The 114,748-nt window shown below is 64.4% G+C and carries 110 protein-coding genes and 1 riboswitch (2 of these 111 only partly in view); of the genes, 63 read left to right on the forward strand and 47 right to left on the reverse strand.

The window, feature by feature from the left end:
• Positions 1–433, reverse strand: the start of a protein-coding gene (gene dnaE / locus QY325_14005; protein WKZ65870.1) for a DNA polymerase III subunit alpha. The gene continues 2,663 nt to the left of window position 1, outside the view; the window shows 433 of its 3,096 coding nt (coding positions 1–433); its start codon is at positions 431–433; its stop codon lies beyond the left edge, outside the window.
• Between the two features lie 85 nt (positions 434–518).
• On the opposite strand from dnaE, the gene thiL reads away from it, so the two are divergent.
• Positions 519–1,562: a thiamine-phosphate kinase gene (gene thiL / locus QY325_14010; protein ID WKZ65871.1), complete on the forward strand. Its 1,044-nt coding sequence runs from the start codon at positions 519–521 to the stop codon at positions 1,560–1,562.
• On the opposite strand, the gene QY325_14015 is transcribed toward thiL, so the two are convergent.
• The 4 genes from QY325_14015 to QY325_14030 all read right to left on the reverse strand — a co-directional run bounded on the left by QY325_14015 (position 1,559) and on the right by QY325_14030 (position 7,345).
• Positions 1,559–3,121: a hypothetical protein gene (locus tag QY325_14015; protein ID WKZ65872.1), complete on the reverse strand. Its 1,563-nt coding sequence runs from the start codon at positions 3,119–3,121 to the stop codon at positions 1,559–1,561. The two genes, thiL and QY325_14015, sit on opposite strands and share 4 nt — an antisense overlap.
• 147 nt (positions 3,122–3,268) lie before the next feature.
• Complete coding sequence (locus tag QY325_14020) at positions 3,269–3,502, reverse strand: hypothetical protein (GenBank protein ID WKZ65873.1); 234 nt, start codon at positions 3,500–3,502, stop codon at positions 3,269–3,271.
• Positions 3,503–3,568: 66 nt separating this feature from the next.
• A complete protein-coding gene (locus QY325_14025; protein ID WKZ65874.1) occupies positions 3,569–6,580 on the reverse strand; it encodes a two-component regulator propeller domain-containing protein in 3,012 nt (1,003 codons plus the stop codon).
• Positions 6,581–6,592: 12 nt separating this feature from the next.
• Positions 6,593–7,345: a LytTR family DNA-binding domain-containing protein gene (locus QY325_14030; protein WKZ65875.1), complete on the reverse strand. Its 753-nt coding sequence runs from the start codon at positions 7,343–7,345 to the stop codon at positions 6,593–6,595.
• A 416-nt stretch (positions 7,346–7,761) separates the two neighbouring features.
• Between QY325_14030 and QY325_14035 the strand changes: the two genes are divergently transcribed.
• From QY325_14035 to QY325_14045, 3 genes are all read left to right on the forward strand, one after another.
• Entirely contained in the window at positions 7,762–8,019 is a 258-nt protein-coding gene (locus QY325_14035; GenBank protein WKZ65876.1) for a hypothetical protein, read from the forward strand.
• Complete coding sequence (locus tag QY325_14040) at positions 8,016–8,168, forward strand: hypothetical protein (GenBank protein WKZ65877.1); 153 nt, start codon at positions 8,016–8,018, stop codon at positions 8,166–8,168. The genes QY325_14035 and QY325_14040 overlap by 4 nt, the downstream gene beginning before the upstream one ends.
• A gap of 134 nt (positions 8,169–8,302) precedes the next feature.
• A complete protein-coding gene (locus QY325_14045; GenBank protein ID WKZ65878.1) occupies positions 8,303–10,105 on the forward strand; it encodes a T9SS type A sorting domain-containing protein in 1,803 nt (600 codons plus the stop codon).
• 52 nt (positions 10,106–10,157) lie between these two features.
• On the opposite strand, the gene QY325_14050 is transcribed toward QY325_14045, so the two are convergent.
• The 3 genes from QY325_14050 to QY325_14060 form a co-directional block, all read right to left on the reverse strand.
• Complete coding sequence (locus QY325_14050) at positions 10,158–10,493, reverse strand: hypothetical protein (protein WKZ65879.1); 336 nt, start codon at positions 10,491–10,493, stop codon at positions 10,158–10,160.
• A 91-nt stretch (positions 10,494–10,584) separates the two neighbouring features.
• On the reverse strand, positions 10,585–10,770 hold the full coding sequence (locus QY325_14055) for a hypothetical protein (GenBank protein ID WKZ65880.1): 186 nt from the start codon (positions 10,768–10,770) through the stop codon (positions 10,585–10,587).
• Between the two features lie 117 nt (positions 10,771–10,887).
• Complete coding sequence (locus QY325_14060; protein ID WKZ65881.1) at positions 10,888–12,192, reverse strand: aminopeptidase P family protein; 1,305 nt, start codon at positions 12,190–12,192, stop codon at positions 10,888–10,890.
• Between the two features lie 302 nt (positions 12,193–12,494).
• On the opposite strand from QY325_14060, the gene QY325_14065 reads away from it, so the two are divergent.
• The 8 genes from QY325_14065 (at position 12,495) to QY325_14100 (ending at position 19,484) form a co-directional block, all read left to right on the forward strand.
• A complete protein-coding gene (locus tag QY325_14065) occupies positions 12,495–12,767 on the forward strand; it encodes a hypothetical protein (GenBank protein ID WKZ65882.1) in 273 nt (90 codons plus the stop codon).
• Positions 12,768–12,878: 111 nt separating this feature from the next.
• A complete protein-coding gene (locus QY325_14070) occupies positions 12,879–13,301 on the forward strand; it encodes a DUF1801 domain-containing protein (protein WKZ65883.1) in 423 nt (140 codons plus the stop codon).
• Positions 13,302–13,381: 80 nt separating this feature from the next.
• The gene (locus QY325_14075; protein ID WKZ65884.1) at positions 13,382–14,056 is read left to right on the forward strand and encodes a succinate dehydrogenase cytochrome b subunit; all 675 of its coding nucleotides are present in this window, start codon (positions 13,382–13,384) and stop codon (positions 14,054–14,056) included.
• A gap of 100 nt (positions 14,057–14,156) precedes the next feature.
• Positions 14,157–16,172, forward strand: coding sequence for a fumarate reductase/succinate dehydrogenase flavoprotein subunit (locus tag QY325_14080; GenBank protein ID WKZ65885.1), 2,016 nt, complete (start codon positions 14,157–14,159; stop codon positions 16,170–16,172).
• Between the two features lie 47 nt (positions 16,173–16,219).
• A complete protein-coding gene (locus QY325_14085; GenBank protein WKZ65886.1) occupies positions 16,220–16,684 on the forward strand; it encodes a four helix bundle protein in 465 nt (154 codons plus the stop codon).
• A 37-nt stretch (positions 16,685–16,721) separates the two neighbouring features.
• Positions 16,722–17,471, forward strand: coding sequence for a succinate dehydrogenase/fumarate reductase iron-sulfur subunit (locus tag QY325_14090; GenBank protein ID WKZ65887.1), 750 nt, complete (start codon positions 16,722–16,724; stop codon positions 17,469–17,471).
• A gap of 106 nt (positions 17,472–17,577) precedes the next feature.
• On the forward strand, positions 17,578–18,720 hold the full coding sequence (locus QY325_14095; GenBank protein WKZ65888.1) for a pyridoxal phosphate-dependent aminotransferase: 1,143 nt from the start codon (positions 17,578–17,580) through the stop codon (positions 18,718–18,720).
• Entirely contained in the window at positions 18,708–19,484 is a 777-nt protein-coding gene (locus QY325_14100; protein WKZ65889.1) for an amidohydrolase, read from the forward strand. The genes QY325_14095 and QY325_14100 overlap by 13 nt, the downstream gene beginning before the upstream one ends.
• Positions 19,485–19,493: 9 nt before the next feature.
• Here QY325_14100 and QY325_14105 read toward each other — a convergent pair whose 3' ends face one another.
• The 4 genes from QY325_14105 to QY325_14120 all read right to left on the reverse strand — a co-directional run bounded on the left by QY325_14105 (position 19,494) and on the right by QY325_14120 (position 27,428).
• Complete coding sequence (locus QY325_14105; protein WKZ65890.1) at positions 19,494–24,506, reverse strand: gliding motility-associated C-terminal domain-containing protein; 5,013 nt, start codon at positions 24,504–24,506, stop codon at positions 19,494–19,496.
• Between the two features lie 92 nt (positions 24,507–24,598).
• Positions 24,599–26,209 carry an Ig-like domain-containing protein gene (locus QY325_14110; GenBank protein ID WKZ65891.1) on the reverse strand — a complete coding sequence of 537 codons (1,611 nt, stop codon included), beginning with the start codon at positions 26,207–26,209 and terminating at the stop codon, positions 24,599–24,601.
• Positions 26,206–26,694: a GAF domain-containing protein gene (locus tag QY325_14115; protein ID WKZ65892.1), complete on the reverse strand. Its 489-nt coding sequence runs from the start codon at positions 26,692–26,694 to the stop codon at positions 26,206–26,208. Before QY325_14115 ends, QY325_14110 begins: the two co-directional genes overlap by 4 nt.
• Before the next feature lie 29 nt (positions 26,695–26,723).
• Entirely contained in the window at positions 26,724–27,428 is a 705-nt protein-coding gene (locus QY325_14120) for a phosphoribosyltransferase family protein (protein WKZ65893.1), read from the reverse strand.
• A gap of 81 nt (positions 27,429–27,509) precedes the next feature.
• Between QY325_14120 and QY325_14125 the strand changes: the two genes are divergently transcribed.
• On the forward strand, positions 27,510–28,418 hold the full coding sequence (locus QY325_14125) for a hypothetical protein (GenBank protein WKZ65894.1): 909 nt from the start codon (positions 27,510–27,512) through the stop codon (positions 28,416–28,418).
• Between the two features lie 2 nt (positions 28,419–28,420).
• On the opposite strand, the gene QY325_14130 is transcribed toward QY325_14125, so the two are convergent.
• Complete coding sequence (locus tag QY325_14130; protein ID WKZ65895.1) at positions 28,421–31,939, reverse strand: hypothetical protein; 3,519 nt, start codon at positions 31,937–31,939, stop codon at positions 28,421–28,423.
• A 134-nt stretch (positions 31,940–32,073) separates the two neighbouring features.
• Between QY325_14130 and QY325_14135 the strand changes: the two genes are divergently transcribed.
• Positions 32,074–33,777: an ABC transporter substrate-binding protein gene (locus QY325_14135; protein ID WKZ65896.1), complete on the forward strand. Its 1,704-nt coding sequence runs from the start codon at positions 32,074–32,076 to the stop codon at positions 33,775–33,777.
• Here QY325_14135 and QY325_14140 read toward each other — a convergent pair.
• Entirely contained in the window at positions 33,774–34,493 is a 720-nt protein-coding gene (locus QY325_14140) for a hypothetical protein (GenBank protein WKZ65897.1), read from the reverse strand. The two genes, QY325_14135 and QY325_14140, sit on opposite strands and share 4 nt — an antisense overlap.
• Before the next feature lie 109 nt (positions 34,494–34,602).
• Here QY325_14140 and QY325_14145 point away from each other — a divergent pair, with 109 nt between their 5' ends.
• Positions 34,603–35,580: an OmpA family protein gene (locus QY325_14145; protein WKZ65898.1), complete on the forward strand. Its 978-nt coding sequence runs from the start codon at positions 34,603–34,605 to the stop codon at positions 35,578–35,580.
• Positions 35,581–35,586: 6 nt separating this feature from the next.
• On the opposite strand, the gene QY325_14150 is transcribed toward QY325_14145, so the two are convergent.
• Positions 35,587–35,997 (reverse strand): hypothetical protein, encoded by a 411-nt coding sequence (locus tag QY325_14150; protein ID WKZ65899.1) that lies wholly within the window; start codon positions 35,995–35,997, stop codon positions 35,587–35,589.
• A 130-nt stretch (positions 35,998–36,127) separates the two neighbouring features.
• Here QY325_14150 and QY325_14155 point away from each other — a divergent pair, with 130 nt between their 5' ends.
• The 3 genes from QY325_14155 (at position 36,128) to QY325_14165 (ending at position 43,874) form a co-directional block, all read left to right on the forward strand.
• Positions 36,128–38,305, forward strand: coding sequence for a T9SS type A sorting domain-containing protein (locus QY325_14155; GenBank protein WKZ65900.1), 2,178 nt, complete (start codon positions 36,128–36,130; stop codon positions 38,303–38,305).
• A gap of 370 nt (positions 38,306–38,675) precedes the next feature.
• The gene (locus QY325_14160) at positions 38,676–43,049 is read left to right on the forward strand and encodes a hypothetical protein (protein WKZ65901.1); all 4,374 of its coding nucleotides are present in this window, start codon (positions 38,676–38,678) and stop codon (positions 43,047–43,049) included.
• Between the two features lie 114 nt (positions 43,050–43,163).
• Positions 43,164–43,874, forward strand: coding sequence for a head GIN domain-containing protein (locus QY325_14165; GenBank protein WKZ65902.1), 711 nt, complete (start codon positions 43,164–43,166; stop codon positions 43,872–43,874).
• 397 nt (positions 43,875–44,271) lie between these two features.
• Here the strand turns inward: QY325_14165 and QY325_14170 are convergent, their stop codons facing one another.
• A complete protein-coding gene (locus QY325_14170; protein ID WKZ65903.1) occupies positions 44,272–44,769 on the reverse strand; it encodes a hypothetical protein in 498 nt (165 codons plus the stop codon).
• A 64-nt stretch (positions 44,770–44,833) separates the two neighbouring features.
• Between QY325_14170 and fdhF the strand changes: the two genes are divergently transcribed.
• The gene (fdhF, locus tag QY325_14175) at positions 44,834–47,710 is read left to right on the forward strand and encodes a formate dehydrogenase subunit alpha (GenBank protein WKZ65904.1); all 2,877 of its coding nucleotides are present in this window, start codon (positions 44,834–44,836) and stop codon (positions 47,708–47,710) included.
• A gap of 160 nt (positions 47,711–47,870) precedes the next feature.
• A complete protein-coding gene (locus QY325_14180) occupies positions 47,871–48,332 on the forward strand; it encodes a hypothetical protein (protein ID WKZ65905.1) in 462 nt (153 codons plus the stop codon).
• Positions 48,333–48,383: 51 nt separating this feature from the next.
• Here the strand turns inward: QY325_14180 and QY325_14185 are convergent.
• The 7 genes from QY325_14185 to QY325_14215 form a co-directional block, all read right to left on the reverse strand.
• Positions 48,384–49,455, reverse strand: a protein-coding gene (locus tag QY325_14185; GenBank protein ID WKZ65906.1) for an IS3 family transposase whose coding sequence is annotated in 2 segments (ribosomal slippage) — positions 48,384–49,191 and positions 49,190–49,455 — 1,074 coding nt in all. Because the reading frame shifts where the segments join, the coding sequence is not laid out codon by codon here.
• An 857-nt stretch (positions 49,456–50,312) separates the two neighbouring features.
• Complete coding sequence (locus tag QY325_14190) at positions 50,313–50,447, reverse strand: hypothetical protein (protein WKZ65907.1); 135 nt, start codon at positions 50,445–50,447, stop codon at positions 50,313–50,315.
• Positions 50,448–50,562: 115 nt separating this feature from the next.
• Positions 50,563–50,922, reverse strand: a complete 360-nt coding sequence (locus QY325_14195; protein ID WKZ65908.1) for a DUF5615 family PIN-like protein — start codon at positions 50,920–50,922, stop codon at positions 50,563–50,565.
• The gene (locus tag QY325_14200) at positions 50,919–51,161 is read right to left on the reverse strand and encodes a DUF433 domain-containing protein (GenBank protein WKZ65909.1); all 243 of its coding nucleotides are present in this window, start codon (positions 51,159–51,161) and stop codon (positions 50,919–50,921) included. The genes QY325_14195 and QY325_14200 overlap by 4 nt, the downstream gene beginning before the upstream one ends.
• A gap of 69 nt (positions 51,162–51,230) precedes the next feature.
• Entirely contained in the window at positions 51,231–52,256 is a 1,026-nt protein-coding gene (locus tag QY325_14205; protein WKZ65910.1) for a S41 family peptidase, read from the reverse strand.
• Entirely contained in the window at positions 52,253–53,098 is an 846-nt protein-coding gene (locus QY325_14210) for a hypothetical protein (GenBank protein WKZ65911.1), read from the reverse strand. Before QY325_14210 ends, QY325_14205 begins: the two co-directional genes overlap by 4 nt.
• Before the next feature lie 30 nt (positions 53,099–53,128).
• Positions 53,129–53,341 (reverse strand): hypothetical protein, encoded by a 213-nt coding sequence (locus tag QY325_14215; protein WKZ65912.1) that lies wholly within the window; start codon positions 53,339–53,341, stop codon positions 53,129–53,131.
• A gap of 341 nt (positions 53,342–53,682) precedes the next feature.
• On the opposite strand from QY325_14215, the gene QY325_14220 reads away from it, so the two are divergent.
• From QY325_14220 to QY325_14230, 3 genes are read left to right on the forward strand one after another with little or no spacing between them, the layout of a single operon-like run.
• On the forward strand, positions 53,683–54,150 hold the full coding sequence (locus QY325_14220; protein WKZ65913.1) for a hypothetical protein: 468 nt from the start codon (positions 53,683–53,685) through the stop codon (positions 54,148–54,150).
• A gap of 6 nt (positions 54,151–54,156) precedes the next feature.
• A complete protein-coding gene (locus tag QY325_14225; GenBank protein WKZ67989.1) occupies positions 54,157–54,696 on the forward strand; it encodes a histidine kinase in 540 nt (179 codons plus the stop codon).
• A gap of 4 nt (positions 54,697–54,700) precedes the next feature.
• Complete coding sequence (locus tag QY325_14230) at positions 54,701–55,462, forward strand: LytTR family DNA-binding domain-containing protein (protein ID WKZ65914.1); 762 nt, start codon at positions 54,701–54,703, stop codon at positions 55,460–55,462.
• Between the two features lie 129 nt (positions 55,463–55,591).
• Here QY325_14230 and QY325_14235 read toward each other — a convergent pair whose 3' ends face one another.
• The 3 genes from QY325_14235 to QY325_14245 all read right to left on the reverse strand — a co-directional run bounded on the left by QY325_14235 (position 55,592) and on the right by QY325_14245 (position 57,901).
• Positions 55,592–55,966, reverse strand: coding sequence for a DUF4260 domain-containing protein (locus QY325_14235; GenBank protein WKZ65915.1), 375 nt, complete (start codon positions 55,964–55,966; stop codon positions 55,592–55,594).
• 25 nt (positions 55,967–55,991) lie between these two features.
• Complete coding sequence (locus tag QY325_14240; protein WKZ65916.1) at positions 55,992–56,576, reverse strand: hypothetical protein; 585 nt, start codon at positions 56,574–56,576, stop codon at positions 55,992–55,994.
• Positions 56,577–56,683: 107 nt separating this feature from the next.
• Positions 56,684–57,901 (reverse strand): helix-turn-helix domain-containing protein, encoded by a 1,218-nt coding sequence (locus QY325_14245; protein WKZ65917.1) that lies wholly within the window; start codon positions 57,899–57,901, stop codon positions 56,684–56,686.
• A gap of 121 nt (positions 57,902–58,022) precedes the next feature.
• Between QY325_14245 and QY325_14250 the strand changes: the two genes are divergently transcribed.
• On the forward strand, positions 58,023–58,418 hold the full coding sequence (locus QY325_14250) for a hypothetical protein (protein ID WKZ65918.1): 396 nt from the start codon (positions 58,023–58,025) through the stop codon (positions 58,416–58,418).
• Between the two features lie 53 nt (positions 58,419–58,471).
• Entirely contained in the window at positions 58,472–58,795 is a 324-nt protein-coding gene (locus QY325_14255; GenBank protein ID WKZ65919.1) for a hypothetical protein, read from the forward strand.
• Positions 58,796–58,917: 122 nt separating this feature from the next.
• Here the strand turns inward: QY325_14255 and QY325_14260 are convergent, their stop codons facing one another.
• A complete protein-coding gene (locus QY325_14260; GenBank protein WKZ65920.1) occupies positions 58,918–59,319 on the reverse strand; it encodes a YciI family protein in 402 nt (133 codons plus the stop codon).
• Between the two features lie 110 nt (positions 59,320–59,429).
• Here QY325_14260 and queG point away from each other — a divergent pair, with 110 nt between their 5' ends.
• Complete coding sequence (gene queG, locus QY325_14265; protein ID WKZ65921.1) at positions 59,430–60,359, forward strand: tRNA epoxyqueuosine(34) reductase QueG; 930 nt, start codon at positions 59,430–59,432, stop codon at positions 60,357–60,359.
• A gap of 40 nt (positions 60,360–60,399) precedes the next feature.
• Here the strand turns inward: queG and QY325_14270 are convergent, their stop codons facing one another.
• The 5 genes from QY325_14270 to QY325_14290 form a co-directional block, all read right to left on the reverse strand.
• Positions 60,400–60,615: a hypothetical protein gene (locus QY325_14270; GenBank protein ID WKZ65922.1), complete on the reverse strand. Its 216-nt coding sequence runs from the start codon at positions 60,613–60,615 to the stop codon at positions 60,400–60,402.
• Between the two features lie 150 nt (positions 60,616–60,765).
• Positions 60,766–61,629, reverse strand: a complete 864-nt coding sequence (locus QY325_14275; protein ID WKZ65923.1) for an Omp28 family outer membrane lipoprotein — start codon at positions 61,627–61,629, stop codon at positions 60,766–60,768.
• Between the two features lie 3 nt (positions 61,630–61,632).
• Positions 61,633–63,276 (reverse strand): DUF6029 family protein, encoded by a 1,644-nt coding sequence (locus QY325_14280; GenBank protein ID WKZ67990.1) that lies wholly within the window; start codon positions 63,274–63,276, stop codon positions 61,633–61,635.
• Positions 63,277–63,331: 55 nt separating this feature from the next.
• Positions 63,332–63,826, reverse strand: coding sequence for a TlpA disulfide reductase family protein (locus QY325_14285; GenBank protein WKZ65924.1), 495 nt, complete (start codon positions 63,824–63,826; stop codon positions 63,332–63,334).
• A gap of 99 nt (positions 63,827–63,925) precedes the next feature.
• Positions 63,926–65,647, reverse strand: coding sequence for a T9SS type A sorting domain-containing protein (locus QY325_14290; GenBank protein ID WKZ65925.1), 1,722 nt, complete (start codon positions 65,645–65,647; stop codon positions 63,926–63,928).
• Positions 65,648–65,911: 264 nt separating this feature from the next.
• On the opposite strand from QY325_14290, the gene QY325_14295 reads away from it, so the two are divergent.
• Positions 65,912–66,667: a T9SS type A sorting domain-containing protein gene (locus QY325_14295; protein ID WKZ65926.1), complete on the forward strand. Its 756-nt coding sequence runs from the start codon at positions 65,912–65,914 to the stop codon at positions 66,665–66,667.
• Here QY325_14295 and QY325_14300 read toward each other — a convergent pair.
• The gene (locus QY325_14300; GenBank protein WKZ65927.1) at positions 66,664–67,362 is read right to left on the reverse strand and encodes an NAD-dependent deacylase; all 699 of its coding nucleotides are present in this window, start codon (positions 67,360–67,362) and stop codon (positions 66,664–66,666) included. The genes QY325_14295 and QY325_14300 overlap by 4 nt on opposite strands.
• A 153-nt stretch (positions 67,363–67,515) precedes the next feature.
• Here QY325_14300 and ruvA point away from each other — a divergent pair, with 153 nt between their 5' ends.
• The 5 genes from ruvA to QY325_14325 all read left to right on the forward strand — a co-directional run bounded on the left by ruvA (position 67,516) and on the right by QY325_14325 (position 77,026).
• Complete coding sequence (gene ruvA, locus QY325_14305) at positions 67,516–68,127, forward strand: Holliday junction branch migration protein RuvA (GenBank protein ID WKZ65928.1); 612 nt, start codon at positions 67,516–67,518, stop codon at positions 68,125–68,127.
• A 26-nt stretch (positions 68,128–68,153) separates the two neighbouring features.
• Positions 68,154–75,395: a cell surface protein SprA gene (gene sprA / locus QY325_14310; protein ID WKZ65929.1), complete on the forward strand. Its 7,242-nt coding sequence runs from the start codon at positions 68,154–68,156 to the stop codon at positions 75,393–75,395.
• 128 nt (positions 75,396–75,523) lie between these two features.
• Positions 75,524–75,904, forward strand: coding sequence for a glycine cleavage system protein GcvH (gene gcvH, locus QY325_14315; protein ID WKZ65930.1), 381 nt, complete (start codon positions 75,524–75,526; stop codon positions 75,902–75,904).
• 67 nt (positions 75,905–75,971) lie between these two features.
• Positions 75,972–76,289, forward strand: a complete 318-nt coding sequence (locus tag QY325_14320) for a VanZ family protein (protein WKZ65931.1) — start codon at positions 75,972–75,974, stop codon at positions 76,287–76,289.
• Between the two features lie 71 nt (positions 76,290–76,360).
• Positions 76,361–77,026 carry an energy transducer TonB gene (locus QY325_14325; GenBank protein WKZ65932.1) on the forward strand — a complete coding sequence of 222 codons (666 nt, stop codon included), beginning with the start codon at positions 76,361–76,363 and terminating at the stop codon, positions 77,024–77,026.
• A gap of 67 nt (positions 77,027–77,093) precedes the next feature.
• Here QY325_14325 and cysN read toward each other — a convergent pair whose 3' ends face one another.
• The 3 genes from cysN to cysC all read right to left on the reverse strand — a co-directional run bounded on the left by cysN (position 77,094) and on the right by cysC (position 80,022).
• Entirely contained in the window at positions 77,094–78,365 is a 1,272-nt protein-coding gene (cysN, locus tag QY325_14330) for a sulfate adenylyltransferase subunit CysN (GenBank protein WKZ65933.1), read from the reverse strand.
• 31 nt (positions 78,366–78,396) lie between these two features.
• Positions 78,397–79,302 (reverse strand): sulfate adenylyltransferase subunit CysD, encoded by a 906-nt coding sequence (cysD, locus tag QY325_14335; GenBank protein ID WKZ65934.1) that lies wholly within the window; start codon positions 79,300–79,302, stop codon positions 78,397–78,399.
• 108 nt (positions 79,303–79,410) lie between these two features.
• A complete protein-coding gene (gene cysC / locus QY325_14340; GenBank protein ID WKZ65935.1) occupies positions 79,411–80,022 on the reverse strand; it encodes an adenylyl-sulfate kinase in 612 nt (203 codons plus the stop codon).
• A gap of 84 nt (positions 80,023–80,106) precedes the next feature.
• Here cysC and deoC point away from each other — a divergent pair, with 84 nt between their 5' ends.
• From deoC to QY325_14355, 3 genes are all read left to right on the forward strand, one after another.
• On the forward strand, positions 80,107–81,033 hold the full coding sequence (gene deoC, locus QY325_14345) for a deoxyribose-phosphate aldolase (protein ID WKZ65936.1): 927 nt from the start codon (positions 80,107–80,109) through the stop codon (positions 81,031–81,033).
• A 96-nt stretch (positions 81,034–81,129) separates the two neighbouring features.
• Positions 81,130–82,344: a hypothetical protein gene (locus tag QY325_14350; GenBank protein WKZ65937.1), complete on the forward strand. Its 1,215-nt coding sequence runs from the start codon at positions 81,130–81,132 to the stop codon at positions 82,342–82,344.
• A 41-nt stretch (positions 82,345–82,385) separates the two neighbouring features.
• Positions 82,386–82,871: a DinB family protein gene (locus tag QY325_14355; GenBank protein ID WKZ65938.1), complete on the forward strand. Its 486-nt coding sequence runs from the start codon at positions 82,386–82,388 to the stop codon at positions 82,869–82,871.
• A gap of 76 nt (positions 82,872–82,947) precedes the next feature.
• Here QY325_14355 and QY325_14360 read toward each other — a convergent pair whose 3' ends face one another.
• The gene (locus tag QY325_14360; GenBank protein ID WKZ65939.1) at positions 82,948–83,283 is read right to left on the reverse strand and encodes a hypothetical protein; all 336 of its coding nucleotides are present in this window, start codon (positions 83,281–83,283) and stop codon (positions 82,948–82,950) included.
• On the reverse strand, positions 83,273–83,533 hold the full coding sequence (locus QY325_14365) for a hypothetical protein (GenBank protein WKZ65940.1): 261 nt from the start codon (positions 83,531–83,533) through the stop codon (positions 83,273–83,275). Before QY325_14365 ends, QY325_14360 begins: the two co-directional genes overlap by 11 nt.
• Between QY325_14365 and QY325_14370 the strand changes: the two genes are divergently transcribed.
• From QY325_14370 to QY325_14380, 3 genes are all read left to right on the forward strand, one after another.
• Positions 83,532–83,753: an aldehyde dehydrogenase family protein gene (locus QY325_14370; protein ID WKZ65941.1), complete on the forward strand. Its 222-nt coding sequence runs from the start codon at positions 83,532–83,534 to the stop codon at positions 83,751–83,753. The two genes, QY325_14365 and QY325_14370, sit on opposite strands and share 2 nt — an antisense overlap.
• Positions 83,754–83,901: 148 nt before the next feature.
• Entirely contained in the window at positions 83,902–85,632 is a 1,731-nt protein-coding gene (locus QY325_14375) for a hypothetical protein (GenBank protein ID WKZ65942.1), read from the forward strand.
• 139 nt (positions 85,633–85,771) lie between these two features.
• A complete protein-coding gene (locus QY325_14380; protein ID WKZ65943.1) occupies positions 85,772–87,229 on the forward strand; it encodes an aldehyde dehydrogenase family protein in 1,458 nt (485 codons plus the stop codon).
• Positions 87,230–87,340: 111 nt separating this feature from the next.
• Here the strand turns inward: QY325_14380 and QY325_14385 are convergent, their stop codons facing one another.
• From QY325_14385 to lexA, 5 genes are read right to left on the reverse strand one after another with little or no spacing between them, the layout of a single operon-like run.
• Positions 87,341–87,850, reverse strand: a complete 510-nt coding sequence (locus QY325_14385) for a TIR domain-containing protein (protein ID WKZ65944.1) — start codon at positions 87,848–87,850, stop codon at positions 87,341–87,343.
• Between the two features lie 17 nt (positions 87,851–87,867).
• A complete protein-coding gene (locus tag QY325_14390; GenBank protein WKZ65945.1) occupies positions 87,868–88,263 on the reverse strand; it encodes a hypothetical protein in 396 nt (131 codons plus the stop codon).
• A gap of 6 nt (positions 88,264–88,269) precedes the next feature.
• Complete coding sequence (locus tag QY325_14395; protein ID WKZ65946.1) at positions 88,270–88,902, reverse strand: hypothetical protein; 633 nt, start codon at positions 88,900–88,902, stop codon at positions 88,270–88,272.
• A gap of 35 nt (positions 88,903–88,937) precedes the next feature.
• Positions 88,938–89,141, reverse strand: a complete 204-nt coding sequence (locus QY325_14400; GenBank protein WKZ65947.1) for a hypothetical protein — start codon at positions 89,139–89,141, stop codon at positions 88,938–88,940.
• A gap of 18 nt (positions 89,142–89,159) precedes the next feature.
• Positions 89,160–89,789, reverse strand: a complete 630-nt coding sequence (lexA, locus tag QY325_14405) for a transcriptional repressor LexA (GenBank protein ID WKZ65948.1) — start codon at positions 89,787–89,789, stop codon at positions 89,160–89,162.
• Between the two features lie 199 nt (positions 89,790–89,988).
• Between lexA and QY325_14410 the strand changes: the two genes are divergently transcribed.
• From QY325_14410 to QY325_14420, 3 genes are read left to right on the forward strand one after another with little or no spacing between them, the layout of a single operon-like run.
• Positions 89,989–90,450 carry a helix-turn-helix domain-containing protein gene (locus tag QY325_14410; GenBank protein ID WKZ65949.1) on the forward strand — a complete coding sequence of 154 codons (462 nt, stop codon included), beginning with the start codon at positions 89,989–89,991 and terminating at the stop codon, positions 90,448–90,450.
• The gene (locus QY325_14415; GenBank protein ID WKZ65950.1) at positions 90,440–91,003 is read left to right on the forward strand and encodes a PIN domain-containing protein; all 564 of its coding nucleotides are present in this window, start codon (positions 90,440–90,442) and stop codon (positions 91,001–91,003) included. Before QY325_14410 ends, QY325_14415 begins: the two co-directional genes overlap by 11 nt.
• A 60-nt stretch (positions 91,004–91,063) precedes the next feature.
• Positions 91,064–91,423: a DUF2200 domain-containing protein gene (locus QY325_14420; GenBank protein WKZ65951.1), complete on the forward strand. Its 360-nt coding sequence runs from the start codon at positions 91,064–91,066 to the stop codon at positions 91,421–91,423.
• Positions 91,424–91,442: 19 nt separating this feature from the next.
• Here QY325_14420 and QY325_14425 read toward each other — a convergent pair whose 3' ends face one another.
• The 4 genes from QY325_14425 to QY325_14440 form a co-directional block, all read right to left on the reverse strand.
• Positions 91,443–91,772: a type II toxin-antitoxin system RelE/ParE family toxin gene (locus QY325_14425; GenBank protein WKZ65952.1), complete on the reverse strand. Its 330-nt coding sequence runs from the start codon at positions 91,770–91,772 to the stop codon at positions 91,443–91,445.
• Positions 91,762–92,052 (reverse strand): hypothetical protein, encoded by a 291-nt coding sequence (locus tag QY325_14430; protein WKZ65953.1) that lies wholly within the window; start codon positions 92,050–92,052, stop codon positions 91,762–91,764. Before QY325_14430 ends, QY325_14425 begins: the two co-directional genes overlap by 11 nt.
• A 323-nt stretch (positions 92,053–92,375) precedes the next feature.
• The gene (locus QY325_14435; GenBank protein ID WKZ65954.1) at positions 92,376–92,732 is read right to left on the reverse strand and encodes a VOC family protein; all 357 of its coding nucleotides are present in this window, start codon (positions 92,730–92,732) and stop codon (positions 92,376–92,378) included.
• A 39-nt stretch (positions 92,733–92,771) separates the two neighbouring features.
• Positions 92,772–93,185: a winged helix-turn-helix transcriptional regulator gene (locus QY325_14440; GenBank protein ID WKZ65955.1), complete on the reverse strand. Its 414-nt coding sequence runs from the start codon at positions 93,183–93,185 to the stop codon at positions 92,772–92,774.
• A 152-nt stretch (positions 93,186–93,337) separates the two neighbouring features.
• Here QY325_14440 and QY325_14445 point away from each other — a divergent pair, with 152 nt between their 5' ends.
• From QY325_14445 to QY325_14550, 22 genes are all read left to right on the forward strand, one after another.
• Positions 93,338–94,036 (forward strand): NAD(P)-binding domain-containing protein, encoded by a 699-nt coding sequence (locus tag QY325_14445; protein ID WKZ65956.1) that lies wholly within the window; start codon positions 93,338–93,340, stop codon positions 94,034–94,036.
• A 67-nt stretch (positions 94,037–94,103) separates the two neighbouring features.
• Positions 94,104–95,066, forward strand: a complete 963-nt coding sequence (locus QY325_14450) for an aldehyde dehydrogenase family protein (protein ID WKZ65957.1) — start codon at positions 94,104–94,106, stop codon at positions 95,064–95,066.
• Positions 95,067–95,069: 3 nt separating this feature from the next.
• On the forward strand, positions 95,070–95,405 hold the full coding sequence (locus QY325_14455; GenBank protein ID WKZ65958.1) for a tRNA-binding protein: 336 nt from the start codon (positions 95,070–95,072) through the stop codon (positions 95,403–95,405).
• Between the two features lie 98 nt (positions 95,406–95,503).
• Positions 95,504–95,653, forward strand: a complete 150-nt coding sequence (locus tag QY325_14460; protein WKZ65959.1) for a DUF5679 domain-containing protein — start codon at positions 95,504–95,506, stop codon at positions 95,651–95,653.
• A gap of 78 nt (positions 95,654–95,731) precedes the next feature.
• Complete coding sequence (cysQ, locus tag QY325_14465; GenBank protein ID WKZ65960.1) at positions 95,732–96,565, forward strand: 3'(2'),5'-bisphosphate nucleotidase CysQ; 834 nt, start codon at positions 95,732–95,734, stop codon at positions 96,563–96,565.
• Positions 96,566–96,601: 36 nt separating this feature from the next.
• Positions 96,602–97,717, forward strand: coding sequence for a GDP-mannose 4,6-dehydratase (gmd, locus tag QY325_14470; protein WKZ65961.1), 1,116 nt, complete (start codon positions 96,602–96,604; stop codon positions 97,715–97,717).
• Positions 97,718–97,756: 39 nt separating this feature from the next.
• Positions 97,757–98,695 (forward strand): GDP-L-fucose synthase, encoded by a 939-nt coding sequence (locus tag QY325_14475; GenBank protein WKZ65962.1) that lies wholly within the window; start codon positions 97,757–97,759, stop codon positions 98,693–98,695.
• Positions 98,696–98,775: 80 nt separating this feature from the next.
• A complete protein-coding gene (locus QY325_14480; GenBank protein WKZ65963.1) occupies positions 98,776–100,347 on the forward strand; it encodes a hypothetical protein in 1,572 nt (523 codons plus the stop codon).
• 16 nt (positions 100,348–100,363) lie between these two features.
• A complete protein-coding gene (locus QY325_14485) occupies positions 100,364–101,479 on the forward strand; it encodes an MraY family glycosyltransferase (GenBank protein WKZ65964.1) in 1,116 nt (371 codons plus the stop codon).
• On the forward strand, positions 101,476–103,071 hold the full coding sequence (locus QY325_14490; protein WKZ65965.1) for a hypothetical protein: 1,596 nt from the start codon (positions 101,476–101,478) through the stop codon (positions 103,069–103,071). The genes QY325_14485 and QY325_14490 overlap by 4 nt, the downstream gene beginning before the upstream one ends.
• Positions 103,072–103,135: 64 nt before the next feature.
• The gene (cyoE, locus tag QY325_14495) at positions 103,136–104,032 is read left to right on the forward strand and encodes a heme o synthase (GenBank protein WKZ65966.1); all 897 of its coding nucleotides are present in this window, start codon (positions 103,136–103,138) and stop codon (positions 104,030–104,032) included.
• Positions 104,029–104,766 (forward strand): cytochrome c oxidase subunit 3, encoded by a 738-nt coding sequence (locus QY325_14500; protein ID WKZ65967.1) that lies wholly within the window; start codon positions 104,029–104,031, stop codon positions 104,764–104,766. Before cyoE ends, QY325_14500 begins: the two co-directional genes overlap by 4 nt.
• A gap of 23 nt (positions 104,767–104,789) precedes the next feature.
• Positions 104,790–105,656, forward strand: a complete 867-nt coding sequence (locus QY325_14505) for a cytochrome c oxidase subunit 3 (GenBank protein ID WKZ65968.1) — start codon at positions 104,790–104,792, stop codon at positions 105,654–105,656.
• Between the two features lie 17 nt (positions 105,657–105,673).
• Positions 105,674–106,042 (forward strand): cytochrome C oxidase subunit IV family protein, encoded by a 369-nt coding sequence (locus QY325_14510; GenBank protein ID WKZ65969.1) that lies wholly within the window; start codon positions 105,674–105,676, stop codon positions 106,040–106,042.
• A 31-nt stretch (positions 106,043–106,073) separates the two neighbouring features.
• A complete protein-coding gene (locus QY325_14515) occupies positions 106,074–106,775 on the forward strand; it encodes an SCO family protein (protein WKZ65970.1) in 702 nt (233 codons plus the stop codon).
• Positions 106,776–106,791: 16 nt separating this feature from the next.
• The gene (locus QY325_14520; protein WKZ65971.1) at positions 106,792–107,343 is read left to right on the forward strand and encodes a DUF420 domain-containing protein; all 552 of its coding nucleotides are present in this window, start codon (positions 106,792–106,794) and stop codon (positions 107,341–107,343) included.
• A gap of 32 nt (positions 107,344–107,375) precedes the next feature.
• Complete coding sequence (locus tag QY325_14525) at positions 107,376–107,642, forward strand: hypothetical protein (GenBank protein WKZ65972.1); 267 nt, start codon at positions 107,376–107,378, stop codon at positions 107,640–107,642.
• A gap of 100 nt (positions 107,643–107,742) precedes the next feature.
• A complete protein-coding gene (locus QY325_14530; GenBank protein ID WKZ65973.1) occupies positions 107,743–109,821 on the forward strand; it encodes a S9 family peptidase in 2,079 nt (692 codons plus the stop codon).
• A gap of 37 nt (positions 109,822–109,858) precedes the next feature.
• Positions 109,859–109,971, forward strand: a riboswitch (SAM riboswitch).
• 211 nt (positions 109,972–110,182) lie between these two features.
• Complete coding sequence (locus QY325_14535) at positions 110,183–111,208, forward strand: homocysteine S-methyltransferase family protein (GenBank protein WKZ65974.1); 1,026 nt, start codon at positions 110,183–110,185, stop codon at positions 111,206–111,208.
• A gap of 193 nt (positions 111,209–111,401) precedes the next feature.
• Positions 111,402–111,671 carry a hypothetical protein gene (locus QY325_14540; GenBank protein ID WKZ65975.1) on the forward strand — a complete coding sequence of 90 codons (270 nt, stop codon included), beginning with the start codon at positions 111,402–111,404 and terminating at the stop codon, positions 111,669–111,671.
• A gap of 39 nt (positions 111,672–111,710) precedes the next feature.
• Positions 111,711–114,389: a methionine synthase gene (metH, locus tag QY325_14545; protein ID WKZ65976.1), complete on the forward strand. Its 2,679-nt coding sequence runs from the start codon at positions 111,711–111,713 to the stop codon at positions 114,387–114,389.
• A 57-nt stretch (positions 114,390–114,446) separates the two neighbouring features.
• A protein-coding gene (locus QY325_14550) for an OmpA family protein (GenBank protein WKZ65977.1) crosses the window boundary here: on the forward strand, positions 114,447–114,748 show its 5' end (the start). Its footprint extends 913 nt past the window's final position; the window shows 302 of its 1,215 coding nt (coding positions 1–302); the start codon lies at positions 114,447–114,449; its stop codon lies off the right edge, out of view.

A 114,748-nucleotide genomic window follows, 5' to 3' on the forward strand; every position in this document is an offset into this window, starting at 1 on the left:
CCCAGGGCGAGAAGGGCAGGCGCGTGACCTCCGCCGGCCGTATCCCGATGCGTTCATTGGGCCGCAGACGCCGATGGGGCGTGGCGAAGGGCAGGATGAAGAAGGCATTGTCAAGCTCCGGCGGGTGCTCCGGCAGTGACACGCCATCGAGCAGGTGGGGCGACAGCAGTTCGTTGAGCCGCTGGAACCCATCGTTGTCCTTCGCAATGCCGATGTAGAGCAGCCGCGCGCCCCGCCGGAACTCGATGCCAGCCACCGGGCGGATGCCGAACCCCTTCTCCGCCAGCCGCACGAAGTCCGGTATGCCGGCTGTGCAATGGATGTCGGTGAGCGCCATGGCGCGCACCCCCGCCTTCGCCGCCTCCTCCAGCAGCGCCTGGGGGCTGAGGATCCCGTACTTGAGGCTGAACCAGCTGTGGCAGTTGAGGAACATGGCGGATCGACGCTTTCCCCGTCGATCGGGGGCCCCAGAATGTATTGATCATCCGCACGCCCCGATGACGGAACTTCGCCCCGCCATGTCCGAGCAATCCTCCCGCACCGAGCTCTCCGCCATCGGGGAGTTCGGCCTCATCGAGCGTCTCGCCTCGCGCATCCGCTTGCAGCAATCATCGACTGTCAGGGGCATCGGCGACGATGCCGCGGTGATCGATCCGCAGGGCCTCCACCAAGTGGTCACCACCGATATGCTGGTGGAGGGCGTCCACTTCGACCTGGGCTATGTGCCACTCCGCCACCTGGGCTACAAGGCCATCGTCGTCAATCTGAGCGATGTGTATGCCATGAACGCCGAGCCCAGGCAGGTCATCGTGGCCCTCGCCCTCAGCAACCGCTTCCCGGTGGAGGCGGTGGATGAGCTCTATGAAGGCATGCTGCTCGCGTGCCGCAACTACGGGGTGGACCTGGTGGGCGGCGACACCTGCAGCAGCACAAGCGGCCTCGTCATCGGCATTACGGCCATCGGTGCGGCGCTGCCTGGCGACCTCGTGTACCGGTCGGGTGCTCGGGAGCATGACCTGCTGGTGGTGAGCGGCGACCTCGGCGGGGCCTACATGGGGCTACAGGTGCTCGAGCGCGAGAAGGCCGTCTTCAAGGAGACCGGTGCGCAGCCCGACCTCGCGGGCCACGACTACATCCTGGAGCGCCAGCTCAAGCCCGAGGCGCGCCGCGACATCGTCGCACTGCTCCGCCAGCTGGGGGTGCGGCCCACGGCGATGATCGACATCAGCGACGGGCTCGCCAGCGAGGCCATCCACATCGCTCGTTCCTCGGCCCTTGGCGTCAGGCTATACGACGAGAAGCTGCCCATCGACCCTCATACCTACGGCACCGCGCGCGAGTTCGGCCTCGACCCCACCACCTGTGCGCTGAATGGCGGGGAGGATTACGAGCTGCTTTTCACTATCGCTCCGTCGGACTATGAGAAGGTGAAGGGCAATCCCAGCCTTACGGTGGTGGGCCATATGACCGACCGGGGCAGCGGCTACCGGCTGGTGGACAGGCAAGGCGGCGAGCATGAGCTGCGCGCCCAAGGCTGGGATGCTTTCCTGACCGCGCGCTAGGCGGCGCGGTGCAGGCGGGCCGCGCGCTCCTTGAGCGTCAGCGCAAAGGGCTTGCCCAAGATGCGGCTCTCGGCCCAGGCGATGGGGTCGAGGTGGTCGAGTACACGGCGTTCCATAGGGTCTTCGAGCAGCGCAAGCGTGTCCTCGCGGAAGTCGGTGAGGGCCTGGGTGCGCTCCTGGGCGCTCTTGGCGCGCGCGAGCGAACGCATCAGCTGCAGCAGGCGGGGCTCGAAGCGATGGACCACGCGATGGATGCGCAGGTAGCGCTCCGTGTTGCGCACCGCGTAGGGCAGCAGGTCGTACTTGCCCAGGTCGGCCAGGATCAGCAGGTGCAGCAGCCGCGTGAAGCAGGCCGTATCACTGGTGTCGTCGTGCCGGGTGGCGTTCAGGGCCTCGTTGGCGCGTTTGAGCGCGCCCTCCGGATCGCCGGCCGCGAGGTGTGCGTAGGCGGACAGGTATTGCAGCGCCGCGCGGCGCACGGGTCCAAGGCGCGGTCCGTGCTGCCTCAGGCCGCGCTCCAGCACCGGCATGAGCTCCATGGCGCGCTCCACCTGGCCTACGCGCAGGTGCATGCTCAGCTCAAGGCTCGTGGTGGTGGCGAAGAGCTTCACATCCAGGTCCTCGGTCTCGGGCATGCCCCATTGGGCCGGCAGGGCGCGGAAGCGTCTGAGCAGCTCGAAGGCCTCGTCGTGCAGGCCGCATTGCACGGTAACGTAGGCTAGGTTGCTCATCACGCCCAGGATCAGGTTCGGCTCTTCCTTGAACCGGTGCCGCTCGCGCTCAAGCAGGTCCAGGTTGGCGAGGAGATGCCGACGGCTCTCTTGCGCCGCACCGGCGGCGAAGGCGGCAGCGCTGCGCACATGATGGTGCAGGAACTGGGCCTGCGAGGTGAGCAGCTCCGCCCCGTCGTGCAGCAGCGGGTGTTGAAGCAGGACCTGCACCGCGGCCAGGGCGGCGGCTCCACGTGCGCTGCCCTGCCGATAGAGCAGCAGGAACAGGCGGCTCTTCACGTCCCATAGTGCGTCGATCTGGGCCTGGGCTTCCCGCAACCGGCCCGAACGCTCCCGCATCGTGTCGAGCCCCGCATCATCCAGGCCGGCGTAATTGCGGCATTCATGCAGCCGTCGCTCCCAATCGGCCACCTGCTGCAGGCCGGGCAGCCGCTCCATGGCTTCGGCCATCTTCCGTGCGCTCTGCAGCACCTTCCAAGCGTCGGTATACAGCGCGCGCTTGTGCAGCAGCTCCACCTGGTGCAGCAGACGGTGCAAGCGGGCATCCGTGGAGCTTTCCGCATGGAAGGCCTCCAGGCTGTGCAGGATCGCCTCGTAGAGCCGGCGCTTGGTGATGGCGAAATGCCGCATGAACGGCGCTTCCTGGAACCGCTCGAGGAGGGCGCGCTCATCGAAGACGGGCATGCCGGCGATGGCATCGAAAAGCACCTGCTGGTTGCTGCCTGGTTCCTGTCCGTTGCGGGCCAAATGCACCTTGAAGTAGCGCTTCTCGGCCGGGCTCATCGACTGGATGAGGCGATGCACATGGTCCTGGCTGGTATGCGGCATGGCAGGGGTATCAGGTACGGGAAAGTACCCGGAGGCCCTGTTGCGCCCCAAGCTCCTGCGGGGAATGGTTGCAATGGCCCAGCGATGGGTGGAAATGAAAACGCCCGGTGACCCGGGCGTCCATCGGAGGAAGCGCGCTGAGGGGGGTCAGCTCGGCTTCTTCTTGCGATTGCGCTCTCCGTCACCAACGTCGTCACCGTCGTCGCTGATGGATGCACCGTCCTTGTCCGTCTTGCGGCCCGAACCCTGCCCTGAATTGGAGGGGTCGGTTTCCGAGGTGATGCCACCCTTGCTCTTGGTCGTACCGTTTTCATTCGCATGGCACGGCCCGATGGCCTCCTCCTTGGCGCAGCTGACGGCCATGAACGCGAGCAGGGCCAAGGTCAACAGATATGAAGGAATCCGACGCATGATTCGATTGTCAAATGTAGTGCACGGAATGGCCGTTCACAAGCCCTCGGCGGACTTTATTACGGACTGTTGGACAGGCAGTTCGATGGTCACCTCCGTGCCAATGCTCCGTTGGCTGGCCAGGTCCCACCGTTGCTTGGGCCCATCAATCCGGATATCGGTCAATTCGAGCCGACGCAAGACATCCGCCCGGCCCTTGGTGATCTCGATGCCCCTGGAGATGTGGTCGTTCTCCTGACCGGCTTTGGCCTTGCGGCTTTCGTCGACGCCGATGCCGTCATCCGCAATCCGCACCATGACCCGGCCTGCGTCCGTAGTGGGTTCCACGGTGATCTCCACATGCCCTTGGTGCCCCATGGGCAGGATGCCGTGCCAGATGCTGTTCTCCACGTAGGGCTGAAGCATCATGGCGGGCAGGCGCACCTGAGTGGCATCCACCGCGGGGTCCACCGCGATGGTGTAGCGGAACTTGTCCTTGAAGCGCATGTGCTCCAGCTTCAGGTAGAGCTCCAAGCGCTCCAATTCCTCGGCCAGCGTGGTGGTGTCGCTCTGGCTGGCATCGAGGTTCTTACGGATGAGCTTCGCGAAGCTGGTGAGGTAGCGGCTGGCCGTGGCCCGGTCCTGCCGGTTGATGTGGAACTGGATGCTGTTGAGGGCGTTGAAGACGAAATGGCGGTTCATGTTGGCGTTGAGCGCCTGCTGCTCCAGCTGCAGCATGCGCGACCGAAGCACCAGCTGCCGCGTGCGCTCACGGCGCTCCCGCCTTTGGGTGCGGATGCGGTGGATGCCCCAGGCCAGGGCTGCGGCAGCGGCCGCGCAGGCGGCGAAGAACCACCAGCGTGCCCAGTAGGGCGGGTCGATTCGGAAGGAGAAGGTCGCTGGAGCGCTCCAAGGGCCATTGCCCACGGCGGCCATCACCTCGAAGGTGTAGTCGCCATGCGGGAGGTTGCTGAAGCTGGCGAAGCGGGCTTCCGTGGCGGGCAGCCAGTCGGGATCGAGGCCCGTGAGGCGGTATCGGAAGCGCACTTGCTCGGGTCGGTTGAAGGCAACGGCCGTATAATCGAAGGTGAGGTAGTGGCGCCGATAGGAGAGGTGCAGGCCGGCCGGCAGCCCATCGGCATCCAGGCTGTCGCAGGCATCCTTCCAAGCGCTGGGCTGCAGGAAGGAGCGCACACCGGTGATGTGCACCCGCGGCACTGGATCCGAGGCCGCATGGCCATTGGTCAAGGGGCTGTGCAGCACGGTGCCCGATGCGCTGCCGAAGAGGAGTCGCCCTTTCGTCCAGGCGTGGGCCGCGTTCAGGTTGAACTCGAGTCCGCGCAGGCCATCGCTCAGGGTGATGTGCGTGTAGGCGGAACTGTCGGCCAGCAGGCTGTCCGGGTGGAAGCGGAAGAGCCCGTTATTGGTGCCGGCCCAGACCAGGCCGTGCTCGTCGGCGATCAGGAAATCGATGTAGTTGGAGCCGAAGTCCTGCGCCATGCGGATGCATCTGGCTCCGCCGTCCTTCAGGCATGACAGGCCGTTGGCGGTGCCCACCCAGGTGCGGCCCGCCTGGTCGCGCAGCAGGCAGAGGGCGGTCTCATCGCAGAGCCCCTCGCTCTCCCCGAAGCGGAGGAAGGAGCCGTTCCGGTACCGGTAGCACCCATCGTCACCGGCCAATTCGAGCGTGCCATCGGGCAGTCCGATGATGGCCCGCACCGAGCGCTGCGGGGCTCCCGCGCCCCGGGCCGCGGTGGTGGTGGATCCATCCGGGGCCAACGAGAAGAGCCCCTCGCGTGTGCCGCACCAGATGCGTCCCGACGGGTCCTGGTGCAGGGCGAAGACGCGCGAGCCGGCAAGCGGCGCTTCCCCTTGGGGGCGCTCCACGACACCATTCACCACGCGGGCGAGGCCGTCGCTCGTGCCGAACCACATGGTCCCGTCCTGGGCGAGGAGCCCCGACCAGATGGTGTTGTTCGGCAGTCCGTCCAGCGTGGTGATCATGGCCATGCCATCCAGCCGGCACAGGCCGTTGTCGTAGGTGCCCAGCCACAGATCGCCTCGGGAGTCAGGCGTGACGCTCATCACCTGGTCGCTGCAGAGCCCATCCTTCACCGTGAAGGTGACGAAGCGGTCGCCGAGGTAGAGCAGCACCCCCGCGCCATCGGTGCCGAACCAGATATTGCCCTCGTGGTCCTGGAAGGCGCATTGGATGTTGTCGTTCGGCAGGCCTTGATGCACGGTGAAGGTCCGCAGGCGCTGCCCATCGTATTGGTTCAGGCCGAGCTTGGTGCCCACCCAGAGCCGGTCGCGGTCATCGATCAGCAGGCAGCGGACGTTGTTCTGCAGTAAGCCGGTCTCCTCGTCGAACTCCGCCAGCAGGCGGCCATCCGGCGCGATGCGGTACAGCCCGCTGCCCAGGGTGCCCACCCACCAGGAGCCGTCCGCAGCCTCTTCCAGCGCGCTCACCAGCTTGGGCTCGGCATCACCCACCGGCACGGCCCTGCAACCGGAGGCCGAGCAATGGAGGAGGCCGTTGCGCAGGCCCACCAGTAGGCTGCCGTCGCGCAGCTGGTGCAGCGCGCGCACATGGGTGGCGGTATCCGAGGGATACCCCGGGAACGGGTGCGTGCCGCCGGCATCGCGCACGTGCAGCCCGCCCCCGTCGGTGCCGATGTACAGGGCGCCGTCAGCGCCGGCGATCAGGCCCAGGATGCGCGAGCCCTTGTCTGCGCCGGGCACAGGCTCGGTGATCAGCCGGTTGCCATCGACCCTGGCCAGCATGTTTCCGGTGCCCATCCACAGCCTGCCTTCGCGGTCACACGCCATCGCGCTCACCTGGGCATCGGGCAGGCCGTCCTGCAGCGAACGGTTCTGGAAGGTGACACCGTCGAATCGGCTTGCGCCGCCAAGCGTGCCCACCCAGAGGTAGCCGCGGCCGTCCTGCGACATGGCCCGCACCTGGCTCTGCGCGAGACCATCGCGCGCCGTGAGCTGCCGGAAGGCGTGCTGTTGCGCGTGGCCCAGCGCTGCAACGAGCGCGGCCAGCGTGAGGGTCAAGGGGCGCATCGCCCGCAAATCTCAGAACGTGTTGATCAATCCCAGGAAATCCGGCAGGCGGCGGCGGGAGACCGGGATGAGTGCGCCGTTGTCCAGCACCGCCATGTTGCCCTCCGTGCGGCTGAAGCCCTTCAGGTGGGCGAGGTTGATGATGTACGACTTGTGAACGCGGAAGAAGGTCTTCGGGTCCAGGTTGTCCTCGAAGACGCGGATGTGCTTGCTGCTTACCGAGCGCTTGCCGTCCTTCAGGTGGATGGTGGTGTAGCTGTCGTTGGCCTCGAGGTAGAGGATGTCCTCATGCTTCAGCAGTACCAGCCCGTCGCGTCCGGGGATGGCCACGCGCGAGCTCAGCGGCGATTCAGGGTCCTTCATCAGCGCCGCGATCGCCGAAGGCTGTTGGCCCACCAGTTCGCCGGTGGCCTTGGTGAGCTTCTTCACCGCCCGCTCGAGCTCCTCGTGGTCAATGGGCTTCTCCAGGTAGTCCAGGGCGTTCTCCTTGAAGGCCTTCAGGGCATACTCGTCGTAGGCCGTGGTGAAGACCACGGGCAGGTCGAGCTCGGCGATGGAGGCCAGCAGCTGGAAGCCGTCCTCTCCCGGCATCTTGATGTCGAGGAACAGCGCATTGGGCTGCAGCTCCTGGATCCGTTGCCGCGCTTCGGCGGCGTTGCCGGCCTGTCCCACCACCTGCACGTCGGGGCAATGCTCCTCCAGCATCAGGCGGAGGTTCTCCCGGGCATCGGCCTCGTCGTCCACGATCAGCACGCGCAATGACATATCGCTGGGTTTGGCGAAAAGATAGGTGCTTGGACCCATGCGGCGGCGGTGTGCCAGCCACCGGCGCCAGCGGCACGGCCATCGGCAACGGCCATCCCCCGGCCCGGCCTTGCACGGGCCATGCGCTCCCTTGTCCGTACGCTCGCTGGCCGCTGCCGATGCTCGTTCCGCCCTTTCCACGGGTTCCGCATGGGGGTAGCTTAGTGGCAAGTTCACGCATTAACCCCTCGTTGCCATGCGTACTGATAGCACTGCACCGTTCTGGATGTTCAACGACCAGGGGAGCTGATTCCCCGCTTGGATCAGGGTTTGGTTTGGTTTGGTGGTGGAGGCCCGGTCGGCGCAAGCCGATCGGGCCTCGGGTTTACAGGAACCAATGACCGGCTGCCTGCGTAGGAAGGCCCAAGACGAGAGCCATGCCACAGCCGACCCGCGAGATTCGATTGCGCATCGATCAGCTCGAGCGCCTGCTCATGTTCGACTACGAGCCGGGCACGGCGGATGCCCTGTTCGACATCTGCGACAGCAGCGGCCATATTGTGAAGACCGGTGAGGTGAACGGCCCTGTGACCCGGGTGCGCATCACCGACCTGGATGGCGAGGAGTATTACCTGATGGTGCTGGACGGGGAGACCTCCACCGTGCAGCCCTTCCAACTCCGCCGCGTCGCTTGACCTCCTCCACGCCGATCATCCCCTCGTACCGCGCCCTCACCATCGCCGGCAATGTGCTGGAAAAGGACGAGCAGGGCGAAGTGTACCACACGCTCGTGACGGATACCACGCTGCCCGATGCGGTGGAGGTGGTGTTCGAGCTGAGCTGATCAGCATCCCCTTCTTCGAACCTTGCCGACCGTTCACGCGATGAGACGTTTCGTTCCTCGTGGCGCGCCGTTGCAACGCATGCCATGAGCCTATGTTGGCCTTGCGCAGCGGTCATATCGGTTGCGCAGGTGCCATGCGCAATCGATCCACCCTGCTTGTCGCGCTCTTGGCAGCCGCGCCATACTCCTCCGCAGCACAGGCCTATAGCGAACTGAACATCGGCGATGCGCGTGCTCGGTTCTATGCCAATGGACGCGTTTCCTTGAGCCAGTCGCCCGGGCCCTCGAACTTCGAGGTGCCGATCGGCAGCGGGGCGAGCGTGCTATATGCCGGCGGTATGTGGATGGGCGGCGAAACCAACGGCGGTTTGCTCCGGGTGTCGAAGAGCTTCTACGCCCAGGATGAAACGGAGAGCTTCTATCCGGGACCGCTTTCCTTGTCCTTTGGATATACCGATGCCGCCACCTCCCAGGCCTACAACCAGGTGTGGAACGTGACGCGCGAGCAGGTCGAGCGGCATCTGCTATTCTTCACCTGCATGGCCGATCCGAATTGCTCCATCAACGATGAGTTCCCTACGGGCTACATCATTCCATCAGGGATCGCGACCTGGCCGGCGATGGGCAATGGCGCAGCCAACTATGAGGCCTACTTGGCGCCGTTCTTCGACTTCGACCAGGACGGCACCTATGATGCTCAAGCCGGTGATGCTCCATGCATTCTCGGGGACCAGGCGCTGTTCAGCGTGTTCGGCGACTACCTGAGCCTCTCCGCCGGTCAGCCCGCATTGCGCGTTGAGGTGCAGCAGATGCCCTTCGCCTTCGCCAGTGGCGACCCCGCGCTGGACCAGACCGTCTTCGTCCGGTACCACCTGATCAACCGCTCCAATCAGACCTACAATAACATGATGATCGGATTCTTCAATGACTTCGATCTCGGTTGCGCGAATGATGATTTCATCGGATGCGACCCATCCCGGAATCTGGCCTATGTGTACAACTGGAGCGATTTCGACCCGACCTGCTTGGGAACGGTCGGCTATGGCCAGCAGCCTCCCGCATTCGGCATGGTGCTCCTGAAGGGACCCTTGCAGGATCCGGATGGTCAAGCGAACCCGGCGGGGAGTCTGCTTCCGCAGTGGAACGGCCATGGCTTCGGAGACAACTTCGTGGACAATGAGCGCCATGGGCTGTCGCACTTCCTGTACTTCAACCGGGAAACGCCGAACGTTGCGGCCACCGACCCGGTCATCCCGCAGCACTACTACAACTACATGCGCGGCATCTGGAGGGACGGTGTGACCATGACCTATGGCGGCAATGGCTACTCGACATCTCCGGATGCGATTCCCGCTCGGTTCATGTACCCTGGTGCCAATGACCCGGTTGGCGCCGGAACCGGAGGACTGCCCCAGGCACCGTGGAGCGATGCGGACATGACATTGGTCGATCGCCGGGGCGTCATGAGCTCAGGCCCCATCACCCTTGAACCCGGCGAGCATGTCGATCTGCTGTTTGCATACGTGTATGCGCGCGCTGGCAGCGGAGGCGCATTCGCGAGCGTGGCCGCACTCCAAGCCCGTGTCGATTCCGTTCGTGCCTTTGCGCAAACATTGCCCATCTGGGATGTTCCCGAGAACCAGCCCTACGCCGGCATGTGCATGGACTATGCGACCATCGGAATCGCTGAAATCCTGAGCTCACGTGAGTTGACCCTCTTTCCATCGCCTGCCGATGCCGTGGCGCATTTCGCTGTTCCCGCGTCGCTGATCGGTGGCACGCTCACTATTCGTGACGCCACCGGCCGTATGGTGCTGCAGCAGCCCATTCACGCAGAGCGCAGCACCCTCGACGTGAGCGGACTTGCCATCGGGCTGTACACCTGCGAGGCCGTGGCGCGCAACCTGCGCTTGACCGGCCGGCTGATGAAGGAATGAAGCGGGCAATCGCTCGCAATGGCGGTTCACCGAGCGCCGTCGCGCGCGTTGCTCAGCGATGCTCGGCACGTGCCGCAGGCCGCACCTGCGTGGCCAGCACCCAGGCCGCGGTGGCGAGCATGCCCAGCATCAGGAGCGCATTGGCCCCGGGCCAGTGCATCGTCTTGAAGATCATCCCGCAGAGCACCGTCACAATGGCGGGTGCGAACCAGCCAGGCTTGCTGATCAGGATCGTCCATGGCCGACGTTTGCTCATAAGCCGGAGCACCAACGCTACGGCGGTGAGCAATGCGCTGCACAGCACGATGTAGCCGGCTCCCGGCCAGTGAAGGAGCTTGAACAGAACGCCGACAATGAGACCGGCCAGTCCGAATGCGCGGAGATTCATGGTGAAGCGGTTTTGTTCCTCTAATGCGGAACCGTCAATAGGGTAACACGGTGCTTCATAAGCCCCGCGACAACGCGCGGGGCTTCCACGTTTAATGGAACAGGCCCTGAAGCGCCGCCGGATTGGAAGTGATGAGCCGTGTTTCAAGGAAACCGACCACCGCCATGATAGCTATCAGCAGGATGTCGGGAAGTTGGGCCTTCTTACGAAGGAGCAGCCATCCGAGGACTAGAAATGCGGTGAGGATCGTGATCCAACCGGTGACCCAGAAGGCCATGAACACACCTTCGGTGGTTTCGCCCCCGCTGCCTCCGCTGATACCGTATAGGAACGCGAATGCGAGGCCCAAGACGTTGCAGAGGACAGGCCAGTAGGCAAACCGCATAAAGAAGGATCACGCCACCACCTTCCTCCGGCTCATCAGCTCCTCCACCGCATCCGCCTCCACCGGGATGTCGGCGAAGAGGTCGATCGGGTTGTCCCGGGTCACCAGGATGTTGTTCTCCAGGCGGATCCCGAGCTTCTCCTCGCGGATGTAGATGCCCGGCTCCACGGTGAAGACCATGTCCGGCTGGATCATCTCGTTCCACAGGCCCACGTCGTGCACATCCAGGCCCAGGAAGTGGCTGGTGCCGTGCATGAAGTACTTCTTGTAGAGCGGACGCTCGGGGTCCTGCTTCGCCACGTCGGTCTTGTCCAGCAGGCCCAGGCCGATCAGCTCGCTCTCCATGATCTTGCCCACTTCCTTGTGGTAGTCGGCGAGCAGGGTGCCGGGGCGCAGCAGTTGCGTGGCTGCGTTCTTCACGCGCAGCACCGCGTTGTACACGTCCTTCTGGCGTTTGGTGAAGCGGCCGTTCACGGGGATGCAGCGGGTGAGGTCGCTGGCGTAACCGCCGTACTCGCAGCCGAAGTCCATCAGGATCACATCGCCGTCGTTGCACACCTGATCGTTGGTGATGTAGTGCAGCACGCAGGCGTTGTAGCCGCTGGCGATGATGGGCGTGTAGGCGTGGCCGCGCGAGCCGTTGCGCAGGAACTCGTGCGTGATCTCCGCTTCGATGGCGTACTCCTTCACGCCGGGCTTCACGAAGCCGCATACCCGCTCGAAGGCCTTGCCGGTGATGGCGATGGCGCGCTTCATCTGCGCCACCTCCTCCTGCGTCTTGCGGCTGCGGATGCGGTGCATGATGGGCGCGCTGCGCTTCACGCTGTGCAGCGGGTATTGCACGCGCAGCTCCTTGTTCTTGCGGTCCTCGCGCGTCTCCACCTCGTTGTGCTGGCGCAGGTGCTCGTTGCTGTTCAGGACCAGGTGCTCGCACTGCGGCACCAGGCGCTTGATGGTGGCCTCATAGCTGCTCGTCCACAGCACCGTGGCGATGCCGCTGAGGTCGCGCGCCTCCTGCTGGCTGAACTTGGCGCCCTCCCAGATGGCGATCAGCTCGCTGGTCTCGCGCACGAAGAGGATCTCGCGGTCCTTCGGGTCCACCGCATCGGGGAAGAGCAGCAGGATCGTCTCCTCCTGGTCGATGCCCGTGAGGTAGAAGATGTCGCTCGCCTGCTTGAACGGCATCGTGCCATCGGCGCTGGTGGGCATGATGTCGTTGCTGTGGAACACGGCCAGACTGCCTTTCTCCAGGTGCTGGCGGAAGCGGAGGCGGTGCTCGCGGTAGGTGGACGCAGAGAGCGGTGTGTAGCGCATAGGGCGAAGGTATGGAGGGCGCGAAGCTTCAATGCTCAAGCTACAAGCATCAAGGCCCAAGGCACGCCGTTGAAGCTTGGGACCTTAGCCTTGTGACTTGAGGCTTGTTCTGGGCGTGCCGGCTCGAGGACTCGCCGTCGGGCTATCCGCTGCAAGTCCGCACTCGTCGTTCCTCCTCGCTTACGGGCTTTCCGCTTCTATCCCTCACGCGGTACATCTTCCCCAGGAGCCCTTGCCCAAATGGGGCTATACCACCTTCATCGCCTTGGCTCCTTATCCTTGTGATCACCTAGCCGATCCCCATGCCCCACATCCTCGTCTCCATCTCCCTTTCCCCCGAAGGCATGGCACACATCCGGTCCACCCCGGACCTGCAGAAGGCCGAGATGGAGTACGTCAACCGGTGGAAGGAAGAGGGACTCCTCGAGAGCTTCTTCATTAGCACCGACCGGACGGGGGCGTTCCTGCTCCTGAGCGGGGTGGAGCTGGGCCGGGCGAAGGAACTGGTCGGCGATCTGCCGTACTTCCCCTACATGGCCCAGGTGCACTATTTCGAGCTGGACAAGCAGTTCTGAGAAGCTTAACCACAGAGGCACGGAGAGCACAGAGGGGTCATCAGCCATGATGGAGTCGCATTTCTCTGTGTCCTCTGTGCCTCTGTGGTGAACTTGTAAGGCACTTGAGGCATGCCCAAACCCAACAAGACCCAGGCCACCACCGCCAGCGTCTCCGCCTTCATCGACAAGCACCCCAAGGAGGAGATGCGTGATGACAGCCGGGTGCTGATCAACCTGATGCAGGAGCTTACCGGCGAGGAGCCGCACATGTACGGCCCGAGCATCATCGGCTTCGGCACCTACCACTACACCTATGCGAGCGGCCATTCGGGCAGCGCACCCCTCGCGGCCTTCAGTCCGCGCAAGCCGGAGCTGGTGATCTACCTGGCCCAGGAGGCCTTGGAAGCGGATGTGCTGGCCAAGCTGGGCAAGCACAAGGCCACGAAGGGCTGCCTCTACGTGAAGCGCTTGGCCGACATCGACCTGAAGGTGCTGCAGACGCTGATCAGGAAGTCCATCGCGACCACGAGGAAAGCATACCCGTCCGGCTGAGGACCAGGGGGATACCGGTTCGCCAGCGCCTGTTACCTTCGCGCCGCGAACGCTTCCACCCCGTTCGCTGTTGCAAGGACATGGCACGAAGCGCTCTCCTCGGATCATCGCTGGCGAAGAAGTATTGGATGGCCCTTACGGGCCTTTTCCTTGTCGTGTTCCTGTTCGCCCACCTGGCCGGCAACCTGCAGCTGCTGGACATGAGCCCCGAGGGACAGCTCAAGTTCAACGCCTACGCCAAGTTCATGACCTCCTTCCCCCTCGTGAAGGCGGTGAGCTACCTGCTCTACTTCAGCATCCTGTTCCATGCCTTCGACGGCTTCCTGCTGACGATCCAGAACCGCAAGGCGCGCCCAGTGCGCTATATGAAGGAGAACGCCGCGGCGAACAGGAGCTGGGCCAGCAACAACATGGCGCTGCTCGGCACGCTTATCCTGGTCTTCCTGGTGATCCACATGAAGAGCTTCTGGTTCGAGATGCACTGGGGCGACATCGGGACGGACACCGACGGCAACAAGGATCTTTACACCGTGGTGGCCGCGGCCTTCAGCCAGCTCTGGTACGTGGCGCTCTACGTGGTGATGATGACGGTGCTGGCCTTCCACCTGCTGCACGGGTTCCAGAGCGCCTTCCAGAGCCTGGGCCTCAACCATCCGCGCTACACTCCGGTGATCAAGAACATCGGCGTATTCATCGCCGTTGTGGTGCCCGTTTTCTTCGCACTCATCCCCGTGTGGATGTTCGTGAACCGCTGACCTCCACCCGCATGCTTCGCGCCAGTTGCCACCTGTCAATCGTCCGCACCGCGTGCCAGCGGCTTGACAAGGGGTTTTGGAGAACCGACAATCGCATTCCATGAGCAAGCTCGACAGCAAGATCCCTCCCGGTCCCATCGACAAGAAGTGGACCTACCACAAGGGGCACATGCGCATCGTGGCGCCAGCGAACAAGCGCCGCATCGATGTCATCGTGGTGGGCACCGGCCTGGCCGGTGGTGCCGCCGCGGCCTCGTTGGCGGAGATGGGCTACAACGTGAAGGCCTTCTGCTTCCAGGACAGCGCCCGGCGCGCCCACAGCATCGCCGCGCAGGGGGGCATCAATGCCGCCAAGAACTACATGAACGACGGTGACAGCACGTACCGTCTGTTCTACGACACCGTGAAGGGCGGCGATTACCGGGCCCGCGAGGCCAACGTGTACCGACTGGCTGAGGTGAGCGCCAACATCATCGACCAGTGCGTGGCGCAGGGAGTGCCCTTCGCCCGTGACTACGGCGGACTGCTGGACAACCGCTCCTTCGGCGGGGTGCAGGTGAGCCGCACCTTCTATGCCCGCGGACAGACCGGCCAGCAGCTGCTGCTCGGTGCCTACAGCGCGCTGATGCGCCAGGTGGGCAAGGGCACGGTGAAGATGTACGACCGCCACGAGATGCTCGATGTGGTGATCGTGGACGGCAAGGCGCGCGGCATCATCGCCCGCAACCTGATCACCGGCGAGATCGAGCGGCACGGCGCGCATGCGGTGCTGCTGTGCACCGGCGGCTATGGCAACGTGTTCTTCCTGAGCACGAACGCCATGGGCAGCAACGTCACCGCCGCGTGGAAGGCGCACAAGCGCGGGGCCTTCTTCGGCAACCCCTGCTACACGCAGATCCACCCCACCTGCATCCCGGTGAGCGGCACGCACCAGAGCAAGCTCACGCTGATGTCCGAATCGCTCCGCAACGACGGACGCATATGGGTGCCCGCCAAGCTCGATGACGCGAAGGCGATCCGGGAAGGCAAGAAGAAAGGCAGCGACATCCCCGAGGCCGACCGCGACTACTACCTGGAGCGCCGCTACCCGGCCTTCGGCAACCTGGTGCCGCGCGACGTGGCCAGCCGTGCCGCCAAGGAGCGTTGCGATGCGGGCTTCGGTGTGAACAAGACCGGTGAGGCCGTGTATCTCGACTTCAGCGCGGCCATCGAGCGCTACGGCAAGCTCCAGGCGAACATCCTGAAGCTGGAGAACCCCAGCAAGGAGAAGATCCGCGAGCTGGGCGAGGCGGTCGTGAGCGAGAAGTACGGGAACCTCTTCGACATGTACGAGAACATCGTCGGCGAGAACCCCTATAAGGAGCCGATGAAGATCTACCCCGCCGTGCACTACACCATGGGCGGCCTGTGGGTGGATTACAACCTGCAGACCACCGTACCGGGCCTCTTCGCGCTGGGCGAGGCCAACTTCAGCGACCACGGCGCCAATCGCCTCGGTGCCTCAGCGCTGATGCAGGGCCTGGCCGACGGCTACTTCGTGATCCCCTACACCGTGGGCGATTACCTGGCCGACGACATCCGCACCGGCCCCATCGACACCAAGCGTCCCGAGTTCGACGCCGCCGAGAAGGAGGTGACCGACCGCATCAACCACTTCATCAACAACAAGGGCACCAAGCCGGTGGATGAGTTCCACCGCCGACTGGGCAAGGTGATGTGGGACAAGTGCGGCATGGCGCGCAACGAGCAGGGCCTGAAGGAGGCCATCCAGGAGATCCGCCAGATCCGTGCGGAGTTCTGGAAGGATGTGCGCGTACCCGCCAAGGCCAACGAGTTCAACCAGGAACTGGAGAAGGCCGGTCGTGTGGCCGACTTCCTGGAGCTGGGCGAGCTGATGTGCATGGACGCGCTGCACCGGAACGAGAGCTGCGGCGGCCATTTCCGCGAGGAGTACCAGGAGATGGAGGGGCCGCAGCAGGGCGAGGCCAAGCGCGACGATGCCAACTTCGCCTACGTGGCCGCCTGGGAGTGGCTGGGCGAGGCCGGCAAGGCCGAGCTGCACAAGGAGCCGCTCACCTTCGAGGAGGTGAAACTGACGCAGCGGAGCTACAAGTAGGTGAATGGCGAATGGTCATTGGTGAATGGGAAATACCCGGAGCTGACATGAGCCAGGAACGACTGGATGCCTTCAATGAACTCTGCGTGGTGGAGCCGAACGAGCCCTATGGGTCCATCAGCAGCTACCGTGACCTCATCATCTGGCAACACTCCATGGACACCACAGAGATGGTGTATGAGTTCGCGGCGCTGCTGCCCAACGAGGAGCGTTTCGGCCTGGTCAGCCAAATGTGCCGGGCGGCGGTTTCCATGCCTGCCAACATCGCAGAAGGATGGGGCCGCGGCACCAGTAGTGATCGCCAACTGCTCAGTTACCTCCGGATCACGCGTGGTTCACTGTACGAGCTCGAAACACATCTGGAACTTGCTCGTCGGCTATACCGCAAGCTCCGCTTGGACCCTACGCCGATCACATCTCGCCTCACCTCGATAGCGCGGATGTTGAACAAAATGATCGTGAAGATCGAGGCCCGTTACGAATCACTTCGCAAGGACCGTGATGGCAGATGAGGCCTGCCCATTCGCCATTCACCATTGACCATTCACCATGAAACTGACACTGAAGATCTGGCGCCAGAACGGTCCCAACGATAAGGGCCGCATGGAGACCTATCCCGTGAACGACGTGTCCGAGGACATGTCCTTCCTGGAGATGCTGGACGTGCTGAACGACCAGCTGATCCGCGAGGGCAAGGACCCGGTCGCCTTCGACCACGACTGCCGCGAGGGCATCTGTGGCATGTGCAGCCTGTTCATCAATGGTGAACCCCACGGCCCGGGCCGCGGCATCACCACCTGCCAGTTGCACATGCGCAAGTTCAAGGATGGGGACACCATATTCATCGAGCCTTGGCGCAGCGCGGCCTTCCCCGTGATCAAGGACCTGGCCGTGAACCGCGGGTCCTTCGATCGCATCCAGGCCGCCGGCGGTTTCGTCAGTGTGAACACCAGCGGGAACCTGGTGGACGGCAACGCGGTGCCCATCCCGAAGGATGATGCCGATAAGGCCTTCGACGCCGCTACCTGCATCGGCTGTGGGGCCTGCGTGGCCACCTGCCCCAACGGCAGCGCCATGCTCTTCGTGGCCGCCAAGGTGAGCCAGTTCGCCCTGCTGCCCCAGGGTCGTCCCGAGGCCAAGCGCCGCGTGCTGGCCATGGTGGACCAGATGGACAAGGAGGGCTTCGGCAACTGCAGCAACACCGGCGCCTGCGAGGTGGAATGCCCCAAGGGCATCAGCTTGGAGCACATCGCCCGCATGAACAGGGAATACCTGGCGGCGAGCGTGACGAAGGAGTGAAAGATCACTGATGAACTACTGGAAAGGCCGTCATCGACGGCCTTTCTTGTTCCCTACCTATGGCCCGTGGTGAACTCGGACCCGCGTCCATTTAGCTTAGCCGAGCATGCGGTTGACCAGCAAGCTCCCCCACGTCGGCACCACCATCTTCACGGTGATGAGCAAGCTCGCGCAGGAGTGCGGCGCCATCAACCTGAGCCAGGGCTTCCCCGACTTCCCCATCGACAGCAGGCTCATCGAGTTGGTGGACAAGGCCATGCGGGCCGGGCACAACCAGTACGCGCCCATGCCGGGTCTGCCGGCCTTGCGGGAGGCCATCGCGGTCAAGGTGAAGCGGCTGTACGGCTTCAACTATGATCCCGACACGGAGGTGACGGTGACAGCGGGCGGTACCCAGGCCATCTTCACGGCCCTGGGGGCGGTCGTCCATCCCGGCGATGAGGTGATCATCATCGATCCTGCCTATGACTGCTACGCGCCCACGGTGGAGCTGTTCGGCGGCAGGCCGGTGCATGTGCGCCTGGGTGCGGACATGAAGTTCGATGCGGGAGCGGTGAAGGCGGCCATCACGCCCCGCACCCGCATGCTGATGATCAACACGCCGCACAACCCGGCAGGCACCATCCTGCGCGATGCGGACATGCGGCGGATCGCCGACCTGCTGCGCGGCACCGACATCCTGCTGCTGAGCGACGAGGTTTACGAGCACTTGGTCTTCGATGGCGAGCCCCACGCTTCCGCGATCAACTACCCGGAGCTGCGCGAACGCGCCTTTGTGATCTTCAGCTTCGGCAAGGTGTTCCACGTCACCGGCTGGAAGATGGGCTATGCCCTGGCCCCGAAGGCCCTGATGGCTGAGTTCCGCAAGGTGCACCAGTTCAACGTGTTCAGCGCGAACACACCGATGCAGCATGCCTTGGCGGCCTACATGCAGGAGCCCGCGCATTACGAGCAGGTCTCGGCCTTCTACCAGGCCAAGCGGGATCGCTTCGTGGCCGGCATGAGGAACTCGCGGTTCACGCTGCTGCCCTGCGAGGGCTCGTACTTCCAGACGGCCGATTACAGTGCCATCAGCGACGAGGGCGATCGGGCCTTTGCCGAACGCGTGGCGAGGGAGTTCGGGGTGGCGACGATCCCGCTTTCTCCCTTCTACCAGGAGCCTCCGCCCGGTCAACGACTGCTGCGCTTCTGCTTCGCCAAGCAGGACGCTACCTTGGACGCAGCGATCGAGAAGCTATGCAGGATCTGAGGGTAACGCTGGTGCAGAGCCACCTGCACTGGGAGGATGCCGCGGAGAACCGCGCGCTCTTCACCGCCAAGTTCAAGGACCTTCGCGGTGCCACCGACCTGGTGGTGCTTCCGGAGATGTTCACCACGGGCTTCACCATGCGTAGCCGTGAGCTCGCCGAACGCATGGATGGCCGTACGGTGACGTGGATGAAGGAACAGGCCCAAGCGATGGATGCAGCGCTCTATGGCAGCGTCATCATCCGGGAAGGCGATCACTGTTACAACCGGGGCTTGTTCGTCACGCCGGATGGCACGGTGACGACCTACGACAAGCGGCACCTGTTCCGCTTTGCGAAAGAGACGGACCACTACACCGCCGGTGCCGAACGCGTGGTGGTGGAATGGCGTGGCTGGCGTATCCTGCTGCAGATCTGCTTCGACCTGCGCTTCCCGGTGTTCGCGCGCAACCGCGGCGATTACGATGCCATCCTCTACGTGGCCAACTGGCCCGAGGTGCGCCGCTACCCGTGGAGCCAGCTGCTTATCGCACGGGCCATCGAGAACCAATCCTACGTGGTGGGGGTGAACCGCGTTGGCCAGGACGGCAATGGCCACCTCTATTCCGGCGATACCGCGGTGGTCGATCCGCGGGGCGCGGTGCAAGGGCTCCAGGCAGGGAGCGAAGGCGTGCTGACCGTCCGTTTCGACGGCATGGCGCTGGATGACTTCCGTGCCAAATTCCCGGTAGCCCTCGAGGCCGATGCATTCGACCTCAGGCTCTGAGCGGGACCGTCAGCGCAGGACCTGGATGTGGCCCATCTGCGTCTGGGTCACCCCCACCGTGCCGTCCTCGTCGAGGTAGAACTGGTATTCGAGTCGCCAGACGTAGACATCGTTCTTCACCGGTTCGCCGCGGTACATGCCATCCCATCCCACACTCGCATCGTCTGTCTCGAACAGCAGTTCGCCCCACCGGTTGTGCACCACCAGATGGATGGAGGCGATGCTCTTCCCGACCGGCATGAACACATCATTGATGCCATCGCCGTTGGGGGTGAAGGTGTTGGGCACGAAGAGGGTCGCCGGGCAGAACTCGATGACCTGTGCGGAATCCGCAGTGGCGCAATCGTAGGCATTCCGTACGTGCACGTAGTACCAGCCGTAGGCACTGGCCATGATCACGCGATTCGTCTCGCCTGTGCTCCACGTGTAGGAGGAGCCCGGGTTCCCGGCGTCTATGACCACGTATTTCGGCTCATCGTCCAGGCAGGTGTGGAATTCGCGCACGGCCATGCGGACGGGCGATGGGTTGAAGAGCACGGTGATGGCATCGCTGCGCTGGCAGTATCCGTTGCTGACGCTCACGCTGTATGTGCCGGCGTGGCGAACGGAGAGGTAGCGGCCGGTCGCCCCGGTGCTCCAGAGTCCGGTTCCGCCATCGCCTGCATCGAGCAGGAGCTCCTGGCCATCGCACAGTACCGTATCCAGGCCGAGCTCAACGGCCGGGGGCGCCATCAGCGTCACGGAGGCTTCATGGGTGGCGGTGCACCCGTTCGGCGCGGTGACCTGCACGCTGAAGGAGCCGCTGGCGGCAGCCGTGATGGTCTGGGTGGTGGCGCCGGTGCTCCAGAGGAATGCGCTTCCGGCATTGCCGGCGTCAAGCGTCGGTGGGGTATCGATGCAGGCGGTGGCATCCTCCAGGGCATCGATGGGGCCGGGCATCACCGAGAGGGTGATCGTATCATCCGCAGCACAGGACCCATCGGTGACGGTCACGGCGTAGGTGCCGCTGGCCGCTGCCACGATGGTCTGCGTGGTTGAGCCATTGCTCCAGAGGTAGGCTGCACCCGGATTCCCCGCATCGAGGGTGAGCGATTGGCCCTGGCAGATGCTCGTATCGCTGCCGAGCGCAATGATCACGGCGGACTGGAGCGTGACCAGGGCATCGAAGGTGGCTGCACAGCCCTGCGGCGTGGTCACTGTCACGGCATAGGTGCCGGTGGCATCGGGCGTGATGCTCTGCGTGGTGGCGCCGGTGCTCCAGAGGTAGCTGCAGCCGGGATTGCCGGCGCTGAGCGTGGGCGGCGCGGTGATGCAAGCGGTGACATCCGTGAGGGGGTCGGCAGGGAGGGGGCTGAACTGCACCTCCACCGCATCGCTCGCGGCGCAGCCATTCGCATCCGTCACGGTAACCGCATAGCTGCCGCTGGAGCTGACCTGTATCGATGGTGTCTGAGCACCGGTGCTCCAGAGGATGGTGGCGCCCGCATTGCCGGCGTTGAGCGTCTGCGATGCGCTGCCGCAGATGCTCAGATCGGGGCCGAGCTCCACCGACGGGAGCGGATGCAGGGTGACGTTGAAGGTGGTGGCGGCCTCGCAGCCGAGGGTATCCGTCATGGTCACAGTATGCGGGCCGCTCTGTACCGGAGTGATGGCGGGCGTCACGGCGCCGGTGCTCCAGGAGTAGACCACGGCGGGCACCGGTGCAGTGAGTATGAGCGGAACATCCGCGCAGGTGCTCACTGAAATCTCGTCGGGAACCGAGGCGAAGGCCCGTGTGATGGTGACCTGTGCGCTTACGGAGCAGCCGATGGGATCGCTCACCGTCACGGAGTAGGTAGCGGTGGCATCGGTGAGGATCGTGGGCGATTGGATATTGGCCGCGTTCAGGTTCGCTGCGGGCGACCAGCTGTAGATGGGGTTGGGCACGTTGTGCTCCACGTTGAGCGGGTGGCCCAGCGCGGTGCAGAGCGTCAGGTCGGGACCGGCCGTCGCCGTGTAGCCGGTGTTCACCGTGATGGTGACCGACTGGCTCAGCTGACAGCCGCTTGCCGTATGCGTCACGGTGCAGGTGTAGGTGGTGGTCTGCGCCGGCGTGGCCACCGGATCGGGGATGTTGCTGCTGCTGAGGCCGTCGCCGGTCCAGCTGAAGGTGAGCCCGCTGCCGCCCGATACCGCGGCCTGCAGCTGTGCAGTCTGGCCTTGGCAGAGCGTGGTGGCGCTCGCGGTCACCTGCAGCCCGAAGAGCTGTCCCACGGTGATGGTGGTCTGGCCCGCGGCTGTGCACCCGGCGCTGGTAGTAGCGCTCACGCTGTAGGTGGTGGTCTGCGCCGGGGTGGCCACCGGGTCGGCGATGGTGGTGCCGCTCAGGCTGCCATCATCCGGCGACCATGCGTAGGTGATGCCGGTTCCGGAGCTGGGCGTCGCTTGGAGCTGGATCCCGCTGGCGGAGCACAAGGTCTGGCTGGGGGTCACGTTGAGGCTGAAGGCTGGCAGCACCTCCACGTAGACCGAATCGGTGTAGACGCAACCGGCAAGGGGGTCCGTGGCGCTGAGCACGTACCAGCCGCTCGCAGTGGGCGCTGCGGTCGGATGCGCCGCGTTCGGGGCCGAGAGCGTCCCTGGCTGGCTCCAGGCATAGGCGGCGTATCCCTCATCGTATAAGGCGAGGAGGAAGTCATCGATGGCCCAGTTGTCATGCCCGGCTCCCTGGTTGGCCAGCTGACGCAGGCGGAACATGACGCTCGGTCCCTGGGCCGGCGGCGGGATGGTGACCGTTACCGGCATGAAGACAGGGTAATCGGATTCCGGGAAGGTGGCAAGGGCCGACCAGCCAAGGCCGTTGTTGGTTGAGTATTCCAGCGAGATGTCGTCTCCGGGCTCCGCATCATCGCAGGGCGAGGTGCCCGTGGCGACCTTCAGCTTGAAGCGGATCTCGCCGCCGCCCAGGGTGCTGTAGGCGATGGTCTGTGCGCTCCGCTGGCCGTTGCCGTTGAAGTAGAGCGCGGAGCCGCTGAAGGCGCCGCAGTTGAGGCTCACGGCACCGCCTTGGATGGCGGTCCAGGAGCTGCCTGGCGGGCCATCGAAGCCGTCGCGCGCAGCGGCCCTCAGGACCCGGCTCTGGAGCTGCGTGGTGTTCCCCAGGCAGACCGTTGCCGGCTCTGCGCTCACGGAAAGGTCGATGATGGCACCGGGTGTCACCGTCACAAGGATGCTATCGATCATCTCGCCGCAGCCGGATGGGCTTGTGACCTGGACGCCGTACCATGTGGTTCCGACCGGCAGGGCGATGGGGCTGCTAGAGGCCGGGTCATCGAGCGTGGCATCGGGCCACCAGTCGATGTCGAACCAAGCCGGATCCGGAGATGGCGTGAGGGCGAGCTGGACCGGCTCGTACTGGCAGGCATTGATGGCGGGCTGCCCGTTGGCGCTCAGCAGCGTCGGCAGCGTAAGCGGCATGCCCACATGGTAGGTGAAGGATTGCGGACAGCCGCTCACGTCCAGCAGGCCGCTCACCGTGTAGCTCTCGGTTCCGGAGGGGGTGATGGTAAGCGTGCCTCCCGTGCCCAGGATGATGTCCGGTGCGCTGGCGGAGGCCCACTGGAAATTCGTCAGCGAACCGGGTGCGTTGAGCGTGATGGTTCCCGCGCCGCAGACCGTTGAGTCCTGCGTCACGTGCGCGGCATCGATGTCGCTGACGGATGCGGCGTAGCTCTCGCCGAATCCAAGTCCGAAGGCGTACGCCTGAAGGCCGGCGGGGCATGCCACACGGTGCAGACCGGCCGTTACCGGGAGCCGGGCATGCATGCGGTCAGCGCAGCCGGCATAGGGCTGGAAGAGGGCTGCGCTCACCGGTGAGCCGTCCAGCGTCACCTGGCCCGTCGCCCCGCTGGGCACCACGATGCTCACGCTATGGGCGCTCACCTGGCTGCTGGTGGAGGTGTTGAAGCGGGCGCTCGTGGAGAGGCGATCGGCGGGCGACAGCAGCACCAGCGAGGGGTCGCCGTTACCGACGCAGCTGTAGCCCTCCAGCAGCTGGGCAACGCTCACCGGAAGGCTGGATGCGATGCAGGCCGGCGTGCCGCTGCCATTCACCTCGTGCCGCTGTCCGGCGTTCAGGGTGATCGGCGCTCCTCCGGCGATGCTCACCGTGGTGCCGTCCTGGTGCGCCATGATGCGATAGGTGCTCCCGCTCACGCCGTTCACCGGCACCGTGTAGTACCGGGTCCCCCAGGCGCTCAGGGGCAGGCATTGCTCGAAGATGTGATCGCATGCGGAGCAGGATCCGGGCACCGTGGCGCACATCGATCCGCCCATGACCACGAAGGGCCGGCATGGCCCGCTCTGGGCGGTGCCTTCCACGAGGGTCCCCGTCAGGTCGAGCATGTCCGTCGCTGCCTGCACCTGGTAGATCTGGCCGGCACTAAGGCTCACCGTGAAGGGCACACCGGCAGGGCGTCCTCCTGCGGTGTTCACGGAAGGCGTGATCCGCACCTCCGTCCCGTCCTCGGTGGCGAGCACGGCGAATTCGCTCTTGTGGAGGTTGTTGAAGTTGGGGAGGCCCTGGTAGGCATCCACGCGATAAGCGGTGCCCAAAGAGGCTTCCGGCAGCACCTGTGACAGGTCGTGCGTATAGTTCTGGAAGCTCGAGATGAAGACGTTCACGCTGTCCTGCGCTTGGATGAGCACCCCCTTGCCTTGGATGGTCTCTGTCCCGGTGGCCTCGGCACTGGTGGGCACATCCACCACCACCACCCCGTTGGCCGCCACGCTGAACGGTGCGCTCCAGCCCATGATGGGGATGCTCACCGTGCCGCTGGTCGATTGGCCGGACACGATGTGGACGCGCAAGGCCTGTGCGCCGAATCCGTTCTGCATGAAGGCCGCCCAGAAGCGCTTGCCGCGCGTGGGCAGCACGGAGGCCTCCTGCGCCGCTGCGGATGAAGCGAGCAGCAGGCATAGCGCTGCGGCTGAGATGACGCAGCTGCGATGGAAGGGAGTTCTCAGGTCGGTTCGTTCGGCCATCCTTGCCACCGAAGAGCGGAATGGTGGCGGCCGTTCTACGCGATCGGCGGACCGAGGTTCCTATGCTGTGCTGCGGCGTTCCGGCCTGCGCTTCAGTCCGCGCGCAGCTTCCACTCGATGCCAAGGTCCCAGCCGGCACGCACGTTGATCGGCTCGGCGTGGTGCCATACCCGTTCGGGCTGCAGGCCGGCGCGCCATTGCCCGGGATCCCAGCGCCCGCTGCCATCGGCATCCTCGATCAGGCGCATGGAGTGGTTGCCTGGCTCAAGGCGCTCCCAGGTGATGCGGTCGCCGGTGGAAATCCCGCGCGCTTCGCGCACGACCCGCCCTTGCGCATCAAGGAGCTGCAGGATCAGGCGGTCCAATGGCGTGCCGGCAGCGGCGACGGTCACCCGCAAGGTGCCTAGGCTGCGGGCTTCGGCACGGCCAAGGGTGAAACGCAGGGAGTCGTTGGTGGCGCCGTAGCGGTCCGTGACGGCCTTGGGCAACAGGGTGAGCTGGGCATTGGACCCGGGGGGCAGGTCGGCTTCGATGCGCAAGCGGCGGACCGACCCAGGGTCTGCCTCGACGCGCACCGGGGTCGCAACGCTGTCTATGCGGAGATCGAACCGGTCCGTGTCCCACGCCGCGATGGGGCGTGCCGCAGTGAGGGTCACGGAGAAGGCCCCATCGGCCTCTTGGGTGGCGCTCCGCAAGACGAGCTTGAAGGGCATGGGGCGGATCGGGAGGTAGCGCAGGGTATCGAGGATGCCCGTTTCGGCGGCGACGGCATAGCGCCCCTCAGCCAAGGCGGTGGTATCGGAAGGCCACATCAGCACCGTATCACGGGCGGCGTTCCACTCCGGTGTCCAGGTGATGCGGCCGCCTGTGCGCTCCACGTCATGGAGGGCGATCGTCACGGCCGGCCTCGCCAGGATCAACCGCCAGGCACGGTCTTCGGTGACCGACGCCTCGCGTACCTGCTGCGCGGCGCTTGCCTCGCGGAACAGCCTCAGGTGCAGAAGGGCCGCCGCCGTGTCCGATGGCGGGTGCGGCGTCACCGGGCTGGGCAGGAAAGCGATCTCCTCGGTGGGCAGGTCGTATCGATGATTGCCGTTCTGGTCGCGCAAGGCCACGGCATGGAAACGGCCGGGCGGCAAATGGGAGAGCGTGAACCGGCCCTGCTTGTCGGTGCGGGTCGCATAAGCCGGCCTGCCGCCGGTGAACGCGGCGGTATCGCCCTCGGTGAGCAGCATCACTTTCACGCCTTCGGCCGGGGTGCCGCTGAAGGCTTCGCCCACACGGCCGCTGAGCATGAGGCTGTCGAGTGCTGCGCCGGTGGAGAGCACGTAGGCGAGCCCATTGGCCCGGTTGCCTTCCGTGAGGTCCTTCACCGATTCGCCGATCGCGAAGGTGTAGGTGGCATCGGGCTTGAGCTCGCCCTTCCAGCGCACCTCCACCTCGCGTGCGCCGGTGATGGCGATGGTGGGCGGCGGGTCGATCGGAGGGGAGACGAGCAGGCCCTCGCGCGACCTCTCCAACTGGATGCGCTCATCGAACCGGAGGACGAAGCGGTTTCCCGTGAAGCGCGTGGTGCCGTCAGGCGGAATGGCGTTGACCAGGAGCGGCGACGCCTCATCCTTCGGCCCACCGGTGATGTCGCGCACCTGCGCGCAGGCTCCCAGGAGAAGCGCCACGGCCATCAGGGCGCTGTGCCGCCTCATTCGAAGAGCGGTTGCAGGATCTCGCACATCGTCTCCAGCGCATGCACATCGACGGTGCCGAAGTCGTCGAGCTCCGTACTGTCGATGTCGAGCACAGCGGCGATGCGGCCGTCCCTGTCGCGGATGGGCACCACGATTTCCGACCGGCTGTGGGGGCTGCAGGCGATATGCCCGGGGAACTGCTCTACATCGGGCACCACCAAGGTCTTTTCCTGCTTCCAGGCGCCGCCGCACACGCCCTTGCCGAAGGCGATGCGCGAGCAGGCCACGGGTCCCTGGAAGGGGCCCAGCACCAGGTCCGCACCGGCTACCCGGTAGAAGCCGACCCAGTGCCAGGCGAAGCGCTCCATGATGAGCGCACTGAAGTTGGCCATCGCGGCGATGAGGTCGCGCTCCTCGCTCAGCAGCTCCTGCATCTCGGGGAGCAGCGCATCGTACGCAGCCACGCGGTCTGAGGAATTCTTGGTCGGCTTCGTGCCAGGCATGCAATTCGGTTGGGCGGCGAAATTACCCGTCAGGCGCAGGCAGCGGTGAACAGGCTCACGCGCACCCCCGGCACGGCTACCAGCGCAGCGGCGCAGGCTTCGATGGTGGCGCCTGTCGTTACCACGTCGTCCACCAGCAGCACATGCCGCCCCTCCAGCGCTTTCGGGTCGCGCACCACGAAGGCATCCCGCACATTCCGCCACCGGTCCAATCGGCCCTTGCGGGTCTGCGTCTCGGTCCGGGCGCCTCGGGCCAGGGCATGGTGCAGGGGCGCCAGGGGCAGCACCTCGCGCATGCCGTCGCAAAGGAGCCGGCTCTGGTTGTAGCCGCGCTGCCGTTGCTTGCGCGGGTGGAGCGGGATGGCCAGCAGCGCGTCCGCACCGGCGAACCGCGCACTCGTGCCGAGCGCCTCGCCCATGAGCCGGCCCATGAATCGGGCGGCCTCCGTATCCTGCGCGTATTTGATGCGGTGCAGGATGCGCTGCACCTTGCCGTGCGAATTGAATTGAAGCAGCGCGCTGGCTGCCTGGAGCTGCACGCGGCCATGGAAGAGCCGCTCCACCGGATTCAGGGGGTCGTCGTGGAAGCGCGTGAAGGGGAGATCCGCCAGGCAGGGCCCGCACAGGCATTCCTCATGGCGCATGAGCGGGGTGTCGCACCCGGCGCAGCGGCGCGGGATGAAGAGCCCGACGAGGTCGGAGGCCCAGAGCTTGAGTGTGTCAACTGTGCGCAATACGATGTTGATAAGCGCGGCGTTCAGGAAGGGTGGGCCTTCGGGCCGGCAGTAATTTAGCCCGCTGATTGCATCCCTCCCATGGACGAGCCGACGAACCAGCCGACGAAGAACCGCTCCAATACCGGACTGCTGCTACTGGTAGTGCTGCTGCTGATCAGCAATGTGGTGATGCTGTGGATGCTGATGCAGCGGGGCAAGGAGGTGGAGCAGACCCAGGAGAAGGTGGTGGCCCTGGAGGAGCGCAACGAGGATGTGCTGGGCATGCTGGAGAGCACCTTGAACAGCTACGACTCGCTCCAGACGGAGAATGACACTATCAAGCAGGAGCTCGAGCTGCAGAAGCAGCAGATCCAGGAGCTGATGGACAAGGTGAAGCGCGGCAACTATGACCTGGCCAAGGCGCGCAAGGAGGCCGAGACGCTGCGGTCGATCATGAAGAACTACATCGCGCAGATCGATTCGCTCAACCGGGCGAATCAGGTCCTCACGGCCGAGAAGCAGCAGCTCACCCAGGAGCTGGGGGAGGAGAAGGCTCAGAAGGAGGCGCTCGCCACCGAGAAGGAGACCTTGCAGGGCAAGATCGCCCGCGGAGCCGTCCTCCATACCACGAGCATCACGGCCGGGGCGCTGTTCGTGCGCAGCAACGGCAAGCAGGTCGATACGGAGCGCGCGAACAAGGCGGAGATGATCAAGTGCTGCTTCACGCTGGGCGAGAACAAGGTCACCGACGCGGGCGACAAGACGCTCTACATGCGCGTGATCAGCCCGGACGGCAAGGTGCTCCCCACGTCCGATGGCGCCAGCCGGTTCAAGTTCAATGGCGTGGAGGGCGAGTACAGCGCCAAGCGCGAGGTGAATTACCAGAACCAGCCTGTGGATGCCTGCATCTTCTGGACGGGCGGGGAGGAGCTGCGCACCGGGCAGTACATCGTGGAGGTCTACGAGGCGGGCTCGCTCGTGTCGAAGGCCAGTTTCAACCTGAAGTAGCTTCAGAAGAAGGCGCGCACCTGCGCGCCTCCCACGTGCACCACCGGCACCCCTTCGCTGCGGCGGCCGTTGTAGGTGAGGTCCACCTGCAGATTGCCGCTCAGGTTGCGCTGGATGCTCAGGCTCCAGGTGCCGTTCATCCCGGGTTTCAGGCCTGCCAGCAGCTCATTGCCCAGCGCACTGTTCACCTCGCCGGAGAAGCGGATGTCCACCAGATTGGCCGTGGCCAGGATGCTGCCCTTGCCTGCGGTGTTGTAGCGGAACTCCAGCCCCAGGTCCTGGATGCCCGCTTCCTCGCCGCCGAATTCCTCGCGGTTGCGCTTGGCGGTGGCCTTGTAGGCGAGCGTGGCGCGCACCGAGGTGTTCGGCTGCCAGGTTACACGGGGGCGCACCCCCTCCTGGGCGATGGCCCACGTGCGGCCGCTGAGCAAGTCGCTGGCATTGCCCACGCGGCCGCGCTCGCCCTCCACGTCGATGGACCAATGGCGCGTGATGTTCAAGCGGGCACGCACCGTGTTGAATTCCCGTGACCGTGACTCGTAGCCGTTGAGCAGCAGGTTGCGCGAGCGGTCGTTCTGCCAGGTGTGATCGACGCTCCAGACCCGGCTCGTGCGGTCGTAGTACAGCGTGTTGCGGGTGGAGCCGGCGTAGCTGGTGAGGTTCGTATCGGCACGCTCCGGGGCCAGCGGGTCAAGCACCTTCCAAGGGTCGGTGGTGGAGGAGCGGCGGTCAACCCGCATGGAGGCCAGGTTGGAGAACCGGCCGATGAAGCCGCGCAGCCCGCCGGCATCCGCCCATCGCACGCCGGGCCGCAGGTCTAGTGCTGCGCTCGTCTGGTTGCTGTAGTTGCGCACATAGGTGTTGCCCGGAACGAATACGCGCAGGTAGTCGGCCTCGTATCCGAAGTTGGCCTGCTCGAATTCGTTGAGCTCCTTGATGCCGTTGCCGTTGTAATCGTTCCAGATGTAGAGGCCCTGGCCGGCTGGCACCTGTACATAGATGTATTCGCGCCGCTGCTCCAGGCCGGAGCCGAACTCGTTGAAGATGTCGATCACCGCCGCGCCCTTCCAGAGCGTGAGGTCGTAATCCACACGGGCCAGGTAGGTATCCTGCGGCTTCGCGGCGGTGAGGGCGCTGTCCAGCACGCGCAGGCTGCGGTAGGTGGCCGTGGCCGCGAACCGGTTGCGGGGGTTCCGTGCCAGGTCGATGCTGAAGGCGTAGGCATTGGCGATGGTGCTGGCGGTCAGTGCTCCATCGCGCAGGGCGCGGTCCGTGCGCTGGCCGGCGGAGGCGCGCCACTTGTTCACCGCCGAGTCGGGGCTCTGGATGAAGGCCTCGATGTCCTCGAATGCATAGGACCCCGGCTGGAGCCCCTGCACGCTGTCGAGCCGGAAGAGGTTGCGCTCGTTCTCGCTCATCACTCCGACTGAGAAGGGCTTCAGCCGGTAGCGTGCGCGCCCCTTGTTCCGCAGGAAGTCGCTTTCCCGAGCGGCATCGGCCTGCAGCCAGCTGGCGGTCCCGGTGAGCTCGAAGCGCCCTAGGCGCAGGTCGCTGGCAAGGTCCTGCTTCCAACCGGTGTAGCGGTCGCGGACCAGGAACGTTCCCAGGCCGTAGAGCACCTTGCCCAAGCGCCTTCCGGTGAGGCCGACACTGGCGCTCGCCAGCACCTGCTCCTCGGCGAGGTCGAGTCCGATGGCATTCCAATTGCGCTCGAACTCCACGGCGCGGTAGCGCTCCACGAACCGGAAATGACGGCTGATCGCTTCGGCTTCGGCGCCCAGCAGCAGGTGCAGCGAGGTGTCCTTTGCGCTCAGGGGCACGGCGTGCGCGCCGCGCGCCAGCAGCCCGTATCCCTGGTCGTCCGCGCCGTCGGCACTGCTGAAGGTGTTGGCGTCGAGCCGGCTGAAGGCGCCCTCCACAGTGGCCGTGGAGCGCGGTGCGAAGCGGTGGTCCACGCCGAGCGTGATGAGCTGCTGGGCGCGCGGCGCCACGAGCAGCCGCAATGGGGCGAATTCCCCGCGCCGTATCACGGTGCCACCGATGGTGTCCGGGCCCACCCAGCGGAACACGCGGCCGTTCGGGGTGAATTCCTGAAGCACGTAGTCGCCGCTCCCGGCGCCCACCTGGGTGAAGACGACGCGAAAGAGCGCAGCGGCCGGGTCGGTGCTGTAGACATACACGGGGGAGTACCCAAGGGAGTCCGTGCGCCTGTATAGGACCTGGTCGGAAACGAACCCCGTGCTGTCTGCCCCGTCGATGGCGGCGGCCAACGGGTCATCGCCGGCCGACCGCAGCACCTCGCGCTCTGCCTCCCCGACCTCCTGCTGCAGCGGTTGGTTCCGATGGTCCTGCTCGCTGTAGGCGTGCAGGCGGAGCACGCTGCGGCCCATATCCACGGTATGGTCGAGCCGCACGAGCGATCGGGCATAGTTCTTATCAGAGTACTGGAATTCCACGACGATGCGCCGGTCCTTGGTCACCAGCTGCCGTGCGGTGAAGGTCACCTCCGCGGTATTGTAGTCGATGACGTAGTCATTCTCCTGCCCGCGGGCCATGATCTGCCCGTCGATGAACACGCGCTCGCTGCCGGAGAGCACGATGATCACCGAGCCCGCCTCGTTGCCTCGCAGCCGGTAGGGCCCCTGCACCCCCTCGATGCCTTGGATCACGTTCCGCGCGAACTTGCCTTTACTGATTGCGGCGCTCACCCCCGTGGCCATCCGCGCCCGCCCCGCATCGGTGCGGAGGTCGTAGCTGAGCCCTTTGGCCTTCTTCAGGTATGTGAGGAAGTGGCTCGTCGGGCGCTGCAGCACGAAGTCGCCGGCGATGAGCTCCCACTTGTTCCCCGGGCCGCGCGCATTCTCCTCGAAGAGCTTGATGAAGACCTGGTCGAAATCCTGGAGCTCGGCCGTATTGCCGCCCGCCTGCACGGGGATGTTGTTGTCGGTGACGCTGGCCGCCACGCCGATGCGGTCGCTGATGCGGCCCCCCAGTTGCAGGTTGAGCGTCGAATTGACGGAGAGGTCCTGGTTGTTTCCGAAGAGCACGCCACGGGAGATGCTCCCGCTGCGCTCCAGCCCGCGCAGGCCCATGAGGTCGTTCTCCTGCTTGGGCGGCACGTACTTGAAGGGGTCGGGCCGGTCGGTGCGCTCGCCGATCCGGCTGGGGTCCTTGTGCTGCAATCGCCCGCCGAGCAGCAGCGGCATCACCCTGTACCGTGCCAGCACCGAATCCGGCGCTCCGGCCCAGATCACCAGCCCTTCGTAGGGCCGCAGGTCATACTGCTGCTCCGGCACCGGCAGGCTGTCGGCAAAGAGCGTCAGGCTGCCAGGCACGATGCTGAGTGTGTCGATGCGCAGCGTGTCGCCCTGTGCTTTCACCCAGCGCTGCCTCAGGTTCGACCCTGTTTGGGCCGTGGCGTGCCAGGCGAGGCAGCACAAGGCAGCGACGAGGGCGAGCCTCGGCCGCAGCGCGCCTATCAAGCGCCCCATGGTGCCATCACTTCCAACGCGCTGTTCCATCGCTGCCCGCGAAAAGTACCCGTTGCCGCGGCCCGCAGCCACGCGGAGCCGATCACCATGACCCTGTTGATGCTCAAGCGGAGCCATCGCTGGCCGGCCGGATGCGCGCCGATAGATTTACCGGCCATAGCCAGATGATGTCGCGCATCCGAACCGGAATCGCATGGGTCGTGGGGCTCTTCTTCCTCGGTTGCGGCGGGGGCGTGGAATCCCGTGAACGCATTTCACCGTCGGGGAAGTATTACGGCGGCATCTTCAGTGCCAACGAGACCGAGGAGCCGATGAGCCTCTTCCCGTTGAGCCTCACGCAGGCGGCAGCGCACCGCGTGGGCGCCCAGATCTTCGAGGGACTTGTCCGGCTCGACCACCAGGATCTCACCGTGCAGCCTGCGCTGGCCGAGGAATGGACGGCGGATGCCACCGGGATGGAGTACACCTTTCGCCTTCGCGAGGGCGTCCGGTTCCACGACGATGCCTGCTTTCCGGACGGCCGAGGAAGGGAGCTGACGGCTGCCGATGCGGTCCACTGCCTGACCATGGTCTGCACCAACGTTCCGGAGAACCAGATGTTCTGGCTGTTCCAGGACCACGTGGCAGGCGCCAACGCCCACTTCGCATCGGGGGCGACGGCCGATGGGGGCGTGGAGGGCATCCAGGCACTGGACGACCGCACGCTCCGCATCAGGCTCACGGCGCCGTGGCCCGGGTTCCTCCAAGCGCTGGCGCATCAAGGCTGCTGGATCTATCCGCGCGAGGCGCGCTTGAAGTATGGGGAGGAGGTGACCTGGCACCCGGTCGGGACGGGCCCGTTCCGTGTGCGCTCCTTCGACCGTGGCGCCATGCTCGTGCTGGAGCGGTGGCAAGACTATTGGGGCCGGGATGCCGATGGCGCCCCGCTGCCCTACCTGGATGGTGTCCGCTACACCTTCATCCCGGATAAGGGGAAGGAGCTGGATGCGTTCCTCAAGGGCTCCCTCACCGGCGTTTACGAGCTTCCGGTTGAGCGCACCGATGCGCTGAACGGGGGAGGGGACTACCTCGTTCAGAGCAGCCCTTCGCTATCCATCCAGTTCTACGGGTTCAACCTCCGCAAGCCGCCCTTCAACGATGTCCGCGTGCGCCGGGCCTTCGCCATGGCCATCGACCGCCAGTTCCTGGTGGACAGCGTGCTGGATGGCCTGGCCGTCGTGCCCGAGCACGGTGTGGTGGCCCCCGGCCTGCCCGGTTATCCGTATGCGTCGGTGCCTGGAGTGGCCCACGACCCGGATGCGGCGCGCCAGCTGCTTGCCGAAGCGGGGTTCCCGCAGGGCCGTGGCCTCCCGCCCGTGCACCTGCAGGTGAACAACAACGGCTTCGGCTACGTGAAGGTGGCTGAGGCCGTGCAGGCGATGCTGGAACGCGAGCTCGGCGCAAGGGTCGTCTCGTCCGTGCTGCCCGCACAGCAGCATTTCGCGCGCATTGCGAGCGGCGAACCGCTTTTCTGGCGCGAGGGGTGGATCGCCGACCATCCCGACCCCGCGAACTTCCTCGCGCTCTTCTATGGGCGCAATGCGCCGGCGGATACCGCCCAGCAATCGTTCCTGAACAGCACGCGCTACCGCGATGCCCGATTCGACTCGCTCTTCGCGCGGGCCGAGCGGACGACGGATCCGGATGCGCGCCTGGCGTTGCTCGCTCAAGCCGAGGCGCGGTTGATGGAGGAAATGGTGGTGATGCCCCTCTACCACGAACGGGCCATACGCCTGCTCCAGCCTTGGGTGCGCGACCTGCCGATCAATGGCATGGAGTACCGCGATCTGCGTGCGGTCTGGTTCGCGCCCCGCAAGGAAGGCGCCTAAGCCGCAGGACGGAGGGCCTCGAAGAGCAGTTGCTTCGCCACCGGCATGTAGGTCTCGATGCGCGGGAGCGGCAGGTCCGTCTCGAACGCGAATACCGCCGGGTTCGGGAGCTCCCGATGATGGCGCAGCAGCTCCCCCTTGATCCGTTCGTAGGTGGTGGCGATGCCCACGGCGAAGCTCGTGACATAACGGGTGCGCACCGCGGGAGGGGGCTTCGGGCCAGGTGCAGGGGAGACCATGGGCAATTCGAAGAGGTAGGCCCGTGCATCGCCCCCCATGCGCAGCAGCAGCCATCCCGCCTGCGGGTTCAAGGGAAGCAGGCCTACCGGGCTGAACCGGATGGCCTGCACCACGTCGCCGCGGAGGGCCATGCCCTCGGCCAGCGCATGGCGCAGCCGCGGTATGGCCATGGCGATGACCTCATCCACCACATCAAGCCAGGGGTCCTGCGGGGGGGGCGTGTGCACGGCCTGGCCGGTGGCGGGATCGAAGCCCGTGAGCTCTCCGCCGAGCGCGCGGCGCAGCGCCTGCTTCTCGCGGCGCAGCCGCAGCAGTTCCATCAATCGCGCGTCCAGGTCCTGCAGGTAGGGATAGAGCTTGCGCTCGGCGAACCGCCCGGTGATGGCCTGCAGGTAGGCCAGCAAGCGATACTCCTTCAGCTCGGCATCGAGTGCCGGACTGTAGGCCCAATCCGGCGGAAGTGCGGCGTTGACCATGTGGCGCGATCGGCTGCTGTTGCAACGCGGTGTTCAAAAATAATGTTGCCTGCGGCGCCTGATGGGCGCTGGACCGGGCACCTTTGGTGTCGACAAAGCCCGAACCGTCATGAACCGACCGATCCTCCTGCGCACCGCGTTTCCCTTGGTGATCGCCACGGCGCTTGCCGCTTGTGTGCCCAGCCGCAAGTATGAGGAGGAGAAGGCCCGCTCCCGGTCGCTGCAGGCGGAGACGGAGGCGGCCATGGCGAAGGCCCGCGATGCGGAGACCGCGCTCACCGAGGTGCGCGGCGCCAATGAGGAAATGAAGCGCCGCATGGCCCGGCTGGAGCAGGATACCGCCGTGATGGGCAACAGCCTGCGCACGATGACCGTGCAGTACGACAAGATCAACGCGCTCAACAACGAGCTGCTCGAGAAGTACAACAAGCTGCTCGCCGGGAGCGGCAGCGAGAACCGCAAGCTGCTCTCCGACCTGGAGGCCCTTCGCCTTGACCTGATGAACAGGGAGGACTCCGTCTCGGCCCTTGCCAAGCGCATCGGCGACAAGGAGGCCGCCTTGGCCGCCCGTGAGGCCGAGCTCGCCGCGCTGCAGGCCGAACTGGCCTCGAAGGATGCGGCGATGAAGGCGCTGAAGGAGCGCGTGAGCACCGCGCTCACCGGCTTCGAGGGCAAGGGCCTCACCGTGGAGCAGCGGAACGGCCGGGTGTACGTGAGCATGGAGAACAAGCTGCTCTTCCCCAGCGGGAGCTACGCCATCGACGCCAAGGGCCGCGACCTCATCGTGAAGCTGGCCAAGGCCATTGAAGGGGAGAAGGACCTGAACGTGCTGGTGGAAGGGCACACCGACACCGACAAGGTGCAGGGCGGAGGAGCGCTCAAGGACAATTGGGACCTGAGCGTCATGCGCGCCACCACCGTGGTGCGCATCATGCAGGAGAGCAGCAAGCTCGATCCGGTGCGGGTGACCGCTGCGGGTCGCGGTGAATTCGTCCCGGTCGATCCGGCCGACAAGGCGAAGAACAGGCGCATCGAGATCATCCTCGCGCCCGACCTCAAGGAGCTGATGAAGCTCGTGAATGACTGAGGCCGACTAGGCCAGAGAGGCCTCGGACACGCCCTCCGACAGCCAGTGCCGTGCATCGCCCTCGTCGATGAAGACGGCCGTTGCATTCTCACGCGGGTGGTAGCGGAAGTAGATGCCGGCCAGGCGTTCGTTGAAGGTGCTCTGCGCGGCAAGCGCCAGCCGTCGGGCCTGGCCGCAACCGCCGTTCAGCGCATGATGATCCACTCCCATGATGCCGAGGTCGAAATCCACCTCGGGAGGGAGGACCATGAGGATGTCTGCTGCTTCAGCAGCACAGAGGCTCTGCTTGGCGCGCACGACCTCAGCCAATCCCTCCGCATCCAACTTCACATCCGGCTTGAATCGCACTTCCACCAGGCCGACAGCCGTGCGTTCCAGCGTGGCTGTCCGGGTTTCGATGAGGCGGGGATGCAGCATGTTCACCGCGCAAAGGTCGATGTTATGCGCGCATACCTGTCACGATGATGCAACGGATGGTTGGGGCAGGTGGGCAACGGAGCAACGCAGGTGGCCGTCTTCCTGAAGCCAACCCGTTCAACGCCCCCCCATGAAGCGAGCCCTACCCGCTGTCCTTTTCTTCTGCCACGCACTGCTGGCAGATGCCCAAGGGGGCTTGAACATCTTCCTCAACGTGCAGCATGCCACCTGCGGCAGCGCAACCGGCGGCATCACGGGATCGGCATGGGGCGGCGTGCCGCCCTATACCTACGTGTGGACCCCGGCCCCGCCGAGCGGTCAGGGTACCTTGGTGCTGCAGGACCTTCCCGCCGGCATGTATTCGGTGACCGTGACGGATGCGCAGGGCGCAACGGCATCCGCTGAGGCGACGGTCATCGAGACCCCGGACCTCTTCCCGCCTTTTGCGCCGGCCCAGGCGGCATGGAGCTGCGCGCCGGGCTGCAACGGGTCCTTTAATCATTACCTGCCCCTGAGCGGCGCCACCATGCCCTACACGGTCACGTTCGACCCCCCGGGGCCGACGGGCGGCGCCAGCCCGAACGGACTCTATTTCAGCAGCCTTTGCGCCGGGGAGACGTACATGGTCACCGTCTCCGATGCCAACGGCTGCACCGGCACTGTATCGGGACTGGAGGTGGTGGGTCCCATGGATCCGGAGATCCTGAACCTGGTGGTGACCGCCAGCTGTCCCGGCGGCAGCAATGGGGCATTCGTGGTGGAATTCACCGATGCGGACTCGATCTTCATCAACCCCAGCGGCATCCAGCAATGGTCGCAGGCGGGCAACATGCTCATGGCATCCAATCTGGCGGCCGGGTCCTACCTGGTGTATGTGAGCATCTCCTCGAACGGTGCGCCCCCGCCGGGAACAAGCAGCCCTTGGTGCACCGCCACCTTCGCGATCGAAGTCCCGGAATCCACAGAGCCGTGCGGCACCGTCTCGGGCATCGTCTACGCCGATCTTGATGGCGACTGCATGCCGGCCGGTGCCGATGTCGGTCTGCCGTTCCGGCCGCTCACCATCGATCCGGGCGGCCAGGTGCTGCTCACCGGTGCCGATGGCAGCTATGCCACGGCCCTTTTCTACGGCGCCTACGCCTTTGATGCCGCCATCGACGGCTATGCATCGTCGTGCATCACGCTGCCGGCCGCTTTCGCCCTGGATGCCGGCGCTTCCGCAGCGACGTTCGATGTGCCGATGGAGCCGCTGGAGGGGCCCGACGCACGCGCGTTCCTCAGCGCCGGCGTCCATCGGCCGGGATTCCCGGTGAGCTACCACGTGTCGGTGCAGAACGACGGCCCCTTCGCATTCGATGCCATGACGCTCGAGCTGGCCTACGATCCGCTGCTCACCTTGGTAACCGCTGAGGGCGCTCCCTCGGTGGTTGGTCCGGGTCAGCTGAGCTGGGCCCTGCCGGGGCTGGCGCCTTTCGCCACGGCGGCATTCACCGTGGAACTGAGCGTACCGCCGACGGCGAGCCTCATCGGCACGATGGTGAATGCCACCGTGAGCGTGACGCCCGACCCCGCCGATGCGGATCCCTCGAATGACGCCTATGGCATCACGCGGACCATCGTGGGCGCCTACGACCCGAACGACAAGCTGGCCCAGACCAGCAGCCGCTTGAGCGAGGCATGGTTCTTCCTCGATGCGGATGCGCACGTGGACTTCACCATCCGTTTCCAGAACACCGGCACGGCGGAGGCCATCAATGTGCATCTGATCGATACCATCTCCCCGCTGTTCGACCTGCTCTCCTTCGAGATGCTGGGCGCATCGCATCCCTTCACCGCCGCGCTGCTGCCCGCACGGGTGCTGCGGTTCGACTTCACGGGAATCATGCTGCCCGACAGCGCCGCCGACCCGCTGGGCAGCCAGGGCTACGCCAGCTTCCGGCTGAAGCCCATCCCGGGCCTGGCGCCCGGAGCCGAGCTCGCCAACACGGCGGACATCTACTTCGATTTCAATGAGCCCATCCGCACGAATACCGCGGTGCTCGGCACCGACTACACGGTTGGGCTCGCTGAGCAGGGCCTGTCGGTGCTGCTACGGCCCAATCCGGTGCGCGATGAGCTTTGGGTAGCTATGCCCCCGGGTGCGGCCTTGGCCGAGGTGGTGGCCTTGGATGGGCGCGTCGTCCTCTCGCGCAGCGTGCGGGACGCGGCGGAGCGGCTCACCGTGACCGACCTGCGACCCGGCGCATACCTGCTGCGGGTGACCACAGCCAGCGGTGCCATGGGTCAGGAGCGGTTCGTGAAGCAGTAGGGGCCCCAGCCGGCGCGATGGCGCCATGAGTCTCTCCCCGGCGGTTGGATTCGCCGAGTGGGAAGGCGCTTTGGTAGAATTCTGGGCGGTCCCGACGAATCGGGTCGATGGGGCAGCGAGTCCGGGCATTGGCCGGATGAAAGGGGGATAGGGCCCGCCGACCCCTCCGGAGAGTGGGCTTCTCGGCTGGTTCCGTGGCCTTTACACGAGGTCATGTGGTGGTAGCTTCGGCGCATCGCTCACTTGGAAATGGAAGATCCAAGTGGCAGCCAAGGCCGGCATGAAGCTCCGCATGCAGGACTCGGGCAACGGGATGGGCAAGGATCCCGGGCGATGCTGAACCAGTCCACCCGGCGGAGCGAGACGGACCATGAAGCAGTTCCGAGCGGTATTCCTGCAAGCATCCCTTACAGCCATCCTGCTCCTCGCGGCATCGCCGGGCGCCACGGCCCAGACCAGCTCCCAGCGGGCCGCTGTGCAGCTGAGTGCAACGGTGCAGGCGGCACCCGCGCAGATTACCCTGTCGTGGGCGGCCATGGCCAGCACCACGTCCATCACCATCTACCGCAAGACCGCCGATGCCACCTCCTGGGGCTCGGCCATCGCCACGCCGGCAGCCTCGAGCCTGAGCTACCAGGACAACACCGTGGCGGTCGGCACCCTTTACGAATACCGGGTGGTGCGCGTGGCCGGAGGGGTGACGGGCAACGGCTATATCAGCTCGGGGATCGCGGTGCCGCCGGTGGACTACCGCGGCCGCATGATCCTGCTGGTGGACAATACCTTCTCCTCGCCCTTGGCGAGTGAGCTGGCCACGCTGGAGAAGGACCTGCGCATGGATGGCTGGGCGGTGGTGCGCACGAACCTGGCCCGCACCGCTTCCGTGGCCACGGTGAAGAGCACCATCCTCGGCCACTACAACGCGGATCCGCAGAACACGAAGGCCGTCTTCATCGTCGGGCACTTGGCGGTTCCCTACTCCGGCAACCAAGCGCCCGATGGCCACAGCGAGCACAGCGGCGCGTGGCCCTGTGATGGCTATTACGGCGAGATCAACGGCACCTGGACGGACAACAGCGTGAACAACAGCGGACCGCAGCGCGCTGAGAACCGCAACATCCCAGGCGACGGGAAATTCGACCAGAGCAATTTCCCCAGTCCGCTCGAGCTGCAGGTGGGCCGCGTGGATTTCCATGACATGCCGGCCTTCAGCCAGAGCGAGACCGAGCTCCTGCGGGCCTACCTGAACAAGCTGCACGCCTACAAGGTGAAGCAATGGACCCCCCAGCAGCGTGCGCTTGTGTACGACAACCTTCAGTGGGTGAGCAACCCGCTCGCGGCAAGCGCCTGGCGAAGCTTCCCGCCGCTGGTGGGCACCGCCCAGACCACGGCTGCCAACCATAATATGTATGAGTACCCGCAGCTGTTGCATAACCAGAGTTATCTCTGGACCTACTTCAGCGGGGGCGGCGTGCAGGCCACCACGGGCGGCGTGCTCACCTACAATGGCGCGGCGCGGTGCGGCACTACCGAGTCCTGGGCCTCCTCCGTCACCACGGGCGGCGTCTTCAACCTCTCCTTCGGCAGCTACTTCGGTGATTGGGACAACCGCAACAACTTCCTGCGCGCCCCCTTGGCGAGCGGGCAGGCGCTCACCAATGTGTGGGCGGCCATACCGGCCTGGTACTTCCACCACATGGGCATGGGCGCCAACATCGGGTACAGCACCCTGATGACGATGAACAACAGCGCGCTCTATACCCCGCTCACCGACGGCTGGCAGGGGTCCATCGGCCGCGCCCACCTGGCGCTCATGGGCGACCCCTCGCTGCGGCAGCGCATGCTGCTGCCGCCCGCGAACCTCTCGGTCAGCAATGCCGGTGGCTTCGCCTCCTTCAGCTGGTCGCCCTCCACGGAAACCGTGGATGGCTACCACCTCTACAGCATCGAGGCCTCCACGGGTGCCGTCACGCGCATCACCAACGCGCCGGTCACCGGCACCACGCACACCAGCGCCACGGTGCCGTTCGTCGCCGGTCGGGAGTACATGGTCCGTGCGGTGCGCCTCATCACTGAGCCTTCTGGCAGCTACTACAACCTCTCCTTGGGCGTTTCGGCGATCGCCGCAGGGTCCACCGGTCCCGACTGCAACGGAGTGGTCGGCGGCCCATCGGTACCCGGCACGCCCTGCAACGATGGCAACGCCTGCACCACCAACGACACCTGGAACGCGAACTGCCAGTGCACGGGACTGCCCACCGGCCCCACGGCGAGCATCACCGCCGGCGGCCCCACCTCTTTCTGCACCGGCGGCACCGTCACGCTGAGCGCGAATACGGGCTCTGGCCTCACCTATCAGTGGAGGCGGAACGGCACCAACCTCACCGGGGCCACGTCGAGCACCTATACCGCCACCACGGCCGGCACATACACCGTTGTGGTGAGCAGCGGGGGCTGCGCCACGACATCCGCGGGCGTCACCGTCACGGTGGCCACCCCGCCGGCGGCCACGATCAGCGCCGGCGGCCCCACCACGTTCTGCACCGGCGGCAGCGTGGTGCTCAGCGCCAACACCGGCACCGGCTTCACCTACCAGTGGCGCCGTGACGGCACCTGGATCACCGGCGCCAACTCCTCCACCTACACGGTGACGACCAGCGGCTTCTATTCGGTGATCGTGTACAGCAACGGCTGCAACACCTACTCCTCCATCCTCCAGGTCTCGGTGACCGGGCCGCCGGCCGCCACCATCACGGCCGGCGGAGCCACCAGCTTCTGCAGCGGCGGCAGTGTGGTGCTGAGCGCGAATGCAGGAACGGGGCTCACCTATCAGTGGCGTCGGAACGGCACGTCCATCAGCGGCGCCACTGCGGCCAGCTACACCGCGACCACGGCCGGCAGCTACACCGTGGTGGTCTCCAGCGGCGGCTGCTCCACCACTTCGGCTGCGACGACCGTCGCCATCGGCACCGCTCCCGCGGCATCCATCACCGCCGGAGGTCCTACCAGCTTCTGCACCGGCGGTAGCGTAGCGCTCAGCGCGAACACCGGCACCGGCCTCACCTATCAGTGGCGGCGCGATGGCGCGACCATCAGCGGTGCAACCGCCAGCACGTATACGGCCACCCAGAGCGGCACCTATTCCGTGGTGGTCACCAGCAGCGGATGCTCCAACGCCTCGTCGGGCATCGCGGTGAGCGCTTCGGGCGGGGTGAGCGCGACCATCACGGCGGCTGGCTCCACGAGCTTCTGCAGCGGCGGCAGCGTGGTGCTCAACGCCGGCACCGGCACGGGCTACACCTACCAGTGGCGGCGCAACGGAACGGCCATCAGCGGTGCCACCGCAGCCTCCTACACGGCCAACCTCGCGGGGAGCTACACGGTGGTGGTCACCAGCGGCAGCTGCAGCGCCACTTCGAATGCGACCACGGTGACGGTGAGCACCGCGCCAACGGCCACCATCACCAATGGCAGCAGCGCCTCCTTCTGCACCGGGTCGTCGGTGACGCTGAACGCCGCCACGGGCACGGGCTACACCTATCAATGGCGCAGGAGCGGCGCCAACATCAGCGGCGCAACGGCCGCGACCTATGCCGCCACCACTGCCGGCAACTATACCGTCACCGTAACCAACGGGGGCTGTGCCGCCACTTCAGGCACCACGGTGGTGTCCACCATCGCGGCACCTGTGATCACCTGCTCGTCGTCACCGGCCAGTGGTACGGTCTCGGTGAGCGTCACGAGCGGCACGGGCCCTTATACCTACGCCTGGAGCACGACACCGATGCAGACCACGGCCACGGCTACGGTGCAGTCATCGGGCACTTACACGGTCACCGTGCGCGGTGCCAACGGCTGCGAGTCCACCTGCTCCGTGAGCATGACCCTGGCTGGTGCCGGCTGCACCGAGCCGCGGACGGTGACGCAAGGCGTATGGGGCTCGGCGGCCAATGCCACGAATCTCTCCGGCTACATGACGAGCAACTGGGCCGCGGCCTTCCCAGCGCCGAATTACCTCACGCTCGGCTGCGGGAGCCGGCTGCTCCGATTCACCACGGCCAATGCCGTCATCACCACGCTGCCCACCACCGGCACGGCCGCGCTGCTGCCCGTCGGCACCACCATCGATCCGGGAACGTCCATCTCCAATACGCTGCTCGGACACCTTGCTGCGCTGAAGATCACCGTGCGCATGGACGAGATCAATCCGGCCTTCGGCCCTTCAGGCACCCAGCTCAAGAACATGGTGATCTCCGCCGGCACCTTCGGCGGCTGGACCGTGCAGCAGCTCATCAACCACGCTGACCAGGCCATCGGCGGATGCGTGGCCCAGTACCCCTTGATCACCATCGCATCGGCGTTGGCGAACATCAACAACGGCTACAGCGTGGCCGGTCAGGGCAACGGCTACCTCACCTGCCCGGGCGGCACGGGCATGGCGTTCGAACCCACCGGCACGAATGCCGGGGTCGGCGGAGGCTTCGACCTCGGCATCACGCTGTTCCCCAATCCCACCCGCGGCGAGACCACGGTGCTGATCCCGACCGTGGAGTGGGAGGAGGGATACACCGTCGACCTCTATGCCCTCAGCGGAGCGTGGATGGGCAGCATCGCGCAGGGCCGCACCGAGGCCGGTGTGCCCACGCGCATCGGATGGGATGCCGCGCGGTGGCCCGCCGGCGCCTATGTGTGCCGGGTGATCATCGGCGATGCGGTGCTGCACGCGCGCGTGATCATCGAATAGCCCTTCAGGCCATCCTTCGAACGGCGGCAGGCATCAAGCCCTGCCGCCGTTCGTGTATCGGGGATGCGCCCCTCCACGTGCGCGGATAGCTTCGCTTCAACCGATCCATCCGCCATGCGCACCTTCCTGATCGCCATCGCCGCCCTCATCGCCGTCTCAGCGACCACCATCCGCTACACCCATGTCAAGGGCACCGGAGAGGTCGTCCGCAGGAACCTCACGGTGCCGCCATTCCATGGCATCGCCCTGCGCGGATCCATGGATGTGCGGCTCACCCCCGGGAAGACGACGAGCGTGACGGTGGAGGCGCAGGCGAACATCGCCGACCTCGTCACCACGGAGGTGAAGGACGGCATCTGGATGATCGCCACGCGCAGCGACTACAGCACGCAGAAGCCCTTCGTCGTGCACATCCAGGCGCCTTCGATCGATATGGTGAGCATTGAGGGCAGCGGTGAGGTGACGGGTGAGGTGGCCTTCACCGCTGGTGCCGTGCGGCTGTCGGTCTCCGGAAGCGGAGACATGACTTTGCAACTGGACTGCGATGCTGTGGAGGCCGAGGTCTCCGGATCGGGCGACATCAGGCTGGCGGGCCGCTGCAGCACCCTGAAGTGCGGCATCGCCGGAAGCGGCGACATCGATGCTGCGCGGCTCGCTTGCCGCGATGCCGCGCTATCGGTCAGCGGCAGCGGATCGATCGGAGCGGATGCAAGCGGCCGCGTCGATGCCTCGATCTCCGGGAGCGGCGGCATCGCGCTCGCGCGCAAGCCTGCCTCGCTCAGCAAGCGCATCACCGGAAGCGGATCGCTGCGCGTGAGGCCTTGAGGACCGAGAGGCCTGGAAAAGCAAAGGGGCCCGGTGAACCGGACCCCTTCGTGCGTCGGTGAACCGACACTACTTCTTCTTCGCAGCCTTCTTCGTGGCCTTCTTGACGGCCTTCTTCGCGGCCTTCTTGGTGGCCTTCTTGGCTACTTTCTTCGTCGCTTTCTTGGCAGCTTTCTTAGCCATGGTGAAATGGGTTTGATGCCAAACGTAGCATCGTGGAGGCATGCGTACGCTACATGTGATGATAATGTTGCTCACCATGGTATGTTGAAATCGTTGAAGCGATGATCCGATGATGCGCTCGTGATGATGATCGATGATGATGGTGACGTTGCCTTGCATCGATCGATTGCGATCATGAGTGCGCGCACCGATCATTCGCGAGAGCGCTGATGCATCAGCACCGCGCATCTCCTGAAGGCCTCGCCAGCCGCAAAGCACAAGCGATGCTCACCAGATGCGTGCTGATGCCATCGATGCGTCGCGATGAGAGGCTGACGTCGCCCGCATAGGTGAGCTTCGCCTTGAGGACACCGATGCCGATCTCCGGCCTGAGGACCGTGCAGCCGATCGCTCTCTCCTGATAACGGATGGCGTGAAATCCCATCGCGATGCCCGCGGTGAAGTACCCGCCGACCTTCCAGCCGACCAATAGGGTGATCCGCGCGCAGTTCGGCACCAGCGTGATAGCCGATGCCGAAGGGTGATGCGCCACCCCATGGATGCTCCTGCCGATCCCGGTCTCCGCGAAGCCGAAGCGTCCTTGATGGTATGCGGTGAGCAGGGTGATCTCATCGTGGCGCCAGTCCTCCGCGTTCAGGCGAGCGGCATCAGCGAACTGCCCAGCCTTGCCGCTGGCGGTGAGCCAACCCGCCGTTAAGAGGGCAGCACGCATCGGCCGCCGAGCTTGGGGGAGGCCCTCTCGGGCCATCCTATCTTCGTGCGTCAAGCCTCCCGCCATGTTCAACCCGCAAGCCAAGACCGGTCCCTCCATTGCTCCGGCCGCACGCACGCAAAGCGCCCCATCATCCTCCAATAAGGTCGCTTCCGACGTCGACGTCGCCTACATCGACGGGGTGGCCTACCCGATCAACAAGGGCGAGACCATGCTCGCGTTCATGCGCCGCCACCTGGGCCCCAACCCGGTGCCCACGCTCTGCGATGCGCCCAACCTGGAGCCCTTCGGGAGCTGCCGCGTGTGTAGCGTGGAGGTGAGCATGGAGGACCCCAGCACCGGGTCGGCACCCTCCCGCGTGATGGCCTCCTGCCACACCCCCGTGGGCAAGGGCATGTACATCACGGTGAACAGCCCGCGCATGGAGCGGCTGCGCAAGAACATCGTGGAGCTGGTGCTCACCGACTACGACACCGAGCGGCTGAAGAAAGAGGACCACGGGCGGAACGAACTGTACAACGTCGTCCAGCAGATCGGCTTCGACATCGACAGCGTGCGCTACCCGAAGGGGAAGAACCACTTGGACACGCCGATGGACCGGTCGCATCCTTATATGGTATCGGACCTCAGCGCGTGTATCAGCTGCTACCGGTGCGTGCGCGCGTGCGACGAGGTACAGGGCGAGTTCGTGCTCACCATGGCCGGGCGCGGTTTCGACAACCACATCGTCAAGGGCACCAACGAGAGCTTCAAGGACAGCGATTGCGTGAGCTGCGGCGCCTGCGCGCAGGCCTGCCCCACCAGTGCCATCACCGACGTGTTCCGCGCCAAGGAGATCAAGGCCGATGAAGTGGTGCGCACCGTGTGCACCTATTGCGGCGTGGGCTGCAACCTGGAGGTGAAGGTGAAGGACGGCAAGGTGGCGGGCATCACCGCGCCCTACGACGCCGAGGCCAACCAGGGCCACACCTGCCTCAAGGGCCGCTACGCCTTCCGCTTTTACGACCACCCCGAGCGCTTACGCACGCCTCTGATCCGCAAGAACGGTGAGCTCGTTCCCGCCACCTGGGACGAGGCCTACGACTTCATCGTGGACGGCTTCATCCGCATCCGCGAGCAGCACGGTCCGGACGCGCTGGCCGGCGTGAGCAGCGCGCGCTGCCCCAACGAGGAGAACTACCTCATGCAGAAGTTCTTCCGCGCGCAGGTGGGCACCAACAACATCGACGCGTGCGCGCGCGTGTGCCACAGCCCCACGGCCCTGGGCATGCAGAAGACCTTCGGCACCGGCGCGGCCACCAACAGCATCGACGACCTGAAGGACACGCACACCATCATGGTGATCGGTGCCAACCCCACCGACGCCCACCCGGTGACCGGCGCCAAGATCAAGCAGCAGATCATGAAGGGGAAGACCCTGATCGTGATCGACCCGCGCCGCACCGAGCTGGCCCGCTACGCCCACTACCACCTGCAGCTGAAGCCCGGCACGAACGTGGCCCTGCTGAACATGATGATGCACTTCATCGTGAAGGAAGGCTGGGTGAAGCAGGAGTTCATCGACCAGCGCACCGAAGGCTGGGCCGATTTCAAGAAGGAGATCCTCGCCGTGGACATCGACGCGATGGAGCGCGAGACCGGCGTGGACCGGAACCTGGTGCGTGCAGCCGCGAAAGCCTATGCCAGCTCACCCGCCGCCATGAGCTTCCACGGCCTGGGCGTCACCGAGCACTACCAGGGCACCTTCACCGTGATGCAGATCGCCGACCTGGCGATGATGACCGGCAACATCGGTCGCCGCGGCGTGGGCGTGAACCCGCTGCGCGGCCAGAACAACGTGCAGGGCGCGGCCGACATGGGTTGCCAACCCCACCAGGGGGCAGGCTACTTCGCGGTGGACGAGCCCGCGAACATCCAGATGTACGAGCAGTTCTACGGCGTGGAGCTGCCCCACCACGCGGGCAAGAAGATCCCGCAGATGTACGACGCCATGCTGGAGGGCACGCTGAAGGCCTTCTGGGTGGCGGGCGAAGACATGGCGCAGACGGACCCCAACACGCTGCACGTGCGCAAGGCCCTGGGCCAGCTGGAGCTCTTCGTGGTGCAGGAGCTCTTCATGACCGAGACCGCCAAGCTCGCCCACGTGGTGCTGCCCGCCAGCAGCTTCCTGGAGAAGAGCGGCACCTTCACCAACGGCGAGCGCCGCATCCAGCGCGTGAACGCCGCCGTGGAGCCCATCGCAGGCACCAAGCCCGACGGCCAGATCACCTGCGACATCATGGAGCGTTTTGCGGAGAAGACCGGTCGCCGCAGCGGCAATGCCAGCAAGGAGTACCATCCGCGCTGGGTGCTGGAGGAGATCAGCCGCATCGTGCCCTTCTTCGCCGGGGTGAAGTGGGACGAGCTCGGGGAGAACGGCAAGCAATGGCCCGTGAAGCCCGACGGCACCGACACGCAGATCCTGCACACCGACACCTTCAAACGAGGGCTGGGCAAGTTCATCTTCAACCCCTGGGAGAAGAGCCCCGAGGTGCGCACCAACGAGAAGGACTACCCCTACATCATCACCACCAACCGCGAGCTGGAGCACTACAACTGCGGTGCTATGACGCGGCGCACCGGCAACGGCGAGATCCTCACCGAGGACGTGCTGCTGATCAACCCCGCCGACGCCGAGAAGAACGGCATCGCCGAGGGCGACATGGTCTGCGTGGAAAGCCCGCGCGGCAAGGTGGATATCAAGGCCCGCATCACCGATGAGGTAAAGCCCGGCATCCTCTCCAGCACCTTCCACTTCCCGGAGATCATGCTGAACATCATCACCAGCAGCGTGAGCGATTCACTGGCGATGTGTCCGGAGTACAAGGTGGTGACGTGTAGGATCCGCAAGGCGAAGAAGGCGCACTTGCGGAAGGCGGGGGAGGTAGTGGAGAAGGCGTGAGTGAGGGCGTGCCCCCGGCTCAAATGCAGCCGGGGTCCGGCTTTCCGCTACAAGTCCGCACTCGTCGTTCCTCCTCGCTTGCGGGCTTTCCGCTTCAATCCGTCACGCTGAATTTGAGGCTTCGGGCATTGCTACATTGAGCCCATACTTTGTTAACGATATGAACAAATCCACGGCTACGCGGAAACTTGGCAAGAGACGAATGACTCGTCGCCTTGCTCACTATGTATTCCTGGACGTTGAGAAATTCACACAGCTTGGGAGAAATGCTGATGACCAAGTGATGATCATCGATGCACTTGGAAGAATTGTAAAGGACACATTGGCGGAGCTGGAAATACCTTTTGATGATGGGGTCGAATCGTTGCTGTTGCCAACAGGTGACGGCGTTTGTATTTGCTTGCTCGGTGAAAGGGCTTTCGACGAACACATAACCCTTGCTCAACTGATTCTGAAGAAGCTTAAATCACACAATGGAAAGCAGCGGAAGATTGAATTGCGGTTCCAAGTTCGTATCGGGATTAACTCCAATACAGATGTCCATGTCGAAGACATCAGGGGTAATTGGAACATGGCTGGGCGTGGAATTAGTGATGCTCAAAGAACTATGGATGCTGTGTAAGCTTCCCCTGTTTTCGGGCCGATCATAACTAGAGGCTCCTGGGGCATAGGTTTAGGATCGGATGGGCGCTGGCGGCCGGTAGCCAAGCGCCTTGTGTGGGCGGTGATGGTTGTAATCGGTCATCCACTCATCGGCCTTCTCGCGCACCTCGTCCAAGGTACGGAACACGTAGGCGCTGAGCAGTTCACGACGGATGCTGCCGTTGAGGCGTTCGATGTAGGCGTTCTGGGTGGGCTTGCCTGGCTGGATGTAGGTCAAGGTAATGCCGTGTTCGCGGCACCAGTGGTCGAGCTTGGCGCTGATGAACTCCGGGCCGTTGTCCACGCGGATCATCTTGGGCAGCGGACGCACTGCTTTGATGCGTTCCAGCACGCGTATCACGCGCAGTGCGGGCAGTGAGGTGTCCACCTCGATCGCGAGCACCTCCCTGTTGTAGTCGTCGATCACATTTAGCAAGCGGTAGGTCCGGCCGTCCCAGAGGCTGTCATGCATGAAGTCGATGCTGTAGACCTGGTCCGGACCAGCAGGACGGAACAGCGCCTGCTTCACCCGTGCAGGCAGCCGTTTCTTGGCCCTGCGACGAATGTTGAGGCCCAGACCGGTGTAGACCCGATACACCCGCTTGAAGTTCCACAGGTGACCCATCAAGCGCATCCGATGATGGCTTTGCCACACCCCGATGGCCGGGTGCTTCTGGGTGAGCTGTTCCAAGACCTGGATAATGGGCGTGTCATCCGCTGGGGTCTTGCAGTACTGCGCGGTGCTGCGCGCCAAGCCCACGCTGCCGCAGGCTTGGCGCTCGGAGATGCTGTGCTCCTGTATCATCGCCTGAACGATCTCGCGCTTCTCGTCAGGCGCCCCACTTCTTTTCCACCACCTGCTTCAAGGCATCATGCACCATGCTCAGCTCGGTGTACATGCGCTTCAGGCGGCTGAGCTCCTCCTGCAGGTCACGCAGCTGCTTGACCTGGTTGGGCTCCATGCCGCCATACTTGGCCTTCCATTGGTAGAACGTGGCGTTGCTGATCCCGTGCTCGCGGCACAGGTCGGCCACCTTCGAGCCAGCCTCGTGACGCTTGAGGATGGCGATGACCTGATGCTCGGTGAACTTGCTCTTTCTCATGGCTACGTGTGGTTGAATGTAGCCCCTGGCCGGCCGAAGCGATCCTTGGCCCCGCGGGGCCAAGGATCACTTCACCTCCAGCAATGAATGGCCGAACTTCGGGGAAGCTTACAATGAAATCGGGCGATGGCTTGCACAACAACTAGTAACAAGTAGCGACGAGTCAAACACTCGGGACTCTGAAGTAGGAAGTCAGGTTGCTCCTTCTGATCATCTTGGATGGGAAAAGCATCAGGACCCGACCATGTCGAGCGATATTCTCGCTGAGCCTCGAGGTACATTGGCAGTATGGGCGTTGGTCACGGATGAGCACAACAAGATTCGCAGCAGACGCCCATTGAACCAATACATAGTCAGCCATGCAGCTAATCGAGGGCTCAATTACGGGAATCCAGAGTACGCCAAGTACCCTAATGCTTGGGCTATCCGACGTGTAACACCAAGTATGGAGTCCAAAGCAGGCACTTGGTCGTTCTGGTGCAATGCGATGGAGCCACCAAAGCTCATGATAAACAGCCCGACTAAGCTCTCGGCAGGTTGGCACCTTTTTACCGTAGAGTGGTCGGCAGACAAGAACTTCATTCGATTCTATATCGATGATGCAATTGCCGGCGAGGATGAGTTCAAGCTTTGGCCCAAGGGTTTGACCGGCAGTATGGTACTGGGCACATGGGTCCATGATTACCCAAACCACAGATTCAACTCCAATGTCGGTCCATGCTACACGATACCACGGACGATGAAAGAAGGGGAGCTAGCTATGATGGTCGCTGAACAACCTTCATAGGCATAGCAGCCTTCGACCGCGCATTTGTGCCTTGTCTACCCGGCTATCGCGAATCTGTGACCCGGGGCCCTCATACCGCTTCCCGCAACGCCTTCAACACCACTGCGATCATCTGTTGCACTCGTTCATCGTGCGGCAGTCCGTCCGTGTAGTCGATGGTGTGTACCGGTGTGCCATCCACCAGCAAGGTTGCGCATTTGATCATCGCGCCAGTCGTTCTGTTCGATCTCCACCTGATGACCGGCCACCTCCAGGAGGACGCGATCAGGGTGTCTGCGATGGTGATGGGATGGAAAAGGTTCGAGCCAGGCGATGACCGCCTACTCGAACTTTCGCTGCCTCACCCGCGGTGGGTCGAACACGGTGATCCGTCCCGATAGGTCGACCTCGGGATCCGCACGTAAGTAGTCCAACAGCATTTCCGCCGGTGTGGTCGGCCGGTAACTGAACAGGCGGAAGTATACGATGCCGCCCAGCGCCTTCTGGTTGCGTGCGATGGCCAGGGTCCCCAAGTCGCTATCGAAAGTGAGCACGGTACGGGCATCCCGGTTGGCGATCGCAACAACATCCTCATCCGTTGACCCGGCGGCCACATCGCTCACGTGGACTACATCATGCCCTGCCGAACGCAGCGCATGGAGACTGGGAACCGGGAAATTTTCGTCTGCGAGGAACTTCACTCCGCCTTGCCGGGAAGGGGCCACATGAGCATGCCGTCCACCATGCACTCGAGCACGAACGCATGCACCGCTTGGATGTGTTCAGGCTTCAGCGTCGGGAAACTCTCCAGCAGCATCTCGTTCGTCCAGCCATCGGCCAGGCGCCCTTGGATGTGCTCCACCGCAAGGCGCGTCCCTTTGATCGTGGGCTTTCCACCGAGGATGGCCTTGTCACTGGTGATGTGTTCCTGCCAGTTCATGAAGCGAAGTTAATGTGCGGCTGAGGAGATGGCCACCCCCCTGGCCGTGAGTCTTTGACCCTGGCCCCCTCACGGCAACGCCTCCATCGCCGCCTCCAGCGCGGCATCCACCCCGGCGTTCAGCCCATCCCGATCGGCCACCGCCACGATGGTCGGAGGTAGTCCGCGGCCTTCCCAGCTGATGCCGTTCGCATCGCGGTGATCGGCGATGGAGAGCGTGACGCCCCAGCCGTTGGGCAGTTCGAAGAAGGCGTTGTCCGCAAAGGCCCCGGCGGTGGTGTCGCCGATATGCACCACATGGGGTTGCGTGCGCATGGCCAGTGCGAAGGTCTCGGCGGCGCTCTGCGATCCGCGACCCGTGAGCAGCACCACCGGCTTGGCATACGCAGGTCCCGTGGGTGTGGTGGTCCATTGGATCTCTTGCCCGAAATCGTCCGGCCCGGGACCGGTCTTGCGGCGCACGCGCATGTAGGTGGCGGCCTGGCCGGTGAAGAGCCCCGCGCTGTACTGCGCGAAGGGGTCGAAGCCGCCGGCATTGTCGCGCACGTCCACCACCAGGCCCGTGGTGCCGGCCAGCGCCTGCACGGCATCGCGCAGGCCCTTGGTGTAGTCGTTGTTGCTGCCGTCGAAATGGCGGATGTGGATGTAGCCGTGCCCGTCCGCGAGTCTGCCGTACTCCACGGCCTCATTCACTTCGTGGTGCTCCGTGAGGTAATGGTCCTTCACGGTGGCGAAGTGGAAGGTGGTGTCGATGAAGGCACCGTTCACGAGATCGATGGACCAGCGCGGCAGGTCGGCGCTGTTCGGATAGAGCGTGATGTGGGCGTCATTCAAGGACGTGAGCATGGCGGCCAGCATCTCGCGCAGCTGCGCATCGCTCATGCCCTCATGCACCTGCGGGCGGTACACGTTGCCGAGGCTGTCCCAATCCAGGGTCTTCACGCGGAAGAGGCCGTAGTGCTCCTTCACCGTGCGGTGCAGGCCTTCGAAGACACTGACGGGATCAGCGGCGGGCTCATCGCCGAAGATCGTCTTCTGGCAGGAGCTGAGCAGGACCGCGCTGGTGGCCAGGGCAAGGAGGTTGAAGGCTTTCATCGCTTGAGGAGGTTGTGGGTCAGGGCTGCTTCGAGGCGGCGGTGGAAGAGGCGCAGTTGGGCGGGGTGATCGAGCCCATCGCGTTCGGCATCGTTCAGGTAACCGATGTGCACCCCGAGGCCGATCGCGAACCGCGTGGAGAGCTGGTAGGCGTAGCGCAGGTCAAGCTGCGCCTGGAACAGCTGCCAGGGCGCGGCCCAGGTGGTGCCGCTGTCGAAGAAGGAAGTGATGCGGCCCATGTTGCCGGGCACGGAGACCGACCGCGACCAGGGCTCACGGGTCATGAGCGCGACGAGGGTGAGCGAGAACTCAGCGTTTATCCTGTGACGCCCGGACACGTACGCCCTTCCGATCAGGCCATCGAAGGTGGCGCAGGCCATCTGGCCCACGGGGGCGAAGCCTTGCGGCCGGTTGGCGGTCCAGCCCAAGGCCGGTCCGAAGTACCAGCCGTTGCCATCCACCTGCGGGCCCGCATGGAAGGTGCGCGCCACGCGCAGTTCGGCCATCCACATCGGGCGGTCCATGGGGATCGGTTCATCGGTGACGCTACCATCCCAGTTCCAGGTGCGGAAGAGCTTGGTGCGTGCCCCGGTGGAGGTGGGTGCCAGCAGGCCCCTGCCGTAGGCCAGGTGAAAGACCCAATCGCCCTTGGGGCCGGTATGCGCATAGGTGAAGCCGAGGCGGGCGAGGTCGGCGCGGTGCACCAGATCGCCGACCTGACGATCGCGCACAAGCAGTCGATCGATCCCGGGCGTGAGTTGGAAGTAGCCCTGTTGACCGCGGGCCTCGGTGAGCATTCCCACGAGAAGCAGGAGCAGCAGGGATCGAACGGTGCAGTGCATGTCGGTGATCGGTTCAGCGTACGGTGATCTTCAAGCCTCGGCCTGCATGGTGTGCGACCATCTGCCCAGCGTGCGGCCTTTGCATGGCACATCGCCCTTGGCCACCTGGTGAAGGGCCTCGCGCAAGGTGGGTTCCGGCGCCGGTACCGATGCCGTGCAGGTGGTGTCCGACGTTGCCTGGGCGTGGGCCGCCAGCTGAAAGAGGAGCAGGAAGAGGAAGCTGATGAGGACGCGCCGTTGCATGGCGTTCGGTTTACGGATGCAAACGTCCGCGGCCCGATCCCCTTACCCAATAGGTGACCACGTGAACCGGACGAAGAGCGACATGAAGTGCATCCTGCGTCGTATCAGGCCAAGGCGCACCAGGGACGGCGAACGCTGTGGAAGTGTGGACATCGGTTCACACGGCGGGCAGTACGTTCCACACGCCCTTTCCGTCGTTCCATGCGGACGGCACTTTCATCCTGCCCCGGGACAGCTCACCTTCGTGCCACAACGTACACCCGACCTTTTCCAGCATGGCCGCACAAGCGACGGAGCGATCGGATGGAATGACCGGAGCCGCTCCTGGCAGCCTCCCGTTCATGCGGTGTCCGCTCGCGCTCAAGCTGATCATCATCTTCCTGCTCTCCGCGCTGAACCTCACCGGCGATTACGATTGGAGCCGTACCAACGCGACCCAGGAGCTCCTGATGGTGCTCACCACGCTCGGCCGTTGGGGCATCACGCTCTTCGGCGCCTACGCCATCATCCAAGGGTACCAGCGCCGCTACCCGCAGGCGGACCAGAACATGGACCGCCGTCGCGGAACCTTCGTGTTCGTGCTGCTGCTCTGCTTCGCCACCAGCGTGGCCTCCGACTTTCCGGAAGAGCTGATCCTGCAGGGCGACCTGGATGAGCTGGGCTTCAACTGGGTCAACCACGTCTTCGGCGCGGTGCTGGTCAGCATCATCGTCCTGGGCGTATTCGAACTGAACTATACGGGACAGCTCAACGCCAGCCTGCTGGCCGAGAAGCAGGAGATGGAGCGGCTGCACATGCAGAGCCGCTAGGAGAGCCTGAAGAGCCAGGTGGACCCGCACTTCCTCTTCAATAGCCTCAACTCGCTGAGCGCCCTGATCCGCACGGACCCGAAGCGGGCCGAGCAGTTCGTGGAGGAGCTCTCCCGCGTGTACCGCTACCTGCTGCGCGGCCGCGAGCACGACCTGAGCTCCCTGGAGGATGAGCTGGAGTTCATCCGCTCCTACGAGCACCTGCTGAAGACCCGCTTCGGTAAGGGCTTCGTGCTGAAGATCGCCGTGGACGAGCACCTGCTGGGCCGGCGCCTGCCCGCACAAGCCCTGCAGCTGTTGGTGGAGAACACGGTGAAGCACAATGTGATCTCTGAGGCACAGCCCCTCACCGTAACGATCCGCACCGTGGGCAACGACCGCCTGGAAGTGCACAACAACCTGCAGCGCCGCAACAGCCGCATGCACTCCAACAAGGTGGGGCTGGTGAACATCACCGAGCGCTTCCGCCTGCTGGGAGCCCCGCCCGTGCAGGTGGAGGAGACCGCAGCGGACTTCCGCGTAATCCTGCCCCTGCTGGGGGAATGAACCCATGGACATCCTGATCATCGAGGACGAACAGCTCGGGGCGGAACGGCTCGCTGCGCTGGTGCACGAGATCGATCCCGCCCATCGCGTGCTGGCCATCTGCCCCAGCATCCGCGACAGTGTGGAGTGGTTGGGCAGCCATCCGGCACCGGACCTCATCCTGATGGACATCGAGCTGGCGGACGGACAGTGCTTCGACATCTTCAGCCAGGTGGAGGTCACGACGCCCGTGGTCTTCACCACCTCCTACGACGAGTATGCGCTGCAGGCCTTCAAGGTGAACCGCATCGACTACCTGCTGAAGCCCGTGCGGAAGGAGGAGCTGCAGGCCGCGCTGGGCATGTTGTCGCGGCTCCGCTCGCAGTTCGGCGGCGGCGCGATCGACATCAACCGGCTGTTGGAGCAACTGCAACAGGGACGGAGCGCATACCGGTCCCGCTTCCTGGCCAAACAGGGGAACAAGCTGATCGCCATCGGCATCGAGGAGATCGCCTACTTCTACGCCGAGGACCGCATCACCCTGTTCCGCACCTGGGATGGACGTCGCTTTGTGGCGGAGTACAAGCTGGAGGAGCTGGAGACCATGCTGAACCCCCAGGACTTCCACCGCATCAACCGCTCCGTGATCGCCCATGTGCGCTCCGTGCAGGAGATCCACAACCACTTCAACGGACGTTTGAAGGTGATCCTGAAACCGGCCCTGGACAAGGAGACCATCGTGAGCCGCGAGGGGGCCATGGCCTTCAAGCTGTGGATGGGGAAGTGATGCGATCGGGCATGACGCCGGATCGTGACACACAAGTTGATCAAGCTCCGCACCATGGAACACCTGAAGTGCGCACCCACGACATCCAGCCTTCGGATCGGCTTTATGCCAGGACCGACAGATGGCCGATCATGGCCTCGATGGTGCTTCGCTGTTCCCGCCGATCCAGCCCAGGTGGGTGTGCTTGAAGGCATCGGGGTACTTCAGCCCGTAGCCGAAGATGCGGTCCATGGCGCTGTGGCCGAGCAGCACCCAGCCGGCGAAGAGCACCTGCGGGTGGTGCAGCAGGGCGCCCAGCGCGAGAACGACCATCGCGATCGCCTGATGGTGCGCCAGGTTGTAGGTGATGGCGCCCACGCGTGGCCCGAAGGCGTAGCCGATCATGCTGAGGTCGGGCGCGAGCAACCACACGAGGTAGAGCCACCAGGGGTTGCCGCCGAACAGAGTGGCCGCATAGGCGCCGAGGAAGAGGGCGATGGATTCGAGGAGGATGAGCTTCTTCATGACGGCGAGGTGTTGGAGGGTTGGTTCAGAAGCGGTAGCCGATATGCACCGTGGGGAAGGGCTGCCAATCGCTCTGCTTGTACTCCAGTCCGTTGAACTGCACCTCGTGCACATGGAAGTTGCGGTCCAGTCCGATCCACGGGGCCAGGTAGAGGCCGCGGGGTCGGCCGTTCGCATCCTTGATCAGGAAGAAGCGGTAGCCCACCTGCACACCCACGCCCACGGTATGGCCGGTGGCGGAGGTGCCGCTCTCCAGGTGCGTGGCTTCTTCGGTGCTGTACCCGGTGCCCACGCCCACGAAGAGGCCCTTGATGCCGTGGAAGGAGTAGTTGACCTTGAGGCCGTAGCCGCCGTGCTGGGTGCTGAAGCCTTCGTTGGTGCGCAGGCCCTCGGGCAGCTCCAGGCCGTAGGCACCCAAGTCGAAGCGCAGATGCCCAGGCGCATAGATGGCATGGACGGAATATCCGTTCATGATGTAGGCCAGCGGGTCCACCTCCAGCTCGAAGGTGGTGGGGATGCGCGGGGCGGTCTCCTGGGCCCTGACCCGGGGCACCAGGGCCAGGGTGAGCAGGAGCAGGGAAACAAGTGCGGGAAGGGAATGCCTGAACATGGCTTGGGGGGGATTGATGGGGCAAAAGTCCCCCGGCCATACCCCCTCCATCGACCGTTCCCTGAAGGTCGGACGCCATTTCTCCGAAGGTCGTACCTCCTGCTGTTCTAGGACTTCCGGAACTCGGACGGCGTCCGTCCCGTGTGCTTCTTGAAGACCGCGTTGAAGCTGCTCTTGGTGTTGAACCCGCAATCCATCGCCACCCCCAGGATGCTGAGGTGGGAATGCGCCGGATCGGTTAGGCGGCGCTTCACCTCCTCCACCCGAAGGCGGTTCACCGTGTCGAAGAAGCTGGCTTGGTAGTGCCGGCTGATCACCTCGGAAACGAGGTAGGCGGGTGCCCCGATCCGATCGCTGAGCTGGGCCAGCGAGAGCTCCCCCTCCAGGTAGGCCCGCTCCCCCTCCAGCACCGTTCGGAGCCGCTCGGCCAAGGGTGCGTACTGCTCATTGGAGAGGTGCAATCGGCTTCGACCCGTGCTTGCACCCGGCGATCCGGACGCAGGGAGCGGAGCATCGGACGATTCCGTTGCAGGCACAGGGTTATCGTCAGGAACCCGTTGGTAGGCCGGTTCCGGCGGGGCGGTAGGGATGGGCTGAACCAATGGCACAAGCTCCGGAGCAGGCGGACGGCCCCAGGTGCTGTAGGCCAGGGCATAGATGCAGGCGCTAAGGACCAGTCCGATGATGCCATTGAGCACCACGAAGTTGACGTGGAGGAAGATGCAGGCACCGGTGATGGCCATGGACACCAAGCTGAAGGCGCTGAACACCCGCAGCAGCAAGAGCGCGCGGTGCAGGTCGATGGCTTCGATGTGGGAGAACCGGTCGCGCAGATCGCGCTGGTAGCGCACGATGAGCGCGATACACCAGGCCGTATAACCCAGGATGTGCAGGGTGCGCACGCTGAGGATCACGGCCACGGGCGGCGACAGCTTCCCGCTGAGCAGCACCTGCTCGCCGAAGGCCACCTTTTCCGGTCCGCTCAGCAGGTAGAAGGGCAGCTGGCTGAGCACATAGCCGACGAAAGGCAGGAAGTGCAGCCAGGCCTGTCCCACCCGGGCATGGCCCGTGATGGCCTGCACGTGGAAGAAGAGCAGCGGCCCATAGAGCAGCACCAGCGGATCGCCGATGCGGATCAGGTGGGGCCACTGTCGGAAGTAGCCCGACAGCCCCAGCACCGGTCCGAGGAGCGAGATGGAGATCACCGCCACCAGTGCGGCCAGCAGCCGGTGCTCGCGCGAGCCGCCGTGGCGGTTCACCAGCAGGTAGGCCAGGAAGAGCCCCTGGATGGCGGCGGCGAAGATGACCAGCGCGAGCAGTTGCACGCCGAAAGATCGGGAGGGGATGGCGATCGTGCTGAACGTGACGGACCCGAACTGCTGCGAAAACCCGATCGACCACTTGGCGTGGACCGAGGGACCGACCGAACTTTCGGAAAACCTCCCCATGTGGTGGAAAGCCTTCCTCTTCTGGTTCCTGCTGATGGTGCTCGCCATCGGGAACGGCACCGTGCGCCTCAAGTTCATCATCCCGTTCACCGGCCTTGCCGCAGGACTGGCCATCAGCACGGTGATGCTGTGCGCGCTGATCCTGGGCGCCACCTGGCTGGGCATCGGTTGGCTCGGCCCCTCGCATGCGAAGCAGGCCTGGAGCATCGGCGTGTTCTGGTTGGTCCTGACACTGGCCTTCGAATTCGGTGCCGGGCACTTCCTCTTCAAGAAGTCGTGGTCCGAACTGCTGCTGGACTACGACCTTTCGCAGGGCCGCATCTGGGTGCTGGTGCCGATCGTGACGGCATTGGCGCCGTGGTGGATGGCGAAGCTGCGGGGGCTGGTGGGCTGAAATGGGCATGTCGCGAGCGGTCGATCTGTGGTCGCAGCACCGACCTTCGCCCCATGGACAAGGCAGCCGTGATCGCTCAACTGCGCACCGTGCTGGAGCAGCGCGCAGCAGCACTCCAGGCCGAACTGTCCGCCACGCTGGAGGCACGCAACAGCGACACGAAGAGCAGTGCGGGCGACAAGCATGAAGTGGGCCGCGCCATGATGCAGCAGGAACTGGACCAGCTCGAAGGCCGGTTGGTCAGCATGCGTTCCATGCAGCACGAACTGGCGCGCGTGCCCGTGGACCGTGTGCACGAGCACGTGGGCTTCGGAAGCTTGGTGACCACGGCCAAGGGACCTACTTCGTCGCCATCGGACTGGGGGCGTTGGATATGACGAATGGAACCTGCTACGCCATCTCCCTCACCTCACCGATCGGTCAAGCGTTGCGCGGCAGGAGGACCGGCGATGTGGTCACGGTGAACGGAAGGTCGATCCGGATACTGGTTGTGAGCTGATCAGGGCAGCTTCGTCCCCACAGCACCCCACCACGGAGCAATGGTGTACTTCAGCCGACCCGCCTTCACGAAGGGGTCCTGCTTCAAGTTCGCTTCAACCTCCTCGCGTGTGTCACAGTCGTACAGCAGCAGTCCGCGCCAGCCTTCGTCGTTCTTGCCATAGGGACCGGCCATGACAATGAGGCCCTTGGCGGCCTGGGCATCCTGATGCGCCAGATGCGCCTGCTGCAGGGTCGCGGCGGTAAGGCTGTCCAGCGCCGGTCCATCGCCCTTCGTGTAGAGCACGAACCAGTATTGCTTCATGTGGTAGGTGCTGTCCGCGATGGTGACATCGAAGGTGCGCTGCGCCAGCATGGGGGTAACGCAGGGGATGAGCAGGAGCAGGAGGAGGAGTCGGTGCATGCGGCGATGGCTTCGGCCGTCTAAAGGTGCCGCGCGCAGCTCGGATGCGCAAGCCTTGCGATACCTGGAAAGGGACCACCGCTGCATCGGGTGGCAGCTATCTTGCCCGCATGCCCGATGCGCGCCAGCGATCCGCGGCCATCAAGGCGGAAGCCCATCGGCTGGGATTCCTGGCCTGCGGGGTGGCACGTGCCGATTTCCTCGCCGAGGAGGCGCCGCGCCTGGAGCAATGGCTGCGGCAGGGCCGGCACGGCACCATGGGCTATATGGCCGGCCATTTCGACCTGCGGCTCGATCCGCGCCGACTGGTGCCGGGCGCCCGGAGCGTGATCAGCCTGGCGTGCAATTACCACACGCCCCAGAGGCAGACCGACCCCGAGGCGCCTAAGCTGAGCACCTATGCCTATGGGCGGGACTACCACAAGGTGGTGCGGAAGCGACTGAAGCCCTTGATGGGCTTCATCGCCGAGCGGTTCGGGCAGGTGGCGATCAGGGCCTTCGTCGATAGCGCGCCCGTGCTGGAAAAGGCCTGGGCGGAGCGGGCTGGCATCGGCTGGCGGGGCAAGCACACCAACGTCATCCGCCGGGGTGCGGGCTCCTTCTTTTTCCTCTGCGAGCTCATCACCGACCTGGAGCTGGAGCCCGATGCACCGGCCACCGACCATTGCGGCACCTGTCGGCGCTGCATCGATGCGTGCCCCACGGACGCCATCACGCCTTACGGTGTGGACGGCAGCCGCTGCATCAGCTACCTCACCATCGAGCTGAAGGAGGCCATTCCCGGTGCGTTCGCTGGGAAGCTGGACGGCTGGGCCTTCGGGTGCGATGTGTGCCAGCAGGTGTGCCCATGGAACCGATTCAGCGTGCCGCATGCGGAGCCCGAGTTCGCCCCCAAGCCGGAACTGCTCGGGCTTACCGGGGAGGAGTGGCACGGCATGACGGAGGTCGTCTTCGACCGCCTCTTCGAAGGCAGTGCGGTGAAACGGGCCAAATACGCCGGCCTCAAGCGCACGCTCGATTTCCTCAAGCGTACGGGCTAAACGGGCGCTTCCGGAAACCGCGGATGCGGACCTGCGGCGCTCAGCTGCGCATGGTGCTCTTGAAGACCTCCAGGATGACGTCCTTGTAGAGGTGGCCGAAGGTGGCGAGGCACCAGGCCTTCAGCACCAGTTGGTCGCGCTGGCCCACCCATTTGCGGGCCTTGATCAATTCCTTCCTGAACAGGCGGGGGTCGAAGCTGACCTTCTGAAGCACCTGCTTGCTGAACTCCATCATCTTCCTTCCTTGGTCCATCATCACGGTACGGGTTAAGCGAGGCTGAAGATAGATCGAATCGCCGGGGGGAGGGGGGATGGGACGGTCGGTTTTTCCACGATCGCACCCTCCGCACGGCAAGGGGCAACGGCACCCGCCCGGGCTTGGTATGCCCGGCTTGTTAATGATCGTTCACGGCGCGAAGGCGCGATGCGCGGCCTGCAGCACCCGGCTCGTGGACACCTCGTAGGCGTAGGCCACCAGCTCGCAGTTGGCGGCGTTCCACGCTGGGTTCATCGCCACGCCGTTGTACGACAGGGTGATGGTGTCGCCCACGGTCGCCGCGGTGGCGACGAGCTGCCGCCCCCAGGCCCCATCCAGCGTCTTGCGGAACACATGGCGGTGGTCGTAGTTGGGCACATCCGGGGGGGTCGCCTGGGAGTTGTACTGCCAGTCGATCACATGGTCCTCCAGCAGGTACACGGTGAGGTTGTGCTCGCCATTGAGGGGGGCCAGCACGGCCACCTTCACCTCGGCGGTGACAGTGTTGGACGGGGCGTCGTGCTGCAGCGCACTGATCCAGATGTCCAGCGCCGCATCCTCGTTCACGATCTCGTCGATGGCACTGCCCCAGGAGGCGCTCGATTGGGTGACGCTGCTGTTGAAGGCCGTGCGGTTCACCATGCCCGTGGGCAGGAAATTGACGCCGAAAGTGGTGGCGTAGGCCTGGCCCTCCGGGGTGCGGAAGTCGGTGTCGTAGCTGCCATCGGGGTTGCTCTGGGGCGCGATGAAGCTGGAGTTGAAGTTGCCCACGGCATGCATGCCCACCACGATGAGGTCCTCGCCGTAGGCCGTCTTCAGCTGGGCGGCCACGGCGTGCGAGGCAGGGCAGTTGTTGCAGTGGTGGCCGGTGAACTCCTCCAACAGCGCGCGCCGCTTCACCGTCTCTCCGGGGGTGCCGCCGTTCCCGGTGCGCGGGGTCACGGGTTCATCCACGTAGTCGCAACCGGCCATGAGCATCAGCCCGGCGATGAAGGGGAGCATCGGTGCACGCATGGGTCAGAAGGTGCTGGTGATGGACAAAGTAAGGCCGTTGGCGGCGGGTACCTGGCGGCATACCCCGCCCACGCAGAAGATGCCGGCACGCTGGCGGCCGTAGTTGACCTGGAAGCGGTTGCCACCGCGGATGTAGCCCACCGAGCCGATGGGGTAGTGCAGGGGCTCTTTGCCCTTGTCCTCCAGGGCAGCGCTGCCCACGTAGTTGAACTGGTCCATGGCGGCGATGAACCAGTGCGGGCTGAAGGTGAGCTCGGCGAGGGCCGTGGCCCAGTTGCCCTGGTCCTGCCGGGTGCTGAGGTGCTGGAGCTCGAAGCGCAGTGAAGTGCGCTCGGTGAAATTGTGCAGGCCCTCGAGGATGAGGATGTCCGCATAGACCACGGATTCACCGGGCTTGCCTTGGATGATGTCGATGTCGTAGGCCAGGTTGAGCCAGGTGAGGGCCAGCTCCCAGGAGGAGCTCACCTTCTTGCGCAGCTCGATGTTCACGTCCTGGAAATAGCGCCGCTCGCCCGGCGTGAAGAACCGCGAGGTGTAGCCTTGGCGCGCGGTGGTATCGTCCGCAAGGCCCAGGCGGGTGGTGTCGAGCGCATAGGCCACGCTGCCGTTGATGGCCAGCTTGGTGCCGTACTTGCCCCCGAGCGGGGTGCCCTTCTTCCATTTGTAGAAGACCTCGCCTTGGGCGCTCACCTCCCCGTTGGGCTGTGTGGCATAGGGGTAGAGCGTGGCGGGCAGGTTGTAGGTGTGCTGCTTGGTGAGCGGCGGCAGGAAGTTGATGTTGAGGTCGAACGGCGTGGGCGAGGCGCGGTCGCTCTGGTAGAACATATTGTCGAAGCTGTGGGCGCCCACGCTGGCGCCGAAGCCCTTGGTGCTGTAGGTGGCATTCACCAGCAGCCCTTGTCCTGGCCGGTAGATGAATCCGTTCTTGCCATTGGGGTCGTTGATCTTGTAGGCATACTCGGTATAGAGGTCCCACTTGGCGCTCGTGTAGTGCAGCCGCAGCGCCCAGGTGCCCACGTTCTCGGGCAGCTCTAGCAGCGGGTCACGGTCCTCCTGGTACTTGCTCACGAAGCTGCCACCGACCACCAGGTTGCCCGCCGCTGTCCAGGCGCTGTCCAGCAGCTCGGCCAGGTTCAGCTCGGCATCGGCGCCGCGCACAAGGCCCACCCCCTTCACCTGACCGTTGTCGAAGTTGAAGCGTTGGCGGCCTGCGATGCCCTTGAGGTACACGCCGCGGAAGGGCTTGTACCTCACGCGCACCCCGTCCATGGCGTTGTCCACGCCGAGGTAGCGCTCTTCGTAGGCGCGGAACACGAGCCCTTGGCCGAACTGCTCGAAGAAATTGCCGGCCGTCACCTCCAGGTCGCTGAGCTTGTACTTGGCGTACCGGTACCCGATGCCCGATCCGGCGTAGGGCTGACCGGCCGGGTAGCCGGCCAGCGCGGGCTCGTAGCTCTCGAACCGCCCCCCCGCCTCGAAATTGCCGCTGGTGTAGATGAGGTTCATCCAGGCATTGTAGGCCAGCCGCTGCCGCGGCACGATGGCGCCGATGTCCTCGTCCTCGTTGTAGTACTGGGCGTCGGTGCTGAAGTTGCCGTGCAGCTGGCCACCTTCCTGGGCCCGGGCCATCCCGCACAACATGAGCATCGCTGCCGCTGCGGGGGCGCGCAGTGCGCTGGTCATCCGTTGCATCCCGTGCCTGTCACTTCTTGCCCGTGAGCTCAAGCACCTTCCGGTACAGCTCGTTCTCATCGCCGGGCTCGTAATTGTTGTGCTGGTACACGATCCGCCCGCTCCCGTCAACCAGGAAGGTGTGCGGCACGTTGTTCACGTTCAGCGCGCGCTTGAAGTCGCCATTGGGGTCGAGGTACACCTCGTACTCCCAGTCCTGCCCGCTCACGTAGGGCTTCACCCGCGCCATGGTGCGCGCATCATCGATGGAGATGGCGATGAGCTTCACGCCCGTCTTCGCCCGCCAGTCCTCGTACTTCTCCGCGATGGCCGAGAGCTCCTTCTTGCAGGGCGCGCACCAGGTCGCCCAGAAGTTGATGATGATGGGCTTGCCATCATTGCTGAAGCTGCGGGTGTCCACCTTCTTGCCCTCCAGCGTCTGCACGGTAGCGCTGGGTACGGTGGATTGCGCGGCAGCCGCGATGGCGGTGGTGATCAGAAGGGCGACGGTAAGGATGCGGATCATCAGTGTATCGGGTTCGGGGCCAAACGGAAGACCAGCGGTCACAGGCAATCATCGCGCCGGACCGCTGGCCTCCGTAATCGGCTCACATCGTTCAGCGCCTTATCGGCTCAGGGTCACCTTGCGGGTGGCGGTCATGCCATCGGCCACCACCTGCACGAAGTAGCTGCCGGCGGAGAGGCCGCCGAGGTCGAGCACGTGCTGCTGCGCGCCGCTGCCGAAGCTGCGGCTGCTGCTCATCACCTGCTCACCCAGCATGTTCACCACCTGGAAACGCACATTGGTGGAGGCGGGAAGGTCGAAGCCCAGGTTCAGCTGGCCTTCGGTGGGGTTGGGGTAGAGCGTGAGGTGACGGCTCAGCGCGTTCTCCTCCATGCCCACGGCGAGCTGCGAAACGAAGGCCGCCTGCAGCACCTCCTTGGTGCTGCTGTTCTGCACGAAGGCCACCACTTTCACGTTGGCCAGCTGGCCCCAGAGATTGTAGTTGCCCTGGGCCACGCCGCCCGTGGTGAAGCTGTAGGTCTGGGTGAACGACTGCGAGATGCCGGCCTGCAGGTTCGCCATGGTGATGCCGCTGCCGTTGGGCAGCATCTTCCGCTGGGCGTGCTTGAATTGGGTCTGTGAGGTGGTTCCGCCCGTGTAGGAGTAGCTTTCCACGGCGGCGATGTGCAGCTTGTGGGTGCCGGGGAAATCGGCATAGGGGGTCACCTCTGCGGTGACGGTGAGCAGGTTGCCGCCGTAGGTGGCGGTGAGGTTGATGGCGGCGAACGCCGGAACAGCCGCCTCCGTGCTGAGGTTGGAGGCGTTGTTGACGTAGGAGTTCTGGACCGAGGCGCCATTGAGGTAGGAGTCGGGGATGCCGCTCACGCCGTAGTAGGTGCGACGGGTCACGCCGTCAGGATTGTAGCTGGGGTCGGTGCCGGGGCTGGGCCAGTTCATCTGGTACTTGATGGCGGCGATGTTGGAACCCGTGCCGTTGGCGTTCACCGATGTCAGCAAGGGGTCGAAGGTGTTGTTGAAGCTGGCGCAGGGGGCGCAGGTGGAGCTCGTGAACTCCTCGATCAGCACCACGCGCTGTGCGGATTGCGTGGCCACGTTCACCTGTTTGGTGGCCAGGTCGTTCAGCGGGTTGGCGTCATCGCCTCCATTGAGGTTGCTGGCCCAGGCCACGATGGTGTGGCTGCCGGTGGTGGCGTTCCACGGCGTGGGGTGGCTGAAGTTGTAGGAGGCGCCCGGATTGATCGTGGCGGAGATGGGCTGCGACACGGCAGCGCCGCCATCGACCGTATAGTTCAGCGTGAAGCTGTTGATTGCGGCCGTGCCGAAGTTGCGCATGGTGCCCGTGATGGTTTGGTTGCCGGCGGCCACCACGTTCGGCATGTTGATCGTCAGCGCAGCCAGGTCAAGTGCGCTCTGCGTGCCTGTGATGAAGTAGGCCACATCCTGCGAGCCGGTGAAGTTGGTGTTGGTGGCCAGTGTGGCGGCACCGGCGGTGACGCTGTAATAGCCGCTGCCATAGGCGCAGCACATGCCATCACCGTAGGCGTCGTTGATGGTGAAGACGAGGACCGGGCCGTTGGGCACGCAGGCCGTCACCGGGGCCTGGTCGTAAGCGCCATTGGCGGCCGCGAGCTGGTACGGGCCGCCCGATGCATAAACGGGAGAGCCGCCGAGGCCTGTGAGGCTCCAGGTGGTCTCATCGCCGTAGCGGTCGGTGGTGATGTTCACCGTCACCTCGGTCTGCCCACCAGGGCACTGGGCCGTCGCCTGGGCGCTGAAGGCCAGGGCCGTGGCGAAGGGTAGGAAGCGTAGCGTCTTCTGCATGGTGTTGGGTTTTGTTCGCAACTGGGGGATGCGGCCGCACCTGAACGTGCGTGCCGGTGTTTGAAGGAGCGCCAAAGTAGCGGCCGCTTCTCCGACACTGTTGGGCATCGATCCCCGCCGGGTTGGGATCCTACGCGGCCGCAACGGCATTGCCGGGAGTGAGCAACGGTGGCCTCCGGGTCGGGGCATCCGCCTACCTTTGCCTACATCGGTGGCATGGAATTCCCGCAAGGGGCTTCCGGCCGTTGATAAGCCCGGATGACCATGAAGAATCGATACGCGCTCCTTTTCTCCGCCTCCCTCATCGCCGCCTCCGCGCAGGCGCAATTCATCACCATCACCACGGAACAGGGGCAGGTGGTCAATGGAACCACGGTGGTGCACAACGGCACTTCCGATGCCAGCCTCCTTACGCAGAGCCTGCGGGCCACACGCAATGGTTCCACCACGATCAACGTGAACATGCGCCGCTACGAGATCAGCGCGCAGACCGGAACGCGCAACTATTTCTGCTGGGGCGTTTGCTACGATGAATGGGATGCCGGCCAGTATCCGGTCTTCAACGCGGGCCAGGAGGCCGTGCTCTCCATGGCGCCCGGCGTGGAACTCGACAATTTCCACGCCTACCACATGCCCCAGGGCCAGGCCGGCCAGAGCACCTACCGCTATGTGTGGTACAACACGGCCAACTCCAGCGACACGGCTTATGTGGACATCACCTTCAACGTGGGCTTCGTGGGCATCGAGGAGTCGGTGCGCGCAGCAGCCCGGTTGGATGCCTACCCGGTTCCAGCCGTGGGTCAGGATATCCAGCTGGAGTTCAGCCTCGATCGCACCGCTGCCGGCACGCAGCTCGTGGTGCGCGACATGCTCGGTGCCACCCAGAAGCGCCTGTCGGTGCTCGGGGCGCAGGGCCGCATGGTGCTCCCGGCCAGCCAGTGGACCGCTGGGGTGTACTTCGTGAGCCTGGAGCGCGATGGCCGTGTGCTGGCCACGCGGCGCCTGATCGTGGCCCGCTAGTTCCCGGCCTCCACCAGCCAACGCTGCACCAAGGGCGGCACTCCAAGGGTTGCGGTTGCAGCAACCACATGGAGCCCTGCGCGGCGCACCTCCGCCGGCTTCGGGTCCACGAGGGTCATCGGCGCCTGCCGTGGCGCATGATGCACAAGCGCTGCTGCCGGGTACACCGCCAAGGAAGTTCCCACGACGAGCACCCGGTCCGCCTGTCCCATCAGTGCGATGGCCGTTGGCATGAGCGGCACTTCCTCGCCGAACCACACGATGTGGGGGCGAAGTTGGGATCCCAGCGCGCACCGCTCGCCCCAGCGTAGTGATGCGCCGTTGATCGGCGTGATGAGCGAGGGGCGGGCCGTGCTCCGCGCCTTGCGGATTTCCCCGTGCAGGTGCAGCACCCGGGAGCTGCCGGCGCGCTCATGCAGGTCGTCGATGTTCTGGGTGATCACCTCCACGCGGTAGCGCTCCTCGAGCCGGGCGATGGCCCGGTGCGCCGCATTGGGCTCGGCCGCCAGGACCTGCGCCCGGCGCTGGTCATAGAATCGCAGCACCCGTTGCGGTTCGCGCGCCCAAGCCTCCGGCGTGGCCACATCCTCGATGCGGTGCTCCTCCCACAGCCCATCGCTGTCGCGGAAGGTGCGGAGGCCGCTCTCGGCACTGATGCCGGCGCCGGAGAAGACCACGATGCAGGGGCGCTCCATGCATCGAAGGTAGGCTTGTGGGTCGGGGCTTCGCCGGTTGGGGCGATCCATGTATTTTCGGGCCCTTCATTCCGGAGCCCCCGGCCAACCCGCCTGCCCATCGAGCGCTCTCTACCCCCTTTGTAAGACCCTATACGCCATCGAAGGGACAGGATGATCGACAGCCTGAACGGAGAGCTATTGGAGCGCGGCACGGACCACGTGGTGGTGGACTGCCATGGCGTGGGCTACCTGGTGCATGTGCCCGGGGCCGTGCTGCAGCGCCTGCCAGCGAGCGGTCGCTGCCGGCTCTTCATCCATTACAGCGTTTCGGTGGACGTCCGCTCAGGCAGCAGCGAGCACCGCTTGTTCGGTTTCCTGTTGGCCGATGAGCGGCAGCTGTTCCGGCGCCTGATCGAGGTGCAGGGCGTGAGCGCCACCCTTGGCCTGGCCATCCTGGGAGCGCGTGAGCCCGATGCGGTGCGTTCGGCGATCCTGCTCGGCGACGAAGGGGCGCTGAAGGGCATCAAGGGCATTGGCCCCAAGCTGGCGCAGCGGATCATCGCTGAGCTGCAGGGCAAGTTGGGGCTTGGCGCCGAGCCTGTCGGCGTGGGCGCACCGGCCCCCGGAGGCAATACGCTCCGTGCCGAGGCGTTATCGGCCCTGGTCTCGCTCGGCTTGGACCGGGCGAAGGCCGAACGGGCCCTGCAAGGCGTGTTGAGCGAGCGCGGATCGGAACCTCCGCCCTTGGAAGAGTTGATCAAGCTGACCTTGAAGAACCTGTGATCCGGGCCGTTCACTACTTCCGCTCCGTGCGGTTCCATGGCGCTTGGTGCCTGGCACTGCGCCTGTGCGCGCTGGCCGTGCTCCTGCTCGCCGGCGCCGAGGCCGAGGCCGGCGTGGTGCTGCAGGTCGACACCCCGGAGGTCGACCTCGTGTACCCCATCACCGATCCCGTGGCGCCCGGTGCCCCGAGCGGCGGCATGGTGAACCTGGGCGACCCGGAGAACATCCAGAACGAGGTGACCTACGACCCGGTGACCGGGCAGTACATCATGCAGAGCACCGTGGGCGGGAGCTTCGACTACCGGCCGCCCATGAGCATGACGCTGGAGGAGTACCTGGAGTACGACATGGAGCGTTCCATGAAGACGTATTGGCTCGATCGCGTGGAGCAGGAGAGCGAGGTGGCGCAGAAGAGCCTCATCCCCGTGCTGAAGGTGCGCGGCAAGGCCTTCGACCGGATCTTCGGCGGCAACACCATCGACATCAAGCCCCGCGGCTCTGCGGAGATCATCTTCGGGCTCAACATCAGCCGCACGGACAACCCGCGCATCCCGGTGGACCAGCGGCGGATCACCACCTTCAACTTCGATCAGCGCATCCAGCTCAACCTGATGGGCAGCATCGGGGAGAAGCTGAAGATCACCACCAACTACAACACACAGGCCACCTTCGACTTCGAGAACCAGGTGAAGCTCGACTACACCGGCTACGAGGACGAGATCATCCAGAAGATCGAGGCCGGCAATGTGAGCCTGCCCCTGCGCGGCACGCTGATCCAAGGCAGCCAGAGCCTCTTCGGCCTCAAGACCCAGCTCAAGTTCGGGCGGCTCACCACAACCGCCATCTTCAGCCAGGAGAAGGGCCAGCGCCGCAACGTGCAGACCCAGGGAGGGGCGCAGACCACCAACTTCGATATCAAGGCGGACGAGTACGAGGCCAACAAGCACTACTTCCTCAGCTACGCCTTCCGCGAGCAGTACGAGAATGCGTTGCGCACGCTGCCCACGGTGAACAGCGGCGTGCAGATCACCCGCGTGGAGGTGTGGGTGACCAACATGCGGCAGGACTACCAGCAGAACCGCAACATCGTGGCCTTCACCGACCTCGGCGAGGACGCCAGCCCTGCCTCGGTGGCCGCCGGCCGCGTGAGCGCCGATATGCCCCCCGGTCTGCTGCTGGATGCCCCCGGCGCCTTCGCCGACAATGCCGCCAACAGCCTCTACGCCACGGTGAGCGCCAACGCCGGCATCCGCAGCTTCGTCAATGCCAGCGGCGCGCTCCAGGCGCTGGGCCTGCAGCCCGCGCGCCATTTCGAGAAGCTCGAGAGCGCCCGCCTGCTGGGCCCCAACGAGTACACGCTCAACACCCGGCTGGGCTTCATCACCCTCAACCAGCAGCTCAATAACGATGAGGTGCTCGCCGTGGCCTTCCAGTACACCCTCGATGGGCAGACCTTCCAGGTGGGCGAGTTCAGCACCGACGGCATCAGCCCGCCCGATGCGCTCATCCTGCGCCTGCTGAAGGCCACCATCACCAACCCGCGGCTGCCGCTGTGGGACCTGATGATGAAGAACGTGTATTCGCTCGGCGCCTTCCAGGTGAACCGCGAGAACTTCCGCCTGGAGGTGGTGTACAACAACCCCACCACCGGCGTGGACATCAATTACGTGCCCCGAGCGCCGGTGGACCAGATCCCGCTGCTCCAGACGGTGGGCATGGACCGGCTCGACCCCAACAACGCCCCCAACCCTGACGGCTGGTTCGACTTCATCGATGGCGCCGCCACCACCGGGGGGACCATCAACACCCAGAACGGGCGCGTCTACTTCCCGGTCCTGGAGCCCTTCGGCAGCTACCTCGACCGACAGCTCATCGGCCCCAACCCGGCCTCGCCGATCCAGCCGCCCGAGGTGCGGCGCACCATCGTCTACCAGCAGCTCTACGACAGCACCAAGATCGCCGCGCAGAACATCCCTGAGCTGAACCGCTTCAAGCTCAAGGGCAGCTACCGCAGCGCCAGCAGCGATGTCATCAACCTCAATGCGGTCAACATCCCCCAGGGCAGCGTGGTGGTCACCGCCGGCGGGGTGCGGCTGGTGGAGAACCAGGACTACACGGTGGACTACAACCTGGGCCGCGTGCGGATCCTGAACCAGGGCATCCTGGAGAGCGGCACGCCGGTGAACATCGCCCTTGAGAGCAACTCCCTCTTCAGCATCCAGACACGCACGCTGGCCGGCGCGCGCTTCGATTACACCATCAGCAAGGACCTGGTGATCGGCGGCACGGTGATGAACCTTTACGAGCGCCCGCTGACCCAGAAGGTGAACGTGGGCGAGGAGCCCATCAGCAATACCATCGTGGGCCTCGATGCCAACTGGCAGACCCGCTCGCAGTGGCTCACCAACCTGGTGGACAAGCTGCCCTTCTACGCCACCAAGGAGGAGAGCAGCATCACCGCCAGCGTCGAGGGCGCCTACCTCATCCCCGGCCACAGCCGCGCCATCGGCAACGCCGGCACCAGCTACGTGGACGACTTCGAGGGCAGCGTAAGCGTGATCGACCTGCGCACGCAGAGCCTGTGGTTCCATGCCAGCACGCCGCAGAACATCAGCCTCTTCCCCGAGGGCTCGCTCGTGAACGACCTCGGATCGGGCTTCCGCCGTGCGCAGCTCAGCTGGTACGTCATCGACCCGCTCTTCTTCCGCAACAACAACCTCACCCCCTCCCACATCGCCAACGATGCCCAGATGCGCAGCGACCATCGTATGCGCGAAGTGCTCGAGAACGAGGTGTTCCCCTTCCGCCAGCTCCCTGCGGGAACCCCCAACAACATCCCGGTGCTCGACCTCACCTACTATCCCGATGAGCGGGGCCCGTACAATTACGAGACCGACCCCAATCGGCTCAATCCTGATGGCACCTTCAACGATCCCGAGAACAACTGGGCGGGGATCATGCGCAGGATCACCACCACCGATTTCGAGAGCAGCAACATCGAGAGCATCCAGTTCTGGCTGATGGACCCCTTCCAGGAGGGCGTCTTCGGCGCCAGCAACGAGGACAGCCAGAACAGCACCGGCGGATGGCTCTACTTCGACCTGGGCAACATCAGCGAGGATGTGCTGCGCGACGGGCGCAAGGCCTTCGAGAACGGGCTGCCCAAGGACCTGAACGACTTCTCATCGCCCACGGACGAGACCACTTGGGGCGTGGTGCCCACCACCCAGAACGTGGTGAACGCCTTCGCCCTGCTACAGAGCAACAGCAACCGCTTCCAGGACGTGGGCCTCGACGGCCTCGCCAGTGCGCAGCAGGACAATTCGCAGCGCAACGAGCAGATCTTCTTCGACGACTACCTCACCCAGGTTTCAGGAGCGGTGACCGACCCGGTGGCCTACAACCGCATCGTGGCCGACCCCAGCAGCGATGATTACAGCTTCTTCCGCGGCGCCGCGCTCGACAGCAGGCAAGCCGACATCCTGGAGCGCTACAAGCGCTTCAACAATCCCGAGGGCAACAGCGTCACCGACGAGGACAGCCCGGAGGACTACCCCACCCAGCAGACGGTAATCCCCACCACGGAGGACATCAACCTAGACCAGAACCTGGCCGAGGGCGAGAGCTATTTCCACTACGCCATCCCGCTCCGTCCGCAGGACATGGTGGTCGGCCGGAACTTCATCACCGACCGCATCCTGGCCGAGGCGTCCACCCCGGCCGGCACCAAGCAGGTGTACTGGTACCAGTTCAAGATCCCGGTTCGCCAGCCCACCGAGGTGATCAACGGCATCCAGGACTTCCGCAGCATCCGCTTCATGCGCATGTACCTGCACGGCTGGCAGCAGCAGGCCACCCTGCGCTTCGCGCGCCTGGAGTTCGTGCGCGGCGAATGGCGCAAGTACGAGCAGGGCCTGGAGGCCCCGGGCGAGGTGCCCGGCGGCGACCCGGACCCCACCACCTTCGCCGTGGCCGCCGTGAACATCGAGGAGAACGGCACCCGCTACCCGATCAACTACGTGCTGCCCCCGGGCATCAACAAGGAGGTGGACGTGGCCAGCGCGAACCTGCGCAACCTCAACGAGCAGAGCCTGCAGCTGAAGGTGTGCAACCTGCGCGACGGCGATGCGCGCGCGGCCTTCCGCAACGTGCAGTTCGACATCCGCAGCTACAAGAAGCTGCGCATGTTCATCCACGCCGAATCATCTGACCTGGGGAACCCCGCGGCCTTCGGGGACGTGAGCGTCTTCGTCCGCATCGGCAACGACCTCGACGCCAACTACTACGAGTACGAGGTACCGGTCACGCTGAGCACGCCCTTCAACAACGACCCCTACAACGTGTGGCCCGAGGCGAACGACATGATCATCGAGTTCGCCAAGCTCAACGACCTGAAGATCCTGCGCGACCAGAGCGGCTTCCCGCGCAACCTGCGCTACGCCGGCACCGATGGCAACCGCCGCGTGTTCATCAAGGGCAGCCCCAACCTGAGCCAGCTGCGGTCCATCATGATCGGCATCCGCAACCCCAAGCGCGACGGGGAGGAGTCGAACCCTTGGGCCGCGGACAACGGCCTGCCCCAATGCGTGGAAGTCTGGGTGAACGAGCTGCGCCTCACGGACTTCGACCAGCGCGGTGGATGGGCGGCCGTGGCCCGGGTGAACGCCCAGCTCGCCGACCTCGGTACGGTGAGCGTGGCCGCCAATTACAGCACCCCCTTCTGGGGCAGCATCGACAAGCGCGTGAGCGAGCGCCAGCGCGAGACCCGCTACGGCGTGGATGTGAGCGCCAACCTGGAGATGGGCAAGTTCCTGCCCGAGAGCTCCAAGGTGCGCATCCCCATGTACATGGGCTATAGCGAGGAGGTCCGTAACCCGCAGTTCGACCCGCTCAACCCGGACATCGAATGGAACGATGCCACCCGCGCGCTCTCGCGCGAGGAGCGCAAGGAGCGCCTGAAGCAGTCGCGCACCTACACCCGGAGGCGCAGCCTCAACTTCACCAACGTGCGCAAGGAGCGGGCGGAAGGGAAGAAGGAGCGGCTGTGGGATGTGGAGAACCTCGCACTCTCCTACAGCTACACCGACCAGGAGTACTTCGACGTGAACACCGCGTACGAGAACACCCGCACCTACCGCGGCAGCCTGGCCTACCAGTTCGCGCCCAAGCCGTTGGTCATCGAGCCGTTCAAGGGCATCGGCTTCGTGGGCAAGAGCAAGTGGCTCAAGGCCTTCAAGGACTTCAACGTCAACCTCGGCTTCAAGCAGGTGAGCATGCGCACCAGCATGGACCGCCAGTACCTGGAGCGCCTCGTGCGCCCCAACCCCGACATCGAGTCGCTGCCGCCGCGGCCCATGTACAACAAGAACTTCAACTGGGTGAGCCAGTACGGCTTCAAGTACGACATCACCCGTTCGCTGAAGCTCGACTTCAACGCCAACAACCTGGCCGTGGTGGGCGAGACCCCCGGCCGCGTGAACCCGAAGTTCAAGGATGAGTACGCCCTCTGGAAGGACAGCGTGCTCACCAGCCTGCGCAGCTTCGGCGAGGTGACGCGGTACGACCACACCGTTGCGCTTACCTACACGCTGCCCCTCGACAAGCTGCCGCTCACCGACTGGATCACGTCCAACGCCAGCTACACCGCCGGCTACCAGTGGGACCGCGCGCCCTTCACGCAGGATACCCTGGGCCACGTGATCCAGAACTCGCGCAACATCTCGCTCAGCGGCCAGTTCAACTTCGTGAGCCTCTACAACAAGAGCAAGTGGCTGAAGAAGATCAACGACAAGGCCAAGGGCCGCCCCGCCAAGCCGGCTACCACCCCGGCCCGAGACGGCGTGCGGCCCAGGAAGGATGAGGAGGAGGACAAGAAGCCCAAGGAGAAGGTGAATGTGCTGGAGGCCCTGGCCCGCGTGATGATGGCCATCCGCACGGGCTCCATCACCTACAGCCAGACCAATGGCACCCTGCTGCCCGGCTACGATCGCAAGACGAACATCGTGGGCATGGACAACTTCGGCGCTCCGGGGCTCGGCTTCATCCTGGGCGAGCAGAACACCGACCTGGCGGGCGAGCCCGTCCGCGACTTCGCCCGCACGGCGTCCCAGCGCGGCTGGCTGGTGCGCACCCCTTCCATCTTCAACCCCTACACCACCACGCGGAACGAGAACATCAGCGCGCGGCTCTCGCTGGAGCCGTTCAAGGGCATGCGCGTGGAACTCACCGCCAATCGCACCATGGCGGAGAACCGACGCTCCTTCTTCCGCTGGAACAATGACCTGGGCGACTACGTGAACGACAGCCCCAATGAGACGGGCAGCTTCAGCGTGAGCATGCTCACCTGGCGCACCGCCTTCGTGAAGGACGACGGCAACGCGGTGAACGCCGTGTTCCAGGAACTGCTCGCCCAGCGGGCCGTGGTGAGCGGGCGCCTGGGGGCGGAGAACACCCAGTCGCAGCTCGACCCTGCCACCGGCTACTACACCGGGTACGGCCCCACCAACCAGGACGTGGTGATCCCCGCGTTCCTCGCCGCTTACACCGGCCGGCCCGTGGACAAGGTGAAGCTGAATCCGTTCAAGCAGACGCCGATGCCCAACTGGGACATCACCTACGACGGGCTCACCAAGATCCCGATGTTCGCCAAGTGGTTCCGGACCTTCACCCTGAAGAACAGCTACCGGAGCAGCTTCAACATCGCCAGCTTCCAGACCAACATGCTCTTCGTGCCCGGGCAGAATGCCGTGGATGCGGCTGGCAACTACATCCCCGAGCGGCAGATCACCGTGGTGACGGTGCAGGAGGCCATGCGCCCGCTCATGGGCTTCGACGCCACGCTGAAGAACGGCCTCCTCGCCAAGGTCGAGTACAACCGCGACCGCAACCTGAGCCTGAGCCTCTCCAACTACCAGATCACCGAGGCCCGGGGGATCGAGTACGTGGTGGGCACCGGCTACCGCTTCAAGAACGTGAAGCTGCCGTTCTCCGTCGGTGCCAAGAAGCCCAACAGCGACCTCAACCTGCGGGTCGACCTGAGCCTGCGCGACAACTTCACCGTCATTCGCAAGATGGAGGAGCGCCAGAACCAGCTCACCGCAGGCCAGAAGGTGCTTTCCATCAAGACCAGCGCCGACTATGTGCTGAACCAGCGCCTCAACGTGCGCCTCTTCTACGAGCGGGTGGTGAATACCCCGGTGATCACCACCTCGTTCCCCAGCGCCAACACCAACTTCGGCATCAGCCTGCGCTTCACCCTCGCGGAGTGAGGCCGGCGCACCGCGCCTGCCGATGGGCAGGTGGCCATTCGGGCTTCGTTTCTACTTTCGGCCGCCGCGGACCAACGGCATCGCCGCACGGGCCGCCGACAACCATCAACCCGACAACCGGATTCCCCATGAACATCCCCGCCGATCTGAAGTACACCAAGGACCACGAATGGCTGCGCATCGAAGGCGATGAGGCTGTAGTGGGCATCACCGACTTCGCCCAGGGCGAGCTCGGCGACATCGTCTTCGTGGACATCGGCTCGGTGGGGCAGGCGCTCGACCGGGAGGCGGTGTTCGGCACCGTGGAGGCCGTGAAGACCGTCAGCGACCTGTTCATGCCGGTGAGCGGCACCGTGTCCGAGGTGAACCCCGGCCTGGCGGATGATCCGGCCAGCGTGAACAAGGATCCCTACGGTGCCGGCTGGATGGTGCGCGTGAAGCTCAGCGACCCCGGCCAGGCGGCCGACCTGCTCAGCGCCGAGCAATACAAGGCCTTGGTGGGCGCCTGAACGCCCCATGGTGCGGGCCTTGCGCTGGGCCTTCGCGTGGGCCCTGCTCATCCTTGTGCTATGCCTGATGCCGGGCCGCGCCCTGCCCGCTTGGCATTGGGCCGACCTCCTCAGCGTGGACAAGGCGGTGCATGCCGGGCTCTTCGCCGTGCTGGCGGTCTTGGTGCTGCTGGGCCTGCGTGCCCATGCCGGCGGAGCCCCCCTTTCGGTTCCGGCGATCCTGTGGGCCGTGGCGACCTGCATCGCCTATGGGGGGCTTCTGGAGCTCATGCAGCAGCTGCCTGCCCTGGGGCGCCGGGGCGACCTCAATGACCTGCTGGCCAATACCGCGGGGTGCGGCCTGGGCTGGCTCTGGGACCGGTACCGGCGGCCCAAGGGCCGGTAGGCACCCGATCGCGCCGTTGCGTAGCTTTGAACCGCTGTCGCCCCGAGGTGTACAGCCAAGAAACGACCGCCATGGAAGTCCGCAAGAACCCCGAAGTCGACCTGGAGAAGCGCAAGGGCAGCTTGCTGCTCATCGGATTGCTCACGGCACTGGCCATCACGCTGGTGGCGTTCGAGTGGACCACCTTCGAGGAGAAGCTCGAGGGCTTGGGCCAGTTGGAGCTCGACCTGCTCGAGGAGGAGGTGATTCCGCCTAGCGCCACCCCGCCGCCCCCACCGCCCCCGCCGCCCGCCCCTACGCAGATCATCGAGATCGTCGATGATGAGGAGGAGGTGGAGGAGACCGAGGTGATCGATACCGAGGTGAACGAGGAGACGGTGGTGGAGGCCCCCGTGCAGCGCGAGGAGGAGGTGGTGGAGGAGCAGATCTTCACCATCGTTGAGGAGATGCCCGAGTACCCCGGCGGCGAACTCGAGATGAGGAAGTACCTGGCCAAGGCCATCAAGTACCCCCAGATGGCCCAGGACGCGGGCATCAGCGGCACCGTCTTCCTCACCTTCGAGGTGGACAAGGACGGCAAGATCAAGGACGTGAAGGTGCTGCGCGGCATCGGCGGCGGCTGCGACGAGGAGGCCATCCGGGTGGTGAAGGCCATGCCCGCCTGGAAGCCCGGCAAGCAGCGCGGCAAATCCGTGCGCGTGCAGTTCACGCTGCCCATCAAGTTCACCCTGCGGTGATCGCCTGCCCCATGGAATGATGAAGGCCCCGACTCACCGGGGCCTTCGCTTTTAGCGCTTGCGTGACTCACACGATCATGCCGGCGGCCACCGTTTCGTTGGTGGCCTCGTCGATGAGGATGAGGCTGCCGGTGTAGCGGTTGCGCTGGTACTTGTCGAAGTGCAGGGGCACCGTTGTGCGGAGCTGGACCCGGCCGATGTCGTTCATGCGGATGGTGTTGTCCTCCGCCTTGTGCAGGGTGCTGATGTCCATCTTGTACTTCACCTCCTTCACCATGCACCGTGCATCGCGGCCGGTGTGCTTGAGGGCGTACTTGCCGCCGGGCTGGAGCGGGCGCTCGTTGAACCAGCACAGCATCACGTCCACGTCCTGGCTGCTCTCGGGCACATTGTTCGGGCTCACCAGCATGTCGCCGCGGCTGATGTCGATCTCGTCGTTCAGCGCGATCACCGCGCTCTGCGGCGCGAAGCATTCCTCCACCTCGCGCTCGCCGATGTGGATGCTCTTGATGGCGCTCTGGAATCCGCTCGGAAGCACCTGGATCGGGTCGCCCTTGCGGAAGACGCCTCCGGCCACGCGCCCGGCGAAACCGCGGAAGTCATGCCACTCATCGGTCATGGGCCGCACCACGTATTGCACGGGGAAGCGGCGATCGATGTGGTTGAGGTCGCCGGCGATGTGGACGTTCTCCAGCAGGTACATGAGCGTGGGGCCCTGGTACCACGGCATGTTCGTGCTGCGCTCCACTACGTTGTCGCCCTTCAGCGCGCTGATGGGGATGTAGCGGATGTCGCGCACCTCCAGCTTGCTGCTGAAGTCCTCCAGTTCCTTCTGGATGCGGGTGAAAGTGGCCTCGTCGTAGTCAACCAGGTCCATCTTGTTGATGCAGAACACCACGTGCGGGATGCCGAGCAGCGAGGCGATGAAGCTGTGGCGACAGGTCTGCTCCAGGATGCCCTTGCGCGCGTCCACGAGGATGATCGCCAGGTTGGCCGTGCTGGCGCCCGTGACCATGTTGCGTGTGTACTGGATGTGGCCCGGCGTATCGGCGATGATGAACTTCCGCTTGGGCGTGGCGAAGTAGCGGTAGGCCACATCGATGGTGATGCCCTGTTCGCGCTCGGCGCGGAGCCCGTCCGTGAGCAGCGACAGGTCCACCTCGCCGCTGCCGCGCTTGGCGCTCGCGCGCTCCACCGCCTCCAGCTGGTCCTCGAAGATCTGCTTGGTGTCGTAGAGCAGGCGCCCGATCAGGGTGCTCTTGCCGTCGTCCACGCTGCCCGCCGTGGTGAAGCGGAGCAGGTCCATGTCCAGGTAGCCGTGGGTCGAACTGTCTTTCATTATCTGATCATCTCATTCTCTGATCATCTGATCAGAAGTATCCCTCTTTCTTCCTGTCCTCCATCGCGGCCTCGCTCCGCTTGTCGTCCATGCGGCTGCCGCGTTCGGTCACGCGCGAAGAGGCTACTTCCTCGATGATCTCCTCCAGCGTGCTCGCCGGCGAGTCCACCGCGCCGGTGCAGCTCATGTCGCCGATGGTGCGGAAGCGCACGCGCTTCCTATAGGGCTTCTCCTCGGGCTTCAGGCGCATGAAGGAGCTGTTGGCGTAGATCACGCCGTCGCGGTCGAACACCTCGCGCTCGTGGCTGAAGTAGATGCTGGGGATGGGGATCTTCTCCAGCAGGATGTACTGCCACACGTCCATCTCCGTCCAGTTGCTGATGGGGAACGCGCGGAAGTGCTCGCCGGGGCGCTTTTTGCCGTTGTACAGGTTCCACAGCTCGGGCCGCTGGTTCTTGGGGTCCCACTGGCCGAACTCGTCGCGGTGGCTGAAGACGCGCTCCTTCGCACGGGCCTTCTCCTCGTCGCGACGTCCGCCACCGATGGCGCAGTCGATCTTGTGCTTCTCGATGGTGTCGAGCAGGGTCACCGTCTGCAGCTTGTTGCGGCTGGCGTAGTAGCCGGTCTCCTCCTGTACGCGGCCGGTGTCGATGCTCTCCTGCACGCTGCCCACGATCAGCTTCGCGCCGTGCTCCTTCACGAGGTCATCGCGGAAGGTCATCGTCTCCTCGAAGTTGTGGCCGGTGTCCACGTGCACGAGGGGGAAGGGCACCCTGGCGGGGAAGAAGGCCTTCCGGGCCAGGTGGAAGCACACGATGCTGTCCTTGCCGCCGCTGAAGAGCAGGGCCGGGTTCTCGAATTGCGCGGCCACCTCGCGCAGGATGTGCATGCTCTCGCTCTCGAGCTCCTTCAGGTGGGTCAGTCGGTAGGAATGCATGGTCGGTTCTATTTCACCACAGAGGCACGGAGGTCACAGAGAAATGCGAAAGTGGCCTGAGCGGAATGGCCTCTGTGCCCTCTGTGTCTCTGTGGTGAGCGCATTTGATCAACTGCGTTGCACACGCGGCAGGATGAAGTTCAACAGTTCGGTGGTGCTCGCCTCCTCACTGCGCCCTTGGGTGGCGATTCGGATGGCGGGTGTGGGCGGTGCCTCGAACGGCGCACTGATGCCCGTGAAGTCCTTCACCTCACCGGCGCGGGCCTTCGCGTAGAGCCCTTTCACATCGCGGCGCTCGCACTCCTCCAGCGGGGTGTCCACGAACGCCTCCAAGAAGTCATCCGCACCGATGATGGCCTTCGCCTGCTCACGGATAGCGATGGTGGGGGAGACGAAGCAGCTGATCACCACGGCGCCGTTCTGCGCGAACAGCTTGGCCACTTCCGCAATGCGCCGGATATTCTCCGTGCGGTCGGCCTCCGAGAAGCCCAGGTTGTTGTTGATGCCCGTACGCACGTTATCGCCGTCGAGCACTACGGCGTAGCGTCCGCGCTCGTGCAGCGCGCGTTCCAGGCCGATGGCGATGGTGCTCTTGCCGCTGCCGCTCAGGCCGGTCAACCATACCACGCAACCGCGCTGGCCCAGCAGGGTCTCCTTGGCGGACCGTTCCAGCAGGCGGTGCTGGATGGGGTGGATGTGGGCGGGGGCGGCCATCGGCATTCGGGCCGCGAAGGTACTGACTTCCAAGGCGCTGGCAGGGGTGCTCGGCACGATGGCGCAGGCATCCGGCTATCTTTGGCGGGCATGGCAATCGCAACCCGTTCCCGCACTGCCCCGGCCCTCGACCTGCGCACGACACCAACGGTGGACCAAGTGGGCATCGAGGAGCGCGTGGCCCGCATCAAGGCCCGCAGCATCAAGAAGGAAACGAAGGTGCAGGGCATGAAGCTGGCCCTCAGCATGATCGACCTCACCACACTGGAAGGCGCCGACACACCCCACAAGGTGCAGCAGCTCTGCTACAAGGCCATGCATCTGCACGACCAGCTCCCCGGCCTGCCCACGGTGGCCGCGGTGTGCGTGTATCCCTCCCTGGTAAAGGTGGCGAAGAAGGCCCTCGGGGAGAGTGGGGTTAAGGTGGCCTCCGTGTCCACCGCGTTCCCCAGTGGCCAGGCCCCACGCAACGTGAAGATCGCCGACACCCGGTTCGCCGTGAGCGAAGGCGCCGACGAGATCGACATGGTGATCAGCCGGGGGCGCTTCCACAACGGCGAATACGGCTTCGTGTTCGACGAGATCGCGGCCATCAAGGAAGCCTGTGGCGAGGCCCGTCTGAAGGTGATTCTGGAGACCGGCGAGCTGGGCACCTACGACAAGGTGCGCCTGGCCAGCGACATCGCCATCGCGGCCGGCGCCGACTTCATCAAGACCAGCACCGGCAAGATCAACCCCGCCGCCACCATGGAGGTGACATTGGTGATGCTGCATGCCATCCGCGACCACTACCTGCGCACCGGGCGGATGATCGCCATGAAGCCCGCCGGCGGCATCCGCAAGAGCAAGGAGGCCCTCCACTACCTGATGATGGTGAAGGAGGAGCTCGGCCCCGAGTGGCTCGATCCGCACTGGTTCCGCTTCGGCGCCAGCAGCCTGGCCAACGACATCCTGATGCAGCTGCAGAAGGAGGCCGACGGGCACTACCAGAGCGCGGACTACTTCAGTATGGATTAGGCTGGCGCCAACCGCCCGCTGTTCACATCCCGGCAGCTTCCCCGATGGGAGATCAGGGAACCACTGATACGTTCGCTCTCTACCGATCACCCCATCATGAGGACACGCTCCGCACTCATTGCCTTTTCCTTCGCCGCCGCTGCCACCGCCCAATGGGCCCAGGTGAACGATGGCATCGCCAGCCTGGCCAATGGCGCCTACACCCTTGGCGCCTCCGACAGCCATGTCTTCGCCAAGACGCTGACGGCACTCTACCGCAGCGCCGATAACGGCGACAACTGGGAGGAGATCGATCCGCCCATCGCGAACAACACCACCGAGTGCGGCATCTTCTTCAACGGCCGCTACTTCGCCGGGCTGAATGCCGCCACCGCCTGCATCCACTACACCGACGACAACGGCGACAGCTGGACCGAGGCACCGGGAGCGCCCACGGCCACCGTGGTGCGCGGCTTCCTGGCATACGGCGGGGCGCTTTATGCATACACCAGCAGCGCCGGCATCTACCGCACCATTGACGGCACCAATTGGGCGGCCGTGAACAACGGCCTCACAAGCCTGAATGTGATCGGCATGAGCGCTGCCGGGCCATACTTCCTCGCGGCCACCATCGGCGGCGGCGTCTTCCGCACCATCAATGCCGCCTCATGGACCCAGGCCACGGGCATCGCCCCCGGCGATCTGAACGGTGAGAACACCTGGGGCATGGGGAACTTCCAGTACTACACGGCCCAAGGCGGGGCGATCTACCGCTCGGCGGACTTCGGCTCTTCCTACACCGCATGGACCGCACCGGCGCAGTTCGGCCTCGGCCTGCTTGAGGTGAAGCGCTTCGGCACAAGCCTGTACATAGAGTCGCGCCATTTCGCAGGGGGTGGCCTGCGCGACAGCCTGTACCGCTCCACGAACGAGGGCGCCAGCTGGGTGAACATCACCGGCAACCTCAATGCCGCCGACCTCAACGGCAGCGGCATCCTTCAGCACGACGGCTATGTGTTCATCGGGTATAACATGATCTCTCCGGGACAGGGGATCTACCGGTACGCATTGTCCACGGGCATGTACGAAGCGGATGGGGTGTTTCAGCCACGCGCCTTCCCGAATCCCACCGCTGACCGCGTCACGGTCCAGATGCCGCCGCAGGCTATGGGCGCCCCATACCGCGTGCTGGGGATCACCGGCGCCGAGGTGCTGCGCGGGCAGGTTGTTGGCACGCCATGGCAGCTGGACCTGTCCGGACTCCCCGCCGGCAGCTACATGCTGCATGTGGATGGCGCGGAGGTGATGCCGGTGCGCTTGGTGAAGCGCTGACCCGTTCACTGGCCTGTGACGCGTGGTCCTACCTTGGCGGTATGATCACCTCCGATGTGTTCGTGAAGATGGCGCTCGACGCCTGGACCAGTGAGATCAGGTACACCAACGCGCTGCTGGAGAAGCTCACCGACGAGCAGCTGATGCAACCGGTGGCCCCCGGCCGCAACCGCGGCATCTACCTCCTCGGCCACCTCACCGCCGTCCACGACCAGATGCTCCCCCTGCTGCGCTTTCAGGAGACGATCCATCCAGCGCTGTACAAACCCTTCCACGATGAACCGGACGGTGCCGTGGCCGACCTTCCGCCCATCGCCCAGCTACGCGCCCAGTGGAAGGAGGTGAGCGAGACCTTGCTGAAGCACATGGCGGGCCTTGCTCCGGAGGAGTGGTTCACGCGCCACGCCAACATTGCCGAGGCCGACTTCCCCAAGGAGCCGCACCGCAACCGCCTGAACGTGGTGATCAGCCGCACGAACCACCTGGCCTACCACCGGGGGCAGCTGGCGTTGCTGGGCAGCAAGTAGGATCCACCTCGGGAGCCAAGGACCACGGCTGCGGCCATTATTCCGCCCGAATGCACAGCAGTGACCTGGAGAGGTTCTAACCCACTGCCGGCAATTCGTCCAAAAGCACCTTGAGTTCCCGCGCTGTGATCGTGCCTTGTTCCGACTTGTCATAGATCGTCAGCAGTTCAACGCGTTTATGCACGTGGATCACGCAGGTGATCACACGCGCGCCACCCGACTTTCCGCCGCCTTTGGACTTGATCGATAGCCGGACCTTGAAACAGCGCTTGCCGATCGGTGTGCCCTGTTCCGGATCACGTTCGAGCAGGCTCACCAATTGCAGAAGCTCCGCCTTCAGCGAGGCGTACTTCTTCACCAACCGCTTTGCCTTCTTCTGGAAGGTGGGCGATACACCGACCTTATAGCTCATTCAGGAATGCGCGTGCCGACCGGAACTTGCTTTTGCCGGCCATGTGGTCATTGACCTCCTTCAGTGCCTGGCGCAGTTCCGCCACGAACTTCTTTTCCCTGGTGGTAAGCGCACGCCTGATCCCTGCCGTGCCCTTCCGACGCTGGCTGGCTTCCGCGCGCTCCACCTCCACGCCACCGATCTTCAGCAGCAACTCGGCCACCTCCTTCTCCTTCTTCGGGTCGTGGATATCGATGATCAGACGCGTCATGATGATACGAATATACGTCGTCCGCGCTCCTACCTTCGCTCACCGCCTTCGCCGTTCCGGCTTCGGCGCACGCACCATCGATCCCGCCAACGCGCAGAACCTCGCGCGCATCGCCGAGGCCGGTGAGGCCGATGTGGACGCCGCCGTGAAGGCCGCCCGCGAAGCTTACGACACCGTGTGGAGCAAGAGGAACAACACGGCAAGCAGGATCATGGCATAGGGGGACAAGCCTTGTGTTGGCTGAACGTCCGTTTGGATCTTGCACATCGCTGACGGATCGCACACCGCGAATTCCGGGAGGTACTAACAAAGGTTCTATTGCGATGCGGTCCTTGAGGCAGTTGCTTTGGCCCAGGAACAAACACTCCATGCGCAGACATCTTACCCTATCCTTGGCGAGCGTCATCGTCCTCAGTGGTGCCTTCGGGCAGACCCCAACACCCGCTGGTGTCTTCGGCACCAATGGCTGCGCGGACATCGACATACTGCCCACACAGACGTCATTCCTTAAGAGCCACGCACTTCAGCCCGACGGAAAATTGCTGCTGGCAGGCTGGGGCGGAAATGGATTCCCCTTCGTTGCATGCATGGCACGGATCGATACGGCCTGCGGAGAGCTCGACCCCACCTTCGGGCAGAACGGTGTGCTCACGCATCATTTCGAGCAACGAACCATCTGCAATAGTATTGCGCTGCAGGCCGATGGCAAGATCGTGGGCGCCGGGTTGATCGCCGCCAGTAACGGGGGGTCCGGTCAGTTCCCCGGCGTGTGGCGCTACAATGCCGACGGCTCTGTGGATAGTACCTTCAACGGAACCGGCTATAACAACACAGCGTTCTCCTCAGGCTTTCCCCCGGGCGAGGCAGAGGAGGTCTTCATCGATGCGGACGGCCGGATCCTGGCGGCCATCCTGGGCTATTCTCAGCTGGGCGTGTTCCGCTATACGACCGATGGCGTGTTGGATACCAGCTACTCGGTCGATGGGCGTGCCGAAATGTCCGTGGGCTACACCCCGTTCACCGATAACCTGGGCGCGGTGATGGACCCCGATGGATCGGTGACTCTTGCGGCCTTGGTGGGCACGAGTCCCTCTCCCCCGTACTTCATCGCTCTGGCCCGTTTCCTTCCGGATGGGCAGCCCGACACGGCATTCGGGGTGAACGGCCTGGCCGAACACCCCACCGTGATCGCGACCCAAGGCCAGGCGGATGGCTTCAAAGACTGGAGCATCGTGCGTCGCCCAGGGGGCGGTTACCTGGTGGGCTATGGTGTGCAACTCGGTGTCACCAGCCCCAGTGTTGCGGCGTTCATGGAGGACGGCGCCATCGATCAGTCATTCGGCACCGATGGCATCTACCACTTCACCGATGAGAATGCAGCAGGTAGCGGGCTGTGGATGGAACCCGATGGCAGCGCACTGCTCTTCCTCAGGCACAACTTCAACAGCGGGCCTGGAGCCATTGTGAAACTGACACCCAATGGTGAGCCGGACCCGAGCTTCGGGAACAATGGCCTGCTGCTGGTCCCCTTCGGCGCACCGCTGGATGGTAGAGGGTTTGTCCATGGCTTCCGACTGCCCGGCGGCGACCTCATGGCTTACGGTTTCAACAGCAATACGGGACACGGTTCGGTGGTGCGCTTCAGCCTCAACGCAGAAGCGAACGCATTGCCCGTGATCTCCTACGATTTTCCGGACCTCATCGTGAGCGGCGGCGGAAGCGCCCAGTGGTTCCTTGATGGGGCTCCCATCAACGGCGCCACCGCATCCAACCACACCCCCACACAGAACGGTAACTACACCGTGGAGATGAATTCCTTCGGATGTGTGAACACCTCGCCTCCCTTCCAGTTCCTGAGCACGGGCCTCAGCGAGTTGCACGATGGCGGCATCGCGGTCCGGCAGGATATGGCAGCCCGTCTGCTGTTCGTGAGCAATGATGGCGCCGCTGTGCCCTGGCAATTGCTCGATGCCAGCGGGCGTGAAATGCAGCACGGCCTGCTGCGCACGGGTGCGAATGAGCTGTGGCTGTCCAACCTGCGGAGTGGACTTTACATGCTGCGTGCAGGACGCCACGTCCACCGCTTCGTGATGCCTTGACCATCGATCCCGGTAGCGCATGCCCGTTCGTGACCGGACGGGCATGCCTGCTTTCGGCCCGTTCGTTGGGTGATGCTCCCCAAGGCTGTAGCTTCGCTTCGCGACATGGCCCGCTTATCGGGCCGATGCGAGCAGGGATATGGCAACCAAGAAGAAGTCGATCGACTGGGCATTGGCCCCCGCCCCCGAGTCCAAGGACCACGTCAAGGTCCAAGAGCAATACGAGCTCTTCATCAACGGCAAGTGGCAGAAGCCGAAGAGCGGCAAGTACTTCGACACCATCAACCCCGCCAACGAGCAGAAGCTCGCGCGCATCGCCGAGGCCAACGACGCCGATGTGGACGCCGCCGTGAAGGCCGCCCGCAAGGCCTACGACACCGTGTGGAGCAGGATGCCCGCCGCCGAACGCGCCAAGTACATCTACCGCATCGCGCGTCTGTTGCAGGAGAAGGCCCGCGAGTTCGCCGTCATCGAGAGCATGGACGGCGGCAAGCCCATCCGCGAGAGCCGCGACGTGGACGTGCCGCTCGCCGCCGCGCACTTCTTCTACTACGCCGGTTGGGCCGACAAGCTTCACTACGCGTTCCCCGGCAAGACCGTATCGCCGCTCGGCGTCGCCGGCCAGGTGATCCCCTGGAACTTTCCGCTGCTCATGGCCGCGTGGAAGCTCGCGCCCGCCCTGGCCTGCGGCAACACCGTGGTGCTGAAGCCCGCCGAGACCACGCCGCTCACTGCGCTCACCCTCGCGAGCATCCTGCAGGAAGCCGAACTCCCCGATGGCGTCGTCAACATCGTCACCGGCGCGGGGGCCACGGGCGCGGCGGTGGTCAACCATCCGGACGTGAACAAGGTCGCCTTCACCGGCAGCACCGGCGTGGGCAAGCTCATCCAACGCGCCACCGCGGGCAGCGGCAAGAAGCTCACCCTCGAGCTCGGCGGCAAGGCGGCCAACATCATCTTCGCCGACGCCACCATCGACCAGGCCGTCGAAGGCATCATCAACGGCATCTACTTCAACCAGGGCCACGTGTGCTGCGCCGGCAGCCGCCTCTTCGTGGAGGAGGCCGTGTACGACGAGGTGATCCGCAAGCTCAAGCACCGCATGCGCTCGCTCGTCGTGGGCGATCCGCTCGATAAGAACACCGACATCGGCGCCATCAACAGCCGCGAGCAGCTCGGCACCATCAACAAGTACCTCAAGGCCGGCATGGCCGACGGTGCCGAGATGTACCAGCCGGCGTGCGACCTCCCCACCAAGGGCTTCTGGTGCCGCCCCACGCTCTTCCTCAACGTGGCGCAGAGCGCGCGCATCGCGCAGGAGGAGATCTTCGGCCCCGTGCTCGCCGTGCAGACCTTCCGCACCGTGGACGAGGTGATCCAGAAAGCCAACAACACCCCCTACGGCCTCAGCGCCGGCGTGTGGACGGACAAGGGCTCCAAGATCTTCAACCTCACCAGCAAATTGCGCGCGGGCGTCATCTGGGCCAACACCTACAACAAGTTCGATCCCACCTCACCCTTCGGCGGCTACAAGGAAAGCGGGTATGGCCGGGAAGGTGGGTTGCATGGGTTGGGGGCGTATCTGAATTTGAATTAGGGCGTGCCGGCGCCAAGTGCGCGCCGTCGGGCTATCCGCAGTAGTCCTCGCTTCGCTGCGGGCTACTTGCTTCTATCCCTCACGCGATGACGCACAGCCATGAGCCACCGTTCAAACACGCACACCGCGACCAGCACGTTGTGCAGCTTCTTCTATCCATCGCCCCATGTTGTTATAACCGTCATGGTCTACCCAATCGTAAATGCGAACAGTGTCTGCGAGCGTTCTCGGAACCAACCAATGGTCCTCAACAACGACCTTGCTGAAGGGATTCTCGCCCCTCAACCAAGATGTTCCATAACGTGGGCATTTGAGCTGATGGATGTGGATGCCAAGCAACCCCAATCCCAATTCATGGCTCCTTTTGATCTCGTAGTTCACCCATGGCCGATTGGCCGTCTCCGAGCCAATCAAGACCACGGTGACAGTTGCACCATCTAACTGTGAGTTGATCCATCGCTTGATGGCGGCTTCGCCTTGTCGCTCGAGTTGCTCCCACTCGGCGTGATCGATGAAGCCCGATTGCTGGTATCCACCTTTGGTCATGCCGCTGTTGCGAACCTGACTAACTCGGAAGATGTCCTTTTGGTAGTGGAAACTGAAGAATACACGTCGTGCCATTGGACTTGCGGTGTTTGTTACTTGAGGATTGCCATCATACCGCTGATGACAGCGACGATGGTGCCGTGAAAGAGAAGTAGCGTAGTGCTGTGCATACTGTTGACCCATGTGTCACGTTCGCTTTCATGCGGCTGCGTCTTCATACTGTATAGGTCCGCCTTTCCGGATCTTGCGGCCTCGTATAGCGACCTGAACTTTCTCTCTTGTGCCAGGTAGTAAGCGTCGAGGCACCAGAAGAGAATGCAAGGGAAGTAGCTCACGACGGCAAAGGACCGGTCTGAGTCTTTCGCGGCAAGGGCGAACAAGGCCGCAACCAGCGTGACAGACCAGCCCTTAATCAGGAAGGAATTCACTGCCATCCGAGTGATGGTTATTTGAAGCAACTCCAAGTGCTTGCGTTGATCTTCGTTCATGGGTTTCTAGGGATGGCCGTTTGCAACCCAGGCATCAAAGTGCTTATATCGTGTGCGGTCAGATTGGTTGTGGATGTTCACGTTTCGCCGCGGGTGATTCCCTTTTTCGGCCAGAGGATATAGGCCGAGATACTCTACACCCTTGAAGGTGCTTTGGCCTGCTTCAACCACCGGAAGGATAGCGACATGGCCATGCTGCACGACTTCGCCTGCGAGCTTGCTATCAAAGCCGTCGAAGTAGCCACACTCCCACGGCATCCATTTCGAGTCCGTGGCATTGGTGGTTGTGAAGAAGAAGAGCGACTTACACTGCCGCATTCTTTTCCGAAGCACATCAGCCGTCGCAGGCGAGACTGCCGAACGGTCCAATTGCCGATCGTGGATCCAGTCGACGTAAACAGAGAATCCGGACTGGCTCAGTAGTGTGTATATGCCCAGGACAATGGACTTATCAGCGAAGGCGTGTGAAAGAAAGATGTCGAAAGTGCGCACCGGTGTTTCCTTCGCAGCCTCTGCGAGTTGCCTGAATTTGCCCTCAGCGCGAACGTTCAGGGCAGCTTCGTAGAGCAGGTCACTGGCTGTTGCTCCTGAGGCCTGAGCCGCAGACTGCCGTACTTCTTGCTTCGTAAAGAGACTCATGTGCTAGAGGGGCTTGAGGTGGAGTTGTGCTGCGCCTACTTCTTGCGGTTGTAAGGCGCCTGGTTCGTGGGCTTCAAGGAAACGTTCTCGGCGGAAGCCTTGGAGTAAACCGCGTCAGGGGTGCGTCCCAGCTTGAGGCCAATCACTCGTGTTGGTGTGTTCTCGCTGGCCAGTTTCGCGAGTTGCTTGACTTCGGTCGAAGTCCAAGGTTTGCCGGTGTTGCGCGTCGATTTGCTCATGGTCGTCGTTGTTGTTTGTTATTCGTCGTTCAGTGCATCTGGAAGGGCAGCAATCACGAGCCCTTGGATCATTAGGTCATCGGTCACTACGATCGGCCTGTGTCCGGCAGCTTCGTCGTTGGAGCGAGGTCGAAGAATGACGTGTTCCCCCTTACGGTCGAACACCTTGATGGTGGCCTCGTTGTCGACAAGCGCTACAACGATCTCGCCGGGGTTGGCATGGGCCTGCTGCCTCACCAGCACGAGATCACCAGGGTTGATCGGGATCGGCGCAGTATTCATGGAGGTGCCAAGGGCGCGCAGCAGAAAGTGCGTGTAACCGGGCTTGGCGATCCTTGTAGAGACCCTCACCCAGCCCTGTGGCTCCTGTTCCGCCAACGTGGGAAGACCGCATGCAGCAGACCCGACCAGAGGAACATCTACGGTGTGCGGCGTGGCAGCGCTCACCTCGTCGACCAATGAAATTTCTCCGTCCTCGTATTTCAGGAGATCCTTGTTCGCCAATCGTTGCAGCATCATCTGGACAGAGCGTGGCGAGTTGTACCCCACTACGTTGCCAATGGCACGCAGGGACGGAGCCTTACCGGTAGCCCGGAGGTAGTTCCGAATGAAGGTGAGTCCCTTGCGGTCTTGCTCGTCAGAGCTCATGTGTGCGTAATTTGTCGCCAAAGGTAAGGAAGAGGGTGGTCATATTGTCCACCTACATGACGATGTTGGTATAGAGGTGGTTGCCTCGGTCGAGTGAATGATTTTAGGAATGGTTCTCGGACAGTCGATTGACAGTCGGCCCCTACGCAACATCGTTTCGTTTGTTTCGTTTAACTTCGTGTCGCCCATCCCGCACGCCATGCCCGCCCTAGAGACCCCTACCCCCCCGCCCACGCGCTCCGAGCAGGAGGCCGCGCGGCGATCGTTCCCGGCGCTCGAGGAGTCGTTGAAGAGCCTGACCCGCAAGGACACCACGGAGATCGAGATCGAGGAGACCTCCCAGAAGATCACCGTGCCCACCATGGCGCTCCAGCTCCTCACGCGGATCCTGAAGGACCTGGGGGAGGGCCGCCCCGTGCAGATCGTCCCCATCGCCGCCGAAATGACCACGCAGGCCGCCGCCGAGATGCTCGGCTGTTCGCGACCGCATGTGGTGAAGCTGCTGGAGCAGGGCAAGATCCCCTTCACCAAGATCGGCAAGCACCGCCGCATCCGGTATGAGGATGTGATGAAGTACCGTCAGGCGATGAAGGAGGCGCAGAAGCAGCACCTCAAGGACATGATGCGCGACGACGAAGAGGCCGGGCTCTATGATACTTAGCGTTCGCTTCACGTGTGTCCTGGACACCAACGTCATCTACCCGGTCAACATCCGGGACCTGCTGCTGTGGTTCGCGCACTACGACCTCTTCACCGTGAAGTGGAGCAGCGGCATTTGCGAAGAGTGGATCAAGGTGATGCGCGCGAAGGGGGTTGATGAGCGAACGATCGCCAAGCGCATCCAACGCATGAGCGATGCCTTCCCGGATGCCCTCGTGGAGAACTACGATGGCCTAATCGAAGCCTTGCAGCTTCCAGATATGGACGACCGCCATGTGCTGGCCGCGGCGATCAAGGCCAACGCCAACCTGATCGTCACGAACAACCTGAGCGATTTCCCAGCCGCGGAGTTGGCCAAGTATGGGCTGGAAGCGAAGAGCGCCGATGACTTCCTCACGGACATCATCGACCTGAACCAGACGCGCGCATTGGAGGCCTTCAAGGAGCTGGTGGCGAATCGACGATCCCCGGAGCTCGACGCCTATCAGGTGCTGGACCAGTTCAGGAAGGTGGGCCTGAAGAACACGGCCGACTATCTCCATGCACTGCTGTGATGCATGATCGTAAGTGTTGCATTGAGCATGAGCGAATACCCTGCTGATCTCTGAAGCACCATGAAACCCGGAGCCAATAACGAACGCGTCTTCAAGATGCCCTTCGCCAGCGTGTATCCGCACTATGTGACGAAGGTGGAGAAGAAGGGACGCACGAAGGAGGAGCTGCACCAGGTCATCACGTGGCTCACGGGCTACGATGAGCAGGCGCTTCAGCAGATCATCGCCGACCAGACCGACTTCCGCACCTTCTTCGCCGAGGCCCGTCTGAACCCGAACACCACCAAGATCACCGGCGTGATCTGCGGCTACCGCGTGGAGGAGATCGCCGACCCGCTGATGCAGCAGATCCGCTACCTGGACAAGCTGGTGGATGAGCTGGCCAAGGGGAAGGCAATGGAGAAGATCTTGCGGGAATGACGCTGCGTGCGCTGGGTACTCATCGCGGTATCTGCTTCAGCAGCTCTTTCAATCGCTTATTGGTCAAGGTGGCCTGTTCGCTCTTGTCGTAGATCGCCAACAAATACACCTCTTCACGCACGGCCACCACACAGGTGATCACGCGCGCGCCGCCTGACTTCCCTGCGCCCTTTGACTTGATGGCCAAACGGATCTTGTAGCAACTGCTGCCGAGCGGCGTGCCCATGTGTGGTTCTTCCGCCAAAGCGTTGCCGAGTTCGGCCAGCTCGGACCTCAGGGACCGGTACTTCTTCGCAAGTCCCTTGAGTTCTTTGACGAACTCCGGGATCGGTATCACGTCAAAGCTCATCGAGCACCTCTTTCAAGGTCTTGAGCTTCCGTTTTCCGGCGATGTGCTCGTCCATTTCCTTGAACGCGCGGGTAAGACCCTTCACGAACTTCTCCTCCTGCGGGGTCATGGGCTTGCTCAGCTTGGGACGGCGGCTGGTGGTCGCTTTCGCCGCACGGCGCTTGGACGTCTTCGCCGTCGATGGCGCACGCCGCACCTCAACACCCTCGATCTCGTTCAGAATGTCGGTCACCAGCTTCTCCTTGCGGGGATCGGTGATGTTGACGAGCAGGAGTTTCATGGTCGTGTAAAGGTAATGCGACCATGGCCCGCAGTGCCATCGCTGCTCACGACCGGGGCTCTTCACTCCCAAAGATCACACGTATGGCGCGCGCACCAGCGTGCAGCGCTGATCGGGTTTCGGGGCTTAGAGTACGTGTTGCAAGGAAATGCTTGAACACGCTACTTGTAATACCATTGAATTCCAGGCCCGTACTAGCCGCTTTCCATTCCTCCTCCATCTCGGGGATCGGGCTTGGGTCTTGTTCATGTCGAAGCTGTTCGATCGCGTTGCGGACGATCTGAACTTCGTTGGCATAGGGTGTCTCTGCCATACTTACATATCTACTTCGGCTCCCACAACTCGATCTTGTTCCCCTCCGGGTCATACACCCACGCGAACCTGCCATAATCCTCGTCCATGCGCTTGGGGTCGATGCGCACGCCGGCGGCCTCGAGCTTCTGCAGCAGCCCATCGAGGTCCTGCACGCGCAGGTTGAGCATGAACTGTTGCTGGTCGTTCCCGAAGTAGTCGGTGTCGCGCTTGAAGGGCGAGAACACCGTGGGCCCGGCATCCTGCTGCCAGATGAAGCCCGCCTCCTCGTTGTTGATGCCGAAGTGCTCGAAGTACCACTTGGCGAGCGCCTTGTGGTCGTTGGCGCGGAAGAAGAGCCCGCCGATGCCGGTGACGTGTCGGGACATGGGATGTTTTCAGTAGGACCAAGGTAGCTCGGTGCACGGCTAAACCGCCTTGGCCTTCCGCACCACCTTTCTCTTCGCCGGCCGTTCCACCTTCTCGATGCTGCCATGCTTCTCGCCCATCATGCGACCCCACTTGGCGATCTCTTCCAGCAAGGGCAGCAATGTGCGGCCGTGTGGCGTGAGCGCGTATTCCACGCGCGGTGGAACTTCGGCATGCACCTTCCGGCTCACGAAGCCATCGCGCTCCAGCTGGCGCAATTGCATGGAGAGCATTTTCTCCGTTATGCCCGGGATCAGCTTGCGTAGGTCGCTGAAGCGCTTCTTGTCCTTGCGCAGGTACCACAGCACGATGGCCTTCCACTTACCGCCCACCAGCTCCATGGTGACATCCAGCGCGCAGTGATAGACGCGCCCGTGGAGCTTGATCCGGTACTCGTTGCCTTCGATGATCATGGTGTTGAAAAGTTGCTGCGGGATCCCGGCCTTGCAGCGGCGCCTAACCGGGCACCGGCAGCACATACTATCCTCCGTGACAGTCCTTGTGGAAAGTATAGAGGCCGGTCATCTTCGCATGGGCTAAGGAAACGAAACCAATACGCACAACCATGAAGATCGGTGTATTCGGAACGGGGGTGGTCGCACAGACCATCTCCGAGAAACTGGACAGCCTGGGGCACACGGTGGTGCTCGGCACGCGCAGCGTGGAGCAGAGCATGGCCCGGGCGGACAAGGACGGCTTCGGGCGTCCGCCGCTGAAGGACTGGCTGGCCGCGCACCCCACCGTGAAGCTTGGCACCTTCGCCGAAGCGGCCGCGCACGGCGAGCTGCTGGTGAACGCCACCAGCGGGCACGGCTCCATGGAGGCGCTGAAGCATGCCGGTGAGGCGAGCCTCAACGGCAAGGTGATGCTCGACATCGCCAACCCGCTCGACTTCTCGAAGGGCTTTCCCCCGAGCCTCTCGGTGTGCAACACGGACTCGCTGGGCGAGCAGCTGCAGCGCGCCTTCCCGCAGCTCAAGGTGGTGAAGGGCCTCAACACGCTCACCTGCTTCCTGATGGTGGCCCCGCGCCTGCTGCCGGAGGAGCATCACATGTTCCTCTGCGGCAATGATGCCGGCGCCAAGAGCGAGGTGCGTGCCCTGCTGCGTTCCTTCGGCTGGACCGATGCGGAGATGATCGACCTGGGCGACATCACCATGGCGCGCGGCACCGAGCAGCTGCTGCCGATCTGGGTACGGCTGTACGGCACCCTGCAGGACGCCATGTTCAACTTCCGCGTGGTGCGCATGGCGAAGCAGGCCTGAGCCCTTCGGGTGCAGGTCGTGAGGTGATGGTCGTCAGGCCGTAGCTTTGGCTTCGCAATCGGACCCGATGGCCAAGACCCTCTCCAAGCCCGCACCCGTAAAGGCCGACATCAACGGTCACAGCACGAACGGTTCAGCCAAGAAGGCCGAGCGCCTCCCCGTGATGAAGACCTACAAGATCTTCATCGGTGGCAAGTTCCCCCGCACCGAGAGCGGGCGCTACTATCAGCCGAAAGGCGCCGATGGCAAGCCGCTGGCCAATGTGTGCCGCAGCAGCCGCAAGGACGTGCGCGATGCCGTGGTGGCCGCGCGCGGGGCCGTGGGCGGCTGGGCGGGTCGCAGCGCCTTCAACCGCAGCCAGATCCTCTACCGCATCGGCGAGATGCTCGAGGGCCGCAGCGCGCAGTTCGTGCACGAGCTGGTGCTGCACGGCGCCACGCCCAAGCAGGCCGAGGCCGAGGTGGCCGCCGCCATCGACCGCTGGATCCACTACGCCGGCTGGTGCGACAAGTACCAGGCGCTCTTCAGCAGCGTGAACCCCACGAACTCTTCGCACTTCAACTTCAGCGTGTACGAGCCCACGGGCGTTGTGGGCATCCAGTGTGCAGGGAGCAACGGCCTCCTGGAGCTCGTGAGCCTGATCGCCCCCGTGATCGCCGGAGGCAACACCTGCGTGGTGGTGGCCAGTGAGAAGCATCCCCTGCCGGCGGTCACCTTCACCGAGGTGCTCGCCACCAGCGACCTGCCCGGCGGCGTGGTGAACCTGCTCACCGGCTTCCGCAGCGAACTGCTCAAGCCCCTGGTGGCGCACATGGACATCAACGCGGTCGTTGTGGCCGACGCTTCCAAGGAGGAGCGCACCATGCTCGATAGCGAGGCCACCTGCAACCTGAAGCGCGTGGTGTACCCGAAGGTGAGCGACTGGAATAGCGAGGAAGCACAGAGCCCCTACTTCATCCTCGACACCCAGGAAGTGAAGACCACCTGGCATCCGATCGAGCGCGGGCAGGGTGGGGGTGGGGGCTATTGAGCCATGAACCCCGTCAGCTGGGCCGACTTCGAAAAGGTCCACCTCAGTGTGGGCACCGTGCTGGCCGCGGAGGACCTGCCCAACGCCCGCAAGCCGGCCTATGTGCTCACCATCGACTTCGGTCCGCACGGGGTGAAGCGCAGCAGCGCGCAGATCACCAAGCATTACACCAAGGAGGAACTGATCGGGCGGCAGGTGGTGGCGGTGATCAACTTCCCGCCCAAGCAGATCGGCAGTGTGATGAGCGAGTGCCTCGTCACGGGTTTCCCCGACGCGAACGGCGATATCGTGCTCACGGCGGTGGAGCGGCCGCTGCCGAACGGGGCGCGGTTGATGTAGGCGGAGGACCGCTTGTTGAAAACCTGCCGCTTCATTCATGCTCCTCAATGCGCCGGTCGGATACCTTGCCGTCACGTTGAACCCTAATCCCTACGACTATGCCCGCCGTTGAAGCCTACTGCGTGAAGTGCAAAGCCAAGCGCGAAATGAAGGACGCCAAGCAAGTGGAAATGGCCAACGGCCGGAAAGCGATGAAGGGCGTGTGCCCCACCTGCGGCACCGGCATGTTCAAGATCCTGGGCAAATAGCCGGGATCAACACGGCCCGTTTCATGGATGTACGGCCGTGGATCTGCCGCCGCTGGACCTGCGGGTACCTTTGGCCGCATGCAGCATGAAGTGATGCCGTTCGTGGAGGCGGCCATCGAGGCGGCTTTTGCCGCTGGCCGTGAGATCCTTCAGGTCTACGGCACCGATTTCACCTCCGAGCAGAAGGCGGACAAGAGTCCGCTGACGGAGGCCGACAAGCGTGCCCATGCGGCCATCGCCGCCATCCTCGCCCGGACGGGGCTGCCGGTGCTCAGTGAGGAGGGGCGTGAGATGGACATGGCGGAGCGCCAGCGCTGGTCGCGGTACTGGCTGGTCGATCCGCTCGATGGCACCAAGGAATTCGTCAAGCGCAACGGGGAATTCACCGTGAATATCGCGTTGATGGAGCACGATGGCGCGCCGTCCGGGCCGCTGGGTGCGGCAAGGCCGATGGCCGGTGTGCTGTATGTGCCCGTAATGGACAGGCTCTACTTCGCGTGGCCGGGTGCCGGTGCGTACCGCCAGCAGGGCGCAGCAACCTGGGGCCCGGGCGGTGCGTATGAGCGGGCCGCCGCCAGCGAGCGATTGCCCGTGCCCCATTCCCGTGACGCCTATACCATCGTGGCCAGCCGGTCCCACCCGAGCCCGGAGACCGAGGCGTTCATCCAGCGCATGGAGCAGGAGCACGGCGCCGTTGCGCTCACCAGCATGGGCAGCGCGCTGAAGATCTGCCTGGTGGCCGAGGGAGCGGCCGATGCCTATCCGCGCTATGCACCCACCATGGAGTGGGACACGGCCGCCGGACACGCCATCGCCAACGAGGCGGGCTGTACGCTCATCGATGTGACCACCGGCGCCGCGATGCGCTACAACAAGCAATCACTGGTGAACAACTGGTTCATCGTCCAATAACACCAATCTGGCGCCGCGGGCAGCGGTGCGCGAAACATGGCCAAGAAGAACGGATCATCGAAGAAGCGGAAGGTGGCCCTGATCACCGGCGTCACCGGTCAGGACGGCGCCTACCTGAGCGAGCTCCTGCTGAACAAGGGCTACGAGGTGCACGGCGTGAAGCGCCGCAGCTCGCTCTTCAACACGGACCGCATCGACCACCTGTACCACGACATGCACGAGAAGGGCCGCCCCTTCCACCTGCACTACGGCGACCTCACCGACAGCGTCAACTGCCTGCGCCTGGTGCAGCAGATCCAGCCGGACGAGATCTACAACCTGGCCGCGATGAGCCATGTGCACGTGAGCTTCGAGATGCCCGAGTACACGGCCAACGCCGACGGCATCGGCACGCTGCGATTCCTGGAGGCCATCCGCATCCTGGGCCTCGAGAAGAAGACCAAGTTCTACCAGGCCTCCACCTCCGAGCTATACGGCGGTGTGCGTCCGCATGCGCAGAACGAGGAGACGCCGTTCCACCCGCGCAGTCCCTACGGTGTGGCCAAGCTGTACGGCTTCTGGATCACCAAGAACTACCGGGAGAGCTACGGCATCTTCGCCTGCAACGGCATCCTCTTCAACCACGAGAGCCCGCTGCGCGGCGAGACCTTCGTGACCCGCAAGATCACCCGCGCCGCGGCCAAGATCAAGCTGGGCCTGCAGGACACGCTCTACCTGGGCAACCTCGACGCCAAGCGCGACTGGGGCCACGCCAAGGACTACGTGGAGGGCATGTGGCTGATGCTGCAGGCGAAGAAGCCCGACGACTACGTGCTCGCCACCGGCAAGACCTACACCGTGCGCCACTTCGTGGACCTCGCCTTCGGCGAGGTGGGCATCAAGCTGGAGTGGAAGGGTAAGGGCGAGAAGGAGAAGGGGGTCGACAGGAAGTCCGGCAAGGTGCTCGTGGCCATCGACAAGCGCTACTACCGTCCCGCCGAGGTGGACCACCTGGAGGGCGACCCCACCAAGGCCATGCGCGAGCTGGGCTGGAAGCACAAGTACGACCTGAAGGCCCTGGTGAAGGAGATGATGGCCAGCGACCTGGAGCTCTTCAAGCGCGACGTGTACCTGAAGAAAGGCGGCCACAAGATCCTGCACGAACAGGAATGATGTACGGGCGCATCATGATGCGCCCCCACAGATCCTCTCATGAACAAACAAGACAAGATCTACGTGGCCGGCCACCGCGGCATGGTGGGCAGCGCCATCGTGCGCAAGCTGCAGGCCGAGGGCCACACCAACATCGTGGTGCGCACCAGCAAGGAGCTCGACCTGAAGGAGCAGCAGGCCGTGCGCGACTTCTTCGCCCAGGAGAAACCCGCGTACGTGTACCTCGCCGCGGCCAAGGTGGGAGGCATCCACGCCAACAACGTGTACCGCGCCCAGTTCCTTTACGAGAACCTGATGATCGAGGGCAACATCATCCACTCGGCCTACGAGAACGGGGTGAAGAAGCTGCTCTTCCTGGGCTCCTCGTGCATCTATCCGAAGATGGCTCCCCAGCCGCTGAAGGAGGAGAGCCTGCTCACCGGGCTGCTCGAGCAGACCAACGAGCCCTACGCCATCGCCAAGATCGCGGGCATCAAGCTGGCCGAGAGCTACCGCCGCCAGTACGGCTGCAACTTCATCAGCGCGATGCCCACGAACCTCTACGGGCCCAACGACAACTATGACCTCAACAACAGCCACGTGCTGCCGGCGCTCATCCGCAAGTTCCACACCGCCAAGGTGACGGGCGCGCCGAGCGTGGAGGTGTGGGGCACGGGCTCGCCCATGCGGGAGTTCCTGCACGTGGACGACCTCGCCGATGCCTGCTACTTCCTCATGAAGAACTACGACGAGGAGCTCTTCCTCAACATCGGCACGGGCGAGGACCTCACCATCAAGGCCCTGGCCGAGATGATCAAGGACATCGTGGGCTACACCGGAGAGCTGAAGTGGAACACCGAGAAGCCCGACGGCACGCCGCGCAAGCTGATGGACGTGAGCCGCCTGCACAACCTGGGCTGGAAGCACCGCATCGGGCTGCGCGAAGGCATCACCGCGGTGTACGCCGAGTTCGCCAAGAGCGAGTTGGCGAAGGCCTAGGGTGAGGCATCGAACCGAATGGAGCCCCGGGCGACCGGGGCTTCGCTTTTCCGGCGTAGGCTACCTTCGGCGGCCTTGCCATGGCGCGTTCCCCGCTGTTCTCCGTCCTCCTGCTGCTGATCGCCGGCGTCCTGCGCGCCCAGCAGAACGACGTGCCCTTGCAGCGCGACTTCGGCATCGACCTGGAGCGGAACGCCGCCCGCCGCGATGCCCGGATCCACACCGGCCTCAAGCCCGTGATCGAGAGCCGTGCCGACCTGCGCGGCGTGATGGGCCACCGGGTGGACAGCGCCCGGTACTACTACTGGATCACCACCAAGCTCTTCCGCGACCGGCTGCTGGTGATGCGCGAGGGGGACGTCGCCCTCAGCGTCGATCCCATCCTGAGCGTGGAATATGGCAGTGACCGGGGCGATCCCACGGCCTATGCCGATACGAACCAGTTCGCCTTCAGCACGCGGGGCTTCCTGATCCGGGGCGACCTTGGCAGCAAGGTCTCCTTCCAGACCATGTTCCACGAGAACCAGGGAAGGGTGCCGCAGTACCTCTTCCGGCGGGTGCTGGAGACCGGCGTGCTCCCCGGTCAGGGCCGTGTGAAGCTCGCCAACGGCAACGAACTCGATTACGGCTGGTCGCAGGGCGTGGTGAGCTGGACCCCGGCGGCCTGGGTGAACGTACAGGCAGGCCATGGCAAGCACTTCGTGGGGCACGGCTACCGCAGCGTGCTGCTCAGCGACAATGCCATGAACGCCCCCTTCCTCAAGCTCAGCCTGCTCAGCCCCAACAAGCGCTGGCAGTACACGGCTTGGTACACCAAGCTCATGCACGGCGTCACCCGCGACGACCGGTTGAACGCCGGCACCAGCAGCGAGACGCTGTTCGGCTGGATGCGCGGCACCTTCCACCACCTCTCCGTGGACCTCGGCCGTGTGCAGCTCGGGGTGTTCGAGGCCACGCTCTTCCGCAGCATCGGCGAGGACGGCGTGAAGCCCCTGGACCCGCTGGCCCTGAATCCCGTGATGGGCATCAATACGGCCGCGCTTGGGTTCGATGGCCTGAGCAGTTCGCTGGCGGGACTGGACCTGCGCCTGAAACTGACGGACAAGGCCTATGCCTACGGCCAGGTGGCCACCGATGGCCCAGGGCGCTACGCCTGGCAGGCCGGAGCCCGCGCCTTCGACCTGGGCCTGCCCGGCCTGCACCTGCAGGCCGAGTACAATGCCGCCACCGCTTTCATGTACATGGGCCAGCGGCCCGAGCAGGCCTACATGCACGGCGGCCAGGCGATGGCGAATCCGCTCGGCAATGCCTATGGCGAGGCGGTGGGCATCGTGGAATACGGCTACCGCCGCTGGATGCTGCGGGCGCAGGCCAGCCTGTCCGTCCGGACCGGCGATCCGGCCGATTCGCTCAACCTGGGCACCGACCTGGACAAGCCGGACACCGGAAGCGCCACGGAGGGCGAAGCCATCGAGCGCACGGTCTTCTTCCTGGATGCGAGCCTCTCCTGGCTGGTGAACCCGAACACCAACCTGCGGCTGATCGGGGGTTTCCGCCGCCGCGATGCCCCCGGGGCGAACGACATCTTCCAGAGCGGCTACTGGTACATCGGCGTGCATACCGTGCTCTTCAACCGCTATTACGACCTTTGAATCCGCCCTCCGCGACGTGGAACAGCACGGCTACATCCTGCTCCTGAGCTGCCTCACGGCCTTCGTGGTGGTGCTCTTCACCATGCCCTCGCTCATCAAGGTGGCGCGGATGAAGCACCTGGTCGACGAGCCCAGCGAGGCCCGCAAGCTGCATCACCGCAGCGTGCCCACCATCGGGGGCATCATCATCTTCGCCGCCATCATCTTCTCCTATGCGCTCTGGTTCCCCAAGGGCCAGGTGACGGACCCCGACGGCACGCCCTACCGGGAGCTCTATGCCGCCATGGGAGCGGCATACAACGACTTCAAGTTCGTCATCGCCGCACTCGTGCTCCTCTTCTTCATCGGCGTGAAGGACGACATCGTGGGCTTCTCGCCGGTGAAGAAGCTCGTGGGGCATATGATCGTGGGCTACATCCTGGTGGTGATGGCCGGCATCCGCATCACCGACATGCACGGGATCCTCGGCCTCTACGAGCTTCCGGAGGCCGCCAGCATCGCCTTCTCCTTCTTCGTCTACGTGGTGGTGGTGAACGGCATGAACCTCATCGATGGCGTGGATGGCCTTGCCGGAGGCGTGGGCCTCATCGCCTCGCTGGCCTACGGCACGTGGCTCTACCTCGCCGGCGACGTGGCGCTGGCGCTGCTGGCCTTCGTGCTGGCCGGAGCGCTGGCCGGATTCCTCGTGTTCAACCTGCATCCGGCGCGGGTCTTCATGGGCGACAGCGGGTCCCTGATCATCGGCGCCGTGCTGTCCGTGCTGGCCATGAAGGTGGTGGACCATGACACCTCAAGGCTGCCCGACAACCTCCGGCTGCTGCCCACGCCCCTCTTCGCCATGTCGGTGCTGGCCTATCCGCTGGTGGACACGCTGCGCGTCTTCGTGGTGCGCATGGCGCGCGGCATTTCGCCTTTCGCGGCCGACCGCAACCACATCCATCACCGGCTCCTGGCGCTGGGGCTGGGCCATCGCGGCACCACCTGGGCCATCTACGGCTATGTGGTGGCGGTGATCGCCCTGAGCCTGGTGACGCGGAAGTGGCAGCCGAATGTGGGCCTGATGGTACTGGGCACCACGGCGATGGCCTTGGCGCTGCTGCCCTTCGCCTGGCCCAAGCCGGAAAAGGCATGAGGGGCTTCGCCGGTGCATGGGCCCTTGCGGCCGCGCTTGTGGCGCAAGGCCAGGCCGGGTGGATGCCGCTGAGCCGAGAAGTGGAGCGCCCCTTCGCTGCGGCGCTGCAGGCCGTAGGCTCGCCGGCGCATACCGCGATCCGCCCCTACCGCCTCACGGACCTGCGGCAGGCCGACCCACAGGATAGCCTTCGCCCTGCGGCCTGGCTGCCTGCCCTCGACCGCTGGTCGGGCGCCCGGAACGGCCGCCGGTTCCGCTGGGGGCCGCTGCTCGACCTCTCCGGCAACCTGGGCCTGGACTCCGCCTCCGTCATCGGCCACCGCGCCGGAGCGGGCTTCTGGATGGAACAGGACATCGGCGCCCGGCTCACCCTGCATGCCGACGCCCAAGGCTGGTCCGAGCGCCTCCCGGGCTACCTCGACACCTTGGCCCGCGCCACGCAGGTCACCACCGGGGAAGGCTATGCATTCAGCGATGGGGCCGGTTTCGCGCATTACGATTGGAACGCGCAGGTCAGCTGGGACCCGGGCAAGTACTTCAACCTCACCCTTGGGCGCGGCAAGAATGCGTTCGGTGAAGGCCATCGCTCGCTCTTCCTCAGCAGCGAGGCCACCAGCTATCCCTTCCTGCGCATCACCACCACGGCCTGGCGCTTCAAGTACGTGAACCTCTTCACGGTGATGAACGACATCCGCGGAGCGGGGGGCGTCTCCACGCGCTTCGAGCGGAAGTACGCCAGCATGCACTACCTCTCGGTGAATGCGCACCGGCGCATCAACCTTGCCCTCTTCGAGGCCATCGTTTGGAGCCGGGGAGACAGCCTCTATCCGCGGGGCTTCGACGTCAACTACCTGAATCCGGTGATCTTCTACCGTCCGGTGGAGTACAGCGTGGGCTCCCCGGATAACGCCTTGCTCGGTTTCGCGGTGAACATCAAGGTGGGCCGTTCGGGCCTGCTCTACAGCCAGCTCATGCTGGATGAGTTCCTGCTGCGCGAGGTGCGCGCGGGCGATGGCTGGTATGCCAATAAGCAAGCCGTGCAGCTGGGCTTCGTGGCGCGCGAGGCCTTCCGGGTGCCAGGGCTGATGCTGCGGGCGGAATGGAACATGGTGCGACCCTTCATGTACACCCACAGCGATACGCGGCAGAACTACGCCCACATGGGGCAGCCGCTGACGCATCCCTACGGGTCCAATTTCCAGGAGGCCATCGCGCAGGGCGAATGGTCGCGCGAGCGCTGGCTCCTAGGGGTGCGGGCCAGCATGGCCTGGCTGGGGCGGGACACCCTGGAGAGCTTCGGCAACAGCATCTTCCGGCCGGAGACGGAGCGCCCCACCGTGGCCTCGGGGGCTTTCCGCAGCTATGGCTACCGCATCGGCATGCTGGAGGAGTACTCCCTCTTCCACGGCGAGCTGCGCGCGGGCTGGCTGGTGGATCCCGCGTCGGCCACCCGGCTGGAGGTCTCGTGGCTCGCGCGCGGCAGCATGCCGGCCAGCGGCCCGGGTGAATGGACCCAGGTGTTCCGCGTGGGCCTGGTGTGCCATTTCCGCGACCGGCATCCGGAGCAGGAGGTGCGGTATGTGCTGCAGTGATCGTTCGCTGGGGAACGGTACTTTTGCGCCGCCGCAGGGATGACCCGGCGGCATTTCCGGTCCGTTGAGCAAGCCTCAGGCATACGCATCCTCGCGCACAGTGGTCTTCCGGCTGCGCGAGGTGGCGGTGCTCTTCAAGCTGCGGCTGGCCTCCCTGGTGGTGGTGAGTGCGGTGCTGGGCTACCTGATGGGCATGCCCGAGGGCGGCTTCGATGCGCTGGCGCTGCTGGTCCTCGCGGTCGGTGGCACGCTCCTGACCGGTGCCAGCAATGCGCTCAACCAGGTGCTCGAGGTCCGCGAGGATGCGCTCATGCTGCGCACCGCAGAACGCCCGCTGGTGCGGGGCGCGCTATCGGTGACCGAGGCGGTGTGGGCGGCCTTCATCGCTGGAGGCCTGGGCACTTTCCTGCTGTGGATGGCCTTCGGGCCCTTGACGGGCATCCTGGGCTTCATCTCCCTGTTCATGTACGTGGCGCTTTACACCCCGCTGAAGAAGCGCTCGCCTTGGGCGGTCTTCGTAGGGGCATTCCCCGGCGCTTTTCCGCCCATGCTCGGCTACGTGGCCGCCACCGGGCAATTCGGGCTGGGTCCGGGCCTGCTCTTCGCCATGCAGTTCATGTGGCAGTTCCCGCACTTCTGGGCCATCGCCTGGGTGCTCGATGAGGATTACGCCCGGGCCGGCTTCCGCATGCTCCCCTCACCGGGCCGCACGGATGGACGCAGCGCCTTCCTGATCCTTCTGTACACCTTGTTTGTTGTCCCGGTCGGCATGCTTCCCTGGGTCTTCGGCTTCATCGGCCCCTATGCCATGGCGACCGCCGTGCTGCTGGGCCTGGTGATGGCTTGGCCTGCGTGGCAGCTGTTCCGCACGCACGATCGCAAGGACGCCAGACGACTGATGTTCGCCAGCTTCCTCTACCTGCCGATCGTGCAACTGGCCTACGTCATCGATCGCCCATGACCGCAGACACCCTGGACACCTTCACGCCGGCAGAGGAGCGCGAGCGAGCCGCGCGCGCCCGCCGAATGGTCACCTGGCTCATCTGCTTCGCCATCGTTATGTTCTTCGCGGGCCTCACCAGCGCCTATGTGGTGAGCATGAGCGGAGGCTACTGGACGCGCATCACCATGCCCGGGCCGTTCTACTGGAGCACGGCGTTCGTGGTCGCCGGGAGCCTCACGCTTCAGCTTGCCCTGAGGGCTGCCAAGCGCGGCACCACCGGCGTGGTGGCGCCGCTTATCCTGGCCACCCTGGCCTTGGGCATCGCCTTCACCGCCTCTCAGTTCAAGGGCTGGAGCCGGCTCGTGGAGCTGGGCATCACCCCCAGCCCCAACAAGCTGGAGGGCATCGGTGGCACCTATGGCGTGGATTTCACCGTGACCAAGGACGGCCTGCCCTTGGTGCCGGCCAACGGCCACTGGTACACCGCGGATGACACCGGTTTCGAGCGCCAGCTGGATGCGGAGATCGCCGAGCAGAAGGACCGCACCGGCCCCTATTTCTACACCCTTACCGCCGCTCATGCCGCCCACGTGGCCTTCGGACTCCTGGCCCTGGTGGTGATGGCGGCCATGGCCCTGATGCGGCGCTACACGCCCCAGGACCATGTCGGCCTGTGGGCCGGAACGGTCTATTGGCACTTCCTCGGGGGCCTTTGGGTCTACCTCTTTCTGTTCCTCCGCTTTGTTCATTAACATTGCGGCCGTCAATCCCCACCATGGCAGGCGACGCGACCAAAGCACTGAGCAACGACGTCCTCTGGGGCGGCGGCCGCTCCCCGTTCAGCATCAGCTACGGGAAGATGATGATGTGGTTCTTCCTGGTTTCTGATGCGCTGACCTTCAGCGGTCTGCTGGTGGCCTACGGCTTCGTGCGCCACAGCACCACGGAGGCATGGCCCATCGGCGAGGAGGTCTTCCGGGCCCTGCCGTTCCTGCACGGCGATTACCCGTTGATCTACGTGGCCCTGATGACGGCCATCCTCATCTTCAGCTCGGTGACCATGGTGCTCGCCGTGGAGGCCGGGCACCGCATGGACAAGGGCGGAGTGATCAAGTGGCTCTTCGCCACCGTGATCGGCGGCGCTTTCTTCGTGGGCAGCCAGGCGTGGGAGTGGAGCCATTTCATCCACGGCAGCGGCGGATACATGACCACGGCAACGGGGGAGAAGTTCTGGGTGCACAACGATGAGCACGACACGCACGATCCCGCATCGCATGACAGCTTTCACCTGGTGAAGGCCGAGCCCGGCCACTACCTGAAGCCCGCCGAAGGCGCACAGCCGCTTTCCCGGGAGGAGTCGCTGCCCATCTGGAACAACCGTGTGAGCTATGTGGATGGCGCCAACATGACCCGCAACGAGTACGGCCCGCCACAGTACGCCAACTTTTTCTTCTTCATCACCGGCTTCCACGGCTTCCACGTCTTCAGCGGGGTGATCATCAACCTCATCGTCCTCATCATGGCCATGCGCGGCATCTTCCACCGCCGCGGGCATTATGAGATGGTGGAGAAGGCCGGTCTGTACTGGCACTTCGTGGACTTGGTCTGGGTGTTCGTGTTCACCTTCTTCTACCTCCTCTGATCAACCAACCAGCTGACATGGAGCGCGACGACATCATCGAATACAGCCTCGACGCCCATCATAGCGAGGAGGAGGGCCGGAAGATCCGCCGCAAGATCTGGATGGTGACCGGGCTGCTCGCAGTGGTCACGGCCATCGAGGTGGCCGTGGGCGCCTATTGGAAGGAGTGGTTCCCCGGCCATTGGTCCGCTGTGAAATGGACCTTCGTTTTCCTCACCCTGGTGAAGGCCACCTACATCGTGATGACCTTCATGCACCTGGGCGACGAGCGCCGCAACATACGCGCGATCATTCTGCTCCCTTACGCGTTGTTCATCCTCTACCTGATCTTCATTGCGATCTGGGAGTCGCAGTATGTCCACTATATCTGGCAGAACTACCTCTGAGCCCGATCCAGCGCGCCGTCGGCGCCTGAAGGTGCTCGTCCTTGGGGGCATCGCGCTCTTCGTACTGAGCCTCTTCGTCTTCTTCAGCCCGTGGCTGGGCTTCGCCAGGCACCGCTTCCAGTTCCTTCCCGTGCTGGGGCCCAAGGAGGTGGTGGCGGTGGAGCGCGATGGGACGACGGTCATCGACACGCTGTACCACACCATTCCGGCGTTCCGGCTCATCGACCGCTACGGCAGGCCCTTCACCGACCGTGACGTCCAGGGGAAGATCGTGGTGGCCGATTTCTTCTTCACCCGGTGCGGAACCATCTGCCCCAAGATGGGCGTGCAGATGCAGCAGCTCCAGCTCAAGCTGAACGATGACGCGTTCGAGGATGTGGTCTTCCTGAGCCATACGGTCGATCCCGAGCACGATACCCCCGAGGTGCTCGATGCCTACGGCCGCCGCCTGGAGGCCGATACGGCACGATGGAAGTTCCTCACCGGGCCCAAGGAGGACATCTATCGATTGGGCGCTGAAGGCTACCTGCTGGCCGCCCGCGAGGACGTGCTGGCCGAGGGCGGCTTCCTCCACTCCGAGAAGTTCGTGCTCGTGGACAAGGAGCGGCGCATCCGGGGCTTCTACGATGGCACCACCATGGAGGGCATGAATGCGGTGGCCGCCGACATCAAGATGCTGCTGAAGGAGGAGAAGGTCAAGCGTGCCGAGGCGGAGCGCGCGGCACGGCAGTGAAACGGATTGCCTGAACATGCGCTCACCTTACCCCCAGCCGGTCATCGGCATCCCCTCCGCGAAGGCCAACCGCGTGATCTGGGTCTTCTCATTCGTGGTCTTCCTTGCGGTGGTCGTCCTCAATCGGGTGCAGGTCCCTGCTCCGGAGGGATTCGATGTGCACGTCTTCGCGCGCATCAACGCAGCGATCAATTCCATGGTGAGCCTCCTGCTCATCGCCGGGCTGTTCGCAGCCCGGGCCGGGCGCTGGAAGGCCCACCGCAATGCGATGATCGGCGCCATGGTCCTCTCCGTCCTCTTCCTGGCCTCCTACATCCTGCATCATCTATTCGCTGGCGACACGCGGTTCGGGGGTACAGGTGCCATCCGGGTGCTCTACTACATCATCCTGGCCACCCACATCCTCCTCGCGGCGCTTTCCCTGCCCTACATCCTCCTCACCGCCTATCGCGGCCTGTCCGGTCGCTATCCGGAGCACAGGAAGCTGGCCCGTCGCACCTGGCCCATCTGGCTCTATGTGAGCGTGAGCGGCGTGGTGGTGTACATGCTCATCTCACCCTACTATTGAGGTTTTGCCCGGCCGATTACCTTTACCGTCCCATGCGCAGCACCGGCCTCCTCCTGATCGTCTTGGCGCTCGTGGCGCTGCTGCCCGTTGATGCTTGGGCACAGGGTTGTGCCATGTGCAAGGCAGTGGTGGAAAGTGGCGAGCAGGGCGGCCGCGTATTCGGTGGCGAGCAATCGATCGGCAGGGGGTTGAACAAAGGCATCCTCTACCTGATGGCCGTGCCTTATGCGCTGCTTTTCCTCCTCTTCCGCAAGCGCATCGTGGGCTTCTTCAAGGAGTTCGCTGGCGCGCAAGGCTGAACAAGCTTCAAGTCGCGAGTGTCAAGGGACCAAGCTCCCGCTGCGTTGGTGTGGCCTGAAGCGACGATCTTCGTTCATTGCGTCCCATCCCGGTTGAAGCATGATGTACCGTCGCCCCCTCTCCATCGCCGCAGGCCTGCTGCTGGTGTTCACCGCCTTCGCTCAGGAGAAATCCCCCTTCACGTACCAGGACATGCTGATGCTCGACCGCATCAGTGGCCTCGCGGTAGACCCCGCCGGCACCACCGCGCTCTTCAACGTGCGCGCCACCGACATGGAGAAGAACCGCGGGGTGAGCACCCTGTGGATGAAGGACCTGGTGGACCTGAAGAAGCCTGAGGTGAAGGTGCCTGCCGGTGAGGGCGGCGCCAGCGATGTGCAGTGGGCCGCTGATGGCAGCGGCTTCTACTTCCTCAGCGGCCGCGGCGAGGGCGGCACCACGCAGGTGTGGAAGGCCGATGCGAAGGGCACCAGTGCCACGCAGGTGACGCGCCTGCCGCTGGACGTGCAGACCTACCGCGTGGCGCCTGATGGCTCCGGCGTGGTGGTAGCCCTGTCCGTGTTCCCGGATTGTGGCGACGATGCCATCGCCTGCACGCAGGAGCGCCTGAAGGCACAGCAAGGGGTGAAGAGCACCGGCCAGGTCTACGACCGCATCTTCATGCGCCACTGGGACACCTGGAAGGACGGTACGCGCAATCACCTGTACTACGTGTCGCTGAATCAGTCACCGACGGGCATAGTGCCCTTGATGCCCGGCTTCGACGGCGACTGTCCCACCATGCCCTTCGGCGGCAACGAGGACTTCGCCATCAGCAAGGATGGCCGCACCGTGTATTTCAGCGCACGGGTCGCGGGCAAGAAGGAGCCGTGGAGCACCAACTTCGATCTCTTCAGCGTGCCCGTGACCGGCGGCGCTGCGAAGAACCTCACGACCGGCAATCCGGCGTGGGACGCGCAGCCGGTGATCTCGCCCGACGGCACCAAGCTGGCCTATAAGGCCATGAAGCGCCCGGGCTACGAGGCCGACCGCTTCCAGCTGAAGCTGATGGACCTGGCCACCGGCGCGGTATCCGACGTGGCCGCCACCTGGGACCGCAGCGCCGCCAGCCTCGCCTGGAGCCGCGATGGCAGGAGCCTGCTCGTCACCGCCGATGATATCGGCAAGCACCGCCTCTTCCGCATCGATCTCAAGACCAGCACCGTCACGCCCCTGAGCACCGATGCCCACATGGATGCCTTCGCGGAAACGCCCAAGGGCTTCGTGTTCCAGCGGAGCGGGCTCAGCGGTCCGGCGCACCTCTACGCCAGCGCACCCAAGGCCAAGGTGATCGACCAGGGCGCCACGGTGCTCACACAGGTGAACGCCTCGTTGAAGGACAAGGCCTTCGGCACCTACGAGCAGTTCAGCTTCCCGGGCTGGAATAACGAGACCGTGTATGGCTACGTGCTGAAGCCCGCGAACTACACGGAAGGGAAGAAGTACCCCGTGGCCTTCCTCATCCACGGCGGTCCGCAGGGCAGCTTCGGCGACGCGTGGAGCTACCGCTGGAACCCGCAGACCTACGCCGGTCAGGGCTTCGCGGTGGTGATGATCGACTTCCACGGCAGTACCGGCTACGGCCAGGCCTTCACCGACGCCATCAACGAGCACTGGGGCGATCGTCCGCTGGAGGACCTGCAGAAGGGCCTGGCCTTCGCGCTGGGCAAGTACCCCTTCCTCGATGGCAGCAACGTGGCGGCGCTGGGCGCGAGCTACGGCGGCTTCATGATCAACTGGATCGCCGGCGTGTGGAACGAACCCTTCAAGGCCTTAGTGTCGCACTGCGGCATCTTCGACACGCGCGCCATGGGCTACAGCACCGAGGAGCTCTGGTTCACCGACTGGGAGAACGGCGGCAGCGTTTTTTCCAAGCCCGCCAACTACGAGGCCTTCAACCCGCTGCTGCACGCGGACAAATGGCGCGTGCCCATGCTGGTGGTGCACGGCGACAAGGACTTCCGCGTGCCGCTCACGCAGGGCATCGGCAGCTTCACCGCCTGCCAGGCCAAGGGCATCGAGAGCAAGTACCTCCGCTTCCCCGACGAGAACCATTGGGTGCTGAAGCCGCAGAACTCCATGCAGTGGCATAAGGAGGTGTTCGGGTGGTTGGAGAAGCACATCGGAGGGGGGCGCTGAACCTCCCGCACCTATCTTCGCCCCGCGTTCTTTCCATCGCTTATCCAGAAAGGCAGAGGGACTGGCCCTGTGAAGCCTTGGCAACCGTCCGGTGGGCAACCATCGGGTAGGTGCTAAATCCAGCCCGCCATGTGGTGGGAGAGATGAGCCGCGATCAGGAAGCAATGTCCCGCAAGGAACAATGATGCCTCATCCGGTCCATCGGGTGGGGCTTTTCTTTTTGGGTGTGGTGAATGGCGAATGGTCGACGGTGAATTGGGAGACCCCATCGCCGGAGCGCTCAGTCCCATTCACCATTCACCAACTCCCATTCACCTGCATTTGGCACAAGCGACCGGAAAGCACGCACACTTGTGAACCGATGACCGAACTAGAACGCATCGCCGCCCAACGCATCCTCGTCCTCGACGGCGCCATGGGCACCATGATCCAGCGCCTCGGGCTGAAGGAGGAGGACTTCCATCCGAAAGGCATGGAGGACCACAAGATCCTGCTGAAGGGCAACAACGAGCTGCTCTCGCTCTCGCGCCCGGAAGCGATCAAGCGCATCCACGAGCAATACCTCGAGGCCGGCGCCGACATCGTGGAGACGAACACCTTCAGCGCCACAAGCATCGCGCAGGCCGAGCACGAATGCGGCCATTTGGTGCGCGAGATGAACCTCGCCTCCGCGCGTCTGGCCAGGGAAGCCTGCGATGCGTTCACGAAGAAGGACCCGAGCAAGCCGCGCTTCGTGGCCGGTGCCATCGGGCCCATGAACAAGACCGCCTCGCTCAGCCCCGATGTGAACGACCCCGGTTACCGCGCCGTCACCTTCGATCAGCTCGTGGTGGCCTACAAGGAGCAGGTGGAGGCCCTGCTCGACGGCGGCGTGGACCTGCTGCTGGTGGAGACCATCTTCGACACGCTCAACGCCAAGGCCGCCTTCTACGCCATCGAGGAGGTGTTCGAACAACGCGGCAAGCGTGTGCCGCTCATGTGCAGCGTCACCATCACCGATGCCAGCGGGCGCACGCTCAGCGGCCAGACCATCGAGGCCTTCCTCATCAGCATGCAGCACGTGCCGCTCTTCAGCATGGGCCTCAACTGCGCGCTGGGCGCGGCCCAGATGCGACCTTACCTGGAGGTGATCGCCGAACAGAGCCCCTGCCGCGTGAGCATCTACCCCAACGCCGGCCTGCCCGACCAGATGGGCGAGTACCGCGAAACCCCCGATGTCACCGCGCGCCTCGTGGGCGAGTTCATGGCCAACGGCTGGGTGAACATCGTGGGCGGGTGCTGCGGGACGACGCCGGAGCATATCGCGGCGCTGGCGGCTGAGGCCAAACGGCACGCACCACGCCCGATCGAAGCACCTGTAGCGTCGACCCACGGGGTCGACCGATGAACATGACCCAAGGCATGAACAAGCAGGTTGTTGGGTGTGTGGGCGTGCCCCTCGGCCAAATGCGCCTCGGGTCGCGCTTTCCGCTGCAAGTCCTCGGCGGCTTCGTTCCTCAGCCGCCTGTGGGCTTTCCGCTGCAATCGCTCACGCGGAATGCGACCAGATAACCACGGATTCGACTTCATATAGAGCATTCATGCGCATCATACTGGACTTGGCAGACTACAACCCAGGCAAAGGGCTTCAGTTAAAATGGGAGCCTGGTTTCTCCATCAACGTGAGCGTTGACGAAGAGGGTGTGATCATCCAAGGAAACAACGCTGGGCTGCGTTCTCTAGCCAACCATTTGCTCACACTGGCTAATGATGCAGTCCCGTCGACCAGCCACATCCACCTTGATAGCGAAAGTGGACTTGAAGATGGGTCGGCTGCGTTGCTCATCACCAAAGAACTCGAACACCCGTAATGCGCATTCCCATTCTGATCCTCTGATCCTCTGATCGACATGATCCCTCAGTACTCCGGCCTCGAACCCCTCCGCATCTTCCCGGGTTCCAACTTCGTCAACATCGGCGAGCGCACCAACGTAACGGGCAGCGCGGCCTTCCGCAAGCTGATCAAGAACGGCAACTACGATGAGGCCGTGAGCGTGGCCCGCCAGCAGGTGGAGAACGGCGCGCAGGTGATCGACGTGAACATGGATGAGGGCATGATCGATGGCGTGGAAGCCATGCGCAAGTTCATCAACCTCATCGCCGCCGAGCCCGACATCGCCCGTGTGCCGGTGATGGTGGATTCCTCGAAGTTCAGCGTGATCGAGGCGGGCCTGAAGTGCCTGCAGGGCAAGGGCATCGCCAACAGCATCAGCCTGAAGGAAGGGGAGGCCGAGTTCCTGCGGCAGGCGAAGATCATCCACCGCCTCGGCGCCGCCACCGTGGTGATGTGCTTCGACGAGCAGGGCCAGGCCGACAATTACGAGCGCCGCATCGCCATCGCGCAGCGCAGCTACGACCTGCTCACGCAGAAGGCCGGCTTCGCGCCGCACGACATCATCATCGACGCCAACATCCTCACCGTGGCCACCGGCATGGCCGAGCACGACCGCTACGCCATCGACTTCATCGAGGCCGTGCGGTGGATCAAGCAGCACCTGCCGGGGGCGCTCACCAGCGGCGGCGTCAGCAACGTCAGCTTCAGCTTCCGCGGCAACGAGCCCGTGCGCGAGGCCATCCACACGGCCTTCCTCTACCACGCGATCAAAGCTGGCCTCGACATGGGCATCGTCAACGCCGGGCAGATCGGTGTGTACGACGACATCCCGAAGGACTTGCTGGAGCATGTGGAGGATGTGCTGCTCGCGCGTCGCCCCGACGCCACCGAACGCATGGTGGCCTTCGCGGAGCAGTTCAAGGGAGCGCCTTCAGCCGAAGTCGTGGCCGCGCAAGCCGCATGGCGCGAAGGCAGCGTGGAGGAACGCCTGAAGCACGCGCTGGTGCATGGCGTCACCGAGTTCATCGAAGCCGATACCGAGGAAGCCCGCGTGCAGTACGTGGACCCGGTGCTGGTGATCGAAGGTCCGCTGATGGCCGGCATGAACGTGGTGGGCGACCTCTTCGGCAGCGGGAAGATGTTCCTGCCCCAGGTGGTGAAGAGCGCCCGCGTGATGAAGCGCGCCGTGGCCTACCTGGAGCCCTTCCTGCAGGAGAAGAAGGCCGCGCAGGTCATCGGCACGCAGAAGGAGGGCGCGAAGAAAGTGCTGCTCGCCACCGTGAAGGGCGACGTGCACGACATCGGCAAGAACATCGTGGGCGTGATCCTCGCCTGCAACGGCTGGCAGGTGATCGACCTGGGCGTGATGGTGCAGAGCGCCACCATCCTGAAGACCGCCCGCGAGATGAAGGTGGATATCATCGGCCTCAGCGGATTGATCACGCCGTCGCTGGACGAGATGGTGCACGTGGCGAAGGAGATGGAGCGCGAGGGCTTCGAGACCCCGCTGCTCATCGGCGGCGCCACGACCAGTCGCGTGCACACCGCCGTGAAGATCGCGCCGCACTACAGCAAGCCCGTGGTGCACGTGATCGACGCCAGCCGCAGCGTGCCCGTGGTGAGCAACCTGCTCAGCGACAACGAACGCGACCGCTTCGCCGCCGAGGTGCTGGAGGAGTACGCCAAGGTGCGCGCGCAGTACGAGGGCAGCCAGCGCGAGAAGGAGTACCTGCCGCTGGAGGAGGCCCGCGCGAAGAAGTTCACCATCGACTTCGTAGCCGAGCCGCCGGTAGTGCCAAAGAGCACCGGCCTCTTCACCTACCGCAATTACCCGCTGTCCGAGCTGGTGCCCTACATCGACTGGACGCCCTTCTTCATGGCTTGGGAGCTGGCCGGCAAGTTCCCGCGCATCCTGGAGGACGAAGTGGTGGGCGCTGAAGCCACGCGTCTGTACAACGATGCCCAGAAGATGCTGGACCGCATCGTGAAGGAGCAGTGGATCCAAGCCCATGGTGTCGCAGGCATCCTGCCTGCGAACACGGTGGCGCACGATGACATCGAGGTCTACGGCGATTCTTCACGCACCAAGGTCATCGGCCGCTTCCACACCCTCCGCCAGCAGAGCAAGAAGGCGCCCGGCGTGCCCTACATCGCCCTCGCCGACTTCATCGCTCCCCAAGGCACGCCCGACTTCCTCGGCGGCTTCGCGGTGAGCGCGGGCCACGGCGTCGATGAACGCGTGAAGCGCTTCGAGGCCGCGCACGACGACTACAGCGCCATCCTGCTGAAGGCCCTGGCCGACCGTCTCGCCGAGGCCTTCGCGGAGAAGCTGCACGAGGTGGTGCGCCAGGAGCTCTGGGGCTACGAGTCCATCCGCCTCAGCAACGAGCAACTGATCAAGGAGGAGTACCAGGGCATCCGTCCGGCGCCGGGCTATCCCGCCTGCCCGGACCACACCGAGAAGCCCGAGCTCTTCCGCCTGCTCGACGCCACCAAGCACACGGGCATCACCCTCACCGAGAGCCTGGCCATGAGCCCGGCGGCCGCGGTGAGCGGCTGGTACTTCGCGCACCCCAAGGCCAAGTACTTCGGCGTGGGGCGCGTGGCGAAGGACCAGGTGGAGGATCTGGCGCGGCGCAAGGGCATGGATCAGGCAACCATGGAGCGTTGGCTGGGGAGTAGTTTGTCCTATTGAACCCTCAGAGGCTCTTCCGCGTATGCACGGGCCGTGCAAGTGGAGCGTGCCCTTCTTATGGCCCTGTGGTTGGGCGTCGGTGCTGTGGCCTTGGCCCAGCGCAACGCCCCGCTCACACAGGATAACGGCGACTGCACCGGCGCCATCTTCATAAGCGATTCGGTCTACCACCAGCCGCAAGCCGTTCGAGGTTTCGGCAACAGGCTGGAAATCAAGGAGAACCCCAGCGACCACAAGCAGTGGTTCGAGCGCGAGCACCACAGCACCTGGTACAAGTTCAGGAGCCCTGCCACCACCATCCTCACCTTCGAGATCATCCCCGACAACATCGAGGACGACATCGACTTCCTGGTCTTCGA

The sequence above is a fragment of the Flavobacteriales bacterium genome (assembly GCA_030584065.1).
Taxonomy (GTDB): Bacteria; Bacteroidota; Bacteroidia; order Flavobacteriales_F; family PHOS-HE28; genus PHOS-HE28.

Coding starts and splice junctions, on each gene's coding strand:
- thiL (WKZ65871.1), top strand. CDS start 519: ATGTCCGAGCAATCCTCCCGCACCGAGCTCTCCGCCATCGGGGAGTTC.
- QY325_14015 (WKZ65872.1), bottom strand. CDS start 3,121: ATGCCGCATACCAGCCAGGACCATGTGCATCGCCTCATCCAGTCGATG.
- QY325_14025 (WKZ65874.1), bottom strand. CDS start 6,580: ATGCGCCCCTTGACCCTCACGCTGGCCGCGCTCGTTGCAGCGCTGGGC.
- QY325_14030 (WKZ65875.1), bottom strand. CDS start 7,345: ATGTCATTGCGCGTGCTGATCGTGGACGACGAGGCCGATGCCCGGGAG.
- QY325_14035 (WKZ65876.1), top strand. CDS start 7,762: ATGCCACAGCCGACCCGCGAGATTCGATTGCGCATCGATCAGCTCGAG.
- QY325_14045 (WKZ65878.1), top strand. CDS start 8,303: ATGCGCAATCGATCCACCCTGCTTGTCGCGCTCTTGGCAGCCGCGCCA.
- QY325_14050 (WKZ65879.1), bottom strand. CDS start 10,493: ATGAATCTCCGCGCATTCGGACTGGCCGGTCTCATTGTCGGCGTTCTG.
- QY325_14055 (WKZ65880.1), bottom strand. CDS start 10,770: ATGGCCTTCTGGGTCACCGGTTGGATCACGATCCTCACCGCATTTCTA.
- QY325_14060 (WKZ65881.1), bottom strand. CDS start 12,192: ATGCGCTACACACCGCTCTCTGCGTCCACCTACCGCGAGCACCGCCTC.
- QY325_14065 (WKZ65882.1), top strand. CDS start 12,495: ATGCCCCACATCCTCGTCTCCATCTCCCTTTCCCCCGAAGGCATGGCA.
- QY325_14070 (WKZ65883.1), top strand. CDS start 12,879: ATGCCCAAACCCAACAAGACCCAGGCCACCACCGCCAGCGTCTCCGCC.
- QY325_14075 (WKZ65884.1), top strand. CDS start 13,382: ATGGCACGAAGCGCTCTCCTCGGATCATCGCTGGCGAAGAAGTATTGG.
- QY325_14080 (WKZ65885.1), top strand. CDS start 14,157: ATGAGCAAGCTCGACAGCAAGATCCCTCCCGGTCCCATCGACAAGAAG.
- QY325_14085 (WKZ65886.1), top strand. CDS start 16,220: ATGAGCCAGGAACGACTGGATGCCTTCAATGAACTCTGCGTGGTGGAG.
- QY325_14090 (WKZ65887.1), top strand. CDS start 16,722: ATGAAACTGACACTGAAGATCTGGCGCCAGAACGGTCCCAACGATAAG.
- QY325_14095 (WKZ65888.1), top strand. CDS start 17,578: ATGCGGTTGACCAGCAAGCTCCCCCACGTCGGCACCACCATCTTCACG.
- QY325_14100 (WKZ65889.1), top strand. CDS start 18,708: ATGCAGGATCTGAGGGTAACGCTGGTGCAGAGCCACCTGCACTGGGAG.
- QY325_14105 (WKZ65890.1), bottom strand. CDS start 24,506: ATGGCCGAACGAACCGACCTGAGAACTCCCTTCCATCGCAGCTGCGTC.
- QY325_14110 (WKZ65891.1), bottom strand. CDS start 26,209: ATGAGGCGGCACAGCGCCCTGATGGCCGTGGCGCTTCTCCTGGGAGCC.
- QY325_14115 (WKZ65892.1), bottom strand. CDS start 26,694: ATGCCTGGCACGAAGCCGACCAAGAATTCCTCAGACCGCGTGGCTGCG.
- QY325_14125 (WKZ65894.1), top strand. CDS start 27,510: ATGGACGAGCCGACGAACCAGCCGACGAAGAACCGCTCCAATACCGGA.
- QY325_14130 (WKZ65895.1), bottom strand. CDS start 31,939: ATGGAACAGCGCGTTGGAAGTGATGGCACCATGGGGCGCTTGATAGGC.
- QY325_14135 (WKZ65896.1), top strand. CDS start 32,074: ATGATGTCGCGCATCCGAACCGGAATCGCATGGGTCGTGGGGCTCTTC.
- QY325_14140 (WKZ65897.1), bottom strand. CDS start 34,493: ATGGTCAACGCCGCACTTCCGCCGGATTGGGCCTACAGTCCGGCACTC.
- QY325_14145 (WKZ65898.1), top strand. CDS start 34,603: ATGAACCGACCGATCCTCCTGCGCACCGCGTTTCCCTTGGTGATCGCC.
- QY325_14150 (WKZ65899.1), bottom strand. CDS start 35,997: ATGCTGCATCCCCGCCTCATCGAAACCCGGACAGCCACGCTGGAACGC.
- QY325_14155 (WKZ65900.1), top strand. CDS start 36,128: ATGAAGCGAGCCCTACCCGCTGTCCTTTTCTTCTGCCACGCACTGCTG.
- QY325_14160 (WKZ65901.1), top strand. CDS start 38,676: ATGAAGCAGTTCCGAGCGGTATTCCTGCAAGCATCCCTTACAGCCATC.
- QY325_14165 (WKZ65902.1), top strand. CDS start 43,164: ATGCGCACCTTCCTGATCGCCATCGCCGCCCTCATCGCCGTCTCAGCG.
- QY325_14170 (WKZ65903.1), bottom strand. CDS start 44,769: ATGCGTGCTGCCCTCTTAACGGCGGGTTGGCTCACCGCCAGCGGCAAG.
- fdhF (WKZ65904.1), top strand. CDS start 44,834: ATGTTCAACCCGCAAGCCAAGACCGGTCCCTCCATTGCTCCGGCCGCA.
- QY325_14180 (WKZ65905.1), top strand. CDS start 47,871: ATGAACAAATCCACGGCTACGCGGAAACTTGGCAAGAGACGAATGACT.
- QY325_14190 (WKZ65907.1), bottom strand. CDS start 50,447: ATGATCAAATGCGCAACCTTGCTGGTGGATGGCACACCGGTACACACC.
- QY325_14200 (WKZ65909.1), bottom strand. CDS start 51,161: ATGAACTGGCAGGAACACATCACCAGTGACAAGGCCATCCTCGGTGGA.
- QY325_14205 (WKZ65910.1), bottom strand. CDS start 52,256: ATGAAAGCCTTCAACCTCCTTGCCCTGGCCACCAGCGCGGTCCTGCTC.
- QY325_14210 (WKZ65911.1), bottom strand. CDS start 53,098: ATGCACTGCACCGTTCGATCCCTGCTGCTCCTGCTTCTCGTGGGAATG.
- QY325_14215 (WKZ65912.1), bottom strand. CDS start 53,341: ATGCAACGGCGCGTCCTCATCAGCTTCCTCTTCCTGCTCCTCTTTCAG.
- QY325_14220 (WKZ65913.1), top strand. CDS start 53,683: ATGCGGTGTCCGCTCGCGCTCAAGCTGATCATCATCTTCCTGCTCTCC.
- QY325_14230 (WKZ65914.1), top strand. CDS start 54,701: ATGGACATCCTGATCATCGAGGACGAACAGCTCGGGGCGGAACGGCTC.
- QY325_14235 (WKZ65915.1), bottom strand. CDS start 55,966: ATGAAGAAGCTCATCCTCCTCGAATCCATCGCCCTCTTCCTCGGCGCC.
- QY325_14240 (WKZ65916.1), bottom strand. CDS start 56,576: ATGTTCAGGCATTCCCTTCCCGCACTTGTTTCCCTGCTCCTGCTCACC.
- QY325_14250 (WKZ65918.1), top strand. CDS start 58,023: ATGTGGTGGAAAGCCTTCCTCTTCTGGTTCCTGCTGATGGTGCTCGCC.
- QY325_14255 (WKZ65919.1), top strand. CDS start 58,472: ATGGACAAGGCAGCCGTGATCGCTCAACTGCGCACCGTGCTGGAGCAG.
- QY325_14260 (WKZ65920.1), bottom strand. CDS start 59,319: ATGCACCGACTCCTCCTCCTGCTCCTGCTCATCCCCTGCGTTACCCCC.
- queG (WKZ65921.1), top strand. CDS start 59,430: ATGCCCGATGCGCGCCAGCGATCCGCGGCCATCAAGGCGGAAGCCCAT.
- QY325_14270 (WKZ65922.1), bottom strand. CDS start 60,615: ATGATGGACCAAGGAAGGAAGATGATGGAGTTCAGCAAGCAGGTGCTT.
- QY325_14275 (WKZ65923.1), bottom strand. CDS start 61,629: ATGCGTGCACCGATGCTCCCCTTCATCGCCGGGCTGATGCTCATGGCC.
- QY325_14280 (WKZ67990.1), bottom strand. CDS start 63,276: ATGCTCATGTTGTGCGGGATGGCCCGGGCCCAGGAAGGTGGCCAGCTG.
- QY325_14285 (WKZ65924.1), bottom strand. CDS start 63,826: ATGATCCGCATCCTTACCGTCGCCCTTCTGATCACCACCGCCATCGCG.
- QY325_14290 (WKZ65925.1), bottom strand. CDS start 65,647: ATGCAGAAGACGCTACGCTTCCTACCCTTCGCCACGGCCCTGGCCTTC.
- QY325_14295 (WKZ65926.1), top strand. CDS start 65,912: ATGAAGAATCGATACGCGCTCCTTTTCTCCGCCTCCCTCATCGCCGCC.
- QY325_14300 (WKZ65927.1), bottom strand. CDS start 67,362: ATGGAGCGCCCCTGCATCGTGGTCTTCTCCGGCGCCGGCATCAGTGCC.
- ruvA (WKZ65928.1), top strand. CDS start 67,516: ATGATCGACAGCCTGAACGGAGAGCTATTGGAGCGCGGCACGGACCAC.
- gcvH (WKZ65930.1), top strand. CDS start 75,524: ATGAACATCCCCGCCGATCTGAAGTACACCAAGGACCACGAATGGCTG.
- QY325_14320 (WKZ65931.1), top strand. CDS start 75,972: ATGCCGGGCCGCGCCCTGCCCGCTTGGCATTGGGCCGACCTCCTCAGC.
- QY325_14325 (WKZ65932.1), top strand. CDS start 76,361: ATGGAAGTCCGCAAGAACCCCGAAGTCGACCTGGAGAAGCGCAAGGGC.
- cysN (WKZ65933.1), bottom strand. CDS start 78,365: ATGAAAGACAGTTCGACCCACGGCTACCTGGACATGGACCTGCTCCGC.
- cysD (WKZ65934.1), bottom strand. CDS start 79,302: ATGCATTCCTACCGACTGACCCACCTGAAGGAGCTCGAGAGCGAGAGC.
- cysC (WKZ65935.1), bottom strand. CDS start 80,022: ATGCCGATGGCCGCCCCCGCCCACATCCACCCCATCCAGCACCGCCTG.
- deoC (WKZ65936.1), top strand. CDS start 80,107: ATGGCAATCGCAACCCGTTCCCGCACTGCCCCGGCCCTCGACCTGCGC.
- QY325_14350 (WKZ65937.1), top strand. CDS start 81,130: ATGAGGACACGCTCCGCACTCATTGCCTTTTCCTTCGCCGCCGCTGCC.
- QY325_14355 (WKZ65938.1), top strand. CDS start 82,386: ATGATCACCTCCGATGTGTTCGTGAAGATGGCGCTCGACGCCTGGACC.
- QY325_14360 (WKZ65939.1), bottom strand. CDS start 83,283: ATGAGCTATAAGGTCGGTGTATCGCCCACCTTCCAGAAGAAGGCAAAG.
- QY325_14370 (WKZ65941.1), top strand. CDS start 83,532: ATGATGATACGAATATACGTCGTCCGCGCTCCTACCTTCGCTCACCGC.
- QY325_14365 (WKZ65940.1), bottom strand. CDS start 83,533: ATGACGCGTCTGATCATCGATATCCACGACCCGAAGAAGGAGAAGGAG.
- QY325_14375 (WKZ65942.1), top strand. CDS start 83,902: ATGCGCAGACATCTTACCCTATCCTTGGCGAGCGTCATCGTCCTCAGT.
- QY325_14380 (WKZ65943.1), top strand. CDS start 85,772: ATGGCAACCAAGAAGAAGTCGATCGACTGGGCATTGGCCCCCGCCCCC.
- QY325_14385 (WKZ65944.1), bottom strand. CDS start 87,850: ATGGCACGACGTGTATTCTTCAGTTTCCACTACCAAAAGGACATCTTC.
- QY325_14390 (WKZ65945.1), bottom strand. CDS start 88,263: ATGAACGAAGATCAACGCAAGCACTTGGAGTTGCTTCAAATAACCATC.
- QY325_14395 (WKZ65946.1), bottom strand. CDS start 88,902: ATGAGTCTCTTTACGAAGCAAGAAGTACGGCAGTCTGCGGCTCAGGCC.
- QY325_14400 (WKZ65947.1), bottom strand. CDS start 89,141: ATGAGCAAATCGACGCGCAACACCGGCAAACCTTGGACTTCGACCGAA.
- lexA (WKZ65948.1), bottom strand. CDS start 89,789: ATGAGCTCTGACGAGCAAGACCGCAAGGGACTCACCTTCATTCGGAAC.
- QY325_14410 (WKZ65949.1), top strand. CDS start 89,989: ATGCCCGCCCTAGAGACCCCTACCCCCCCGCCCACGCGCTCCGAGCAG.
- QY325_14415 (WKZ65950.1), top strand. CDS start 90,440: ATGATACTTAGCGTTCGCTTCACGTGTGTCCTGGACACCAACGTCATC.
- QY325_14420 (WKZ65951.1), top strand. CDS start 91,064: ATGAAACCCGGAGCCAATAACGAACGCGTCTTCAAGATGCCCTTCGCC.
- QY325_14425 (WKZ65952.1), bottom strand. CDS start 91,772: ATGAGCTTTGACGTGATACCGATCCCGGAGTTCGTCAAAGAACTCAAG.
- QY325_14430 (WKZ65953.1), bottom strand. CDS start 92,052: ATGAAACTCCTGCTCGTCAACATCACCGATCCCCGCAAGGAGAAGCTG.
- QY325_14435 (WKZ65954.1), bottom strand. CDS start 92,732: ATGTCCCGACACGTCACCGGCATCGGCGGGCTCTTCTTCCGCGCCAAC.
- QY325_14440 (WKZ65955.1), bottom strand. CDS start 93,185: ATGATCATCGAAGGCAACGAGTACCGGATCAAGCTCCACGGGCGCGTC.
- QY325_14445 (WKZ65956.1), top strand. CDS start 93,338: ATGAAGATCGGTGTATTCGGAACGGGGGTGGTCGCACAGACCATCTCC.
- QY325_14450 (WKZ65957.1), top strand. CDS start 94,104: ATGGCCAAGACCCTCTCCAAGCCCGCACCCGTAAAGGCCGACATCAAC.
- QY325_14455 (WKZ65958.1), top strand. CDS start 95,070: ATGAACCCCGTCAGCTGGGCCGACTTCGAAAAGGTCCACCTCAGTGTG.
- QY325_14460 (WKZ65959.1), top strand. CDS start 95,504: ATGCCCGCCGTTGAAGCCTACTGCGTGAAGTGCAAAGCCAAGCGCGAA.
- cysQ (WKZ65960.1), top strand. CDS start 95,732: ATGCAGCATGAAGTGATGCCGTTCGTGGAGGCGGCCATCGAGGCGGCT.
- gmd (WKZ65961.1), top strand. CDS start 96,602: ATGGCCAAGAAGAACGGATCATCGAAGAAGCGGAAGGTGGCCCTGATC.
- QY325_14475 (WKZ65962.1), top strand. CDS start 97,757: ATGAACAAACAAGACAAGATCTACGTGGCCGGCCACCGCGGCATGGTG.
- QY325_14480 (WKZ65963.1), top strand. CDS start 98,776: ATGGCGCGTTCCCCGCTGTTCTCCGTCCTCCTGCTGCTGATCGCCGGC.
- QY325_14490 (WKZ65965.1), top strand. CDS start 101,476: ATGAGGGGCTTCGCCGGTGCATGGGCCCTTGCGGCCGCGCTTGTGGCG.
- QY325_14500 (WKZ65967.1), top strand. CDS start 104,029: ATGACCGCAGACACCCTGGACACCTTCACGCCGGCAGAGGAGCGCGAG.
- QY325_14505 (WKZ65968.1), top strand. CDS start 104,790: ATGGCAGGCGACGCGACCAAAGCACTGAGCAACGACGTCCTCTGGGGC.
- QY325_14510 (WKZ65969.1), top strand. CDS start 105,674: ATGGAGCGCGACGACATCATCGAATACAGCCTCGACGCCCATCATAGC.
- QY325_14520 (WKZ65971.1), top strand. CDS start 106,792: ATGCGCTCACCTTACCCCCAGCCGGTCATCGGCATCCCCTCCGCGAAG.
- QY325_14525 (WKZ65972.1), top strand. CDS start 107,376: ATGCGCAGCACCGGCCTCCTCCTGATCGTCTTGGCGCTCGTGGCGCTG.
- QY325_14530 (WKZ65973.1), top strand. CDS start 107,743: ATGATGTACCGTCGCCCCCTCTCCATCGCCGCAGGCCTGCTGCTGGTG.
- QY325_14535 (WKZ65974.1), top strand. CDS start 110,183: ATGACCGAACTAGAACGCATCGCCGCCCAACGCATCCTCGTCCTCGAC.
- QY325_14540 (WKZ65975.1), top strand. CDS start 111,402: ATGCGCATCATACTGGACTTGGCAGACTACAACCCAGGCAAAGGGCTT.
- metH (WKZ65976.1), top strand. CDS start 111,711: ATGATCCCTCAGTACTCCGGCCTCGAACCCCTCCGCATCTTCCCGGGT.